Annotated in this window: 89 protein-coding genes; 64 read left to right on the top strand and 25 right to left on the bottom strand. The window is 33.9% G+C overall.

Annotation, left to right across the window (positions count from 1 at the left end; all coding sequences use genetic code 11):
* Positions 1–16: 16 nt before the first annotated feature.
* Positions 17–436, bottom strand: coding sequence for a DUF5655 domain-containing protein (locus tag WC622_RS04460; RefSeq protein WP_372817695.1), 420 nt, complete (start codon positions 434–436; stop codon positions 17–19).
* Positions 437–589: 153 nt separating this feature from the next.
* Between WC622_RS04460 and WC622_RS04455 the strand changes: the two genes are divergently transcribed.
* Positions 590–1,939, top strand: coding sequence for a Gfo/Idh/MocA family protein (locus WC622_RS04455; RefSeq protein WP_372817694.1), 1,350 nt, complete (start codon positions 590–592; stop codon positions 1,937–1,939).
* A gap of 39 nt (positions 1,940–1,978) precedes the next feature.
* Here the strand turns inward: WC622_RS04455 and WC622_RS04450 are convergent, their stop codons facing one another.
* Positions 1,979–3,001, bottom strand: coding sequence for a LacI family DNA-binding transcriptional regulator (locus WC622_RS04450; protein WP_372817692.1), 1,023 nt, complete (start codon positions 2,999–3,001; stop codon positions 1,979–1,981).
* Between the two features lie 101 nt (positions 3,002–3,102).
* Positions 3,103–3,450, bottom strand: a complete 348-nt coding sequence (locus WC622_RS04445; protein ID WP_372817690.1) for a hypothetical protein — start codon at positions 3,448–3,450, stop codon at positions 3,103–3,105.
* A gap of 228 nt (positions 3,451–3,678) precedes the next feature.
* Between WC622_RS04445 and WC622_RS04440 the strand changes: the two genes are divergently transcribed.
* On the top strand, positions 3,679–4,212 hold the full coding sequence (locus WC622_RS04440; RefSeq protein ID WP_372817688.1) for an ExbD/TolR family protein: 534 nt from the start codon (positions 3,679–3,681) through the stop codon (positions 4,210–4,212).
* 57 nt (positions 4,213–4,269) lie between these two features.
* Here WC622_RS04440 and metK read toward each other — a convergent pair whose 3' ends face one another.
* Positions 4,270–5,520, bottom strand: coding sequence for a methionine adenosyltransferase (metK, locus tag WC622_RS04435; protein WP_372817686.1), 1,251 nt, complete (start codon positions 5,518–5,520; stop codon positions 4,270–4,272).
* Between the two features lie 229 nt (positions 5,521–5,749).
* Here metK and WC622_RS04430 point away from each other — a divergent pair, with 229 nt between their 5' ends.
* From WC622_RS04430 to WC622_RS04290, 29 genes are all read left to right on the top strand, one after another.
* Positions 5,750–6,637, top strand: a complete 888-nt coding sequence (locus tag WC622_RS04430; RefSeq protein WP_372817684.1) for a diacylglycerol kinase family protein — start codon at positions 5,750–5,752, stop codon at positions 6,635–6,637.
* A gap of 30 nt (positions 6,638–6,667) precedes the next feature.
* Positions 6,668–7,024 carry a translation initiation factor gene (locus WC622_RS04425; RefSeq protein ID WP_372817682.1) on the top strand — a complete coding sequence of 119 codons (357 nt, stop codon included), beginning with the start codon at positions 6,668–6,670 and terminating at the stop codon, positions 7,022–7,024.
* Positions 7,025–7,168: 144 nt separating this feature from the next.
* Positions 7,169–8,773: a phosphoenolpyruvate carboxykinase (ATP) gene (pckA, locus tag WC622_RS04420; protein WP_372817681.1), complete on the top strand. Its 1,605-nt coding sequence runs from the start codon at positions 7,169–7,171 to the stop codon at positions 8,771–8,773.
* A gap of 289 nt (positions 8,774–9,062) precedes the next feature.
* The gene (locus WC622_RS04415) at positions 9,063–9,944 is read left to right on the top strand and encodes a MotA/TolQ/ExbB proton channel family protein (protein ID WP_372817679.1); all 882 of its coding nucleotides are present in this window, start codon (positions 9,063–9,065) and stop codon (positions 9,942–9,944) included.
* A gap of 83 nt (positions 9,945–10,027) precedes the next feature.
* Positions 10,028–10,636: an ExbD/TolR family protein gene (locus tag WC622_RS04410; protein WP_372817677.1), complete on the top strand. Its 609-nt coding sequence runs from the start codon at positions 10,028–10,030 to the stop codon at positions 10,634–10,636.
* Between the two features lie 21 nt (positions 10,637–10,657).
* Complete coding sequence (locus WC622_RS04405; protein ID WP_372817675.1) at positions 10,658–11,203, top strand: ExbD/TolR family protein; 546 nt, start codon at positions 10,658–10,660, stop codon at positions 11,201–11,203.
* 27 nt (positions 11,204–11,230) lie between these two features.
* On the top strand, positions 11,231–12,052 hold the full coding sequence (locus WC622_RS04400) for an energy transducer TonB (RefSeq protein ID WP_372817673.1): 822 nt from the start codon (positions 11,231–11,233) through the stop codon (positions 12,050–12,052).
* A gap of 241 nt (positions 12,053–12,293) precedes the next feature.
* Positions 12,294–13,199 carry a PstS family phosphate ABC transporter substrate-binding protein gene (locus tag WC622_RS04395; RefSeq protein WP_372817671.1) on the top strand — a complete coding sequence of 302 codons (906 nt, stop codon included), beginning with the start codon at positions 12,294–12,296 and terminating at the stop codon, positions 13,197–13,199.
* 93 nt (positions 13,200–13,292) lie between these two features.
* Entirely contained in the window at positions 13,293–14,999 is a 1,707-nt protein-coding gene (locus tag WC622_RS04390; RefSeq protein ID WP_372817669.1) for a tetratricopeptide repeat protein, read from the top strand.
* A 77-nt stretch (positions 15,000–15,076) separates the two neighbouring features.
* Positions 15,077–15,448 (top strand): NADH-quinone oxidoreductase subunit A, encoded by a 372-nt coding sequence (locus tag WC622_RS04385; RefSeq protein WP_372817667.1) that lies wholly within the window; start codon positions 15,077–15,079, stop codon positions 15,446–15,448.
* A 106-nt stretch (positions 15,449–15,554) separates the two neighbouring features.
* The gene (locus WC622_RS04380; RefSeq protein ID WP_055131193.1) at positions 15,555–16,097 is read left to right on the top strand and encodes an NADH-quinone oxidoreductase subunit B; all 543 of its coding nucleotides are present in this window, start codon (positions 15,555–15,557) and stop codon (positions 16,095–16,097) included.
* Positions 16,097–16,597: an NADH-quinone oxidoreductase subunit C gene (locus WC622_RS04375; RefSeq protein ID WP_372817664.1), complete on the top strand. Its 501-nt coding sequence runs from the start codon at positions 16,097–16,099 to the stop codon at positions 16,595–16,597. The genes WC622_RS04380 and WC622_RS04375 overlap by 1 nt, the downstream gene beginning before the upstream one ends.
* Before the next feature lie 3 nt (positions 16,598–16,600).
* Complete coding sequence (locus tag WC622_RS04370; RefSeq protein ID WP_372817662.1) at positions 16,601–17,815, top strand: NADH-quinone oxidoreductase subunit D; 1,215 nt, start codon at positions 16,601–16,603, stop codon at positions 17,813–17,815.
* Positions 17,808–18,320 (top strand): NADH-quinone oxidoreductase subunit NuoE, encoded by a 513-nt coding sequence (nuoE, locus tag WC622_RS04365; protein ID WP_372817660.1) that lies wholly within the window; start codon positions 17,808–17,810, stop codon positions 18,318–18,320. Before WC622_RS04370 ends, nuoE begins: the two co-directional genes overlap by 8 nt.
* Entirely contained in the window at positions 18,321–19,697 is a 1,377-nt protein-coding gene (nuoF, locus tag WC622_RS04360; protein ID WP_372817658.1) for an NADH-quinone oxidoreductase subunit NuoF, read from the top strand. It abuts the gene before it with no gap.
* Positions 19,698–19,699: 2 nt separating this feature from the next.
* Positions 19,700–20,710, top strand: a complete 1,011-nt coding sequence (locus tag WC622_RS04355) for a 2Fe-2S iron-sulfur cluster-binding protein (RefSeq protein ID WP_372817657.1) — start codon at positions 19,700–19,702, stop codon at positions 20,708–20,710.
* The gene (nuoH, locus tag WC622_RS04350; protein WP_372817655.1) at positions 20,710–21,747 is read left to right on the top strand and encodes an NADH-quinone oxidoreductase subunit NuoH; all 1,038 of its coding nucleotides are present in this window, start codon (positions 20,710–20,712) and stop codon (positions 21,745–21,747) included. The genes WC622_RS04355 and nuoH overlap by 1 nt, the downstream gene beginning before the upstream one ends.
* A gap of 9 nt (positions 21,748–21,756) precedes the next feature.
* On the top strand, positions 21,757–22,257 hold the full coding sequence (locus WC622_RS04345) for an NADH-quinone oxidoreductase subunit I (RefSeq protein WP_372817653.1): 501 nt from the start codon (positions 21,757–21,759) through the stop codon (positions 22,255–22,257).
* A gap of 49 nt (positions 22,258–22,306) precedes the next feature.
* Positions 22,307–22,813: an NADH-quinone oxidoreductase subunit J gene (locus WC622_RS04340; protein WP_131551941.1), complete on the top strand. Its 507-nt coding sequence runs from the start codon at positions 22,307–22,309 to the stop codon at positions 22,811–22,813.
* Positions 22,806–23,135 carry an NADH-quinone oxidoreductase subunit NuoK gene (gene nuoK / locus WC622_RS04335; protein ID WP_372817651.1) on the top strand — a complete coding sequence of 110 codons (330 nt, stop codon included), beginning with the start codon at positions 22,806–22,808 and terminating at the stop codon, positions 23,133–23,135. Before WC622_RS04340 ends, nuoK begins: the two co-directional genes overlap by 8 nt.
* 11 nt (positions 23,136–23,146) lie before the next feature.
* Positions 23,147–25,048, top strand: a complete 1,902-nt coding sequence (gene nuoL, locus WC622_RS04330) for an NADH-quinone oxidoreductase subunit L (RefSeq protein ID WP_372817649.1) — start codon at positions 23,147–23,149, stop codon at positions 25,046–25,048.
* A gap of 19 nt (positions 25,049–25,067) precedes the next feature.
* Complete coding sequence (locus WC622_RS04325) at positions 25,068–26,531, top strand: NuoM family protein (RefSeq protein WP_372817647.1); 1,464 nt, start codon at positions 25,068–25,070, stop codon at positions 26,529–26,531.
* A 1-nt stretch (position 26,532) separates the two neighbouring features.
* Positions 26,533–27,906, top strand: a complete 1,374-nt coding sequence (locus WC622_RS04320; protein ID WP_372817645.1) for an NADH-quinone oxidoreductase subunit N — start codon at positions 26,533–26,535, stop codon at positions 27,904–27,906.
* A 46-nt stretch (positions 27,907–27,952) separates the two neighbouring features.
* The gene (locus WC622_RS04315; protein WP_372817643.1) at positions 27,953–28,627 is read left to right on the top strand and encodes a DedA family protein; all 675 of its coding nucleotides are present in this window, start codon (positions 27,953–27,955) and stop codon (positions 28,625–28,627) included.
* On the top strand, positions 28,620–29,171 hold the full coding sequence (locus WC622_RS04310) for an inorganic diphosphatase (RefSeq protein ID WP_372817641.1): 552 nt from the start codon (positions 28,620–28,622) through the stop codon (positions 29,169–29,171). The genes WC622_RS04315 and WC622_RS04310 overlap by 8 nt, the downstream gene beginning before the upstream one ends.
* Positions 29,171–30,496 (top strand): hemolysin family protein, encoded by a 1,326-nt coding sequence (locus WC622_RS04305; RefSeq protein ID WP_372817639.1) that lies wholly within the window; start codon positions 29,171–29,173, stop codon positions 30,494–30,496. The genes WC622_RS04310 and WC622_RS04305 overlap by 1 nt, the downstream gene beginning before the upstream one ends.
* A gap of 12 nt (positions 30,497–30,508) precedes the next feature.
* Positions 30,509–31,210: a 16S rRNA (uracil(1498)-N(3))-methyltransferase gene (locus WC622_RS04300; protein ID WP_372817637.1), complete on the top strand. Its 702-nt coding sequence runs from the start codon at positions 30,509–30,511 to the stop codon at positions 31,208–31,210.
* Between the two features lie 134 nt (positions 31,211–31,344).
* Complete coding sequence (locus WC622_RS04295) at positions 31,345–31,929, top strand: DUF4159 domain-containing protein (RefSeq protein ID WP_372817635.1); 585 nt, start codon at positions 31,345–31,347, stop codon at positions 31,927–31,929.
* Between the two features lies 1 nt (position 31,930).
* On the top strand, positions 31,931–32,431 hold the full coding sequence (locus WC622_RS04290) for an acetyl-CoA carboxylase biotin carboxyl carrier protein subunit (RefSeq protein ID WP_372817633.1): 501 nt from the start codon (positions 31,931–31,933) through the stop codon (positions 32,429–32,431).
* Positions 32,432–32,474: 43 nt separating this feature from the next.
* Here WC622_RS04290 and WC622_RS04285 read toward each other — a convergent pair whose 3' ends face one another.
* A complete protein-coding gene (locus WC622_RS04285) occupies positions 32,475–34,067 on the bottom strand; it encodes an SUMF1/EgtB/PvdO family nonheme iron enzyme (RefSeq protein ID WP_372817631.1) in 1,593 nt (530 codons plus the stop codon).
* A gap of 349 nt (positions 34,068–34,416) precedes the next feature.
* On the opposite strand from WC622_RS04285, the gene porV reads away from it, so the two are divergent.
* Positions 34,417–35,598, top strand: a complete 1,182-nt coding sequence (gene porV / locus WC622_RS04280; RefSeq protein ID WP_372817629.1) for a type IX secretion system outer membrane channel protein PorV — start codon at positions 34,417–34,419, stop codon at positions 35,596–35,598.
* Positions 35,598–36,077: a 2-C-methyl-D-erythritol 2,4-cyclodiphosphate synthase gene (gene ispF, locus WC622_RS04275; RefSeq protein ID WP_372817627.1), complete on the top strand. Its 480-nt coding sequence runs from the start codon at positions 35,598–35,600 to the stop codon at positions 36,075–36,077. The genes porV and ispF overlap by 1 nt, the downstream gene beginning before the upstream one ends.
* 53 nt (positions 36,078–36,130) lie before the next feature.
* On the opposite strand, the gene WC622_RS04270 is transcribed toward ispF, so the two are convergent.
* The 9 genes from WC622_RS04270 to WC622_RS04230 all read right to left on the bottom strand — a co-directional run bounded on the left by WC622_RS04270 (position 36,131) and on the right by WC622_RS04230 (position 43,553).
* On the bottom strand, positions 36,131–37,006 hold the full coding sequence (locus tag WC622_RS04270; protein ID WP_372817625.1) for a pirin family protein: 876 nt from the start codon (positions 37,004–37,006) through the stop codon (positions 36,131–36,133).
* Positions 37,007–37,036: 30 nt separating this feature from the next.
* On the bottom strand, positions 37,037–37,567 hold the full coding sequence (locus WC622_RS04265) for a YceI family protein (protein WP_372817624.1): 531 nt from the start codon (positions 37,565–37,567) through the stop codon (positions 37,037–37,039).
* A 157-nt stretch (positions 37,568–37,724) separates the two neighbouring features.
* Positions 37,725–38,312, bottom strand: coding sequence for a Crp/Fnr family transcriptional regulator (locus WC622_RS04260; protein ID WP_372817622.1), 588 nt, complete (start codon positions 38,310–38,312; stop codon positions 37,725–37,727).
* 2 nt (positions 38,313–38,314) lie between these two features.
* Entirely contained in the window at positions 38,315–38,479 is a 165-nt protein-coding gene (locus tag WC622_RS04255; RefSeq protein WP_372817621.1) for a FeoB-associated Cys-rich membrane protein, read from the bottom strand.
* Positions 38,480–38,603: 124 nt separating this feature from the next.
* On the bottom strand, positions 38,604–39,794 hold the full coding sequence (locus WC622_RS04250) for a hypothetical protein (RefSeq protein ID WP_372817619.1): 1,191 nt from the start codon (positions 39,792–39,794) through the stop codon (positions 38,604–38,606).
* 25 nt (positions 39,795–39,819) lie between these two features.
* A complete protein-coding gene (locus WC622_RS04245; protein WP_372817617.1) occupies positions 39,820–40,647 on the bottom strand; it encodes a type 1 glutamine amidotransferase in 828 nt (275 codons plus the stop codon).
* Positions 40,648–41,751: a carboxylate-amine ligase gene (locus WC622_RS04240; RefSeq protein ID WP_173273219.1), complete on the bottom strand. Its 1,104-nt coding sequence runs from the start codon at positions 41,749–41,751 to the stop codon at positions 40,648–40,650. It lies immediately after the preceding gene.
* A gap of 24 nt (positions 41,752–41,775) precedes the next feature.
* A complete protein-coding gene (locus tag WC622_RS04235) occupies positions 41,776–42,816 on the bottom strand; it encodes a RimK family alpha-L-glutamate ligase (RefSeq protein WP_372817615.1) in 1,041 nt (346 codons plus the stop codon).
* Positions 42,817–42,848: 32 nt separating this feature from the next.
* Positions 42,849–43,553, bottom strand: coding sequence for an esterase family protein (locus tag WC622_RS04230; protein ID WP_372817613.1), 705 nt, complete (start codon positions 43,551–43,553; stop codon positions 42,849–42,851).
* Between the two features lie 170 nt (positions 43,554–43,723).
* Between WC622_RS04230 and WC622_RS04225 the strand changes: the two genes are divergently transcribed.
* From WC622_RS04225 to WC622_RS04215, 3 genes are all read left to right on the top strand, one after another.
* A complete protein-coding gene (locus WC622_RS04225) occupies positions 43,724–44,542 on the top strand; it encodes an alpha/beta hydrolase (RefSeq protein ID WP_372817611.1) in 819 nt (272 codons plus the stop codon).
* A 477-nt stretch (positions 44,543–45,019) separates the two neighbouring features.
* The gene (typA, locus tag WC622_RS04220; RefSeq protein ID WP_372817609.1) at positions 45,020–46,828 is read left to right on the top strand and encodes a translational GTPase TypA; all 1,809 of its coding nucleotides are present in this window, start codon (positions 45,020–45,022) and stop codon (positions 46,826–46,828) included.
* Positions 46,829–47,082: 254 nt separating this feature from the next.
* Positions 47,083–47,799: a 3-ketoacyl-ACP reductase gene (locus WC622_RS04215; protein ID WP_372817607.1), complete on the top strand. Its 717-nt coding sequence runs from the start codon at positions 47,083–47,085 to the stop codon at positions 47,797–47,799.
* 56 nt (positions 47,800–47,855) lie between these two features.
* On the opposite strand, the gene WC622_RS04210 is transcribed toward WC622_RS04215, so the two are convergent.
* Positions 47,856–48,416 (bottom strand): type 1 glutamine amidotransferase domain-containing protein, encoded by a 561-nt coding sequence (locus WC622_RS04210; protein ID WP_372817605.1) that lies wholly within the window; start codon positions 48,414–48,416, stop codon positions 47,856–47,858.
* A gap of 217 nt (positions 48,417–48,633) precedes the next feature.
* On the opposite strand from WC622_RS04210, the gene WC622_RS04205 reads away from it, so the two are divergent.
* The gene (locus tag WC622_RS04205; protein WP_372817603.1) at positions 48,634–49,569 is read left to right on the top strand and encodes a lysophospholipid acyltransferase family protein; all 936 of its coding nucleotides are present in this window, start codon (positions 48,634–48,636) and stop codon (positions 49,567–49,569) included.
* 122 nt (positions 49,570–49,691) lie between these two features.
* Positions 49,692–50,279: a thioredoxin family protein gene (locus WC622_RS04200; RefSeq protein ID WP_372817601.1), complete on the top strand. Its 588-nt coding sequence runs from the start codon at positions 49,692–49,694 to the stop codon at positions 50,277–50,279.
* Positions 50,280–50,281: 2 nt separating this feature from the next.
* On the opposite strand, the gene WC622_RS04195 is transcribed toward WC622_RS04200, so the two are convergent.
* Together WC622_RS04195 and WC622_RS04190 are read right to left on the bottom strand one after the other, a co-directional pair.
* On the bottom strand, positions 50,282–51,037 hold the full coding sequence (locus tag WC622_RS04195) for a glycosyltransferase family 2 protein (RefSeq protein ID WP_372817599.1): 756 nt from the start codon (positions 51,035–51,037) through the stop codon (positions 50,282–50,284).
* Entirely contained in the window at positions 51,034–52,314 is a 1,281-nt protein-coding gene (locus WC622_RS04190) for a glycosyltransferase (RefSeq protein WP_372817597.1), read from the bottom strand. Before WC622_RS04190 ends, WC622_RS04195 begins: the two co-directional genes overlap by 4 nt.
* 64 nt (positions 52,315–52,378) lie before the next feature.
* Between WC622_RS04190 and WC622_RS04185 the strand changes: the two genes are divergently transcribed.
* Positions 52,379–53,128, top strand: a complete 750-nt coding sequence (locus WC622_RS04185) for a class I SAM-dependent methyltransferase (protein WP_372817595.1) — start codon at positions 52,379–52,381, stop codon at positions 53,126–53,128.
* Here the strand turns inward: WC622_RS04185 and WC622_RS04180 are convergent.
* The 8 genes from WC622_RS04180 to WC622_RS04145 form a co-directional block, all read right to left on the bottom strand.
* Positions 53,125–54,024: a sugar transferase gene (locus WC622_RS04180; protein ID WP_372817593.1), complete on the bottom strand. Its 900-nt coding sequence runs from the start codon at positions 54,022–54,024 to the stop codon at positions 53,125–53,127. The two genes, WC622_RS04185 and WC622_RS04180, sit on opposite strands and share 4 nt — an antisense overlap.
* 17 nt (positions 54,025–54,041) lie before the next feature.
* Positions 54,042–54,689, bottom strand: coding sequence for an FkbM family methyltransferase (locus WC622_RS04175; protein ID WP_372817591.1), 648 nt, complete (start codon positions 54,687–54,689; stop codon positions 54,042–54,044).
* Entirely contained in the window at positions 54,686–56,014 is a 1,329-nt protein-coding gene (locus WC622_RS04170) for a flippase (RefSeq protein ID WP_372817589.1), read from the bottom strand. The genes WC622_RS04175 and WC622_RS04170 overlap by 4 nt, the downstream gene beginning before the upstream one ends.
* Positions 56,015–56,034: 20 nt before the next feature.
* Entirely contained in the window at positions 56,035–56,559 is a 525-nt protein-coding gene (locus tag WC622_RS04165; protein ID WP_372817587.1) for a DinB family protein, read from the bottom strand.
* Positions 56,560–56,573: 14 nt separating this feature from the next.
* Complete coding sequence (locus tag WC622_RS04160) at positions 56,574–57,560, bottom strand: DUF4476 domain-containing protein (RefSeq protein ID WP_372817585.1); 987 nt, start codon at positions 57,558–57,560, stop codon at positions 56,574–56,576.
* A gap of 62 nt (positions 57,561–57,622) precedes the next feature.
* Entirely contained in the window at positions 57,623–58,312 is a 690-nt protein-coding gene (locus WC622_RS04155) for a YjjG family noncanonical pyrimidine nucleotidase (RefSeq protein ID WP_372817583.1), read from the bottom strand.
* 80 nt (positions 58,313–58,392) lie between these two features.
* Positions 58,393–59,037 (bottom strand): uracil phosphoribosyltransferase, encoded by a 645-nt coding sequence (gene upp / locus WC622_RS04150; RefSeq protein WP_372817581.1) that lies wholly within the window; start codon positions 59,035–59,037, stop codon positions 58,393–58,395.
* 95 nt (positions 59,038–59,132) lie between these two features.
* Positions 59,133–60,440, bottom strand: coding sequence for a DUF7033 domain-containing protein (locus tag WC622_RS04145; RefSeq protein ID WP_372817579.1), 1,308 nt, complete (start codon positions 60,438–60,440; stop codon positions 59,133–59,135).
* Between the two features lie 304 nt (positions 60,441–60,744).
* Between WC622_RS04145 and uvrB the strand changes: the two genes are divergently transcribed.
* From uvrB to WC622_RS04020, 25 genes are all read left to right on the top strand, one after another.
* The gene (gene uvrB / locus WC622_RS04140; RefSeq protein ID WP_372817577.1) at positions 60,745–62,781 is read left to right on the top strand and encodes an excinuclease ABC subunit UvrB; all 2,037 of its coding nucleotides are present in this window, start codon (positions 60,745–60,747) and stop codon (positions 62,779–62,781) included.
* Positions 62,782–62,847: 66 nt separating this feature from the next.
* Positions 62,848–64,131, top strand: a complete 1,284-nt coding sequence (locus WC622_RS04135; RefSeq protein WP_372817575.1) for a DUF3472 domain-containing protein — start codon at positions 62,848–62,850, stop codon at positions 64,129–64,131.
* Between the two features lie 8 nt (positions 64,132–64,139).
* On the top strand, positions 64,140–64,340 hold the full coding sequence (locus WC622_RS04130) for a YwbE family protein (RefSeq protein WP_372817573.1): 201 nt from the start codon (positions 64,140–64,142) through the stop codon (positions 64,338–64,340).
* 110 nt (positions 64,341–64,450) lie between these two features.
* On the top strand, positions 64,451–64,702 hold the full coding sequence (locus WC622_RS04125) for a DUF4834 family protein (protein WP_372817571.1): 252 nt from the start codon (positions 64,451–64,453) through the stop codon (positions 64,700–64,702).
* Between the two features lie 295 nt (positions 64,703–64,997).
* A complete protein-coding gene (locus WC622_RS04120) occupies positions 64,998–67,487 on the top strand; it encodes a YfhO family protein (RefSeq protein ID WP_372817569.1) in 2,490 nt (829 codons plus the stop codon).
* A 347-nt stretch (positions 67,488–67,834) separates the two neighbouring features.
* On the top strand, positions 67,835–68,686 hold the full coding sequence (locus tag WC622_RS04115; RefSeq protein ID WP_372817567.1) for a UDP-2,3-diacylglucosamine diphosphatase: 852 nt from the start codon (positions 67,835–67,837) through the stop codon (positions 68,684–68,686).
* Positions 68,687–68,798: 112 nt separating this feature from the next.
* Positions 68,799–69,785 (top strand): glycosyltransferase family protein, encoded by a 987-nt coding sequence (locus WC622_RS04110; protein ID WP_372817565.1) that lies wholly within the window; start codon positions 68,799–68,801, stop codon positions 69,783–69,785.
* 30 nt (positions 69,786–69,815) lie between these two features.
* Positions 69,816–70,796, top strand: coding sequence for a DUF6427 family protein (locus tag WC622_RS04105; protein ID WP_372817564.1), 981 nt, complete (start codon positions 69,816–69,818; stop codon positions 70,794–70,796).
* 80 nt (positions 70,797–70,876) lie between these two features.
* Positions 70,877–71,614 carry a type III pantothenate kinase gene (locus WC622_RS04100; protein WP_372817562.1) on the top strand — a complete coding sequence of 246 codons (738 nt, stop codon included), beginning with the start codon at positions 70,877–70,879 and terminating at the stop codon, positions 71,612–71,614.
* Positions 71,595–72,926 carry a hypothetical protein gene (locus WC622_RS04095; RefSeq protein WP_372817560.1) on the top strand — a complete coding sequence of 444 codons (1,332 nt, stop codon included), beginning with the start codon at positions 71,595–71,597 and terminating at the stop codon, positions 72,924–72,926. Before WC622_RS04100 ends, WC622_RS04095 begins: the two co-directional genes overlap by 20 nt.
* Positions 72,926–73,501: a hypothetical protein gene (locus WC622_RS04090; protein WP_372817558.1), complete on the top strand. Its 576-nt coding sequence runs from the start codon at positions 72,926–72,928 to the stop codon at positions 73,499–73,501. The genes WC622_RS04095 and WC622_RS04090 overlap by 1 nt, the downstream gene beginning before the upstream one ends.
* Positions 73,502–73,659: 158 nt before the next feature.
* Positions 73,660–75,738, top strand: coding sequence for a SurA N-terminal domain-containing protein (locus WC622_RS04085; RefSeq protein WP_372817557.1), 2,079 nt, complete (start codon positions 73,660–73,662; stop codon positions 75,736–75,738).
* A gap of 65 nt (positions 75,739–75,803) precedes the next feature.
* Entirely contained in the window at positions 75,804–76,319 is a 516-nt protein-coding gene (locus WC622_RS04080; RefSeq protein WP_372817555.1) for a DUF2480 family protein, read from the top strand.
* A 33-nt stretch (positions 76,320–76,352) separates the two neighbouring features.
* Positions 76,353–77,123: a DUF3108 domain-containing protein gene (locus WC622_RS04075; RefSeq protein ID WP_372817553.1), complete on the top strand. Its 771-nt coding sequence runs from the start codon at positions 76,353–76,355 to the stop codon at positions 77,121–77,123.
* Between the two features lie 8 nt (positions 77,124–77,131).
* Positions 77,132–77,698: a DUF3109 family protein gene (locus WC622_RS04070; RefSeq protein ID WP_372817551.1), complete on the top strand. Its 567-nt coding sequence runs from the start codon at positions 77,132–77,134 to the stop codon at positions 77,696–77,698.
* Between the two features lie 35 nt (positions 77,699–77,733).
* Positions 77,734–78,594, top strand: coding sequence for a glucose-1-phosphate thymidylyltransferase RfbA (rfbA, locus tag WC622_RS04065; RefSeq protein WP_372817549.1), 861 nt, complete (start codon positions 77,734–77,736; stop codon positions 78,592–78,594).
* 65 nt (positions 78,595–78,659) lie between these two features.
* Positions 78,660–79,796: a GDP-mannose 4,6-dehydratase gene (gmd, locus tag WC622_RS04060; RefSeq protein WP_372817547.1), complete on the top strand. Its 1,137-nt coding sequence runs from the start codon at positions 78,660–78,662 to the stop codon at positions 79,794–79,796.
* 19 nt (positions 79,797–79,815) lie between these two features.
* A complete protein-coding gene (locus WC622_RS04055) occupies positions 79,816–82,272 on the top strand; it encodes an SLBB domain-containing protein (RefSeq protein WP_372817545.1) in 2,457 nt (818 codons plus the stop codon).
* 83 nt (positions 82,273–82,355) lie between these two features.
* Entirely contained in the window at positions 82,356–83,432 is a 1,077-nt protein-coding gene (locus WC622_RS04050; RefSeq protein WP_372817544.1) for a lipopolysaccharide biosynthesis protein, read from the top strand.
* Positions 83,433–83,525: 93 nt separating this feature from the next.
* A complete protein-coding gene (locus WC622_RS04045) occupies positions 83,526–84,647 on the top strand; it encodes a UDP-N-acetylglucosamine 4,6-dehydratase (protein ID WP_372817542.1) in 1,122 nt (373 codons plus the stop codon).
* A gap of 1 nt (position 84,648) precedes the next feature.
* Positions 84,649–85,800 carry a LegC family aminotransferase gene (locus WC622_RS04040; RefSeq protein WP_372817540.1) on the top strand — a complete coding sequence of 384 codons (1,152 nt, stop codon included), beginning with the start codon at positions 84,649–84,651 and terminating at the stop codon, positions 85,798–85,800.
* A gap of 66 nt (positions 85,801–85,866) precedes the next feature.
* Complete coding sequence (neuB, locus tag WC622_RS04035) at positions 85,867–86,877, top strand: N-acetylneuraminate synthase (protein WP_372817538.1); 1,011 nt, start codon at positions 85,867–85,869, stop codon at positions 86,875–86,877.
* Positions 86,874–87,986, top strand: a complete 1,113-nt coding sequence (neuC, locus tag WC622_RS04030) for a UDP-N-acetylglucosamine 2-epimerase (RefSeq protein ID WP_372817536.1) — start codon at positions 86,874–86,876, stop codon at positions 87,984–87,986. The genes neuB and neuC overlap by 4 nt, the downstream gene beginning before the upstream one ends.
* The gene (locus tag WC622_RS04025; protein WP_372817534.1) at positions 87,986–89,041 is read left to right on the top strand and encodes a sugar phosphate nucleotidyltransferase; all 1,056 of its coding nucleotides are present in this window, start codon (positions 87,986–87,988) and stop codon (positions 89,039–89,041) included. The genes neuC and WC622_RS04025 overlap by 1 nt, the downstream gene beginning before the upstream one ends.
* Before the next feature lies 1 nt (position 89,042).
* Positions 89,043–89,431 (top strand): cytidylyltransferase domain-containing protein (locus WC622_RS04020; protein ID WP_372817532.1); only part of this gene is annotated, 389 nt, incomplete at its 3' end.

The following is an 89,431-nucleotide window of genomic DNA, read 5'->3' as shown; positions in this document are numbered from 1 at the left end:
TTTATAATCGTTTAGCTCATATGTTTTTTCCATTTATATAAGCTTTTTTCATGTAAGTTATTACTTCCTCATTTACATCTTTTGGCAAATAAATCCTTAAATGATGATTGTAATCGTTACTTCCTGGTACGGCAGCTATTTTACGAAAACAATAATTATCTTCAAAAGGTTCTTTAAAAGGGAATACAATATCCATAAAATCTTTTCCTAATTTAATAATGTAAGCAAATCGCTTATCGCCTACTATAGCAATCATAGATTTTGTTGCTTGCAATTTTATATTCCCAATCTCCTTGTATTTAAAAACAAAATGATTGAACAGATCGACTGTTGTATCGCTTTTTCCATTAAGGAAATCGCTAATCGTTTTATCTCCACAATAGTGAATCTGATTAGAGTTTTTAAAAGTCTGATTACATAAAACACAAGTCCACATAATTGGATGATAAAATAAAGCAATGCTAAGTTAAATATTTGTTAAGATTATCAAACGTTTGCGTTGTGTAAATTGCTATATTCTTGTAGCTCAAAAGGGTATTTTTTATAATTTACAATTGAATTAAAAACAACCTGAAACCAAAAACACAAAATGGAAAGAAGAGATTTTATTAAAAATGGTGCTGTTGCAGCTGCAGGCATAAGCATTTTACCTACTGGAACTTTATTTGCAAAGGACAATGGCAGAGTAAGATTAGGCTATATTGGAGTTGGTGCAAGAGGAATGAGTCACATTAGCGAAGGCGTATTAAGAGATGATGTAGAAATTGTGGCCATTTGTGATACACAAGAAAGTTCGTTAAAAATATGTAGGTCATTTATTGCTAAGTCAGGCAGACCAGCAGCAAAAGAATATACTGGTGGACTTGATGCATACAAAGCATTATTGGATAGAAAGGATATAGATGCAGTAATTATCGCTACACCATGGCAGTTTCACCACCCACAAGCTATATATGCAATGAAAGCAGGCAAGTATGTGGGTTGCGAAGTAATTGCAGGTCTAACTGTTGAAGAGCACTGGGATATTGTAAAAACTTCAGAAAAAACAGGGATGCCTTATTCTACTTTAGAAAACGTTTGCTACCGCAGAGATGTAATGGCAGTTTTAAATATGGTTAGACAAGGGGTTTTTGGAGAGCTTATTCACTTAGAAGGTGGTTATCAACATAATTTAAGAAACGTACTTTTTAACAACGGTAAAAATTATTATGGTGGCGGAGTAGAATACGGCCCTAACGCTTTAAGTGAGGCACAATGGCGTACTCAATTTAATATTGATCAAGATGGAGATTTATATCCAACTCATGGTGCTGGTCCTGTAATGCAATATGCAAATATTAATAGAGGTAACCGATTTACAAATTTGGTGTCTTTTAGTTCAAAGGCACGTGGTTTAGCGAGTTATGTAAATGATCTTTCGCCTGGTCATCCAAATTCGAAAATTAATTATAAAAATGGTGATGTAACAACGACATTAATTAATTGCGCCAATGGTGAGACTGTATTATTATCTCATGATACACATTTACCAAGACCATATTCGTTAGGATTTAGGGTGCAAGGTACTGAAGGCATTTGGATGGATGTTGCTAAATCAATATATATTGAAAAACAAGCGAAAAGAAATGATGCATGGGAGCCAGTAAAAGAATGGTTTGATAAATATGATCACCCAGTTTGGAAAAAATATGCTAAAGAAGCTGAAGGCGCAGGACACGGTGGTATGGATTGGTTTGTGTTTAATGGTTTTATTCAGGCTGTAAAGGCGAAAAAACAAACGCCAATTGACGTTTATGATTCTGTAACGATGAGTGTAATCACACCTTTATCTACAAAATCTTTAAAAGAAGGGAACAAACCACAAGAGTTTCCGGATTTCACAAAAGGAGCGTGGAAAGATAGAAAAAATGTATTCGCACTTGACGATAGTGGGTTTTAAGATTTTTAATAGGCTGAAAGAAATTTCAGCCTTTTTTATTTAATCTTTATGGGTTTCAATAAGTTGCGATTCAATAATTGTTTTATAATAGCCCTGAGTTTCTTCGTTAACATCGCTATTTAATAAATCCAATAACGTATCAATCGCTTTTTGCCCTTGTATAGCAGGAAACTGCTCAACCGAAGCCACTGGAGGATGTTCCATAAAACCAATAATTGATGAATTCGCATAACTTACAAATTCAATTTCTTGGTCAAGATTTAAGTTTAAGCGTCTTAAAGATTTAATAGCAAACGCTGATACATAATCATTAAAAGTAACGATAGCAGTTGGCTTGCGTTTGTGATTTAATAGAGTTTCTAACGCTGCTTTCGTACCGGATTCAGTTAAATCACAATCTACAATTAAGGTAGGATCGAACTTTAACCTGTTTTTATATAACGCTTTAATATAACCTTCTTTTCTTTGTCCACTAGCAACTAGTGTGTTTGGACCATTAATTAACCCAATGCTACGATGACCCCTTTTTAATAAATAATTAACGGCTTCAATACTACCAGTTTCTATATTACAAGCCACATAATGGATGTTTTTAATTGGAGGAATTCGATCAAAAAATACAACAGGAATTTGGTGTTTCCTTAATAATTCAAAATGATCAAAATTAGAAGTAGTTTTAGCTACCGAAACTAATAAACCATCAATTCTATGGTTTTTCATTTTTTCTACTAATTGTTTTTCTCTCTCTTCATCATCATGAGATTGAGCCAATAACACGGTATAATTTTTTTTGTATGCAATATCTTCAATTGCACTAATCGCAGAAGAAAAAAAAGCTTCAGCAAGTTCTGGTAAAATCACACCTATTGTAAACGTTTTTCCTTTTTGAAAAAAGATAGCGGTTTGATTAGGCTCGTATTCCATTTCTTTGGCCATTTGCTTAACTTTTTGCTGTGTGCTTAAGCTAATGCTTGGGTGACCATGTAATGCCCTAGAAACTGTTGAAATAGACAAATCGAGCTTTTTCGCGATTTCTTTAATAGTAATGGGTTTCTTAATCATCGGTTCGTTTTGCCAAAAGGCTTTCCGAAGATAACTATTTTATACTATATATTAAATATCAAACGTTTGTGCTAAATTAATTAAGATAACACTGCTTAAAATCAACTAAAAAGCTCTTGCTCATCGCGATCTGCAACAGGTATTTTCTTTAAAAAATCATCAAATGCCGGTCCATCATTATCAGAATATGTGCCATAAGCATCTAAAATATAACCTATGTTTTTATCTTTATCTTCAATTAAATAAAGTACGGAACTATCTGCTGGATCTGACATGCCTTCAAAGCGATAGGTTTTTACAATTGTTAAATCTTCAGGATTATATATTTTATTGAAATTAGCCGATTGCATTTTTCCATGATCTGACATTCTAATTTCATTGTCTTTTCCTTTTAGTCTTAATTTCTCTAAAACTTGACTCAAAGTGTTCATTTCTACTGGCTGTTCCATGATTGTAATGTTTATGTATCGTAAAAACAACAACAATTGAAATTGGTTTTTTATTTCGGATAGATTATTTGAAAACAATTAAAGAATTACAATTTGATCTTAAAAAATCGATCTTAGAAAGATTTAAGTAATAAATAAGGGTATCGATTGAATATTGTGGTTAATAAAATTTATTCACTTTTATGAAATATGGGATAAAGTATCATCCTGTTTAAAAACCTAAATAAGATGGCAACACTCAACATTCCGCAAAACGGCAAGGCTGTAAAAGGGAGAACTAAAAAACCACTACCAAGTGTAGATTTAACCGCAATGGTAGATTTAGCATTTCTATTGATAACCTTCTTTATGCTCACTACATCATTAGCTAAAATGAAAGCTTTAGAAATTGCTAAACCAATACCGCCAGAACCAATCGACTTTGGAGACTATCCTGCATCGCGAACAATGACCATCCTTTTAGGTAAAAATAACCAAGCAGTTTATTATATGGGAGAAGCAAAGAATGCAGCAATGCAGATGATTAATTTGACGACAATCAAAAAAGAAATTCTCTCAAATAAATTAATGGTAGCAAAAACTCATAGTAGTGCTCGAGAAAAACAACTATTAGTGATTATTAAACCTACTACTACTTCAAACTATAAAAATTTTGTAGATATAATTGATGAGATGAATATTTCTGATATTAAATCTTATATAATAGATGATAAATATATCGCAGATCGAGAGAAAGCATTTTTGAAAGAAAAAGGAATATAACAAGAAAGCCTTCCGATTTTACATCAGAAGGCTTTTATATGTTTAATATACTATTTACTATAAACCAAACTCAGCTTTTACTTTATCTACAAAATCAAGTTTTTCCCAAGTAAATAATTCAACAGTAACTACTTTTTCTTCACCGTTAGGTGTTTTAAAGGTTTTTGTAACCGTCTCAGGTTTACGACCCATGTGCCCATAGGCAGCAGTTTCACTATAAATTGGGTTTCTTAATTTTAAACGTTGCTCGATGAAGTAAGGACGCATGTCAAAAATTGATTCTACTTTTTTACTGATTTCTCCATCGGTTAAATTCACCTTAGAAGTGCCATAAGTTACTACATTTATTGAAGTTGGTTTTGCAACACCAATTGCGTAGCTAACTTGCACTAAAATTTCATCAGCGATGCCTGCGGCAACTAAATTTTTAGCGATATGACGAGTTGCATAAGCTGCACTTCTATCTACTTTACTTGGATCTTTTCCAGAAAATGCACCACCACCGTGAGCACCTTTTCCACCATATGTATCAACAATAATTTTTCTTCCTGTTAAACCAGTATCGCCATGTGGACCACCAATTACAAATTTTCCAGTTGGATTAATATGATAGGTGATTTGATCATTAAATAAATGAGCATATTGAGGATATTTTGCTTTAATCCTAGGAATCAAAATAGAAATTAAATCCGATTTAATTTTTGCCAGCATTGTACCTTCCTCATCAAAATCATCATGTTGAGTTGAGATTACAATTGCATCAATCCGTTGTGGTTTATTATCGTCAGAATATTCTAAAGTTACTTGAGATTTTGCATCTGGACGCAAATACGTAATTTCAGAATTCTCTCTTCTTAAATTAGCCAATTCGATTAAAAGCGCATGAGATAAATCAAGGGCTAATGGCATAAAATTTTCGGTTTCGTTAGTTGCATAACCAAACATCATTCCTTGGTCACCTGCACCTTGTTCTTCCTTTGTAGTTCTATCTACACCTTGATTAATATCTTGAGATTGTTCGTGAATAGCTGATAAAATTCCACAAGAATTTGCCTCAAACATATATTCACTTTTAGTGTAACCAATTTTTTTGATTACATCTCTAGCAATTTGTTGTACATCTAAATAAGTTTTAGATTTTACTTCGCCTGCTAAAATAACTTGGCCAGTGGTAACTAAAGTTTCACACGCAACTTTAGATTCGCTATCGAATGCTAAAAAGTTATCGATTAATGCGTCCGAAATTTGATCTGCAATTTTATCTGGGTGACCTTCAGATACAGATTCTGATGTAAATAAATACGACATTTTAAATAATTAATTTTTTAATAAACTTATTATGTAAAATGGATTTTGATCCTGTAAACAGGCAGTAAAAGGAAGTGTGGTATTGGTTAGCACTTTTTTTTACGTGGTTGCAATCCCGCTAATATTTCATAGCATCGCAAATCAGTCCACTTTTAACAGCGCAAAATTACTATAATATTATTAATAGTCAAAAAATATCAAGTATTTTGTGCAACCAAATCCTTGTAAATTGTTAAAAGCAAATATCTTATTTATTATTAATCCAATATCTGGTGGTAAAAAAAAGCAGAAAATACCTGGGTTAATAGATGCTTATTTAGATAAAACTAAATTCAATCCAAACTATAGTTTTACCGAATACGTTGGCCATGCAGCAGAATTAGCAGAAGAAGCCGCCAATAAGAATTTTGATGTAATTGTTGCTGTTGGCGGAGATGGAACTATTAATGAGGTGGCGCCGAAGGTAATGCAGCTAAACAAAACTTTAGGAATAATTCCTTTCGGCTCTGGTAATGGTTTAGCTCGATTTTTGAAAATCCCCATGAATGCTAAAAAGGCTATTCAATTAATTAATACGTTCAAATCTCAAATTATAGATGCAGCTAAACTAAATAACAAATACTTTTTTAACATGGCAGGAATGGGTTTTGATGCCCACATTAGTTCATTATTTGCAGGTAACAAACGTAGAGGCCTAAAAGGATATATAGAAATGGGCTTAAAGGAAATGATCGCTTATAAGCCGCAAACCTATGAAATCGAAATTGATGGAAAAAGTTATACTCGAGATGCCTTTGTAGTAAGTATTGCGAATTCATCTCAATATGGTAACAACGTTTACATTTCTCCTAAATCATCTTTAACAGATGGATTATTAGATGTTTGCATTGTGAAACCATTTCCATTATACAAATTGCCAATACTAGCCTATCAAATGGTAAGAGCAACTACTGATAAATCTGATATGATAGAAATAATTAGAGGTAAACACATTAAAATTACCAGAGTAAAAGAAGATTCTATTCATTTAGATGGAGAACCGTTCTTTATGGGAAAAAATTTAGAAATAGAAGTTATTCCAGCAGCTTTGAAAATAATTACTGCAACAAATAGATGAAATATTCGAGAAAAATTTAAATACAAAACAGTGGCAAAAGACAAAAAAAAAATAATTAACGATTTTGGTGGAATAATGTATTCGACAGATCCTTCGTTTGTTTACAACGACGAAACAGCTGCAACTAATGAATCAACTCCAAATAGTCAACAAGATTTAAGAGTAACACTCGATAAAAAAAATAGAGGTGGTAAAGCCGTAACATTAATTACTGGTTTTAAAGGAGGTGATGAAAAATTGGTAGAATTGGCAAAAATGCTAAAAACAAAATGTGGAGTTGGTGGGGCAGCTAAAGATGGGGAAATTTTAATACAAGGAGATTTTAGAGATAAGGTGATTTTAATCCTCCAAAAAGAAGGTTATAAAGCAAAAAAATCTGGCGGTTAATACAGTGTTAATTTTTAACATAATTAATTGATTATAAATAATTTACATGTTAGTGTATTTGCCACAATAAGTAAAATTTTTCCTGAAAAAGCGTATTTTTTGCGTTAATATCTGCTTAGCTTTGCATGATATTAAACCAAATATATGAGCAATAAAAATGTAAAGCAGCCAGATTTAGGCTATCTAAATTTAAGTGCTAAAACAGTTAAATATCAATTAAGTGTTGCAGAATTAGTTGAAGAAGCTTTAAAAAATGCAGAAGGCACTTTAGCTGACAGCGGCGCATTGGCGGTTGATACAGGTAAATTTACCGGACGTTCCCCTAAAGATCGTTTTATAGTTTGCGATGAGGTAACGGAAAATACAGTTTGGTGGGGCGATATAAATATTAAAATAAGCTCTGCTCATTTCAATCAACTGTTTGATAAAATAACAAACCATTTAAATTCAAAACAGATTTATGTTCGCGATGCATATGCATGCGCAGATGAAAATTATAAAGCCACCATTCGTGTAGTTACTGAAAATGCTTTCCAAAATCTTTTTGCTAATAACTTATTTTTAAGATTTGAACAGGACGAACTTCCTGAACAACCGGAATGGACAATTATTGCAGCGCCCTCATTTATAGCCGACCCTTCAACAGATGGAACTCGTCAGCCCAATTTCTCTATTCTAAATTTTTCAAAGAAGATGATTTTAATTGGGGGCACGGCATATACTGGTGAAATCAAAAAGGGAATTTTCTCTGTATTGAACTTTATCTTACCAGAGCAAAAGAAAACATTATCAATGCATTGCTCCGCCAATGTTGGCGAATATGGTGATACCGCTATCTTTTTTGGATTGTCGGGGACTGGGAAAACAACGTTATCAGCCGATCCAAAAAGAGCTTTAATTGGCGATGATGAACATGGTTGGGGAGAAAAATCTGTTTTTAATTTTGAAGGTGGTTGTTATGCAAAATGTATAGATTTAACATCAGAAAAGGAACCTCAGATATACAAAGCAATCAAATTTGGCTCCTTATTAGAAAACACAAACTATTTTCCAAATACTCGGACAGTAGATTTTTCAAATATTGAAAAAACAGAAAATACAAGAGTTGCTTATCCTATAAATTATATAGATAATGCAATGGTGCCATCGGTAGCATCAATCCCAAAAAACATTTTTTTCTTAACCGCTGATGCATTTGGAGTATTACCCCCAATTTCTAAATTAACGCCAGGCCAGGCAATGTTCCATTTTATATCCGGCTATACCGCAAAAGTTGCTGGTACGGAAGCTGGTGTTACAGAACCTCAATTAACCTTCTCTGCTTGTTTTGGTAAAGCATTTTTGCCACTACATCCTGCTAAGTATGCCAAATTATTGGGAGAAAAGATGGAAAAACACAAAGTAGATGTATGGTTAGTCAATACAGGATGGAGTGGGGGCCCTTATGGTGTTGGAAATAGAATGAAATTAAGTTATACCCGAGCAATGATTAGTGCGGCACTAAATGGTAGTTTGGCTAAAGCCGATTTTATAGAACATCCTGTATTTGGATTATTAATGCCAACAACTTGTCCAGATATACCATTAGAAATTTTAAATCCTCGAAATACTTGGGCAAATCCTCAAGATTACGATAATAAGGCAAATGAATTAGCAGCAGCGTTTTTGGATAACTTTAAGCAATTTGAAGATTTTACCAATGAAGAAATACAAAACGCACTCCCGAAAGTGGTTGAAAACGTACATTAGTGTATTTTTTTTGCTTAAAATTTGTTTTTAATTAAATTTTTAGTTTTAATTGCGGAAGATTGTCTCGAACAAAGACAATCTTTTTTGGTTATACACTTAGCTCAAAAAGAAAAAGGGGCTAGCGTAACGAATTAATTGTATAACGATTATTTAATTTGTAATTTAAAATCAATTTATAAATTTGCTAAACGCAACAATTGATTTCAATAAACGTTGTGTGTATTACTATATTATTTAAATAATTTCTTTAAATTTAAAACAAGTACTAAAACTAAAAAACTAAAAAAAAATGGCAAACGCACCAAAACCAACAACAGTTAAAAAAGAGAGTTCAACTGCATCTAATTTATTTGCAACTCTTGTAATTCCTATTTGTATCCTTATTGGGATAACACTTTTCATCTTTGTATTGGGTAAACCATCAAACTTTACAATTGATGATTCTATCGCAAAGGCAAACAGTACAGTTTCATTAGCTTTCTTTAATGATGATACAGCTCACATTTTACCTAAAGTTGGTAATTATGGTGGTATGGCTTACAAAGGCGGATTTATCGTTCCAATTTTGATGGGTATGCTTTTAATGGTGTTCGTATTCTCAATTGAGCGTTTAATTGTAATTGGTAAAGCAACAGGTAAAGGAAGCTTAGATGCTTTTGTTAAAAAAATTCAATCACTTTTAAGTTCAGGTAATATTTCAGCAGCAGCTGCAGAATGTGATAAACAAGAAGGTTCGGTTGCGAACGTAATTAAATCTGGCCTTAAAAAATATGGTGAGATGGAAGATGAGAAAAACATGGATACTGATCAAAAATGTTTAGCTATTCAAAAAGATATCGAAGAAGCTACTTCATTAGAAATGCCAATGTTGGAGCAAAACTTAACAATCATTGCTACTTTGGTATCAGTAGGTACGTTAATGGGTCTATTAGGTACAGTAACAGGTATGATTAAAGCGTTTGGTGGTTTGGCTAACTCTGGAGCACCAGATCAAGCGGCACTAGCAACTGGTATTTCTGAAGCATTGATCAATACAGCTACTGGTATCGGTACTTCTACATTAGCTATTATCATGTATAATATCTTGACTTCGAAAATCGATAAATTGACTTATGCTATTGATGAAGCAGGTTTCAGCATCATCCAAACTTACGCTTCTACACATAAATAGAAATTATTTTAATTTTTTTTACCGGCTTTATGGAAAACCGGAAGAATTAACATCATTAATTAAAATATTATAATTTTTATATTATGCCTAGAGTAAAAGTTCCAAGAAAGAGTACCTCAGTAGACATGACCGCAATGTGCGATGTGGCCTTCTTGTTGTTAACTTTCTTTATTTTAACGGCAACTTCACGTCAACCAGATCCGTTGGATATTAAAACTCCATCGTCTACGGTTCAATTTAAAGTGCCCGATAAAGATTTGGCAATATTAAGTATCGGTAAAGGGAAAGTTTTTATGGAGATCATTGGTCAAGACGTAAAAAAACTGACCTTACAAAAAATGGCTACATTATATGGTACCTCATTTACTGAAGAAGAAGCAAAACGTTTTGGTGTAATTTCATCATTTGGCGTTCCATTCGGTAATCTAAAACAGTTCATTAATTTGAATGGTGATGATCGTGCAAAGTTTGAAGAAAAGTTAAACGGAATACCTACAGATTCTACCACTAATGGAGAGCTATATAGATGGATAGAACAATCTCGTAGAGCTACAGCCGAATTGCACAATACCGAAATGAGAGTAAGTATTAAAGGAGATTCAAAAGAAGAATATCCAACAATTAGAAAAATTGTAGATGTACTTCAAAAACAACAAGTTAATAAATTTAGTTTAATTACAACAGCCGAATAAGCTGCTAAATAAAATATAGATATGGCAGAATTAAATACAGGCGGGGACGGTGGCAAAGGCGGCAAAGTAAGAAGTAAGAAACAATCTACACGTGTAGATTTAACCGCAATGGTTGATTTAGCGTTCTTATTGATTACGTTCTTCATGCTAACTACTTCCTTATCAAAACCTTTAGCAATGGATATTGCTAAGCCAGATAAAGATGTTAAGGATTTAAATAAACTTGAATTGAAAGCATCTCAAACGATGACGATCTTATTAGGTAAAAATGATAAAATTGCTTGGTATATGGGAGTTCCAAATCCGAATACCCCACCAACAATTGAAAGTTTCGCCAACATAAGAGCATCACTTTTGAAAAACAAAAAAGAAGTAAAAGATAAAATGGGAAAGGACATCATCATTGTAGTGAAACCTACTGATGTATCTACTTACAAAAATTTTGTTGATATCATGGACGAATTGAACATTACTAAGACTAATGTTAATGCACCAGCTATCGATGATGATCCTAAACACCTGATGGACAGCGAAAAAGAAGCCATGAAAGCGGGTGGAATTTTATAAAATGATAACAAATTAAAATATTAAGCAATGTTTGGATCTAAAATAGATTTATTTAACAAAGAGTGGCTTGATGTAATATTTGCCAAAAAGAATAAGAATTATGGAGCTTACGAGCTTCGTCAAACTAACGCGGCTAATACATCTAAATCACTATTTATTGCATCGGCAATATTTATATTACTGTTCTTAGCGCCAAAAATTTACGCTCTGATTGCAGGAATATTGCCTGAGCCACCTAAGGAGAAAGTGGTAGAAATGGTGATGCAAGCACCTCCACCAATTAATCCAGATGTGAAAACACCACCACCAGTTGAGCCACCTCCACCAAAGCAGGATCAAATTAAGTTTCCTCCTCCAATTGTGAAACCGGACAACGAAGTACGTGATGAAGAACCACCTAAAGCAGAAGACTTAAAAAAGGCAGATCCTGGGCAAAAAACGATTGAAGGCGATCCATCAGCAGATATTGTGCAAATTGCGCCTGCAGGTGAAGGGCCAAAACAAGCGGCACAAGTAGAGGATAATACAGTGTATAACTTTGTAAGTATGGAGAACCCACCAAATTATCCAGGTGGGATCGATAAATTTTACAAATACTTGCAAGATGGAATTAAATATCCAGCAATGGCAACTGAAGCTGGAATTTCTGGAACGCTATATTTATCTTTTACAGTTGAAAAAGATGGCTCTGTTACTGACGCTAAAGTTGATAGAAAAGTTGGGTATGGAATGGATGAAGAAGCGATTAGAGTATTAAGAGCAAGTAAAAGATGGAATCCAGGTATGCAAAATGGTAAACCTGTACGTGTTAAATATAATATTCCAATTAAATTTAACTTGCAACAATAAACACCAAGATGTTTAATCTGAATTACTTTAAACAGAAATCGCCTCAACAGCGATTTCTGTTTATTTTAGGGCTTACTATGTTTCTGTTTTATTTGGTGCTAGGCTCTATCCTAATTTTTTGGAAAGATCTTATTCCATTAGAAATGGAAGCAAAATATAGAATCATATTTGGCATAGGATTAATAACTTATGCTTTGATTAGATTTTATCGTATAATCAATCAAAAAGATACTATATGAAAATGAAAAATATAAGTTTTGTATTCATATTAGTAACCATTTTCTCTTGCAATAGAGCTCAAAAAAAAACTGGAGTTGAAGAAACAAGAACATCAGGAACCACTAAGTTGTTGGTTGATGAATCTTTTGCCCGTATTTTAGATGATCAGATAGAAGTTTTTAAAAGTGATTATCCTAATGCAAAAGTAACAACTGTATTAGGAAATGAAAATAAAATTTTACCAGATTTTTTAAATGGAAAAGTTAAAATGATGGTACTATCTAGAATGCTAAAACCAGAAGAAGAACGCTATTACAAACAAAAGCAAATTGCTATTTTTACAGATAGGTTTGCAATTGATGGAATTGCGTTAATAACTAACTCTGCTAACATAGATACTAATATCACAGTAAAAGATGTACTTGATGTTTTAAAAGGTAATACTAGCAGTAATAAAAAGTTAGTGTTTGATAATGCATATTCTAGTACAATAAGATATTTTATAGATTCTGCAAAGGTTAAAGAATTACCTAAAAGCGGGGTTTATACGCTACAATCAAATAACGATGTAATTAAATACATAGCTGAAAACAAAGATTATATTGGTGTAGTAGGTATTAATTGGCTATTGGAGAATAATAAAGATATTTTGGCATACTTGCCAAAAATTAAGGTAATGGGTGTTAAGAATTTAACAGGGAAAAAGGGCGATGACGATTTCTATAAACCAACCCAAAACAACTTAATTAAAGGAATTTATCCTTTTTTAAGAAATGTTTATGTAATAAACGCTGAAGGCAGAGACGGTTTAGGCACAGGATTTGCAAATTGGTTAACTAGCCCTCGTGGACAGTTAATTGTACTCAAATCAGGACTAGGTCCTCATAAGATGGTATTAAGAGATTTTAACATAAGAAACACGAACTAAAATTAATATTAAAACTAATGAGATGAACATTGCTGTAGCAGAACCAAAGAAAAGGTTACAGGAAATTTATTTCGATTAAAACAAATGATGACGATGAAAATGATTAAGAAAGCAATAACCTTAAGTTTAGGTTTAGTAATGATGGGTGTTGCCTCATTTGCTCAAAGTTTAGCTGATGCAAAGAAGGCAATGGATGCAGAGCAGTACCAAAAAGCTACCTCGATGTTAAAAACTTTAGTAGCATCTCAAGCTAAAGATGGTGATAATTATTTTAGCCTTGGTAATGTTTATTTATTAACAGATGAGATTGATTCGGCAAGAGCTGCTTTTACCAGTGGAACAACTGCAGACCCAAAAAATGCATTAAACTATGTTGGTCTTGGTCATGCTGATCTAATGTCGGGTAATGCAACATCTGCAAAAACAAATTTCGATAAAGCAATAGATTTGGGAAAAAAAGATTATCAAACTTATTTGCAAATTGGAAAAGCATATTTAGGACAAAAGAAGCCAGATTATGCTGCAGCCTTACCAAACCTTCAAAAAGCAGATGAATTAGATTCAAAAGATAAAGATCCTGAAACATTTTTAGCTATTGCAGACTACTATGCAATGCAACATAAGAATTCAGAAGCTTATAACATGTATTTAAGAGCAACGGATATTAATCCTGCCTTATACCGCGTTTTTGTACAAATTGGTAAAATGTATAAAGAAGCTTACGCATTTGCAGAGGCAGAAGCACAATTAAAAAAAGCTATAGAAGGAGATCCTAATTATGGTCCTGCTTATCGTGAGTATGCAGAATTGTTATTACAATGGTCTTATCAAGATCCAAAAAATGGTGATGCTAAACGAGCTGACGCATTAACTAATATGAAGAAGTATTTAGATTTAACTGATAAATCTTTTGAATCTCGTTTACGTTATGCTCAGTTTTTAGTTTACGCAGGGGATTTTGCAACATTATCAAATGAAGTTGCAACGTTAAATGCACCAGATGCTAATAACCCTAAAACATTTGTAGTAATTCGTATGCGTGGATATTCTGCTATTGAGAATAAAAATTATCCACAAGGTGTACAATTCATGAATGAATTATTTGCTAGAAAGCAAGACACTGCTCGTATTCTTGGATCTGATTACCTTTATTTAGGCAAAGCTTTAGAAGGTACTGGTAATGATAGTTTAGCTGTAATCAATATTACAAAGGGGGTTGAGTTAGATACTACTAAAGTAGAAGATTTGGCTGAAATTGGTAAGAAATACTATGCAGCAAAAAGTTATGGTAAAGCTATTCCAGTTTTCAAGAAGGTAATTTCATTGAATTCTAAAAACCCTAACATGGCGATGAACTATTACTATTTAGCATTAGCTGAATATGTAAAATCTGGTGCTAAGGATAGAGGTTTGCTTGTAGAAAGTGATTCTGCATTGGCTAAAGTGATTACATTAGCTCCTGAATACGACCCAGCTTTTCTATATAGAGCTCGTATCAATAAAGCAATTGATGTAATTGATAATCCAGAGACTCAAAAAGGGTTAGCAGTGCCTTTTTATGAAAAATATATAACACTTCTTACCGTAACTAAACCGGAAAAGGCTGCGGCTCACGTTAGAGATTTGGCTGACTCTTATAATTATTTAGGTTTCTATTATTCAGGTATTGATAAAGAGAAAGCGAAAGAATATTTTAATAAGACTTTAGCTATAGACCCTGCAAATGCATATGCTGCAGATAATTTGAAGATATTAAGTGCTCCACCAGCACAACCAAAAAAAGCACCAATTAAGAAATAATAATCTTAATTTTAACAAAAGAAAGGCAGGGTTTGTAATCCTGCCTTTTTCTTTTAATTTTGTCTAAAATAATAAAGATGGAAACGACAAGTACAGCCCACGATTTTTTACCTATCATATTTCAAGTTATTGTTGCTTTAGGATTTGTAGTAATAACTTTATTTGCTACGCACTTTTTGGGCCCAAAACGTAAAACGAATGATAAGCTCTCTACTTTTGAGGCGGGAGTTAAGTCAGTCGGTAATGCTCGTCAACCATTTTCTATTAAGTATTTTTTGGTAGCCATTCTCTTTGTGTTGTTTGATGTTGAGGTAATTTTCATGTATCCTTGGGCTGTAAATTTTAGAGATTTGGGTTGGAACGGGGTTATAGAAATGTTCATTTTTATGGGCACACTTTTATTAGGATTTATATATATATTAAAGAAAAAAGCGCTAGACTGGAATTAATTATTTAGATTAATTCTAAATGCCAATCCCTTAATCTATTTGCTTTTAAAATATTGTAAATTTGTTGCTTATTCTCTATTAGGAATAAGCATTTTTTGTTTATAACATGAGTGAAATCAATATAGTAGATGCGCCACCGGGCATAGAAGGCTCAGGCTTTTTTGCCACTTCCTTAGATAAGGTTATCGGTTTGGCCCGTTCACATTCATTATGGCCTTTGCCATTTGCTACTTCTTGCTGTGGTATAGAATTTATGGCGACTATGGGTTCGCATTACGATTTTGGTCGTTTCGGCGCAGAAAGATTAAGTTTTTCTCCACGTCAAGCAGATTTATTAATGGTAATGGGAACTATCGCTAAGAAAATGGCGCCTGTTTTAAAACAGGTTTATTTACAAATGGCAGAGCCTCGTTGGGTTATTGCTGTTGGTGCTTGTGCATCAAGTGGAGGTATTTTTGATACTTATTCTGTATTGCAAGGAATTGATGAGATTATCCCCGTAGATGTTTATGTTCCAGGTTGTCCGCCTCGTCCAGAAGCTATTTTAGATGGTTTTGGAAAAATACAAGAGCTGGTTAAAAACGAATCAGGTAGAAGAAGATACTCAGATCAGTACAAACAAATGTTAGCTTCATACGGAATAGAATAATGGCTAAAGCAACAAATACAGAAATCATTGATTTGCTAGGCGAAAAATTCGGCGGGCAACTTTTTGACGTTACAGAACCTTATGGCTTGCTAACTTTCTCTACCACTAAAGATAGAATTATTGATGTTTTATCTTATATGAAAGAAAATGGAAAGGTTAATTTTAACTTTCTTACCGATTTAACGGCAGTTCATTATCCAGAGAAACACCAATTGGCAGTAGTTTATCATTTGCACAGTATGGTTAATGGTGTTAGAGCTCGCGTTAAGGTTTTTATTCACGAAAATGATCCAACTATACCAACTGCATCCACTTTGTGGAATGCCGCAAATTGGATGGAACGCGAAACCTATGATTTTTTCGGGGTTAAATTTGAAGGACATCCTGATTTAAGGAGAATTTTGAATATGGATGAGTTAGGTGTTCACCCTATGCTTAAACAATATCCTTTAGAAGATCCAAACAGAGTTGATAAAAAGGACGAATACTTTGGTAGATAACACATGAAGCACAATCAACCAGTATATACAGATAATGATCCGCAGAGCGAATTGGTAACCCTAAATTTAGGCCCAACTCACCCTGCTACACACGGTGTTTTCCAAAACGTATTGCAGTTAGATGGCGAACGTATTGTAAGCGGAGTTTCTACTATCGGATACATTCATAGAGCATTTGAAAAAATTGCAGAACATCGCCCATTCTATCAAATTACTCCATTAACAGATCGTTTAAACTATTGTTCATCCCCAATTAACAACATGGGATGGCACATGACGGTTGAAAAATTATTGAATATCCAAATCCCTAAACGTGTTGATTATCTTCGGGTAATTATCATGGAATTGGCTAGGATTTCTGACCATATCATTTGCAATACTATTATTGCTCAAGATACTGGTGCAACTACAACTTTCCTTTACTTATTCCAATTTAGAGAACATATTTACGAAATCTACGAAGAAATTTGTGGCGCTCGTTTAACGACTAACATTGGTCGTATTGGTGGCTTGGAAAGAGATTTCAATGGTATCGCCTTTGCGAAAATCAATAAGTTTTTAAAAGAATTCCCTGTAGCATTAAGAGAATTTGAAAGCCTGTTAAACCGTAACCGTATTTTTATAGACCGTACTGCTGGCGTTGCCGAAGTAACTCAAGAAAATGCTTTAAGTTTTGGCTGGACCGGGCCTTTATTACGTGCAACAGGTGTAGATTATGATGTCCGTACTAGCGAACCATACTCTTCTTATCAAGATTTTGATTTTGAAATTCCGGTAGGTACAAGTGGCGATATTTATGATCGTTATTTGGTACGTAATGAGGAAATGTGGCAAAGTGTGAGAATTATCGAACAAGCTTTAGAGAAATTAAAATCGGAGCCTAAAGGTATTTTTCATGCTGATGTTCCAGAATTCTATTTGCCGGGAAAAGAAGAAGTTTATAATAATATGGAAGCATTAATCTATCACTTTAAGATTGTGATGGGAGAAATTGATGCGCCAAAAGCAGAAGTTTATCACGCTGTAGAAGGTGGTAATGGAGAACTTGGTTTTTATTTGATAAACGATGGAGGCAGAACACCTTATCGTTTACACTTTAGAAGACCTAGTTTTATTAATTATTCAATGTTCGCAAAAATGAGTGAAGGTATGCTGTTATCAGACGCCATTATCAACATGAGTAGCATGAACATTATTGCAGGAGAATTAGATGCTTAAAGTAGAAGAACAACAACCTGTAGAATTTTCATCGGCTTTAATAGAGCAATTTGATGAAATTGTTAGACGTTATCCTGTTGGAAAACAAAAATCAGCTTTGCTACCCTTGTTACATTTGGTACAAGCAGAATTTGGGTGGACTAGTGTTCCTGCAATGGATAAAATTGCTGAGTATTTGAATATTGAACCTATTGAGGTGTATGAAGTTGCTTCTTTTTATAGCATGTACTTTTTACAACCCAAAGGAAAATATGTATTAGAAGTTTGTCGTACTGGGCCTTGTTGCTTAGTTGGGGCAGAAAAAATAATGGACCACATCGAAAGTAAACTTGGTGTTAAAGAAGGCGAAGTTACTGCTGATGGTTTATTTAGCTGGCGAGGTGTAGAATGTTTAGCGGCATGTGGTTATGCTCCAGTTTTACAAATCGGTCCAGAATATACTTTCTATGAAAACTTAACTGAGCAATCGGTTGATCAATTAATAGACGATTTACGCAAGAAATAAATGGGACGTAAACTATTACTCGAACATATCAATGTACCTGGCATTAATACGCTAGAAGTTTATCGCCAAAAAGGCGGTTATCGTGCTGTAGAAAAAGCTTTGAAAACTTTAACTCCTGATGAAGTAGTGGAAGAGGTTAAAAAGTCTGGCTTACGCGGTCGTGGTGGCGCAGGTTTCCCTACCGGGATGAAATGGAGTTTTTTGGCTAAGCCAGAAGGTGTTGCTCGTTATTTGGTATGCAATGCTGATGAATCTGAGCCTGGAACTTTTAAGGACAGGTATTTGATGACATACATTCCTCATGCTTTAATCGAAGGAATGATTGTTTCAAGTTTCGCTCTTGGTGCCAAAACATCTTATATCTACGTTCGTGGAGAAATGATGCCTCAAATCCGTATCCTAGAAAAGGCAATTGCTGAAGCTAAGGCTGCCGGTTTTTTAGGTAAAAATATATTAGGAACAGGTTACGATTTAGAATTATACGTACAACCGGGTGGTGGTGCTTACATCTGCGGAGAAGAAACCGCTTTGTTAGAGTCGTTAGAAGGTAAAAGAGGAAATCCTCGTATTAAACCACCGTTTCCGGCAATAGCTGGTTTGTATGGTTGTCCGACTGTAGTAAATAACGTTGAATCTATTGCTGCAGTTGTGCCAATTATTAATGATGGTGGCGATGAATATGCGAAAGTTGGTATTGGTAGAAGTACAGGTACTAAATTAATATCAGCTTCTGGAAACTTGGTAAAACCAGGTGTTTATGAAATTGAATTAGGCTTACCGGTTGAAGAATTTATCTATTCTGATGAATATTGCGGTGGTATCGCCAATGGCAAAAGACTTAAAGCTACGGTAGCTGGAGGTTCTTCTGTTCCGATTTTACCAGCTAACCTAACCTTAAAATATGCTAACGGCGAACCTCGTTTAATGAGTTACGAATCACTTTCTGAAGGTGGTTTTGCAACTGGAACAATGATGGGGTCTGGTGGTTTTATCGCATTTGATGAGGATCAGTGTACTGTTAGAAATACTTGGAATTTTGCCCGTTTCTATCATCATGAGAGTTGCGGACAATGTTCACCTTGTCGTGAAGGTACTGGCTGGTTAGAAAAAGTATTACACAGATTAGAATACGGACACGGAAAAATGAGCGATATCGATTTGCTAGTTGATGTGTCTAAAAAAATAGAAGGAAATACAATTTGTCCGTTGGGTGATGCAGCGGCTTGGCCGGTTGCGAGTGCAATTAGACATTTTAGAGATGAGTTTGAATGGCATGTAAAAGAGCCAGTGAAAATCTTAAGCAGCAATTATGGTTTAGCCAATTACGCTGTTCCGATTGAGAAAAAAGTTGAAGAAGTTAAACAGGATAATCTTTAACCATGAGTGATTTAATGAAAGTTACCATTGATGGTATAACGGTAGAAGTAGCACCAGGCACAAGTATTCTCAACGCTGCAAGGCAAATTGGGGGTGATATTGTTCCACCTGCAATGTGCTATTACTCTAAGTTAGAAGGTAGTGGAGGTAAATGTCGTACGTGTATTGTTAAAGTAACTAAAGGTTCTGAAAAAGATCCTCGTCCCATGCCAAAATTGGTAGCTTCTTGCCGTACCAATGTAATGGATGGAATGGAAGTGCAAAATATTACTTCTCCGGAAGTTTTGGAAGCTAGAAGTGGTGTAGTAGAGATGTTGCTCATTAATCACCCACTTGATTGCCCAATTTGCGACCAAGCTGGCGAATGTGATTTACAAAATTTAGGCTACGAAAACGGATTGCAACGTACTCGTTATGAATTTGAGCGTCGTACTTTTGAAAGAATAGATATTGGCGATAAAATTCAGTTACACATGAACAGATGTATCTTGTGTTACCGTTGTGTTTTTGTTGCTGATCAAATTACTAATAAACGTGTTCACGGTATTTTAAATCGAGGAGATCATTCAGAAATATCTACATATATCCAAACAGCAGTTGATAATGATTTCTCAGGAAATGTAATTGATGTTTGTCCAGTAGGTGCTTTAACCGATAAAACTTTCAGATTTAAAAATAGAGTTTGGTTTACAAAACCTGTTGATGCACATCGCGATTGTAATCACGAAAAGTGTAATGGCAAAGTAACACTTTGGTATAAAGGAGAAGATGTTTTACGTGTTACTGCTCGTAAAGATCAGTTCGGTGAGGTAGAAGACTTTATTTGCAATGAATGTCGCTTCGAGAAAAAAGCAACTGCAGATTGGACAATTGAGCATCCAACTCATATTTCTGATACTTCAGTAATTTCATCAAATCACTACGAAACATTTAGACCTTTACCTGTGATTAAAGAAAATTTGGCTTTGCAAGAAGCTAATAAGGTTGAACTAGAAAAAACCAGTAAATTCTAATGGATATAAATTTTGTAATCGAAAAATTTGCGCTGGTAACTATCTTGTTTTCCATTAGCTTGGTAATTGCAATGTATTCTACTTACGCAGAGCGAAAAGTGGCTGCATTTTTACAAGATCGTTTAGGTCCAGATAGAGCTGGCCCTTTTGGTATTTTGCAACCTTTAGCTGATGGTTTAAAAATGTTTATGAAGGAAGAAATTATTCCTTCAAATGCGAGTAAATGGTTATTTATGGTTGGCCCTGGTTTAGCTATGCTTTGTGCTTGTATTGGTACAGCAGTTATTCCTTGGGGACAAGATTTAAACATTAATGGAAGAGTTGTTCCATTGCAAGTAACCGATATTAATGTTGGTGTACTTTATCTTTTTGGTGTAGTTTCATTAGGCGTTTATGGTGTGATGATTGGTGGATGGGCTTCTAACAACAAATATTCGTTGTTAAGTGCAATTAGAGCGGCTTCTCAAAATATCAGTTATGAGGTGGCAATGGGTTTATCTATCATCGCTTTGCTTTTAATGACGAATACATTAAGCTTAAAAGAGATTGTTGCACAACAACATGGTTGGCACTGGAATGTTTTATATCAGCCATTAGGATTTATTATTTTTATGGTGTGTTCTTTTGCAGAGACTAATCGTGCTCCATTCGATTTACCTGAATGTGAAACGGAGTTGATTGGTGGTTACCATACAGAATATTCATCGATGAAATTAGGATTTTACCTATTTGCTGAGTATATCAATATGTTTGTTTCATCTGCCGTGATGGCAACATTATACTTTGGAGGTTACAATTACCCTTGGATGGATACTGTTGCAGGTCATGTTAGTCCAAACGTTGCTGCATTAATTGGAACAGTTGTTTTATTTGCTAAAATATTTATGTTCATCTTTTTCTTCATGTGGGTACGTTGGACAATTCCTCGCTTCCGTTATGATCAGTTGATGAATTTAGGATGGAAAGCATTAATTCCTTTGGCAATTGCAAATATCGTTATCACAGGGATTGTTATAGCTGTTGTAAATAAGTTTTAAGAGAGAGATATGGAATCATTAAGTAATAAGAAAAAAGTACTAGAGCAAAAGCCTCTAAACTTTGCAGAACGCATGTATTTGCCTGCAATTGTTAAAGGTTTGGGTACTACAATGAGCCACTTTTTTAAGAAAAGTTCTACCATCAGATATCCTGAAGTTGAAAGAGAATTCTCTATCAATTGGAGAGGGATGCATTCTTTAAAAAGAGATGAAGAAGGTAGGGAGCGTTGTACTGCTTGTGGATTGTGCGCTTTATCTTGTCCTGCAGAAGCAATTACCATGATTGCAGCTGAACGTAAACCTGAAGAAAAAGCATTATATCGTGAAGAAAAATATGCAGCAGTTTATGAAATCAATATGTTACGTTGTATTTTCTGTGGATTGTGTGAAGAAGCTTGCCCTAAAGAAGCAATTTATTTAGATGGGCCAATTGTTCCTTCTGATTATTTACGTAAAGATTTTATTTACGGCAAAGATAAATTGGTTGAAGCTCCTTTGGAGGTGAAATAAAATAATATCGCCCTATGGCGAGACTAATAAACTAAACAAAAGAAAATTAATGGGTACATCAGTATTCTATTTCGTAGCAACATTAAGCATCATTTTTTCACTGATGGTTATCTTTTCGAAGAATCCAATCCATAGTGTTTTATACTTGATTCTTACCTTTTTTACTTTTACAGTTCACTATGTGTTGTTAAATGCACAATTTTTAGCGGTTGTAAATTTCATTGTTTACATGGGTGCAATTATGGTTTTATTCCTATTTGTGCTGATGCTTTTGAACTTGAATAAAGAAAACGAACCAAATAAATCAGCATTAGTTAAAATTTTAGGCGTAATAGCTGGGGGATGTTTATTAGTAACATTAGTTGGTTCTTTTAAAGCGGTTTCAATTAATAGCCCTTTGGTATTGCAAAATCCAAATTTAGGATTGGTAAAAAACCTAGGTAAAGAATTATTTGGTCCGTTCATGTTACCATTTGAATTGTCATCAATTTTATTGCTTACAGCAATGGTTGGTGCAGTATTGTTAACTAAAAAAGAGGAAAAAGCAAATGGATAATTTAACTTCAACCATGCAAACAGTTCCACTTAACCATTACATTTGGTTATGTGCTATTATCTTCACTATTGGGGTAATGGGGGTGTTAACACGTAGAAATGCTATTGTTATTTTTATGTCGGTAGAGTTAATGTTAAACTCTGTTAACTTATTGCTAACCGCTTTTTCGGTTCATCACAACGATCCATCAGGACAAGTTTTTGTATTTTTTATTATGGCTTTGGCAGCTGCTGAAGTAGCTGTAGGACTAGCAATTATTGTAATGGTTTACAGAAATACGCAGTCGATAGATATTAATGTATTAAATCGCCTTAAGTGGTAATTAGATAGAAGATGATAAATAGTTTACTTTGGTTAATCCCTTTACTCCCGCTTTTAGGCTTTGTAATTAATGGCCTTGGCAGAAATACCTTTAGCAAAAGCCTAATTGGTTTTATTGGTAGCGGTGTAATATTTGCTTCTTTTGCATTAAGCGTTGCTTTATTTTTTGAACTAGGCACTGGTACACAAAAACAATTTACAGTAGATCTTTTCGATTGGATTAGTGCTGGTAATTTACATATTCCACTTTCGTTTTTATACGATCCATTAAGTGCAATTATGTTATTAATTATAACAGGAATTGGCTTTTTAATCCACCTGTATTCAGTTGGATATATGCATGATGATGCTGGATTTGGTAAATTCTTCAGCTACTTAAACCTATTTATCTTCTTCATGTTGATATTAGTTTTAGGTTCAAACTACATCGTTATGTTTATTGGTTGGGAAGGTGTTGGTTTATGCTCTTATCTATTAATCGGGTTTTGGTATACCAATAGCAATTACGCAAGTGCGGCTAAAAAAGCATTTGTAATGAATAGAATTGGAGATTTAGGCTTCCTTTTGGGAGTTTTCTTAATCTTCAATACTTTTGGAAGTGTAGAATTTGCTAAAGTATTTCCTCAGGCTGCTTCAATGATGCCAGGAGCTGGAACAATTACTTTAATTACTATTTTACTATTTATTGGAGCCTGTGGCAAATCTGCGCAGTTACCTTTATTTACATGGTTACCAGATGCGATGGCTGGGCCGACTCCGGTTTCTGCATTAATACATGCTGCAACAATGGTAACGGCTGGTATTTATATGATCGCTCGTTCAAGTGTATTGTTCGATTTAGCGCCAACCACGCAAATGATTATCGCGATTATTGGAACAGCGACTGCTTTAATTGCTGCAATAATTGCCTTAACACAAACAGATATTAAAAAAGTATTGGCTTATTCAACTGTATCTCAACTAGGATATATGTTTTTAGGTTTGGGTGTTGGTGCATATACAGGTTCATTCTTCCACGTTTTAACCCATGCTTTCTTCAAAGCATTGTTATTCTTAGGTGCGGGTTCAGTAATTCATGCAATGCATCATGAACAAGATATGCGACATATGGGTGGATTGAAATCTAAATTAAAAATTACGTTTGCAACCATGATGATTGGTACAATCGCGATTGCAGGTTTACCACCATTTTCTGGTTTCTTCTCTAAAGATGAAATTTTAGCACACGCTTTTGAATATAATAAAGTGCTTTGGGCAATCGGATTATTCACCGCATTTCTGACTGCTTTTTATATGTTCAGAATGATGTTTTTAACATTCTCTGGGAAATATCGTGGAACGCATCACGCAGAAGAACGTATTCACGAATCGCCAAAAATCATGACGTATCCATTAATTGTGTTAGCTATTTTGGCTGCAATTGGCGGAGTAATAAATATTCCTCATGTATTTGGTGGTAATGAATGGTTAGCACATTGGTTAACTGGTGCAGGCATTGCTCAACATGAATTGGAATTAAGTCATGCTACAGAATTTGGGTTAATGGGAGCTTCTGTTTTAGCTGCTTTGATTGCCTTATTTTATGCCTATACTAAATATGTTAAAAATGCTCACGTTCCAGTTCCTGATGAAAGTAAACGCTCAATCTTAGCTAAAATATCATACAACAAATTCTATTTAGATGAGATTTATGATGCTATCATCACAAAACCTTTAGATGCATTTTCTAGATTTTTCTATCGCATTATCGATAAAAAGGTAATTGATGGATTGGTAAATGGTTTTGGCTGGTCGGCAACTGAAGGAAGTAAAGGCCTACGTCTTTTACAATCTGGAAATGTTGGCTTTTATATATTTATGATGGTATTCGGTATCATCGCATTGTTATTGTATACTTATTTATCTATCGCTTAATTCGGTTCAACACATATAAATGGAACTATTAATACTCATATTTTTACCACTTGTTGGTGCAATCATTACCTCACTACTTAAAGGCAGTTCGGCCAAAGTAAGCGCTTTAGGTTTTGCACTGGTATCGCTTTGCGTAACTATTGGTTTATTAACCCAATTTACTCCAGATGCTACTACACAATTTGCAGTAAACTATCCTTGGATACAACAATTAGGAATTAATTTCCATGTAGGTATTGATGGAATTAGCATGATTACGGTTATTTTAACAAATGTTTTAATGCCATTAATCATCCTTTCTAGCTTTAAACACGAGTATAAAAATGCCAATGCATTTTATGCATTAATCTTATTTATGCAAAGCGGATTGTTGTTGGTATTTACTGCATTAGATGGATTTTTATTCTACATAGGTTGGGAAGCAGCTTTAATTCCTATCTATTTTATTTGCGCCATGTGGGGCGGGAAAGACCGTATCAAAGTAAACATGAAGTTTTTTGTTTACACGATTGCGGGTTCACTTTTCATGTTATTAGGTATCATTTATTTATACCTACAAAATCCTGCTAAGAACTTTGATATCAACGCATTTTATGCCTTAAACTTAGATTCATATCAACAAGGTTGGATATTTTGGGCATTCTTTATTGCTTTTGCGATTAAAATGCCAATTTTTCCTTTCCATACTTGGCAACCTGATACGTATACAGAAGCTCCTACTCCAGGAACCATGTTATTATCAGGTATTATGTTGAAGATGGGTATTTATGGTGTAATAAGATGGTTATTGCCAATTGTACCGCAAGGTGTTAACGATTGGGTTTGCGTGGCGATGATCCTCTCAGTTATTGGAATTGTTTACGCGTCATTAATTGCATTTACACAAAAAGATGCGAAACGCTTGGTAGCCTATTCATCAATTGCTCACGTTGGTTTAATATCAGCTGGTATTTTTGCATTAAATACACAAGGTTTGCAAGGTGTAATGGTACAAATGTTAAGTCATGGTATTAATGTAATTGGTTTATTTTTCGTGTTAGATATTATTTCTTCTCGCCTTAAAACAAATAAAATTGAAGAATTAGGCGGATTAGCTAGAGTTGCTCCGAAATTAGCTATCACGTTCTTAATTATCGTTTTAGGAACTGTTGCTTTGCCAGGAACTAATGGGTTTATCGGTGAGTTTTTATTGCTATTTAGCGTATACAGCTACAATGCATGGTTGGGTTTAATCGCAGGGTTGACTATCATTTTTGGTGCAGTTTATATGCTTAGAATGTATCAAAAAGTAATGCTAGGTGAAACCAATGCATTAACCATCAGTTTTACAGATATTAAAGGAACAGAAAAAGTGGTATTGTATACTATTTGCGTATTGATAATTGTAGTGGGTGTTTATCCAAAACCAATTTTGCATTTATCTGAAGCTTCGGTACAACATTTATTAGAACAAGTAAATCAAAAATTAACAGGGGTAAACTAACATGAACATTATTATAACCATCGCCGCTACGGCTTTAATAGTACTTTATGCAGGTTTGTTTAAGGCAAAAAAAGCCTTATTGCCTCTAACTTTAATTGGTTTATTAGTTGCATTAGGCTTTGTCGCTTGCTCATGGAATAATCCAACAACTTATTATGGCATGATGCGAATGGACAATTTCGCTTTGGCATTTTCGGCTATAGCTATAGTCGGTACCTTCTTTATATTTCTATTGACCCAAAATTATTTTTCCGAAGGAAGTGATAACATTGCAGAATATTTTACTTTGATTTTGTTTGCCCTGTCGGGGATGATTATCATGGTTTCTTATCAAAATATGTCGATGCTATTTATCGGCTTAGAAATCATGTCGGTGAGTTTGTATATCCTAGCGGGAATACGAAAGCTGAATTTTGCATCAAATGAGGCTTCATTAAAATACTTTTTAATGGGTGCTTTTTCTACTGGATTTTTATTATTCGGTATTACTTTAATTTACGGAGCAACAGGTTCATTTGATATTACTGTTATTCAGAATTACTTAGTTAATAATGTAAAATCAGTTTCGCCATTATTTTATCCAGGTGTTATTTTAATGATGATTGGCTTATGCTTTAAAGTTGGTGCGGCACCTTTCCATTTCTGGGTTCCGGATGTATACGAAGGCTCTCCATCATTAATTACTACATTTATGTCAACTGTAGTTAAAACTGCTGGTTTTGCCGCATTTTTAAGGCTATTTGCTGGTGCTTTCGAACCATTACATGATTTTTGGATGCCTGCATTAATGATCATCACTATTGTCACTTTGTGCATAGGAAATATTACTGCGCTTTACCAAAAGAACTTCAAACGCATGCTGACGTATTCAAGTGTATCGCATGCAGGTTATATGTTGTTTTCTTTAATTGTTTTAACAGTTAATTCAGCAAGTAATGTTTTGGTTTACGCTGCAGCTTATACGTTTGCAACTATCATCGCATTTGCAATTTTAATTTTGGTTAAACAAAAAACCGGTAATGATAACTTCGAAAACTTTAATGGCTTAGGTAAAAGAAATCCGTTAACAGCTTTCGCATTAACAATTGCAATGCTTTCTTTGGCGGGTATTCCATTAACTGCTGGTTTTATTGGTAAGTATGTAATGTTTTTAAATGTGATGGAGAATTATCAAACCATTTTAGTTGTTATTGCTATTTTAAATGCATTGATAGGTTTCTATTATTATTTTAAAGTAATCATAGCAATGTGGTTTAAAGAAGGTTCCGATATCGTTTTAGATACCCCATTACAGTACAAAATAGTATTAGTGTTGTCAGTAATAGTTACCTTATTTTTAGGGGTTTATCCATCTATTATTTTAAATCTGATATAGCCCAATGATATAGATTATTATTTGTAGTTTTACGAATAATTCAACTATGCAAGAATTCTGGAATTCATTACAGCATTTTATTGATCCCGAAAAATTACTTAAAGAGGGTGGTTTCTATGTTGTTTTGTTTGTAATTTTTGCCGAAACTGGCTTATTTTTCGGTTTCTTTTTGCCAGGCGATTATCTTTTGTTTTTAGCAGGCATGTTTGTGGCAACTGGCAGGTTGGATGTAAATATTTATGTCCTCATAGTGGGCTTATGTATCGCTGCTATTTGTGGAAATTTTACCGGATATTGGTTCGGTCGAAAAACGGGCCCGTTATTATACAAAAGAAAAGACAGCATTTTTTTTAAGAAAAGATATCTTTTAGCAGCCGAACGATATTACAGAAAACAAGGTGCCTTTGCATTAATAATGGGTAGATTTGTACCAATTGTTAGAACTTTTGCTCCAATTTTTGCTGGAGTAGTAAAATTAGAACTTAAAAAGTTTGCATTTTATAACATTGTAGGTGCAATATTATGGATAGCATCCTTAACTTTGCTAGGATATTTTTTAGGCAGAAGATTTGCCCAACAAATTGAAGAGTATTTGGTTTATATAATAATAGGTTTTATTGTAATTACCACTATACCATTGGTTATCACATTTGTGAAAAAACAGGTAAATAGAAGTGGTGATGAAGATGAAATAGAGATTGAAGAAGAAAAAAATGAGTAAAGAAGATCATCATCCGTGGCATAGTGTTTCTCCTGGAGAGAACCTACCAGCTGTAGTAAATGCAATAATTGAAATCCCTAAAGGTTCAAAAGCAAAATACGAAATAGATAAAGAATCAAATCTGATCAAATTAGATAGAGTTCTTTTTTCGTCTGTTATGTATCCAGCAAATTATGGTTTTATTCCTCAAACCTATTGCGATGATAATGACCCATTAGATATTTTAGTTTTATGCTCTGTAGATGTTTATCCAATGACAATTATTGAAGCTAAAGTAATTGGTGTAATGCACATGGTGGATAATGGGGAACAGGACGATAAAATTATCGCGGTAGCTAAAAATGACATGTCGGTAAATTATATTAACGATTTACATGAGTTGCCACCTCATACGATGAAAGAAATTGTAAAATTCTTTCAAGATTATAAAGCATTAGAAGAAAAACAAGTTACGATAGAACACTTACTTGGTGTACGTTATGCGCACAAGGTAATACAAGAAAGCATTGAGCTTTACGATAAGAAATTTAGAAACAATTCTTAATGGGATTTCAAATATTTTTGACCTTCTTTTTAGTCGTTCTGAACGGATTTTTCGTTGCAGCAGAGTTTGCAATTGTAAAGGTTAGAGCTTCACAAATTGAAATCAAAGCTAAATCTGGTAGTAGGGTTGCTAACATTGCAAAATACATCACTCAACATCTAGATGGCTATTTGGCTGCTACACAATTGGGTATTACATTAGCCTCTCTTGGTTTAGGTTGGGTTGGTGAAGGTGTTATGCATCACATTATTGATGGTGTAATGAGGAAAATGAATTATAGTGAAGCTATCATTACATCTTTTTCCGGCACTGCGTCGCCAATTATTGCTTTTTCTTTTATTACCATAATGCACATTGTTTTTGGTGAATTAGCACCAAAATCGATCGCAATACAAAAACCAGTAGCAACTACATTATTTGTTTCAGTTCCATTACAAATCTTTTATTGGGTATTTAGACCTTTTATTTGGTTATTAAATGGTCTTGCATCTTTAATTTTAAAAGTGTTCGGTATTTCTAGTATCGGTGGACATGATTCCGTGCATAGTACAGAAGAGTTGTATTACTTATTAGACCAAGGAAAAGAAAGTGGTGCATTAGATACAAATGAACATGAATTAATTAAAAACGTATTCGATTTTAATGAGCGTGTTGTTAAAAATATCATGGTGCCACGTACAAAAATATCCGGTATCGAATTAAATACACCAAAAGAAGAAGTGGTGCAAACTATCATAGGTGAAGGCTATTCACGTATGCCAGTTTACGATGATATTATTGATAAAATTATCGGTATTGTACATGCAAAAGACGTATTACCACTTTTAGCAGGTCATAAAGAATGGGCATTGGCCGATATTATTAGAAAACCATATTTCGTTCCGGAAACAAAAAAAATTAACGATTTACTAAGCGAATTGCAACAAAAACGTATTCAAATTGCTATTGTAATTGATGAGTTTGGTGGTACAGCTGGTATGGTTACACTAGAAGATATTGTTGAAGAAATTGTTGGAGAAATTCAGGATGAATACGATGAAGAAAAACCAACGGTAGAAAAAATTTCAGATACGGAATTTGTTATTAATGCTTATGCAACAGTTTACGATGTCAACGAGCATTTACCACACGATTTACCAGAAGATGAAGATTTTGATACTGTAGGTGGATTGGTTTCTCATGCATTTGGTAAAATTCCAGAAGTTGGTGATAGCGAAGAATGCTATGGTTACCTATTTACTATTTTAAAGAAAACAGAACAAAATATCGAAACCATAAAACTTGAACTTGTAATTAGCAAAAGTGACATGGTAGATACGCATTAAAACTTCTAGCTAATGCATGTTTTTTACACACCTGATATTACTTCAAATCAATACACTTTAAACGAAGAAGAAAGTAGGCATTGCAGTAAAGTACTTCGTTTAACTGTTGGTGATATTATTCATTTAATTGATGGAATGGGTGGTTTATATGAAGCTGAAATTACTGGCATTAATAAAAAGAATGTTCAGCTAACTGTAATTAACAAGCAAACTGAATTTGGTAAGCGTAATCATTATTTACACATCGCCATTGCCCCAACAAAAAACATAGATCGCCTGGAGTGGTTTTTGGAAAAAGCAACTGAAATAGGTGTTGATGAAATAACACCAATTATTTGCGATCGTTCTGAACGTAAAATTATAAAGGAAGAAAGATTAGAAAAAGTGATAACTTCCGCTGTAAAGCAATCTTTAACTGCATACCATCCTAAACTAAATACATCTATTTCATTTGCAGAGCTGATGAAACAAAACGCTAATGGAGAAAAATTCATTGCGCATTGCATTGAAGGAGAAAAACCATTTATCAATCAACTTACTCAAACTCATCAATCTTATTTAATTTTAATTGGCCCAGAAGGAGATTTTACCCAAACAGAGGTTGAAATCGCTTTGCAAAACGGCTATAAAGCAGTAACTTTAGGTAACACCCGGCTAAGAACAGAAACTGCTGCCTTAGCTGCTTGTTTTGAGGTTAATTATATCAATAGATGAAGTTGATTTACAAAATACAATTTACAATTAGCAATTTTAAAATTATTGAGAGACAGCAGTTTGTTAAGATCTTTGCCCTTTGCTGCTCCTTAATCTTTATTCTATGCTCTAGTTTTACTGTTCCAACATATAAAATGGGAAAGTTAAAATATAATGGTGGTGGAGATTGGTATGGAAATAGGACGGCTTTGCCTAATCTCATCGATTTTTGTAATAAGAATTTAACCACTAATTTTTCTCCTGATGAAGGAATTGTAGAAGTAGGCAGTGCAGAACTTTATAATTTCCCGTTTGTGTATATGACTGGGCATGGTAATGTGATTTTTAGCGACCAAGAGGCCGCTAATTTGAGGAAGTATTTAATAGGTGGGGGTTTTTTGCATATCGATGATAATTATGGGTTAGATAAATTTATTCGACCAGAAATGAAAAAAGTGTTTCCAGAACTCAGTTTTGTCGAATTACCAGCAAATCATAAAATATATAATCAGAAATTTAAATTTCCAGCAGGTTTACCGAAGATACATGAGCATGATGGGAAAAGACCACAAGGATTTGCTTTAATCTGGAAAGGAAGAGTGGTTTGCTATTATACTTACGAATGTGATTTAGGTAATGGTTGGGAAGATTTTGGAACTTACCCTACAGATACACAAGAAAGTCGTATTAAAGCGCTTAAAATGGGTGCTAATTTAATTCAGTATGCTTTAACACAATAAAATGTACCAAATAAAAGTAAACGATAAATATAACTTTGATATAACTGCTGATGATAAACAGCTAAAGGTTAATAACGAAATGGTGGAGTTAGATAGGCTTGCTTTAAATTCTAATTCTGCTCATGTGCTATTTAAAAACAAATCGTATAACATAGAAGTTGTAGAGCTGAATAAGGAAGAAAAAACTGCTGTTATTAAAGTAAATAATAACATTTACACACTGACCATAAAAGATCAATTCGATCAGTTATTAAAACAGTTGGGTATGGATAATTTATCAGTAAATAAAATACAGCAAATTAAGGCCCCAATGCCCGGTTTAGTTTTGAGCGTTTTGGTAACCGAAGGAACCGAAGTAAAAAAAGGAGATAATCTTTTAGTCCTAGAAGCGATGAAAATGGAAAATATGATTAAATCGCCGACAGATGGTGTAATTAAGAAAATAGAAATTAAACAGGGTGATAAAGTAGAGAAGAATGAAATACTGATTAGTTTTCATTAAAAAAGAAAGGGAAGCAATGTTGCTTCCCTTTCTTTTTTAATCTTTATCTATTGCCTTTAACCTTAAACTGAGGTTTACCAACAGATTTTATTTCTGATGAGCCCAACATGGTCATCGCACAGCGGAAGCCAATATCAGCTGTTGATTCGTCTTCTTGTAAATATCTTCTCGCTGCAGGATTTAGCCATTGTGCTTGATCGTCCCAAGAACCACCTTTATAAACTCTAGATTTATTATTTACTAAAGTAGTTACACCATATAAAGAGCTCTCTTCATCGCGATAGCCACGTTGATCAGGATTATAAGCCGTAGTACCCGTATTTCCAGCAGCTTTACCAGCTTGTAACTCCGCCCAAGTTTGTTTAACTCCAGAATTGGCATTTACCATTTCCGGCTTGCCATATTTATCTTGTTTAAGTTTGCCAGTAATTGGGTCTCTATCTTTATTTTGATATTGGTTACCTCTAAATGCATTTAATGCATCTGCCTGCTCGAAAGTTGAAGCACGATAAATATCACGAGTCCATTCGTTTACATTACCTGCCATATTGTACAATCCAAAATCATTTGGCTCGTAACTTTTAACATCTTGTGTAAAGGCAGCTTTATCATTTAATGATCCACCAACACCCATGTAATCGCCTTTTCCTCTTTTAAAGTTAGCTAGAATTAAACCCCTTGTGCTTTTTTTAGCAGAAGTAATTCCTAAACCATTCCATGGATATATTTTTTTCTCACCAATGTTCTCATATTGAGTATTTCCTATTAGGCCTAATGCGGCATATTCCCATTCCAATTCTGATGGTAATCTAAAAGGTTGTAAAATTACTCCGTCTTCTAATCTCACATTTCTTGTTGCTGTAGGTGCACCTCTTCCAGTTGTTGCTGCAGCTCCGTTGGCTGTTGCAGCAGGATTAAGGTCTGCCTTTGCCTTTGGTCCTTTGTCATCATATTGCCCATTCAAATAAATCTCTGTATTGAATGGTGTTGTTGGTCTTGCAGCTGCTGGTGTAGCTGCTGCATTTCTACCTGTAGCAGTACCATTTACCGCAGCAAAAGAAGTCATAAATCCTTTATCTCTCAATAACTTTTCGTTCACCATGTCAGTTCTCCAAGCACAATATCTTTCTGCTTGCAAAGCGCTCACACCAACAACTGGATAATTCTGATAGGCTGGGTGTCTTAAATAATTATTTACGTAAGGCTCATTGAAAGATAATGGTCTGCGCCAAACTAAAGTATCGGGTAATTCTTCGTAATAGTATTGCGCATCAGTTGGATAACTGCGTTTAATCCAATTTAAATACTCTAGCCAATTCGTGTTCGAAACTTCGGTTTCATCCATATAGAATGAACTAACACTAACCTCTCTTTTATAATTATAATTGCTTAAATCTTGTCCGGGGATATCAACAGCACTACCTCCCATAATAAATACACCGCCTTCTATTTCGACTAAACCTGTTCCTGCAGGACCTCGCTTATATTTACTAGCAACCTCAAAACCGCCATTTTCCTTTTTATTATAGGCATAGCCAGTTTTACTCGAAACACCTGTCTTTGCGTTTTTATTACAAGAGGTAAAAATTGTAATACTAACTAAGAATATAAATAATTGTAAATATGTTTTTTTCATAATTGTGTCTATGTAACACTTAACTGATAAAATTACATAAAAAAAGAGCTATCTACCAAAAAAATATTTTTTAAATTAAGGTTAATTTAAGCGGTAGCTATCAACTAAATAGTATGTTTTTGTATTCATAAAAGAACAAACGATAGTTTGAAACGTAATCGCTCTTTATTTAGTATAGCTTCCTAATTCTTATTCCAAAAAAAATCTTTTACAGCATATCTCCTTATCCATATACATTTCTTGCTTAATATACGTTGTATGATCTAACAAGAAATCAAAGGTGTTAATACTTTGAAATTAATAAACACTATGTTAACTTGCATACCTGTTATATGTCTATATCTAAGTAATGAATCTGAAGTACTTTAGCGCAGCAGCCTTAGGCATGTTTTCTTTAGCGATGTTTTGTAATGGCGAGCTATTTGCGCAGGTTGTACAACCAGGTACTCAAACAAATGGTAGCCAATCTAATAATATCAATACAGCAGTTCCTTTTTTATTAATTACTCCAGATGCGAGAGCAGGAAGCATGGGAGAAGCAGGTGTAGCAACGCAACCAGATGCGAATGCAATGAGCATTAATCCTGCTAAATTAGCTTTTTTAGATAGACCCTATGGGTTTTCAGCCTCATATAGTCCTTGGTTAAAAAACTTGGTGCCTGATATTAATTTGGCTTATTTAAGTGGTTTTTACAAAGTGAGTGAGAGAAGTACAATAGGTGGTGCGTTGCGCTATTTTTCTTTAGGACAAATTCAACTTACAGATGCAAACCAACAAGATTTAGGAATTTATAGCCCTAATGAATTTTCTTTTGATGCTACTTATTCACAAAGATTTGGAAATGAATTTTCGTTAGGAACTACAGCTAGATTCATTTATTCGAATTTAACATCTGGTCAATTTTCTGCTGGACAACAAACTAAAGCTGGGACAGCATTAGCATTAGACGTATCTGCATATTATAGAAAGCAAACCGTAGTATTTGGCAAAGATGCCATTGTTGCGGCAGGTGCTAATTTTTCTAACATTGGCACAAAAATAGGCTATGTAGATGGTGGTGATAAATATTTTCTACCTACCAACATGAAATTGGGTGGTGCAACTACACTTATTATTGATGATTACAATCAGTTTACATTTGCTTTAGATTTTAATAAATTGATGGTGCCAACTCAGCCAATAAGAGATTCTAATGGGACTATAATTTCAGGAAAAGATCCAGATCGTTCTGTACCTGCTGGGATTTTTGGCTCATTTAGCGACGCACCTGGCGGATTTAGTGAAGAATTAAAAGAGGTTAGCATTGCAACTGGTATAGAATATTGGTATAATCAACAATTTGCTTTAAGAACTGGATATTTCTACGAGGCTCCTGAAAAAGGAGATCGACGTTATTTCACAGTTGGTGCTGGCTTAAAGTATAATATTTTCAATATAGATTTTTCTTATTTATTAGCTGATCCGCAAAAAAGCCCATTGGCTAATACGTTAAGATTTAGCTTGCTATTTAATTTTGGGGACACCAAATAATGAAGATTAAAGTAGGTTTCGGTTTCGATGTACACCAGTTAAAAGATAATCATCCGTTTATAGTTGGTGGAGTAAATCTAGAACATCATAAAGGTGCTTTTGGTCATTCTGATGCTGATGTTTTATTGCATGCCATTTGCGACGCACTTTTAGGCGCTGCCAATTTAAGGGATATCGGATTTCATTTTAAAAATACAGATCCGCAATGGAAAGGAATAAGTAGTGTAATATTATTACAAGAAACTGTAAAATTATTGACTGAAAAAGGATACGAAATTGGGAATATTGATGCGATGTTGTGCCTGGAAGCACCTAAAATAAATCCTCATATCCCGAAAATGCAAGAAAATATCGCGACAGCAATTGGAATGTCAATAGATGATATTTCTATTAAAGCAACTACAAATGAACAGATGGGTTTTATAGGTCGCGAGGAAGGTGTAGTTGCGTATGCAGTTTGCCTAATTCAGAAAAACTAAAAAAGCCGATAATCATTTAACAAAATCATCGGCTCCTAAAAATTGATTAATTTTTATTCTTCTAAATAACCAAATTTACCTTCGTTATAATCAGCAATTGCTTGTTGTATTTCTTCAGGTTTATTCATTAAAAACGGACCGTAAGATGCAATTGGTTCATTAATTGGTTCGCCACTTAGCACAAGAATTACACTGTTTTCTAATGCTTCTAGCTCAATTATTTCTCCTTCATTTTTAAAATGAACCATTTGATCTGTTTTCGCATTTTCTGAACCATTTACTTTTATATTTCCTTCGATAATTACAAATCCTGTATTAAAATTTGCTGGGAAATTAAAACTAGCTTTTGCTCCTTTGTTTAAGCGTACATTGTACATCTCTATTGGACTAAAAGTAGAAACACTTCCTTTCGTTCCTTTATATTCACCAGCAATTACTTCAACTATACCGGCATTCTCTGGCAAATTAAACTTTTGTATTTCACTATGTTTAACGCCTTGATATTTAGGTGTGCTCATTTTATCCTTAGCAGGAAGATTTACCCAAAGTTGAACCATTTGAAATGGACCACCTTTTTTGCTAAAGTTCTCTTCGTGATATTCTTTGTGTAAAATACCACTTGCTGCGGTCATCCATTGGATATCACCTGGATAAATTACACCACTATTACCAGCACTATCGTGGTGTGCAACAGCACCGTGATATGCAATAGTTACTGTTTCAAATCCGCGATGTGGGTGAACGCCAACTCCACGTGGTTCATTACGAGCAGAAAATTCAATCTTAGCATTGTAATCGAGCATGAAAAACGGGCTCATGTTCAATCTATATCCACTAGGAAAGAAATTGTGTACCCTAAAACCATCGCCAACCATGTGTGGTGCAGGCGGATTTAATATTGCTGCAACTTTTTTTACATTTGCTTCCATTGTATTTTCCTATTTATTCTTATCTGAGAATTAAGCTTGTTTTACAAACTGTAATTCTCCTAAAATTCTTACTTCTTCACTTACCATTACCCCACCAGTTTCTAAAGCAGCATTCCATGTTAATCCAAAATCTGTACGGTTAATTTTCCCACTTAATGTGAAACCTGCTTTTGTATTTCCCCATGGATCTGTTGCAATACCACCAAATTCTGCAGTTAACTTCACCGATTTAGTTACACCTTTAACTGTTAAATCGCCTTTTAAAGTGTAATCATCACCATCTTTTTCTACTGATGTAGATTTGAACTCGATGTTTGCAAATTTTTCAGCATCAAAGAAATCTGCACTTTTTAAGTGATTATCACGATCGGTATTACCAGTGTCGATAGAACTAATATCACCTTTAAACGAAATATCAGCATTTGTAAAATCGTCGCCGTTTGAAGTTAATTCTGCAGAAAAAGATTTTAAATTACCTGTTACTGTAGTAATCATTAAGTGCTTTACTTTAAATTGTAATTCACTGTGAGTTGGATCTAATGTCCATTTAGTAGTTGCCATAATTTTATTTTTTTAATGTCTTTTTAAATTGATAACACAAAAGTAAGGCAAGCTGTTTCGCTACACATTGATGTATGATAAGAAATGGTTCAATAGTAATTAGTTCATTAGGAAATAGTTAGTTAATGAACAAGTGACCAATGAATGAGCGAACAGATTACCTAAAATGTTTTTTGGCTAAATCTTTACGTACTCTGCTTAAAGATTCTGGAGTGATGCCTAAATAAGAAGCAATCATCCATTGTGGTACACGTAAAGTAAGGTTTGGATAAAGTTTAATGAAATCTAAATATCTTTCTTCCGCAGTTGCGGATAATAACATGTTTAATCTTTTTTGCATAAAGCGGATAGAATTATGCAGCATTAAAATGTTTAGCTCTAATATTTCTGGAACAATATTTTTGATGGCAGGGAAAAAATCTTTTTTAACAATAACAACTTCGGTATCTTCAATTGCATCGATATAAAATTCTGATGGTTCATTGAAAACAGTAGTATCGCGGTCTGATAGCATCCAATCTTCCGGAGCAAATTGAATGATGTGCTCCTTGCCTTTTTCATCTATTGAAAAGTATCTTAATAGGCCGCTATTCACAAAATAAGCCTCGGACTTTAAATCGCCAGCATTTAAAAGAACTTGACCTTTTTTAATGGTTTTGGTTTTTAAACAACTTACGGCTTCAGTTGCTTGCTCATCTGTAATGGCTAAACGTTTTTGCAGATAAGCTGCGAATTTGCCTAGCATTACTACTTAGTTTTAGGCTCAGGAATGTTATCGAAATTTGCAGCACATTTGCCACAGCCCGAAGCACAACCATTACTTTTTGGAGAAACGGAACGATAAATCATTCGGCCAACATAAAATAATGCGCCAGCGAAAATGATAATCATTAAGATGAATTGAATATCCATAGTGCAAATTTACGATTTATAAAATAGGAGCATTCAGATTAGTGTCAAAATTAGGATTAAAACATAAAGGAATTAAGAAAACTGAAGATTTGAATTCTTCCTTGATTGTCTTAACTTCTTAATTCTAAAAAGTTTCCATCAACCCAACCGTCCCACCAACCCAATCAAAATCTGCATTATAACGTACGCCAATCATTTTACCTCTACTTAATCTTCCCAAATTGATGCAAAGCTGAGGTTCTTCGCCTTCTGGCCATAAATACATCATTCTAATTTCGGCTTTTACACCTACATCTGGCGCTTGAATAACGGGCTCGTAAACTACTTTACGTTGCAAAATCCAATTTTCAGGATCTTTAATCACTTTTACATCCGCTTCGGTTACATCTATAATTACACCCATGCCAGCAAAGCTAAATAATGGTTTTAACACATAATTTTCTAAATCTGTTGGGATTGTTTTTATAGTATTTAAAAAGTGTGTTTCAGGAACAAATTTACTTCTTAAAAAAGGCATAGTGTATTTGCTAATGCGATAAAACCAATTTGGGTGTGTTATCCATTCTATGTCTAATTCTTCCCGAGGATCAAAACTGTTTTTGAAAATGTCAGTATTTTCAGCAATCTCATCAAAAATTAATCGATTATAAATGCGTTTTAATTGAATTTTTTGACCATTTTCTTCGTAAAACAATTGCTTTCCCTGTTTTGAAATATCTTCTAAAGCCAGAATTTTAATGCCTAAATGTTTTGCAGTCACAAAAAAATCAATTGCGGTTTTTTGGTTGGTGGCATCTACATCCATCAACGCAACTTCATTCGGAGCATAATCTCCGACAATTACTTTTTTAAATAGCTCGAAATAGGATTTTTCATCTAAATCATGAAAATAAGGACTTAATTTTTCATCTAAATTAAAAACCTCTTTGTACGTGTGAGCCAAATGCGATTGAAACCCATATAATGATGGAAAACCTTGCATTTCTATTAACATTGGCGTAATTTCTCCCTTCTCATCTTTACATAAACCGTAATCGAAGGTTAAAAAATGAGGATGCGAAGTCTCATTGGGTACATTCCATTGTTGTGGAATCGCATTTTGAGTTAATTCTTTAAAATTATCTTGTTTAATGAGCGAAATAATTTCTTCGCCAGCGGCAATTAATTTTTCTTTTAATGCTTCAGGAATAAAAATAGGAGTCTCCGCAACTCTAAATGGAATAGAAGGAAAACCTTCTTCCAGTTTTATGAGCAGTCGTTTGTATTTCTCTTCAGTAAAACTAGCATTAAATTGCTGACGATATTTTTCAATCATGGTAATGAATTAAATTAATTTACCATTAAACTTCCTGCAAAGTATGAATAGCCTGAGTTAGAAAATTAGGTAAGATCACACTTTGAGTTAATGTAATTCTATCCGGATCATCAAGGCTATTTAGCATATCATTATATTTATCTTCTCCGTGGTTTTTTATAATGGCTGTTTTCTTTTCATCTTGAAGTAAGTACATTTTCATTCCAATAGGATCTGCCTCAGGATGAAATTGAGTGCCAATAATTTCGTCAGAAAAACGAATTGCCATAATGCAACGTTCTAAATTTACATGCGGACGTTCTTTTTCTAATGCTAAAATAGATGCGCCTTTTGCAGCAAAATCGGCCAAATTTGGTTGTACTACTTGCCAATCACGGTTATCGACCGAATAAAATGGATTATGAAGCCCGTTAAATACTACTTCTTCTGTTCCGCTTGGAGTAAGACTTATAGGAAAAATGCCAAAAGAATTTGATTTTCGTCTATTCACACTGCCCAATCCGTATTTTCTACAAGCCAATTGAAAAGAATGGCAAATTAAAAAAACATGCTTTTTGTGCTCGTTTTGTCTATTAAAGTTTTCAATCTGGTCTAATAAGGTAAAAAAATCATGTTCCCATTTTTCTCCTTCACCATCAAATGGACTTCCTGGGCCACCACTAGAGATATAAATGTCGTATGTTGTATCTGGTATTTCTCCTTTTTGCCTCAAATCAAAAAGATCGTAGGTCAAATTTAGCTGTGTTTGTTTGCGGTAACTTTGTAAAAGTTCCTGTATTCCCCTCATCCCCTGGTTCGGAAAGCCATTGTTCATATCTATAACGGCTACCTTAATATTATTTTTCTCACTCATTTATCCTGCACCTATTAATGTTTGGGTAGTAATATAGTCTACCACCGATTCAAAGCTACCAGTTTTCTCATAAACTGCAAGCTGTCGATCTGCTCCAGTACCATTTGCTAATATCTTATGCACATAGTTGATTTCATTTCTGCTGCCTAAATCATCAACAACGTCATCAATAAAATCCAATAATTCTAAAATTAAATTGCGACAATTCACTTCCATTTCCTTGCCAAAATCAATTAAATTTCCATCAATACCATAACGAGCAGCTCTCCATTTATTCTCATTAATTAATGCCCTCGAATAACTAATAAACTCCATATTTTGCAAACGTAATTTGTACAGTTTTGCGCATAAAGCTTGAAATAGAGCTGTAAAAGCCATCGTTTCATCAATTAACATTGGGCAATCGCAAATGCGGAATTCTACGGTATCAAAAAACGGATGCACACGAATATCCCACCAAATTTTCTTCGCGTTATCCATGCAATTGGTTTTAATTAACAGTTTCACATAGTTATCGTAATCTTCTATACTGTTAAAAATATCCGGAATTCCGGTACGAGGAAATTTATCAAAAACCTTTGTCCTAAATGATTTATAACCCGTATTTCTGCTTTCCCAAAAGGGAGAATTTGTTGAAAGTGCAAAAACATGTGGCAAGAAATAGCGTACCTGATTTGCAATATGTATAGCTAGCTCACGCGATTGGAAGCCCACATGTACATGCAAACCGAAAATTAAATTAGAACGAGCGGCTTCTTGAAGTTCATTTACAATTTCGCTATAACGTGGATGTTCTGTAATCAATTGTTTTTCCCAATGGGAAAATGGATGCGTTCCAGCTGCCCCGATTCGTAAACCTTGTTCGCCCGCTAATTGAGAAACGGTATAACGCAACTGCGAAATTTCTTTTCTAGCCTGATCGGTATTATGGCAAATTCCTGTGCCAACTTCAACCACAGCTTGGTGCATTTCTGCTTTGACCTGATCTTTGTGTATTTTTTGGGCAGATTCTACAATTTTTTGGTCGTGTGAAGTTAATTCTCGGGTAACGGGATCAACTACCATGTACTCTTCTTCTATGCCGAGCGTAAATTCATTCATCATTTTAATTCCCTCTTAGTAATCCCTTTATTTTTTGGTGGTTGAAGCTTTTTTAGCTTTTGGCGCCGCAGCTTTAGCAGGTGCTTTCGGCTTTGCTGTCGCTTTTGCTTTTCCAATTAATGGTGTGCCCGCGGCAGATGTTTTTACATATTCACCCCATGTTAAATTATCCTGACCAAATTTTTGAGCTTTAGCTTTTTCAATGGAATAGGTTGCTGCGGTTTCTACCACCCATTCAAAATTTTCTGCACCTACACTTTCTACACCAGCATCTGGCGCAGGGTTACAGAAATCAATTGCTATTGGAATACCATTTCGAACTGCAAATTCAACTGTGTTGAAATCATAGCCTAAGTACTTGTTTAATTTAAGCGTATATTCTTCAATGGTTTTTAACAGTTTTGCGCTTGGCTTCGGGCCATCAATTACATAACGTAAATGGTGTGGATTACGTGGTTCGTATTGCATAATGCGCACATATTTTCCGCCAATACAATAACATCTATAATATTCTTCAAACATAATTTCTTCTTGTAACATCATCACCGTTTGCTTGGTTTGACTATGTTTATCAAAGAAATCTTCTTTATCGTGCAGTTTGTAAACCTCTTTCCAACCGCCACCATCAAATGGTTTCATATATGCTGGAAAACCAGTATATTCAAAAATAGCATCCCAATCCATTGGCATGGTTAAATTTTCAAATGATTTTTCTGTAGTATCATCAGGATGTTCTCTTGATGGAATTAAAGCTGTTTTCGGTACTGGAACACCAATATTTTCCGCCAATGCATTGTTAAAAAACTTTTCGTCAGCACTCCACCAAAACGGATTATTAATTACCGCAGTTCCGCCCATAGCAGCATTTTTTAAATACGCACGGTAAAAAGGTACATCCTGAGAAATGCGATCAATAATTACGGCATATTCAGGCTCTTCTGCCTGAAATACTTTGCTAATTTTTACAAATTCAGCAGTTATTCCCTTTTCCCCTTTTTGATTAACTCTATCTACAAAAGCTTGCGGAAATGATCTTTCTTGTCCAAATAAAATTCCTATTTTCTTCATATATTGATGTATTGGTGTAGTTGAACATTAATTTATAATTGAGCTATGTACTCTGGAAACATTTGCCGCCAAGTAGGCCAATCGTGATCAGCATTTTGCCTAATATCCAACCAATGATTAATTCCTTTTTGATGTAAAATGCCCGATAATCTTTCATTATCGCCCTTGCACATATCTCGATCTGATGTACCTAAAACAATTTTCATGTGCCAAAGTTCTTGGTTCATGTCATTTGGTAAAAAATCTACAGGATTATTAAAATAAGCATCGTTATTGTAAAAACCATCTAATTGCCCTGTAATATCAAAAGCACCGCTCATACTAAACATATGGCTTACTGTCCAAGGATGGCGAAAGGCAAAGTTTGCTGCATGATAACCGCCAAAACTACAACCAGCTGTAATCACTTTGTGGTGACCAGTTTCGTCTTTTGCTAAAGGAACTAATTCTTCTAACAAGAATTTATCGTACCAAATGTGGTTTTTAATCCGCTCTGAGGGATGAATGCCTTTGTTGTACCAGCTTAATTTATCAATCCCATCAGGGCAATAAATTTTTATTTTACCATCATCAACGAAGTTCTGAACGGCATCAATTAATTTAAAATCTTTGTTTTCGTAATAGCTTCCCATACTAGTGGGGAAAAGTAGAATAGGGTACCCACTATGACCAAATATGAGCGTTTCTATATCTCTATTGAGGCTCGGGCTGTACCATTTTTTTAGCTCTTCTTTCATGGTAAATTATTTAGATACCTTAAGGTAGAAAAATATAGGTCAAACACAAAAAAATAAATCTATTAATTCCTATAAATCTAGCGCTTATGTAAAAAAAGCATCTCCTTAACCGATTTTTTAACAAGATGTGTACATTTGCGCAAGATTAGTGAGAAAGCTATTTATTGACTATGTACACCACATTAACGTTGCCTACTGTTATCAAAACCATCCATCAGATAAAATCTGTTTACTTAAAGAAGGAAGTTGAAATAGAAATTTTCTGTCCCGAGAATTTATTGGGAAATGAGCGTGTAAACCTGTTGCTAATAAACGATGGACAAGATTTAGCTCAAATGGATATGGAGAATACATTAAATTCTCTATATGAAAAATGGAAAATCGAACCAACAGTTGTAATTGGAATTAAGGCATCTGCAGATCGATTATTGGAATATGGTATTGCTGGTAAACCCGATTTTAAAAAAAGAGGTTCGAAAGCGCAATTGTATACAGATTTCATTGTTAAAGAATTGCTGCCGTATGTGCAGAGCGAAGTGGATGTTACGATTAATGGTAAACGAGCTTTTGCCGGATTTTCTTTAGGCGGTTTAACTGCTTTTGATATCGCTTGGAATAACGATAATTATTTTGATGCAGTTGGCGTTTTCTCTGGTTCTTTTTGGTGGAGAAAAAAAGATTTAAATGCTGGTTATACTGATGATGATCGTATATTACACCAATTAATTCGCGATACAAAAACTAATCCTGCTTTAAAATTTTGGTTGATGACTGGCACAAATGATGAAACTGCTGATCGTAATCACAACTTTATTATCGATTCTATCGATGACACGATTGATGTAGTTAAAGAATTGATGAAAAAAGGTTATCAAAGGCCTAAAGATATATTCTATTTTGAAATGGTTGGTGGCAAACATGATGTGCCAACCTGGGCAAAGGCAATGCCTAAGTTTTTGGAGTGGGCGTTTAAACCGCTAATCCCATAACTTCTATTTTTTGCAAAAAAAAACGTATCGTTTCACCGTCGCTTCACCGTCAATCCTATGTCGATTGACCGTCGAAAAGCCTGTTTCGACGGTAAACCGACGGTATACGGACGGTATACCGAGCCTATAGCGTCAATAAAATAAGGTTTTAAAACTTTTTTGAACCTATTATAAATGACATCGATCTACTGATATGTAGATTGAGAAAAGCTTTCTTTAGCCTTTGTTAAATTGTAATTCCACACGATGATAAAGGGATTATTTGAAACTCATCTCCTTGTTGAAGATTTAGAAGGGTTAATGGCTTTTACAAAAATATTTTAGGTTTATCGCTAACGCTGCATTCGAAATGACGATTGAGCATATAAGCTATTGACAATCAAAATTTAACAAAAATATAATCAGATAAATAGTAGGTGAACCCCTTAAAAATTCAATAAAAAACCTTATCTTTGCGCCAAATTACAGGCGCATTTTATGCAAAAGATTAGAAATATAGCTATTATAGCACACGTTGACCACGGTAAAACTACATTGGTTGATAAGATTTTACACTCTTGTTCTATTTTTCGTGATAACGAACAAACAGGAGATTTGATATTAGATAACAACGATTTAGAGCGTGAACGAGGAATTACAATCGTATCTAAAAACGTTTCAGTTCAGTACAAAGACGTAAAAATTAACATCATTGATACTCCTGGTCACGCGGATTTCGGCGGTGAGGTTGAGCGTGTATTGAAAATGGCTGATGGCGTTTTATTATTGTGTGATGCTTTTGAAGGTGCTATGCCTCAAACACGTTTCGTAACACAAAAAGCGTTGGCTTTAGGTTTAAAACCAATTGTGGTTGTAAACAAAGTTGATAAAGAAAACTGTAGACCAGAAGAGGTTTATGAGCAGATTTTCGAATTATTCTTCAACTTAGAAGCTACTGAAGACCAATTAGATTTCCCTGTAATTTATGGATCATCTAAACAAGGTTGGATGAGCACTGATTGGCAAAAACCAACTACAGATATTTTTGCATTATTGGATGCGGTTGTGGCAAACATCCCGCCTGCACCAATTAATGAAGGTACATTACAAATGCAAATCACTTCATTAGATTATTCATCTTTCGTAGGTCGTATTGCAATTGGTCGTGTACACCGTGGCACAATTAAAGAAAACCAACCAGTAACGTTAATTAAACGTGATGGTAAAATGGTTAAATCTAGAGTAAAAGAATTATATACATTCGAAGGTTTAGGTAAAGTTAGAACTACAGAAGTAAGCTCTGGAGATATATGTGCTGTTGTTGGTATTGATGGTTTTGATATTGGTGATACTATTGCAGATTTTGATGCACCAGAACAATTGCCAGTAATTAGCATTGATGAGCCAACAATGAATATGTTGTTTACCATTAACAACTCTCCATTCTTTGGTAAGGAAGGTAAATTGGTTACTTCTCAACGCATTAGAGAGCGTTTGATGAAAGAAATGGAGAAAAACTTAGCCTTAAAAGTGGTTGAGACTGCTTCTCCAGATGCTTGGTTAGTTTACGGTCGTGGTATTCTCCATTTATCTGTATTAATCGAAACAATGCGTCGTGAAGGTTATGAAATGCAAGTTGGTCAGCCACAAGTTATCATTAAAGAAATTGACGGTAAGAAACACGAACCAATTGAGACTTTAATTGTAGATGTTCCCGGTGAGGTTGCTGGTAAAGTAATTGAATTAGTAACTCAACGTAAAGGCGAGTTGTTAATTATGGAGCCTAAAGGTGATTTACAACACTTAGAATTCGAAATTCCAGCTCGTGGTATTATTGGTTTACGTAACAACGTATTAACTGCAACTGCTGGCGAGGCGATTATGGCACACCGTTTCAAATCTTACGAGCCTTGGAAAGGTACAATTCCAGGTCGTTTGAATGGCGTTTTGGTTTCTATGGAAAAAGGTATGACTACAGCATATTCAATCGATAAATTACAAGATAGAGGTCGTTTCTTTGTAGATCCAGGAGTTGATGTTTACGAAGGTCAGATTATGGGTGAGCACATTCGTGATAATGATTTAGTAGTGAACATTGTAAAAGGAAAAGCATTAACTAACATGCGTGCATCTGGTACTGATGACAATACTCGTATTGCACCAGCTATTAAATTCTCTTTAGAAGAATCAATGGAGTACATCCAAGCTGATGAGTACATTGAGGTAACACCTGTAAGTATGCGTTTACGTAAAATCTTCTTAACAGAGCAAGAACGTAAAGTAAAAGGAAAAGTTTTTCAATCTTAATTAGAGAAAATTTAAATATTTAAAGCCTGTAAACGAAAGTTTACAGGCTTTTTTAGTTAATGATTACTTGAAACCTTTGGAAACTGCAGAAGTTGAAGTAACAGAATTACACACGTGATTTTTAGAAGAATTAGTAGAGAAAACCAGCCCTATCGATTATTAAACTATCGTGCTGGAAATATTAACCTAAAATTACAAAGTACAAACTTTCACGATTTACCTTTTCTCTATCTTCGCTTTTCAATACAATTATTATGGAATCACTACAAGGAAAAAATGCGATAGTTACTGGCGCAGGTAAAGGTTTGGGTAAAGCAATTTCTATTGCGTTAGCTCAAGAAGGAGTAAATGTTGGGTTAATTGGCAGGACAGAAAATGATTTGATCGCTGTTGCGGAAGAATTAAAAAATTATAACATAAAAACGGCAGTTGCCATTGCAGATGTATCAGATATGAATGCTGTTAATTCGGCAGTTGCAACTATAAAAAATCACCTTGGGGTAATTGATATCTTAATTAACAATGCTGGAGTTGGTGCATTTGGCAAGTTTATGGAATTGGAACCAGCCAAATGGAAAGAAATAATAGACATCAATTTAATGGGTGTATATTATGTTACTCGTGCCGTTTTACCAGAAATGATCGAAAGACAAGTAGGTGATATAGTGAACGTTTCATCTACAGCAGGTAAAAACGGTGCTGCAGTAACGAGTGCATATAGTGCTTCAAAATTTGGTTTAATTGGTTTATCAGAATCACTAATGCAAGAAGTGCGTAAATATAATATAAGAGTAAGTACGATGTTGCCAAGTACAGTCGCTACAGACATGGCTATAGATTTAAAATTAACTGATGGTAATCCTGATAAGGTGATGCAGCCAGAAGATTTTGCAGAATTATTAATTGCTCAACTAAAACTAAATAGAAGAGTCTTTGTGAAGGAAAGTGGAATTTGGTCTACAAATCCTTAGAATAGAGTGCCGCAGATTGTTAATTTTTAATCTGCGGCTTATTTTATTGGTTTAAATTAAGCATGTTGGCCATCATGAACACCTTCTGCAAATTCTTCTACAATTTTATCGTTAAAAGCTGGTAAATCTTTTGGGGTTCTGCTAGTTACCAAACCTTGGTCTACCACAACTTCTTCATCAGACCAATCTGCGCCAGCATTAATTAGGTCTTGTGAAATATTTTTTACGGAGGTAAGTTTTCTGCCTTCAACAACTCCAGCATTAATTAAAGTTTGTGGTCCATGACAAATTGCGGCAACAGGTTTACCAGCCTCAAAAAATGCTTTAACAAAAGCAATTGCATCGTCATTAACACGAAGCTGATCGGGGTTAATTACTCCGCCTGGTAAAACTAATCCATTATAATCATCAGCATTTGCTTCGGTTAATGTTTTATCTACATCAATTTCTATAGACCAATGATCATGATTCCAAGCTTTTATTTTACCGCTTTTAGAAGATATCACATGTACGGTTGCACCTTCTTCTTTTAATCTTTTTATTGGTTCAGTTAATTCACTTTCTTCAAAGCCGCTTTCAGATAATACTGCAATTGTACGATTACTTAATTGTCCCATAATTTTATGTTTTAAATAGAATGATGTATTAAAGACAGCTAGGTTAAATTATTGTTTTTAAAAAATTAAAGTATAGAAGACTCCCTTAAAAGTTAATCACTTCTTTCTTTTTCTGTCAGCGATTTTTCATAAAACTTATAGGAGTAAAAATTCTAACAATTCTATGGCATTTCCTTTTCTAACTCACTCTAAATTTGAAGTTTAAACTAGTCATATAATGATTAAAAGGGCGCTCTCTCATATTGGGGTTTTTGTTTTAACCGTACTATCCTTATTGCCTTTGCAAATTTTATATCTATTTGCAAATGGGGCTTATGTTTTACTTTATTATGTTTTTGGCTATCGTAAAAAGGTAGTTAGACAGAATTTAATGAATTCTTTTCCTGAGAAAAAACTGGAAGAAATTATAGCAATAGAAAAGAAGTTTTTTAAATACTTCTCATCCTTGATATTTGAAGTAATCAAGATGAGAAGTATCTCTTCAAAAGAATTGGATAAGCGTGTAAAATTCAAGAATGTAGATTTAGTCGAAGCTTACCTAAAGAATAACGAAAGCGTACTTTTTTGTTCATCTCATTACGGAAATTACGAATGGGTATGTATGGCAATTGGAATGACATTTTCTGGCCTACATCATCCTATCTATAAGCCGTTAAGTAATGAGATTTTCGATAATTGGTTTTTGAAGATGAGGAGTAGGTATGGTAACCAAATGATTTCGATGCGCCAAACAATTAGAGCTATTCAGTCGACTAAGCATTACCCAACTATGTTCACTTTTGGAAGTGATCAAGCTCCTTCAAAAGAAGATTCGCAATATTGGACCACACTTTTACATCAAGAAGCTTCTATACAACTGGGAGTAGAAAAAATTGCAAAAAAGACTAATAGGCCTGTATTTTATTTAAAAACTAGTTATTTAAAACGCGGGTATTATGAGGTTGATTGCGTACCAATTTGTTTAGATCCAAAAAATACCGCGGAATTTGAAATAACAGAAATACATACTCATTTTTTAGAGGATTTGATTAAAGAAGAACCAGCATACTGGCTTTGGAGTCATAGAAGATGGAAATACAAGCCAGAAAAATCGGTTCGAAAAACTGAACAAGAACCTAAAACAGATGGAAAAATACTTCAATCAGAATTATAATAAAAATTTAGACCAAAAAGCTGGAAGCGAAAGTTTACAGATTTTTGTGTTATATGGCGTTTAATTTTTTCTTAATTAGTAATTAAAAACCATTAAATTAGTATACGGTAATTGAAAAAATCATGAAAATAAAACATCTATTATTTACAGTTATTGCCTTATTCATTGTGAATATGGCATTCGCACAAAGTGCACCACCATCGGCTGATGATGTATTAAAGGATGCTTTTAAGGAAGCAAAAGCGCAAAAGAAGAAAGTGTTTATTAAGTTTAGCGCATCGTGGTGTGGTTGGTGTCACAAGATGGATGATAGTATGAATGATCCGGAGTTAAAGGCATTATTTGATAAAAGTTTTGTGATTAAACACTTAACGGTTATGGAATCAAAAGGGAAGGAAAACCTTGAAAATCCTGGAGCAATGGATTTAATTAAGAAATATAATAGCGATGGGTTTGGAATTCCAATCTGGTTTATATTTGATGCAAACGGTAAATTGTTGGTAGATTCTCATTTGAGACCAGAAGGTACGGGTTTTGAAACCAAGGGGAAAAATATTATTGGTTGCCCAGCTTCAAAAGAAGAGGTGGAGTCATTTGTGAAATCTTTAAAAATAACGACAAAGCTAACAGATGCAGAACTAGCAAAAATTGCTGCTCGCTTTAGGCAAAATGATCCTGCTTATAAAGCGCCTAATACTAAAGCAAAATAGAATTAATCGTTAGTCCTCCTATGCCTTAAAAAATATTGCGCCAAGTTTAATGCAATAAAAACATGATTTAACACAGTTGGAATAAAACCGTAATAATGACTTAGTATTTTAAAGCGCTCTTTTAAACTGGCTAAATGTTTTTGTTTACTCATGCCGCCAACTAAATATTTGGCAACGTACATATGCGTATTTACAATATTAGATGATCTTTTAGCGGCCTTGATGATCCAGTCAATATCTGAGCTGTATTTGTACTGTAAATCATAAGGTTCAGTTAAGCTACGCTTGATGTAAATTGCTTGATGACTAACATTCATTCCAAACTTAAAACTATGCCAATCAAAATGTTCTGGTGCTCGGTGACGTCGTTGCCCTAGACTTTTCCAGTTTTCATCGTACATTTCTGTTTCACCGTAGTAAATATCCCCCGATGGTGCCGAAGCAAAAACATCTGTAACCGTTTCTGGCGCATAAATTTCATCTCCAGAATTCATAAAGAGTACATAATCACCTGTAGCCAATGCCAATCCTTTATTCATGGCGTCATAAATACCTTGGTCTTGCTCTGAGACAAAAACAGCTAGTTTATTTTTGTATGTATTAATAACATCAATTGTCCCATCATTCGATGCACCATCAATTACAATATATTCGATATTAGCATAAGTTTGATTTAACACAGATAGCATTGTACGCTCAATTGCTGCTACATTATTATAAACTATTGTAATTACGCTAAGTTTCGGGTTTATTGTCATTGAGGCAATGCGTTTAGTAAACTTTGATATAATTCTTCGTGTTCATCTGCAATAAGTGCGGGTGCAAAATGATTTAAAATAGTTCTTCGAGCTTCTTTTTGGACTGCTTCCTTATCTTCATGTAAAAAAAGCCATTCAATTCCATCTGCTAAATCAGTAGCAGATTCATAATTTGCCAAATAACCATTCTTTAAATGAATTACCATGTCCGGAATTCCACCAGTTTTAAACGCGATTACAGGCGTTGCACAAGCCAAGCTTTCCATTACAGTATTTGGCAGGTTATCTTCTAATGATGGCGTGATAAAAGCATCCGCAGCAGCGTAACATTTAGCCAAATGATCATCTTTAGAGACATGACCTAAAAACGTTGTTTTAAACGGAAAATCTGGAGCGTTTTTTTCATCCTTGTTACCGAAAATAACCAATTCTATCTGCTCATTTGGTATTTCCGGACGAGCAGCTAATTCATTAAGTGCATCAATTAAATATTGAGTTCCTTTATGTTTATCATTTTTTGAAGGCATAAAACCACTCATTAACACAAAGTGATGTGCAGGTATTTTAAGAATTTTTTTGGCTTCTGCTTTTACGTAAGGTTTAAAAACATCAATTTCTAGCGTATTCGGAATTACCGAGATCTTCCTAACGCCCAACAAACTACTTTGCTTAACTGAATTTGCCATCCAGTTGCTAGGTGCCACAATGTGGAAATTTAATTCAGAATATGCTTTTTGTTTTCGCAGCCAGTTTTTATGCGAAATATCATTTTTTCCACTGAGACGTAAAATTGGACAATCGCCGCATTGTCTATGGAAATGCTCACAGCTGTAACGTACATGGCAACCACCTGTAAACGCATTGCTATCGTGGAAAGTCCAAACAATTGGTTTTTCTAATTCATCTAGCTCCGCTAAAAATTTAGGAGATAAAAAACCATGATTAACCCAATGTAAATGAATAATATCAGCAGATTTTAATTCAGGATGATTAACAATTGATTTGCCAAACCACTGCAAAGAAAAAGGTGTTTTTACTGCTTTTACAAATAATTTGGCTAAATATCGCTCTGCCATAATATTAAAAATGGCTCTAGCTTTAGTGAAAATATTTTTACTGAAGGTATCAATTTTAGGGTTTTGACCAAATTTATAATACACCAAAACCTTCGAATCTACACCATTTGCTTTTAGCGCATCACTTAAACGCAGGCAAGCCCTGCCAGCGCCTCCATTTCCATCGTAAGTATTTAAGTGTACAACTTTCAAATCAACCAAAAATACATTTTATTGTTTAGGCTTTGCAAAGCATGGCAGATTTTTTCTTTTCTTTGTCAAACATATGACGAACCTTTTAACCGACAGAGATTTTTGGGTAAATTATTGGGAAAGTAAAACTGATTTATCGGTTGCTATTCCTTCAACTTATTTATTCCATCGCCAACTGGCGGATATTGTAGCAACAAACAACGTAAAAACTGCAATTGAATTAGGTGGTTTTCCAGGTTATTATGCAGTGTTTTTAAAGAAATACCTAAAACTCGATGTTACGTTATTGGATTATTTTGTTCATCCACCAATTACCGAGCAATTACTAAAAACGAATGGTTTAGCAATTGATGATATTCATATTATTGAAGCCGATTTATTTAACTATACACCAGAAAAACAATACGATTTAGTATTAAGCTGCGGTTTAATTGAACATTTTAACGATACTGCTGATATTATTAATCGCCATATCAGTTTTGTTAAACCTGGTGGGACTTTATTTATTACACTACCAAATTTTAAAGCGTTAAACGGTTGGTTTCAAAAGAATTTTGATAAAGAAAATTACGACAAACATAATATCAATTGCATGGATCCAGATTTTCTGGCTAAAATTTGCAAGGATGCTGGTTTAGAAGTAATTCAATCACGTTATTTTGGAAAATTTAGTTTGTGGTTAGAGAATGAAAAACAGAAGGCCTTACCAGTTCGACTGCTGAAAAAAACAATGTGGCTAGGCGGTAAGTTATTTACAAAAGTTTTCGCTTTTGATTCGAAACAGTTGTCGCCGTATATCATATTGGAAGCTAAGAAACCTTAAGCTAGTTTTTCTTTCACAAATCTTTTTATTCTTGCCCACAAACTTCCTTTTCTATTAGCTAGAAAGTATTTAATTGCTTTGTAAGCATTTTTATCTTCTTCAACAACTGTTGGAAATTCTTTAATGGGTTGCGGATTGATAATTACGTTGTAAATATCGCTCATACCAGAATGTATGCCTGTACCGTCGTGACCAATATTATTGACTAAAGATTGAGAAGGATTTAAAGTTAAACCACCCTTTAAAAAGATAGAAGCATACCAGCGAATAGCCCACGAATTATTTTTTCCTTTCTTAAAATCCTGCATTTGTTTCCAAAAATTCATGGTATTTTCAATAGAAAAATCGTATTTCTTTTTGCTGTCAAATTGTTGGAGTAATGCATCAATATTAGGCTCGAAATTTTGCCAAGCTCTTGCCCAAGTTGCCCATCCCCAGCTAGTTGCAGCTCTATAAAAGAAACTTTGGGGTAAATTTGTATCTTTTAAGGAGTACATATATGCTCCAATATGCATTACTTTCTCTTCATTACGGTAGCGATTTAAAGCCTCATTAAAATAAGTTAGAGTATAAGGCGAAGAAATCAAATCATCTTCAAAAACAATGACCTGTCCGTAAGTTGCTGTTAAACGATTAACACCTGCAATCACTGAATTTGCTAAACCCATATTGGTTCTACTTTCAATAATTTCTACTGATTTAAAACCATCAATTTTTTTAATGAAATCTCTGACTTCTTTTACTTTTTCTTCATCTGCGGATGTTTTTGCACCATCAGAAAAAATGAATAGACGACTTTCTGCTGCCAATTCGTTTTGCTGTAAAAATTTAACGGTACGTTCGGTATGTTTCGGACGATTGTAAACAAATAGCGCTATTGGTGCAAAATTTTGCATGATAAAAGGGTTGTAATTTAAATACCCAAACAGTTATCGGCTTTGTAAAAAACAGAAGTAGCTTTGTTATAGAATAATCCAGGTGAAATTCCAGTAAATGGTAATTCTTTAAATCCATTTGAAGTTAAAAATGTTCTAGCTTCTTCATAAATTTCTCTTTCAGAATCATCCAAAACTAAAACGCCGTTTGGAGTTAATGCAGCTATACTGTTTTTACAACAGTTTACTCGATCTCTGCCATCTACAATAATTAAATTGAATTTTTCCCCCAATAAAGCAGCCTTTTTGCTGTATTCACCACCTTTTTCCAAATGTGTAAAAATCATTTCAGCGTTTTCAGCTTTCTCTTTTACAATTTTATTGAACCACGCCTCATCGTGTTCTACAGAAACAACCCTACCAACTCTTTTCGCATAAAATAGGGTAGAATTACCAGAACCATATTCGAAAATAGAAAGATCTTTAGTTAAACGGGTTTTAATAAAATCGATAAAGGAATAGGTTACCCAAGGAAGTGGTAAGCCATTATTATCTACAGCTTGGTGGGTATCAAATGCAGTAAACCATCCAATTGTGGCTAAATAACCTTTATGTCCGTAAGATAACAATGCATTTAGCCTTTTGGGCTTGCTGATTAGAGTTGCTAGTGCTTTAAATTTGCTCAACGTTTAACTATTTTTTGGAATACTGAAACCAAAAATAATGATTTTAACATCATTATTCCTTGTTGACGTGTTTTAGGAATGAATAAAATTAGAAAAGTGGCAGAAAAATAGGCGATAACTGTTGCAATTGCAGTTCCCATCATTCCCATTGAGGGGATAAGTAAGAAGTTTAGTATAATATTTATGGCTGCACCTACACCAGTGCGTACAAATGTAAGTTTGTTAAAGCCTTCTGTAATTAAAAATTGACTACTTGCGACGCCCAAGAAAACAAACATACTTCCCCAAACATGAACCGAAAGAACAGGGGCCGCCGAGGCATATTCAGGTTTAAAAAGTTTATAAATTAGTGGAGAACCTATACTTATCACAATTGCGAATGATAAACTTATCCAGACCATTAAATCGAACAGATTTTGTAAACGTTTTTGGTATCGTTCTGGGCTGTCTCTTTTTGCATTTAAAATAGCTGGAAAGAGAGAACTCACAATAACTACTGGTACAAAGTTTAAGGCTTCACTAAACATTACCACTGTAGCATAAGCACCAGAAGCTGCGTTCCCGTCTTCTCCTAAAATTTGCTTTAGCATGATCACATCAATCTTCATGTAAACAGAAACCATGATTCCAGAAATAATCAGGGGCCAAGATAAGTGCAATAATTTTTTAGCTAATTTCTTATCGAAATTCCACTTAAAAATACTTAAACCTTGATTTTTATAAACAATTAAATAGCCAAGGGAAAGTAATAGAATATCAAAAAGATAGGCGTAAATAAAATAGATAAGCTCCGCAGATAAAGCATAAATTAAAATCAGTTTAACAATTGCCGAAACAATATTTCCAACAATCTGCACCTGCATGATGTATTTTGATTTTACTTCCGATTGGAAATAAGAATCAATAATGGTTAAGGATTGAAATATCCCCGAAAAGGATAAAATAAAAATGAAGAGGTAAGGGATATCGGAAAGAGGGAAATAACGCCAAAAAACATAGATTAATGGTAAAACTAATAAGCCAGCTGAAATTTTAAGAAAAAAAGCTGTTCCTAAAATTGTATCTCTCTTTTTTGGAAATTGATGCAGTTCTTTAACAATAAAAGTATCTAACCCTAAAGTTGCTAAAGCTGCAAAAAGATAAATATAAGAAGTAGAAACGTTTAAAAGTCCATTTTTTACTGGTAATAAATAACTGGCTACAAGTATGCTTGTTGCCATTTTTATAACCATGCTGCCAACCCGACCAAGCATTAACCAACCCGTATTTTTTAGATACTTGTTAAATGCTTCTTCATCAAAACCTTTTATGGCGGGTAATTTCATTAAAGCAAAGATGTAAAAATTTATTCGCTCTTCTGAAAACCCTTTTCTATTCTGCCCAATTGATTTAAATGATGATTTAAGTGAATTTCAATAAACTTTAACCATTGTTTTGCATTTAGATAACCTAACCTTGGATGTTTAGACTTTATTTTTGGATCAGCTTTTTCTGTTAACGGATAAATTTTTGCCAACTGCAACTCGAAATCTACAATAAATTGCTCTGCCGCCATTAGGTTAATTTTTTTAACTCTTTCAGCTAATCTTTTTGGAACCTTATACCTTTTTCCTAGAGGCAAGGAACCAAAAAGCAAGATCATTTTAACTACAAAATGTGTTGGCTTAATTTCTCCTTCACCTTTTGCGCAATTATTCAGTGCAAGTAAAGAAAGTAAACTCGAATCGAAAATGTGAGAATAAACTTCACTGTAGCTCCAACCACCAATTGGGGGGATACGGGTAAAATCCTCCTCATCCATATTGGTCAATTTAGCTTTATAAGCAGCAACTAGTTGTGTAATCGATTGATATACTTTGCCTGTATTCATTTTATAAAGTTAGTTTATTTCTGCCCTAAAAATTCTAACAATGAATCTTGATTACTTCTAAATCTGAAAACATCTTTTAAGGTAAAATATCGCTGTTGATCATACACAAAATTATAAGCCATTTTTGCGCAAACTAAAGCTTTATCTTCAAAGCTATATAGCTTTAATAATTCGCCAATTTGTACTGTTGATGGAGCTGAGTTTTGAATGCCCGCTTGAATAACTTTTGTTTTATCATCATCAAAAGCCTCACGTTTTACGCTTAACCTTAACTGTTCAAAAGTTGTTGCACTCATGCCTCTTTTTCTACCTGATGATTTACTGTCGTTTAAGAATTTCAAAAACTCCTCTTTGCTACTTAAAAAAGTGAATTCCTCTTTTAGTGTATAGTAATTTTGCAAATCTGAAATTACAGGAGCAAGGCTTTTAGCAAGGAATAATTTTTTGTCGTCTTGACTAAAAGATTTTAATAGAACAGCGGCTTGAGCAGTTGATAAATAAGAATTTACGGTATAAGCTTGAATAACTTTAATTTTTCCATCATCAAATGGTTCTCTTTTTACCATAACCAATAAATTGTTAAATGGATTCACTTGACTACTATTAGGAATTGTAGGAGGAACTATTCCAGTATTATAGGAGCCAGTATAATTATCAAAATCATTTAAAGAGTATTGTCCATTTCTAAAGATTTTCAATTCATTTAATGTCTTTAATCCACTACGTAGCGCAAATGTTAAAATTAATCTTTGCTCTGGCTGTACACTAATTCTACCATTAAAAATGCGTCTGTTCCCTTGTAAAATAGTTAATGATGGAGATGCATTCTCAACATCGTAAAATCTAAATCTGCCTTTAGAAGATCCAACTAATTCATTATCAAGATAGACAGTAAAGTTGCCTCGATCTTCGATTTGTAAAAATACTTCAGCGTTGTTGTTTTGAGAGAAACTTAGGTGCGCACTCAACAGTGCCATACCTAAAAGGATGTAAGTTTTCATAATAGTTCATTTGTGTGTGCTTGAGATAATTCAAACATCAAACCGAAATGTGTTAAGAAATGTTAAAAGTGATGAAGCAACTCTTCTAGACTGTTGATTTGCCAATCAACATCAGCTGGCTTTTCAATATTTAGGGGATTAAAAAAGATAGCTTTTAAACCAAAATCTTGTGCGCCTCGAATATCTGCTTCCAAGCTATCACCTATCATAATGCTTTCTTCTTTTTGTGCAGATGCTTTTGCTAAAGCGTGTTCAAATATGATTCTGTTAGGTTTATTTACGCCAACATCTTCAGAAATAATTACTTGTGTGAAATAAGGATTTAAACCGGAAAGTTCCATTTTTGTTAACGTAGTTTCCTTAAATCCATTTGAAATAATGTGCAACTGGTATTTATTTTGAAGGTAAGCCAAAACTTTCTCTGCGCCAGCAAATAAATTGGTTTTTGTAGGACTGATTTTTACATAATCATCTTCAAATTGATGCGGAACATGTTCTGGCTTTACACCTAATTCTAAGAAAGTACTTCTAAATCGTTCTTCGCGAAGTGTTTCTTTGGTAATTTCTCCTAAATGATATTTTGCCCAAAGGCGATGGTTGTTTTCAGTATATCGATGAATAAATTCTTGTGCAGAATGTAAGCCTAATGATTTAAGCGAATAAACTTCATAAAGTTCTACTAAAGTTTCTTGTGCATTACGGTCAAAATCCCAAATGGTATGGTCAAGGTCGAAGAAAATATGTTTAATCATAGTATCGTTAAAGCCTAAAGGTCGCAAAGATTTTTGCAAAGCGCATAAAGACATATTGTTTCTTTACAAAAAAAGAATAATTATGCTTTGGTTCCATAAGCCAAATCTCCAGCATCGCCCAAACCTGGTACGATATAAGATTTGCTGGTCATTTCATCATCGATTGCGCCCAACCATAAATCTGCCTTTGGCAAATTTGCACGCACATGTTTTACACCTTCAGTACTTGCAATGGCGGCAACTATGTGTAATTTTTTTATTTTGTATCGATTGATTAACTCTTTTGCACACAGCACCATACTTAATCCTGTCGCTAACATTGGATCGGCAAGAATAACAACTTTCCCTTCTAAATCTGGTGCAGAAATATGTTCCATTTGTATGACAAAATCACCACTCTTTTTTGTTTTGCGATAAGCTGTAATAAAAGCGCAGTCTGCCCGATCAAAAATACTTAACATACCTTCTTGCATTGGTAAACCAGCTCTCAAAATAGTCGTTAAAACAGGCTGATTTGCTAGCACTTTACTTTTAGCAATGCCAAGCGGTGTTTGCGTATCAATCTCAATATAAGTTAATGATTTACTAATTTCTAAAGCGAAAAAGGCACCCAAACGTTCCATGTTTTTGCGAAATCTCATGGAGTCTTTCTGGATGGTTTCATCTCTAAGCTCAGCGATGAATGTATTGGCAATAGAATTAGTTTTACTCAGGTCGAAGATCATAATATAAAGATAGCAAAAAAAGATGTCATCCTGAGCTTGTCGAAGGATAGTCTTTTTTGTTATTCATTCTTCTACAACTCAACCTGAAATGTTATCTAATCTAATGAATTCTTCAACATGTGGTCATACACTGCTTTCCATCCTTTCCATTTGCCGGTTTCAGAAAGTGATTCATTGTGCCACAAACTGCAAAAAGTTCCGTCGACTAATTTTACGCTCAATATCAATTCTTCTATTTTGGCAATAGCCTCCTCTGGATTCAATTTTAAATACTGTTGTAAGGTTACATCCATTACGGCAAAAGGATGGATTTTTAAATGGGTTTGTTTTTCTAATTGTAAATCGTACCAAAAAAATGAAGTACACGTTCCTGCCCTAAAACCAAGTTGAGAAGCATAACCCATAGAATAATCGTGGTTAATGCCTGCTTTAATAAGTTGTAAATAAGTTTGCGGGAAATTCAATTTTAAAAAATGCTGACGTGAGGCATCAATTCTTTTTTGAGTGATTTCTTGTAAGCTCAACAATTCCTCACTGATCTTTTTTGTTTCAATGTTTGATGCATAAGATGGATGAAGTCCAATTTGTGCTACTTCAGATATTTCACTAATTAAATTTTTAAAAGCCTCATCTTCAGGATTAATATTTTGATCAAATTCTTCATGACCTTGTTTAGCTAATAAAAAGAAGAAAATAGCTCTTAAATTGTATTGTGCATGAGTATTGGTTAGATATTCATAGGTATCAAAAGGGTCATTTTGACCTAAACCAGTACCTATTATGTCTACAATTTTTTCTGTGTTCAGTTTTAAGGCAGCTTTAAAAAAACGAACTGTATTTTTTAATATCCCGCTAGAGCGGAAGTGATAAGCTCTGTCAACATCAATAGTTGGAATAAATTCAAATTTCCTTTTTCCAAAAATTAGTGTAGGAAATTTTTTAAGCAAAATATTTTTTAATACCAACGCCCAACTATCAATTACAGGTATTTTCAATATATCTAATTTATACTGAAGACTTTGTGTAGCAGGATAACGTTGATGCTCATCAGCCTCAAATGGCAAATATTCTTCATATCTGCTTAAAAAATAAAAAGAGGCCGCAAAAACATCAAATGGTAAAGCACTATTCTCTATTGCAAAAGGAACTTTTTGATCACCAAAAAGGGTTTCTTTTATCTTAATTGGTTCAATGTTGTGTTTTGTTAAAAAAGACGAACAAGCAAAATATAGCTCATCTCCCAATGGGATGTCATTGTAACTGATTTTGGGCCAATTACTATTGCTAAAATCAGCCGCGACACTGGTAAATTCGAAATCGCAATATAAAATCTCTCTAAAAATAAAGTTAAAAGTATACTTTATTCGAGGTGTAATTTTAGGAGTGTAAATTAACAACTGCATAATTGTTTAAAGATATTTCTTATTAGTTAATTTCTTTCATAAGAAATTATAATAATGTAAAAAGGTAACTATTGGTTCAACTTTAATTCGGCTTTCATTCGGACTTTGGTCGGATTCAATTGTCACAAGTCCGACCAAACCCCGACCAAACCCCGAACTAAGTCCGTTTTAACAGCTATGTTTTTATCATACAAAGGCGGAGTAAATAAGAACTTATTGAATCTCTTTTACAATTTCATTAAACACTCAAACCAAACCCTTAATAACTTGTTCTTCCCGAGCCAACTCATTATCTTTACTTAACATGAAGTTCAAAATCATTTCGGATTATAAACCGACCGGCGACCAACCAAATGCAATAAAACAACTAGTAGAAGGCGTTAAAAGCGATGAGCATTACCAAACTTTATTGGGAGTTACTGGCTCTGGGAAAACGTTTACAGTAGCAAACGTAATTGAGCAAACGCAAAAGCCAACGTTAATTTTAAGTCATAATAAAACGTTAGCGGCGCAATTGTATGGAGAATTTAAACAGTTTTTCCCTGAAAATGCGGTAAACTATTTTGTTTCGTATTACGATTACTATCAGCCAGAGGCTTACATGCCGACCACCAATACCTACATTGAAAAGGATTTACAGATAAATGAAGAGATTGAGAAATTACGTTTGCGTACCACTTCGGCATTGATGTCAGGCAGACGAGATGTAATTGTAGTTTCTTCTATTTCCTGTATTTACGGTATGGGAAATCCAGAAGATTTTTCTCGCTCGGTTTTCCGCTTTGCGGTAGGAACTAGAATAAGCAGAAATTCATTTTTACATAGTTTGGTAGAGATTTTATATGCTCGTACCATTAACGACTTTAAGCGTGGAACTTTTCGTGTAAAAGGCGATACCGTAGATATTTACCCAGCTTATTTAGATAATGCCTATCGTATTTCTTTTTTTGGCGATGATATTGAAGAATTATCAGTTATTGACCCTGTTACTGGGAAAACAATTGAGAAATTAGAAGATATGGCAATTTATCCAGCCAATCTGTTTGTTACGCCAAAAGATAGGTTTAATTCTTCCATTTGGGGAATACAAGAAGAATTGGAATTGCGCAAAAATCAATTGTTAGGAGATAGGCAGTTACTCGAGGCCAAGCGTTTGGAAGAAAGAGTTAATTTTGATATCGAAATGATGAAAGAACTAGGGTATTGTTCTGGAATTGAAAATTATTCACGGTTTTTTGACGGCCGTTCTCCAGGTATGCGCCCGTTCTGTTTACTAGATTATTTTCCTGATGATTACTTGATGATAATTGATGAAAGTCATGTTACGGTTCCGCAGATTAGAGCGATGTATGGTGGCGACCGTTCGCGTAAAATGTCTTTAGTAGAATATGGATTCCGGTTACCATCGGCTTTAGATAATCGTCCATTAAATTTTGAAGAATTTGAACGATTGGCACCGCAAACCATTTATGTAAGTGCAACTCCAGCCGATTACGAACTGGAAAAATCTGACGGGATTGTAATTGAGCAAGTAATTAGACCAACGGGTTTATTAGATCCAATGATTGAAGTTAGGCCAGCTATTAATCAAGTAGATGATTTACTAGATGAAATTGATAAAACCATTAAAATGGGCGACCGCATTTTGGTGACAACATTAACTAAACGCATGGCAGAAGAATTGACCAAATACATGGATCGGTTAAATATCAAATGCCGCTATATCCATTCTGAAGTGAAAACATTAGATCGTGTAGAAATATTACGTGGGTTACGTTTAGGCGAATTTGATGTGCTGGTAGGAATTAACTTATTGCGTGAAGGATTGGATTTGCCAGAAGTAAGTTTAGTAGCCATTTTAGATGCGGATAAAGAAGGTTTTTTACGCTCAGATAGAGCTTTAATACAAACCATTGGCCGTGCTGCTAGAAATGATAGGGGTAGAGTAATTATGTATGCCGATAATATGACCCAATCAATGGAAAGAACGATTGATGAGACGAATAGGCGTAGAGAGAAACAAATTGCTTACAATTTAGAACATGGTATCACGCCAAAAACAGTTGGAAAAACAAGAGAAGAGATTATTGAACAAGGCTCTATTTTGGATTTTTCTGAAGGTAAAGCTCGTACAAAAGCATATGTAGAAATTGATGAGGTTAGTATTGCTGCAGATCCAGTTATACAATACATGACTAAGCCAGAAATGCAAAAAGCGATTGATAAAACACGAAAAGATATGCAGAAGGCGGCTAAAGACATGGACTTTTTAATGGCTGCTCGCTTACGTGATGAAATGTTTGCGCTAGAAAAAATATTTGCAGAGCGGTTTAGTAAGTAACGATTTAGCTAAATCAACTTTGAGTAAGTTTTTTTCTTTTTAAATTGCAAGCTTAAACACACACAAATGAAATTTTTTAGAAATACAATCCTATTTGTTTTACTTATAGGGAGTAAAGACATTTACGCCCAATTGATAACAGTGCCATTAGCGGGAAATGTTTATAGCTCCAACAAAGTTGAAAGTCGAAGAAACAGTACAATCAGCAATGATGGTATTGTACGTTGGACAAATCCTCAGGATATTTTTACAGCTTATGTTCGCGTAGCAAAAACAGGAACATTAAAAATAGATCTTGATGATTTTAAAGTTACTGGGAATTCAGAAATCGAATTTAGTATCGACAATAAAACATCAAAAATCTCATTGAACGAAGGAATGAGGCCTGTTAGCGTAGGAATGTGGGATATAAATGACACAGGATATGTAGCCATTAAAATTAAAGGGGTCAGTAAAACTGGAAATGAATTTCCCGCCATTAAGAGTTTAAAATTATCGGGTACAGTAACCGAAGGAAATCTGGGTTATGTGAAAGATAATGAAGGTAGCATGTATCATTTTGGTCGACGTGGTCCATCTACACATTTAAACTATGAATTCCCAAAAAATACAGATGTAGAATGGTTTTATAATGAAGTAACAGTTCCTGTAGGAGAGGATATACTAGGTTCTTATTTTATGGCAAATGGCTTTGGACAAGGTTATTTTGGTATGCAAGTCAATTCGCCAACCGAGAGACATATTTTATTTTCTGTTTGGAGTCCGTTTACTACTGATAACCCAAAAGAAATTCCAGACGATCACAAAATTAAACTCATTAAAAAAGGAGAAACTGTACATGGTGGCGAATTTGGTGGCGAAGGTGCTGGTGGTCAGAGTTATTTAAATTATATATGGAAAGCTGGAAACACGTATCGTTTTTTATTACATGTAAATCCTGTAGCAAATAATTATTCAGAATATAGTGCTTACTTCTTTGCACCAGAATTAAATAAATGGCAGTTAATCGCTACTTTTCAACGCCCACAAACTCAAACTTATATTACTCAACCCTATTCTTTTTTAGAGAATTTTTCACCAAATATGGGCGATATCACCAGAAAAGTTGGCTTTAATAATCAATGGATTTGTGATACCAAAGGTAATTGGACAGAGGTTAATAAAGCTACCTTTACCACAGATGTTACAGGTCGTAAAGGATATCGTCAAGATTATCAGGGTGGTTTAATGAATGGCGGTTTTTATTTAAAAATAGATGGATTTTTTAATGATTTCACTCCATATAAAACTTCATTCACAAGAGAGCCCCATCATAAAAAACCAGAAATAGATTTTAGGAAATTACCTTAACACATACTATGCAAGGACAAAATAGAAAAGATATTTATCCAGGTTTAGAAGTTGGAATTATTTTGAAAAAAGACCAGCGCAATGGAAATGTAACCTACGGAATAGTTAAAGATTTATTAACTTCATCTACATTTCATTCCAGAGGGATAAAAGTGCGTTTAGAAGATGGGCAAGTAGGAAGAGTTTGCGAAATCATTGAAGAAGATTGATGTACTAAGGAAACAATTCAAACTCCAGATTGTAATTATAGTGCAATTATCTTTTAAAAAAGTAACAATAAATTAACCGCCACGTCTATATTTGCGTTAATACTAATATTATGGTGCTTATTAAATTTCTTCTTATAACAATTATAGTGCTTTGGATTATTCGAGTTTTAATTCGGATGATATTTCCTGTGATGCTAAAAAATGTTTTTAGTAATATGCAAAACCAAGCGACTAATAATCAACAACAAAACTATTCTAGTAAACCAGAAGGCTCTATTTCAATAGATTACATGCCAAAAAAAGAAAAGAAGGGCAATGCCGATAAATTGGGCGATTTTGTAGATTACGAAGAAGTTAAATAGCTTTTAACCTCAATTCAATTATTTTAAATTAAATGGATTTCCTATATGCTCGTCATTCCCAACTTGATTGGGAATCTTAATGCAACAGGAGGCTTTGCGCATAAGATTCCCGTTTTTAAGGGAATGACGTATAAGATTGTTTTGCGAGGGTGACCACTGTTCTCCAAAAAACCTGCCGATTGTTCTAAGTATATTATTCATCAAACTGGGGTTTTCAGACTAAATACTAATAAATACTTTTTAATCTGTACCAATTTTCTATTTTTGGGATTAGTTTAATCTTAAAATAACCTTAATGAACAATTGGTTTAAACAGAATGGCACGCATGTAGCCATCATTGCGATATTTGTAGTTCTCTGTTTTGTCTATTTCAGCCCTGTTTTGCAGGGAAAAGCTCCTGCACAAAGTGATGTATTGCAAAGCAAAGCAATGCAAAAAGAAATTATGGAGTACAAGGACAAAGATGGGAAAGGGCCACTTTGGACTAATCAGATGTTTGGCGGTATGCCAGCGTATCAAATCTGGGTACAATACGCTTATAATGGCGCTACCTATGGTATTGCGTTAATCACTAAAGCGTTACCAAATCCAGTAGGAACTGTTTTATTGTTGCTAATTGGCGCTTACTTTTTGTTTATTACACTAAAAGTAAATCCTTGGTTAGCCGCTGCAGGGGCCATAGCTTTTGCATTTACCACATATAATTTCGTTTTAATTGCAACCGGACATAGCAATAAAGCCTTGGCAATTGGTTTTTTTGCGCCAATTATAGCAGGGCTGATATTAACCTTACGAGGTAGATATTGGGTTGGTGCTAGTTTAACTGCATTATTTTTGGCATTAGAAATTAGAGCAAATCACGTTCAAATGACGTATTATCTATTTCTTTCCATTATTATTTTTGTTGGCATTGAAATTTATCAGGCATATAAAAACAAAACATTACCAGTTTTGGGTAAAGCATTGGGTTTTTTAGGTGCAGCGGTAGTTTTAGCAGTAATGATTAATGCCAGTTTATTATGGACTACATCAGAATATGCCAAAGAAACCAATCGTGGAAAATCCAATTTAACAACTGCTTCTTCGGAAAAAGATGCAGGCATGAGTAAGGAATATGCTTATGGTTGGAGCCAAGGTGTAGGTGAAAGTTTTACTTTCCTTATTCCTAACTTATATGGTGGTGCAACAAGTATTGATGAACTGATAAAGCCAGAAAGCCACATGTACAAAGCGGTTGCAGAAGTTACAGGAGGTGATCCTAATCAAACTCCACAGGCTATTCAACAACTTGCTTCTCAATACAATATGCAACAATATTGGGGAGAAAAACCAAGCACTTCTGGCGGTTATTACTTCGGGTCGATTGTTTGTTTCTTATTTGTATTCGGTTTGTTTATTGTTCGTAGCCGTTTAAAATGGTGGATATTAGCAACAACGGTGTTATTTATCCTTTTATCTTTCGGAAGAAACTTCCCATTAGTTTCAGATTTATTCTTCGATTATTTCCCGCTATATAATAAATTTAGAGCAGTCGAATCTATTCTGGCAGTAGTTGGATTAATGGTTCCAGTCTTGGCATTTTTAGCAATTAAAGAAGCGCAAGAAGGTAATATCGACCAAAAGATTTTAGTTAAAAAATTAACATGGTCTGCAGGAATTACAGGTGGATTTGCTTTAATCGTTGCAGTTATTCCAACATTATTTTTCAGCTTTAAAACAGAAAATCATACACAAATTGTACAGGCTTTAACTCAGGCTTTACAAAACAATGCTGGTGTAGCACAAAAAATTGCAAATGCGTTAATTGAAGATCGTATTTCAATTGCTCGTGCAGATGCAATTCGCTCATTCTTGTTTATTGCAATAGGCTTTGGTATTGTATGGGCATTTATCACTAAAAAAATGAACATGCAATTGGCTTTTGGCTTACTAGCCTTAGCGGTTTTAATTGATATGTGGCAGGTAGATCGTCGTTATTTAAACAACAAAAATTTTGAGAGCAAATCTACGTTAGCTAATTATTTCCAACCGCGTGATGTTGATAATTTCATCATGGCAGATAAAGATCCAAACTTTAGAGTTTATGATCAATCGATTAATACCTTTCAAGATGCAAGCATCTCATCATTTCATAAAACAATTGGCGGTTACCATGTCGCAAAGCTGAAAAGATATGACGAATTGATACAAAATCAATTATCTAAAAGCGTAAATCAAGATGTTTTAGATATGCTAAATGCAAAGTATTTCATTACACAAGATCCTCAAAATGGTTCTTATAAAATGTCGAGAAATACAACTGCTTTAGGTAATGCTTGGATCGTAAAAGGTGTTCAGTTTGTTAAAAATTCTGATGAGGAAATGAAAGCAATTAGTAGTTTCGATCCGAAAAATGAGGCAATTGTTGATGAGCAATATAAAAAATTGATAGATACTACACGTTTGGGTGCTGATCCAACTGCGTTTATCAAAATGGAAAAATACCATCCTGATCATATCGAATATTCATATAGTGCACCAAGAGATGTGATTGCTCTATTCTCTGAAATCTATTACGATAAGGGTTGGAACATGTACGTTGATGGAAAAGAAAAACCATATTTTAGAGCAGATTACGTATTGCGTGCTGCACAATTAGAAGCTGGTAATCATAAAGTGGAATTCAAATTCGAGCCTAAATCATACTACTTAGGAGAGAAAATTTCATTAACAGGATCGATATTATTATTAGGCTTTTTAGGTTTTGCCTTTTATACAGAGAACAAGAAAAAGAAAGCAGCCTAGATAAGCAAACATAGATTGAAAGCCGCAGATTTGCAGATCTAATTTATCTGCAAATCTGCGGCTTTTTCGTGTCCTCGTTATTCAAATTTGCACGGGAATGATGATGCGGATAGTCAAGTTTAATCTTTCCTTAACATCTTATTAACCTGTGCTTTGCATTTTTGTAAAATAAAATGAATCAAATGCCCGAGTTATTTTTAATCATTTGCTTACTTGTATTAGTCGCATTCTTCTTTAGTCCTTATGATTTGACTATTGATGAAGAAGAAGACTAGAGCAAATCTTTTTATCCCATCGAATATCGCTTATTTAATAGGCAAGGCATTTTATCCCCAAAAAATTAGGTTATGGAAAAGAGAGAAGTAGAAATTGCTGTAATTTCTGATGTTCACTTAGGTACCTATGGCTGTCACGCTAAAGAGCTGCTGAAATACCTTAAAAGTATCAAACCAAAAATGATTATCCTAAATGGTGATATTATTGATATTTGGCAATTTAGTAAAAGGTACTGGCCTGAAACACACATGAAAATTATTCGTAAACTCATGAAATTTGTGGTTGAAGGCGTTCCTGTATATTATTTAACAGGTAATCATGATGAGCTTTTGCGCAAGTTCGCAGATATGCACATGGGCGCATTTCATTTGCAAAACAAATTGGTTTTAGAACTAGATGGTAAAAAAGCATGGTTTTTTCATGGTGACATTTTTGATGTAACCATGCAACATTCTAAATGGTTAGCTAAATTAGGTGCAGTTGGTTACGATAGTTTAATTCTGATTAACAGCATGGTGAATTGGTGCTTAGCGTTATTTGGAAGAGAGAAAATGAGCTTTTCTCAAAAAGTAAAAGCAAAGTTTAAGGATGCAGTAAAATTCATCAATAGTTTTGAGCAAACTGCTGCGGATTTAGCAATAGAAAAAGGATATGAATATGTAGTTTGTGGACATATTCATCAGCCAGAAATGCGTGAAATTACTACAGAAGATGGAAAAGTAATGTATTTAAATAGTGGCGATTGGGTAGAGAGTTTAACTGCTTTGGAGTACAATAATAAAGAATGGAAGATTTTTAACTATGAATCTAAAGATTTTGAAAAGGATGAAGTTGAACAGGGCATATTATCGGATAGTGAAGATCTACACAGTAAACTAGATATTAACACATTATTACAAAAGATTAAATTAGAAATTGTCTAAAGCATAAAACCATCATGATTATACAAATTACAAACGGAAAGAATAAAAATCATGATAGCTTCATTTCCATTAAACTATAAATATTACTGAAAAATACTGATATTAGGAGCGGATGAAGATACTTTATGCAATTCAAGGCACTGGTAACGGACATATTAGCAGGGCAAGAGAAATTATTCCCTTGTTACAACAGTATGGCGACTTAGATATTCTAATTTCTGGCACACAAGCCGATGTTAAATTAACGCAGGAAGTAAAATATCAGTTGCATGGTTTTAGCTTTATTTTTGGTAAAAAAGGTGGTGTAGATCATTTTAAAACATGGCGTAATATGAATTTGCCAAGGTTTATAAAAGACATGAAAGCCGTCCCTTTAAAAGACTATAATCTAATTATTAATGATTTTGAACCAGTAACAGCCTGGGCTTGCAAAAATCAAGGATTGGAAAGTGTTTCTTTAAGTCATCAGGCTGCATTTAAATCTAAAAAAGTACCAAGACCTAAAACAATTGATTGGGGGAAGATCATTTTAAGTCATTATGCTCCAACCACTCACCATATTGGTTTTCACTTCGAAAAATACGATGATTTCATTTATACACCAGTAATTAGAAGTGAAATTAGAAACTTACAATCAACAAATTTAGGACATTACACAGTCTATCTTCCGGCAGTTGATGATAAACATTTGGTTAAAATATTGAATCAATTTCCTTCAACTAAATGGGAAGTTTTTTCGAAACATACAAAAACAGCTTATAACGATGGAAATGTGTTTGTGGAACCCGTAAACAATGAAAAATTTAATCAAAGCATGGCCAGTTGTGAGGGTTTATTTACTGGTGGAGGATTTGAAGGGCCAGCTGAAGCATTATTTTTAGGAAAGAAATTATTGGTTGCACCAATGAGATTTCAGTACGAACAACAATGCAACGCCTATGCCTTAAAGCAATTAGGATTACCTGTAATTTGGGGAAGTAATAAAAATTGGTTGCCCATTTTGAAAGACTTTATAACTAACCCACAAGAACATCAATTCAATTTTCCAGATGAAACGGCATCAATTATTGATAAAATGGTAAAGAATTTTGCCAGATAAATTTCTTTACTTTGCCTCTAGCATACAGGCATGATCAATCAATTTAGAAATTTAAACCCAGTTAATCTTTTAATATTAGCCGCATACACGATATTCATGCGATTGGCTATTTTATTTAATTTGCCCGATCACTTAAATTTTGAATTTTTAGAGTCTTACACTAAATTTTTTATCCAAATTCCATTAACAAGCTCTTTTTCGCCTGCAGTAAATATCTTTTTTGCAACTAGTATTACGTTTATTCAAGCTATATTATTTAATAGGATAATTAATAACCATGGTTTGTTAGCTAAACCAAGTTACTTGCCAGCGTTGCTTTATATTACTTCATCAAGCTTATTCTTACAATTTTTAATTCTTAGCCCGCCGCTAATTTGTAATTTTCTATTGATTTGGATCATGGATAAGTTTCTGAAAATTGGCAAAACACCAAATGCCATGATGGCCATGTTTGATGTGGGAATGATTATCGCCCTGGGTACTTTAATTTATTTCCCTTTTATTGTGCTGTTAATTATGCTTTGGCTTAGCTTATTACTATATCGCTCCTTTAATTGGAGAGAATGGATTGCTGGATTTATTGGATTTTTAACCCTGTTTTTCTTTGTTGCTGTATTCTATTATTGGAATGATAATATCACTCAGTTTTATAAAATTTGGAGACCATTAGTGAACAAATTTCCATCGACACTTAAAATCAATTTCAACGATTATTTAGTCCTCTTCCCTATAAGTGTAATTATGATATTGGCTGCCCTTCAGCTTCGTGAAAACTTTTTTAGGAGTTTTATTAGTACGAGGAAAGCATTTCAGATGTTATTTTTCATGTTTATAATTGCAATTATTAGTTTTTATACAAAACCAGATTTCAGAGTTTATCATTTCCTATTAAGTGTTCCGCCAGGAGCAGTACTATTGGCGTATTATTTTTCGAATGCCAAAAAGCGTTGGTTTTATGAATCGCTGTTTGCTGTATTGGTACTTTGCATCCAGTATTTTTTGTTTGTTTAACCTTTTTTAACAATTTGACAGCTTAAAACTTGCTAAAGATTAATAGCTTTGTGCCATGAAGTCTATCCTTGGTAGCACTAATGCATAATCTGGTAATAGATATAGGAAATACAAATAGTAAACTGGCCGTTTTTAATCAGAAAGAGCTAGTGCACTATGAGCGATTAAATGAGCTAGATGAAACTAGTTTAAAAGGCTTAATTGAAAAGTATCAGATACAGAATGCTACAGTTTCAAGTGTAAATAAAGAGATAAAAGAGCTGAGCGACTATTTAAAACAACTCGTAAACTATATCCCTTTCACTACAGAAATAAAAGGTAAAATAAGGAATAACTATCAAACATTAAGCACTTTAGGCTTAGATAGATGGGCAAAAGTAATAGCGGCGCATTGTTTATATCCTAACGAAAACTGTTTTATGATAGATGCAGGAACTTGCATTACCTACGATGTGTTAACTGCTACAAATGAATACTTTGGAGGAAGTATAAGCTTAGGAATAAAAATGCGATTTGAAGCGTTAAACCATTATACTGGCAGATTACCACTTGTGAATTGGAAGAGCGATGAAAATAATATTCCAGAAGGTACAGATACTATTAATGCCATTAAAAACGGTGTTTTACAAGGGATTTTGAATGAGGTTGAAGGTTTTATATCCCTAGAAAATAAAAAGAATAAAAACCTTAAAGTAATTATTACCGGCGGTGATGCCGATTTTTTGAACATCCAATTAAAAAATAGCATCTTTGCCACCCAAATTATATATGAACCATATTTGGTTTTAAAAGGATTAAATGAAGTTATTACATTATAATATGTACCATAAATTAAAATACACACTTGCTGTTTGTCTATTGTTAACGAGTATAATTGCAAATGCACAAGTTACTGTACAATCACCATATTCTAAATTTGGCGTAGGTAATATAAAAGGTTCAATGTTGCCACAATATAGAGCAATGGGAGGAATATCTACAGCAGTTTATAAGCCTGGTTTCTTTAACAATATCAACATACAAAACCCTGCTTCATATGCCGGTATTAATGCAACCACGTTAGATATTGGTATGAGTGGAAACATTACAGAGTTAAAAAATAGTACTCAAACAGAAAATAGCTTTAATGCTACATTGAGCCATGTTGCTTTAGCTTTTCCGGTAAGTAAAAAGTCGGCATTGAGTTTTGGCATATTACCATATTCTGAATTGGGTTATAACTTTAAAAACACAGTAAACGTAGGAACTACAACAGCTAATACTAAAACCGTTGATTATAAATATAATGGTGAAGGTGGTTTAACTAAAGCTTATTTAGGTTATGGTATTCAATTTGGAGATCATTTTAGAGTGGGTGCTAATGCAGAATATTTGTTCGGTAATTTATCAGAAAACAGATCTACAGAATACGTAAACGATCCTGGAAGTATTAATTCACGTATGCAAACTAAAAATAGTGTTGGTGGTGTTAGTTTTTCTTATGGCGCACAATATGATTTTAGATTGGATAACAAAACATCGTTAGTATTAGGTTATTCTGGCTCTTCTTCATCAAAAATCAATTTGAAAAACAGTCAGGTAGTTACTCAATATTTTAATGATGCATCTGGCAACGAGCAAACGGCATTAGATACACTTTTACTAGTAGAAAATAGCCCCACAAATTTAAAATTACCTTTGATACATAATTTTGGTATCAGCATACAAAAAGATAATAAATGGATGGTGGGGGCAGATTACCGCATGGGTAAATGGTCTAATCTTTCTATCGATAATGTAAACCAAGGTTTACAAGATACTTACGGAGTTTCTGTAGGTGGACAATTTACTCCTGATGTTAGTGCAATTAATGGTTACTTTAAAAGAGTTGATTATAGATTGGGTTTTCAGTATGATAAAACCTATATCCAAATGAATAATCAAGATATTAAGCAAATGGCTGTTACTTTTGGGTTTGGTTTACCACTAGCATCATACAGTAGAGGTACTTTTTATAAAATGAATTTGACTGCCGAATTAGGTAAAAGAGGTACTGTGAGTAATGGATTATTGCAAGAAAAATATATCAATATTCATTTAGGATTTGTACTGAATGATAGCAGTTGGTTCCAAAGGTTTAGATTTGACTAATGAAAACGTCGGGTATTAAATCTGGCATTTTAATTCTCTTTCTAGTGCAATTAATGGTCTTATCATCTTGTAATGATGATGATTTGAAAAATGCAACTTCTATTTCTGCCAAAAAAATAACGTTAAGTACAGATCGTTCCTACGGTGTTGAAATAATTTATAGCGATTCTGCAAAAGTAAAAGCTAAAGGGTACGCCCCAATTTTAGATAAAGTTACTCCATCTGAAGGCGCAATGTATAATGAAATGCCAAAGGGAGTTAAAATAGAGTTCTTTAATGAGTTCCTTAAACCTACTGGAACCATTACATCTGGCTACGCAATTAATAAGCAAACGGATAAAATCACCATCTTCAGAAAAAATGTAATTGTAGTAAATGATCAAATTACTTTTACGACAGAAGAATTGATATGGGATGAAAATAAACGAATGTATTCATCTCCATATGGTACAGTAACCGCAAAAGATGGAAGCGTAATCACAGGAACAGAATTTACAGCGCCACAAGATTTTAGTACCTATAAGATAATTCAAGCATCTGGAACAACTTACGTAAAGGGCGATTTAACACCGTAAATCTATAATTAATTGAGCCGGGTAATTGCTTAGTTCTATGCAAGTTTCACTATAAAGATCAAATAAAATTTAATGTTTTCTAATTAGTTGCAAATTTGTATCTTGCGCCCTCTTAAAAAAAAATATAAAATAAGAATAATATGGGATTAATGACATTCATGCGTACCAAGATGGGGTATTTTCTAGTTGGAGGTATTGCAGTGGTATTGGCGTTATTTGTTTTAGAACCTTTGCTTCAGCACAGTTCTTCACTTTTTGGTTCATCTAGAAACACCGTTGGCTCAATAGATGGTGAGGAAATCAAATACGAAGAGTTTAACCCGAAAGTAGAGCAAAGTGTTGCACAATTCAAGCAACAATATGGTGGCAGTGTAAATGCACAAATGCAAGCTATGGCTGTAGATAATGCATGGCAATCTGAAGTTGCAAGCAAGCTTTTAACTAAAGAATATGCACGTTTAGGTTTAAGTATATCTGGTGATGAATTATTTGATTTGTTACAAGGTAAAAATCCTAGCCCGTTAATTGTACAATATTTTGGTAATCAACAAACAGGACAAGTAGATCGTTCTGCAGTTTTAAGTTCGTTAAAAGCACAACAAAAAGATCCAAAGCTAAAACAGCAATGGGATATGTTGCAGGCAGAAATAGAAAAGCAAGCTTTGCAACAAAAATATGTTAATCTTGTTCGTAATTCTGTATACGTTACTTCTTTAGAGGCTAACGATGAATACAGCAACCGTAATAAATTGGCTAACTTCAAGTTTGTTAATTTAGATTACAGCTCCATTTTAGACGCTGCGGTAAAACTAACAGATGCAGATTATCAGGCATATTATGATGCGAATAAAAAACGCTTTGATAACCCGAATGAAACTCGTGGATTTGAATATGTTCATTTCAGTATTAAACCAACAGCTGCAGACAGTGCAGTAGTAAAAACTCAAATAGAAAAATTAGCAGCAGACTTTAGAACTACGCCAAATGATTCATTATTTGCAGCAAATAATTCTGATGTAAAAGTTCCTTATACTTATATAGCTAAAGGAAAATTAGATCCAGCAGTAGATTCTGTAATTTTCAATTATCCTGCAGGTAGTTATTATGGCCCTGTTTTATCAGGTAATTCATATAAATTAGTTAAAGTAATCGATACTCGTTTTTCACCGGATTCAGTAAAAGCAAGTCATATTCTAATTGACCCAACTAAAGTTGGTGGAGAAGCTGCTGCATTTAAAATGGCAGACTCTTTAAAATCATTAGCTCAAGGTGGTAGCAATTTCGGAGAATTGGCTAAGAAATATAGTGTTGATGGTTCTAAAGATAAAGGTGGAGACTTAGGCACATTTGCTCGTAATACAATGGTAGCTGAATTTGAAAATGCTGCTTTTAATGGTAAAACTGGTGACATTAAAGTGGTTAAATCTCAATTTGGAATTCATGTGATTAAAATTGAAAAACAAATTGGTTCTTCAAGAGTAGCTAAACTTGCTTATATAGAGAAAAGTTTAACACCAAGCTCTAAAACTAGAGATGCTGCTTATAAAAAAGCAATCAACTTCTTAAATGAAGTGAAAGCGGCTAATTTTAGCTCTTTAGCTCAACAAAAAGGATATACAGTTGCAGTAGCAGATAAAATAACTCCAACTCAAGGTTACGCTCCAGGATTAGATAGTCCTCGTCCGTTAATTAGAGATGCTTACGAAGCAGAAAAAGGAGATGTATTACCACAAGTATATACTATGGAAGATGGTTTTGTAGTAGCTCATTTAACAGATGTAAAGACAAAAGGTCAGCTGTCATTAGAAGATGTTAAAAAACAAATTCAACCAATGGTGATGAATGCTGTAAAAGCTAAATTGTTAACCGATAAAATTAATAAAGCTTTAACGGGTACAAGTTCAATAGATCAAGTAGCTTCAAAACTAGGAAAAACTGTAACACCTGTTCAGAATATGGTATTTGCTAACCCTATTATTCCAGGTTTAGCTCAAGAAAACAAAGTTGTAGGAACTGTATTTGGATCTCAAGTTGGTAAATTATCTAAACCAGTTGCCGGAGAAAAAGGTGTATATGTATTTGTGGTGGATGTATTTGCTAATCCTGCACCAATCGATAACATGTTCAAACAAAAAGAAACAATGCTATTAGGAATCACGCAACGCTCTTTAGGCGCAGCTTTTCAAGCATTACAAGATAAAAGTGAGATAAAAGACAATAGAGTGAAATTCTATTAATCTTATTTGCGTAATTTTGTAACCGTTCTAACATTAGTTAGAGCGGTTTTTTATTTTTGGGAACCATGGATATTCAAGAAAACATCGTTAATAAAGTAGCCTCAAGTGGTTTAGTCACCTTAAATTTAGAGGAGTATTTCCACAAAGGAGAACGGTTGGTGTATGATATTAAAGACAATCTTTTTCATGGATTGATCTTAAAGGAACAAGATTTTAGAGCATTTATAAAAGAACATAACTGGGGAAAATATCAAAATAAAAACATCGCAATTATTTGCAGCGCTGATGCAATTGTACCTACTTGGGCTTATATGTTATTAGCAAATAGAATGAAACCTTTTGCAAATGAAATAGTTTTTGGCAATTTAGAAACTCTAGAAACAGTGCTCTATACAAAAGCATTGGCTAAAATTAAAATTAATGAATTTGCTGGAGAGCGTGTGGTAATTAAGGGATGTGCAGATTTAGAGGTGCCAGTTTCTGCTTATGTAGAAATTACTGCTTTATTAACCCCAGTGGTTAAAAGTATTATGTATGGAGAGCCATGTTCTACCGTTCCAATTTACAAACGAAAGGACTAACAATTTTGGAGTGCTTTTTGTTTGCACGTCGTTATGAGAAAACTAATTTTATTTCTAGCCCTTGGTTTAATTGGATTTAGTAGTTCAGCACAAGAGTTACCTCTAAAAAAAGACCCCATCTTTAAAGAAGGAGAAGTATTAAGTTATAAGCTAAAATATGGTTTTATTACTGCTGCAGAAGCAACTATAAAAGTAATGAGCTCTGATGTCAAGTTTGATAATAAACCTGTATATAGACTTGTTGTAGATGCGCAAACATCGGGTACTTTTGATATATTTTATAAAGTAAGAGATCATTATGATTCGTACATTGATAAAACAGATTTAACACCATATTTTTATCAAGAGAATATTCGCGAGGCGAGCTACCGCAGACAAGATAAAGCTAGATTTTATCAAGATTCTAAAAAAGTAGTTGCTAATAAAGGAACTTTCGCTACACCAACTACTCAAACTTTCGATTTAGTTTCTGCTTATTATTTTTCTCGTAGTCTTGATATTGCTAAATTAAAGATAGGGGATAAATTTAAGCTCAATTATTTTTTGAGTGATGAAATTTCTCAGCTAGAGATTCAGTATGTGGGCAAAGAAACTATTAAAAGTAAATTGGGTACAATAAGATGCTTAAAATTTAGTCCGTCTATTAAACCTGGCCGTATCTTTAAAAAGGATAGTAAACTGTATCTTTGGATTACTGATGACGGTAACAGGGTGCCTGTCAAAGCTGAAGTAGAAATTTTAGTGGGTTCAGTTACCTTAGAAATTAAATCTGCCGAAGGATTAAAATATCCAATAGGTAAATAATTAACTAGATGATAGAAGTACAGGGTGCTTTAGTGCATGAAGATGTAATTAGTGAAAGCTTTGTGTGCAATTTAAGCAAGTGCAAAGGAATTTGTTGTGTAGAGGGCGATGCAGGTGCTCCATTAGAAATGGCAGAGACAGCTATTTTAGCAGAAATTTATCCTAAAATAAAACATTTATTAGCTCCGAAAGGTATAAAGGCCATTGAAGAGCAAGGAACTTCAGTGTTAGATGCAGATGGAGACTTGACCACACCATGTGTCGATGGGCATAAAGAATGTGCTTATGTAACTTTCGAGAATGGAATTACAAAATGCGCAATTGAAAAAGCATATGAACAAGGCTTGGTGGATTGGAAAAAACCTATTTCTTGTCATTTATATCCGATACGAATTACCAACTACCCAGAATTTGATGTGCTAAATTATGACAGGTGGCACATTTGCCATGATGCTTGTACTTTTGGTAGAGAACTTAAAGTGCCTGTTTATCAGTTCCTGAAAGAGCCGTTAATTAGAAAATATGGCTTAGAATGGTATACCGAATTAGAAAATAGTGTAAATTCAACAGAGTAAATATATAAAGCAAAAACGATCTCATATCCATTACAATGAAAGGAATAATCTTAGCTGGCGGTAGCGGAACACGCTTACATCCATTAACACTTGCATGTAGCAAACAAATGATGCCGGTTTATGATAAACCGATGATTTATTATCCACTATCTACTTTAATGTTAGCCGGAATAAAGGAAGTTTTAATTATTTCTACACCACATGACTTACCAAACTTTGAAAAATTACTAGGAGATGGGGCTAATTTAGGCTGTAAATTTAGCTATGCCGTACAACATGAACCTAATGGCTTAGCTCAGGCTTTTGTAATTGGCGAAGAATTTATTGGAAAAGATAAAGTGGCTTTAGTACTTGGTGATAATATTTTTCATGGAGATGGAATGGCAAAGTTACTTCAAGCTAGCTCAGACCCTGATGGCGGCGTAGTATTTGCTTATCAGGTTTCCGATCCAGAAAGATATGGTGTTGTAGAATTTGATAAAGATAAAAATGCTATATCTATTGAAGAAAAGCCAAATCAACCTAAATCAGATTATGCTGTGCCAGGCTTATATTTTTATGATAATTCTGTAGTTGAAATTGCTAAAAATATTAAACCATCACCTCGTGGGGAATATGAAATTACTGATGTGAATAAAGTTTATTTAGAAAGAGGAAAATTAAAAGTAGGTGTGTTAAGTAGGGGAACAGCTTGGTTAGATACGGGAACTTTTACCTCATTAATGCAAGCAGGTCAATTTGTTCAAATCATCGAAGAACGCCAAGGTTTAAAAATTGGATGCATTGAAGAAATAGCCTATCGAATGGGCTTCATTAATGATGAGCAATTGAGAAAAATCGCTACACCATTGGTAAAAAGTGGATATGGGGAATATTTGCTAAGAATCATTAAGTGATTAATTTTCTATCAGAGAAAATTAATCAGTATGTTTGCAATTGTGAAAAACCTCTTAATTAATCTATGAAAGTCGCACTTATTACAGGAGTTACAGGTCAAGACGGGGCTTATTTAGCCGAGTTTTTATTGAAAAAAGGATATTTTGTACACGGTATCAAAAGACGTTCGTCTTTGTTCAATACTGATCGAATAGATCATTTATATCAGGATCAGCATGAGAATAATGTTCATTTCAAATTGCATTATGGCGATTTAACGGATTCTACAAATCTTATTCGCATTATTCAAGAAACGCAGCCAGATGAAATTTATAATTTGGCAGCTATGAGTCATGTTCAAGTAAGTTTTGAAATGCCTGAATATACTGCTAATGCAGATGGCATTGGAACTTTGAGGTTATTAGAAGCGGTTAGAATATTAGGTCTTACTCAGAAAACAAAAATTTATCAGGCTTCTACCTCAGAATTATATGGCTTAGTTCAAGCTGTACCTCAAAGTGAAACTACGCCATTTTATCCACGTTCTCCGTATGCAGTAGCTAAAATTTATGGCTATTGGATTACAGTGAACTATCGTGAAGCTTATGGTATGTTCGCTTGCAATGGCATTCTATTTAATCATGAAAGTCCATTAAGAGGAGAAACTTTTGTAACACGTAAAATTACTAGGGCAGCTTGTAAAATAGCTCTAGGATTGCAAAATTGCCTTTATCTAGGCAATCTTTCCGCTCAACGTGATTGGGGACATGCAAAAGATTATATCGAGGCCATGTGGTTAATTCTACAACAAGAAAAAGCAGAAGATTTTGTAATTGCCACAGGAGTTACTACCACGGTACGTGATTTTGTTCGCATGAGTTTTGCAGAGTTGGGTATTGATATAGAGTTTAGTGGAAAAGATGCAAATGAACAAGGTGTAATTATCGATATCGATCAATCAAAGGTTGAAGGCTTAGGTTTAAACGTAGAAAGCTTAAAACTGGGCATGACTGTTGTTAAAGTAGATCCGAAATACTTTAGGCCAACTGAAGTAGATTTGTTATTGGGTGACCCTACGAAATCAAAAACTCAATTAGGGTGGGAACCTAAATATGATCTGCCAGCATTGGTAAAAGATATGATGCAAGCTGATTTGCATTTGATGAAAAAGGATGAATATTTAAAACAAGGGGAGTTTAAAACTCTAAATTATTTTGAATAAATTAATCTTACAGACACCTATGAAAAAAAACATACTTCAGTTATTTGCAATTTTGCTGATTATCTTAAACTTTAGCACTACTGTTTTAGCACAAAATAATTATGCAAATATAAAAGTAGATGAGCTATCCGATACGCGGATTTTAGAAATCATGAAACAAGCAGAGTCAGTTGGTTTTACAAGTGAAGCTCAATTGGAACAAATGGCCTTAGCTCGTGGAATGAAAGCTGAAGAGGTAAGAAAATTTAAACTACGTGTAAAGAAACTTCGCAATCAAAATAATACTGATCAAGCTTCCTCAACTAGTAGAACCTATAATGATGCCGCTCTTAATGTAGATACCGTTGGAATAAATAAGAAAGAGGAAGATTTCGCTCCTAAGATTTTTGGCTCAGATTTATTTCGCAATGGGAATATTACTTTTGAACCAAATTTACGTATCGCTACGCCAAGAGGATATATTATTGGACCGGATGATAAACTAATAATTGATTTAACTGGAGATAATGAAAAAACATATAACTTACAGGTAAGTCCTGAAGGTGTTATTAATTTAGAATTTGTAGGAAGAATTGCTGTTGGTGGTTTAAGTATAGACCAGGCTACTTCTAAAATTCGGTCGTTAATGTCTTCAACATATCCCGCATTACGTTCTGGTCGTACAAGCTTAGCCGTTAATTTAGGAAATATCAGAAGTATAAAAGTAACCATTACAGGCCAAGTTGTTAAAGCTGGTACTTACACTATTTCATCGCTATCAACTGTTTATAATGCTCTAGGCGCTTCTGGTGGCCCATCTACAAATGGGTCATATCGTAACATTCAAGTAATAAGAAACAATAAAATTGTTTCTACAATAGATGTTTATGATTTCCTACTAGGCGGTATTCAAAAGGATAATATTCGTCTGCAAGATCAGGATGTAATTTACATACCAGTATTTGAAAAAAGAGTTGAAATACAAGGAGAGGTTGTTCAACCTGCTTTGTTTGAAGTTAAAAATGGAGAAAGTTTGGAAGATGTAATCAATTTTGCAAGTGGTTTCACTACAAAAGCATATACTGCCCAAATTAAAAGCTTTCAAAATACAGATAAGGAACGTCGCATTAGCGATATTTCCTCAACAAAATTTGCTACATTTATTCCAAAAAATGGAGATGTTTATTTAGTAGAACCTATTTTAGATCGTTTTGAAAATCGTGTAGAAATTGCAGGAGCAGTCTTTAGACCTGGGCAATATGAATTGGAAAAAGGTTTGACCTTAAAAGCTTTAATTACTAAAGCAGCTGGGTTAACAGAAGATGCTTTTTTAAATAGAGGATACATTAATCGCTTAAATGCTGATAATACTCCAAGTTTACTTTCATTTGATGTAGCTAAACTGATGAATGGAACTATTTCAGACATCCCTTTACAACGTGAAGACAAGGTGACAATTTCGTCAATATTTGACTTACGTGATGAATATAAAATTACAATTCAAGGAGAAGTAAGAGCACCAGGCATATTCAATTACGCAGATAGTATGAGTTTAGAATCGGTTATTCAAATGGCTGGAGGTTTCAAAGAAGGTGCTACTGCTAAACGAATTGAGATTTCTAGAAGAATCAAAAATAGTGATGCTAGTTCGGCATCTGCTCGTACAGCGCAAGTTATAACGGTTAATGTAGATCAAAATTTGAAAATTTTAGGAAATAATGTCATCTTAAGACCTTTTGATGTAATTTCTGTTCGTAGTTCTTCTGGATATCAAGTACAAAAACAAGTAACAATAGAAGGAGAAGTATTATACCCAGGCCCCTATACAATTATAAAAAAGAATGAGCGAATATCTGATGTGATTAAACGAGCAGGGGGGCTAACGCCATTGGCTTACACAGATGGAGCTTCATTAAAACGACCTGGTGCTGAAAAAGTTAATCCAGAAGACAAAAATGCTATTAATAATAAAGAAGAAGAGGAAAGAAAACTGCTAAGTTTAAAACGAATACAAGAAACGGGAGTAAAAGATACACTAGCGGCAGAAGTAGAACAAAAGCTTATTCAATCTGATTTAGTTGGGATTAATTTGACTGCAATTCTAGATAAGCCTCTTTCTAAGCAAGACCTTATCATGGAAGATGGTGATGTAATTCGTATTCCACGTCAATTGCAAGTTGTTAAAGTTACAGGAGAAGTGCTTAGTCCGAATAGCATTGTTTATTTAACTGGTAAGAGTTTTAGAGACTATGTAAATGGCGCAGGTGGTTTTACAGATAAAGCACTTAAAAATAAGGCTTATGTAAAATATGCTAATGGAACTGCGGCTGGTGCGAAGAAATTCTTGTTCTTTAATAATTACCCTAGAATTAAGCCAGGAGCAGAAATTTTTGTTCCAAAAAGAGCAGAAAAAGAGCGTTTAAATGCACAAGCATGGATTGGAATTGGGACGGCAATAGCCTCGTTGGGAGCAATTTTGGTAAGTTTGCTGAAATAAATTGTGTTAGAAAGCTTTTATGCACGAAAAAAATCCTCAAAAGATAGTATTCCATCATATTTATAAACTAACTTGTTAAGTAAATGACAGCTGATAATCAGAGTAAAACTTCAGATGAAATAACTTTAAAGGAACTTCTAATCAAATTAGGAAATGGGGTTCGTTTTTTACTATCAAAGTGGTTTATTATTTTATTTTTTGGCATTGTAGGAAGCGTTTTTGGCTATTATTATGCCACAAAAAAAAGACCAATTTATACCGCCACTACTAATTTTGTATTAGAAGATGGGTCGTCTCAGGGAGGATTAGGCAATATTGGAAGTTTAGCATCCATTGCAGGAATTAGTTTAGGAAGCGGTGGTGGTGATCTTTTTCATGGCGATAACATCATTAAACTTTACAAATCACGAAAAATGGTTAAAGAAACCTTATTAAGTGAAGTAGATTTTAATGGCAAGAAAAAACTATTGATTGATACTTATATTGAAATTAATGATTTGAGAACTAATTGGAAAGATAAACCGAACTTAAAGAATATTAATTTTAAAGAAGCCGCAACAGAGAAAAACCGTATTAGAGATAGTATCATTTCCAATATTGTACTAGATATCAATAAAAATTATCTCTTCGTTGATAAACCAGATCCTGAATTAAGTATCATTAAAGTTGACGTAAAATCGAAAAATGAATTCTTTGCAAAAGCATTTAATGATCAAATTGTAAAAAATGTGAATGATTTTTATGTGCAGACCAAAACAAAGAAATCAATCGATAATGTAAATATTTTACAACATAAAACGGATTCGGTTAGGTTAGTAATGAATGGAGCCATATATACAGCTGCAAAAGTTACAGATGCTACACCCAATTTAAACCCTACAAGACTTTCACAACGCGTGGCACCAGTACAAAGAGCACAATTTTCTGCCGAAACAAATAAGGCCATTCTAGCAGAATTCTTAAAGAATTTAGAATTGTCTAAAATCACATTGCTAAAAGAAACACCACTAATACAGGTAATCGATGAGCCAATATTTCCATTACAAGTAGAGAGATTTGGCAAAATAAAAGGCGCATTGCTAGGCGGAATATTGTTTGGTTTTTTGGTAATATTTTTTCTAGTGGCGAGCAGAATATTGAGAAAAATTCTCGCCAATTGACTTTATCCTCTTATACAGTATAACTGCATGAATATATTACAGCTAATCGGTAGAACTAAAGAACTATTTAAGGAAGATATCTCTACTTATAGTGTGCAATTAAAAGAAATTGTAAGTGCATCAAAATTTTTAGTGATCGGCGGAGCTGGATCAATTGGACAAGCTGTTACCAAAGAAATTTTTAAAAGGAATCCTAAAAAGCTGCATGTTGTAGATATTAGTGAAAACAATATGGTAGAGCTCGTGCGTGATATTAGGAGTACTTACGGATATATTGATGGCGACTTTCAAACTTTTGCTTTAGATATTGGTTCCATAGAATATGATGCATTTATTGAGGCAGATGGCAAATATGATTATGTTTTAAATTTATCAGCTTTAAAACATGTACGTAGTGAAAAAGATCCCTATACTTTAATGCGGATGATAGATGTAAACATTTTCAATACTGAAAAAACTGTTAACCAATCTATTGCAAGTGGAGTTAAAAAATATTTTTGTGTTTCAACTGACAAAGCTGCAAATCCAGCAAATATGATGGGAGCTTCAAAACGGATTATGGAAATGTTTTTAATGCGTAAAAGTGAAGAAATTGAAATTTCTACAGCTCGTTTTGCCAATGTTGCCTTTTCTGATGGATCTTTGCTTCATGGCTTTAATCAACGCATTCAAAAACAGCAACCAATCGTTGCTCCAAATGATATTAAACGTTATTTCGTAATACCTAAAGAATCAGGTGAATTGTGTTTAATGTCTTGTGTTTTTGGCGAAAATAGAGATATATTCTTTCCTAAATTGAGTGAAGATTTACACTTAATTACATTCGCAAACATTGCTATTAAATATTTAAATGAAATAGGTTATGAACCATATCTATGTTCCACAGAACATGAAGCTAGGGAACTAATGAAAACTCTCCCTCAAGAGAAAAAATGGCCATGTTTATTTACTTCAAGTGATACTACTGGTGAAAAAGATTTTGAAGAATTTTATACGGTGGATGAAACCCTAGATATGGATAGATTTGAAAATTTAGGGATTATTAAAAATGAACTTGAATTTAAAAATGAAAAGCTCAACTATTTCACAAAAGCAATATCAGATTTAAAGGATAGTAAAAAGTGGTCAAAAGAAAATATTATAGATGTTTTTCATCAAATGATTCCGAATTTTGAGCATAAAGAAACAGGTAAGTACTTAGATGCAAAGATGTAGTATGAAAAGTACGTTTAAAGATATAGCAAATTTTATTAAAGGACAGTTTCCAAATCAAGATTTTATTCCTTTGCATTCACCATTGTTTATTGGAAATGAACGAAAATATGTAAACGATACCCTTGATTCTACTTTTGTTTCTTCAGTTGGCAGTTATGTTAATCGTTTTGAAGAAATGATGTGTGAAATAACTGGAGCAAAATATGCCATTGCTATTGTAAATGGTACAAATGCTCTGCACATGGCGCTCTTGTTGGCTGATGTTCAAGATGGGGATGAGGTACTTTCCCAAAGTTTAACATTTATTGCTACCTGTAATGCTATTAGCTACATAGGTGCTAGCCCTTTATTTCTAGATATTGATTTAGATACTTTGGGCTTGTCGCCTTCTGCAATCAGCAGATTTTTAGAAGCAAGCGCTGAAATAGGAAATGATGGCTTTACTTATAACAAGCATACAGGAAAAAGGATAAAGGCATGTGTGCCAATGCATACATTTGGCCTTCCTTGCCGCATTGATGAAATAGCAGAAATTTGTGAAAAGTGGAATATTACTCTAATAGAGGATGCAGCAGAGTCTTTAGGTAGTTATTATAAAGATAAACATACTGGTGTTTTTGGTAAGATTGGAACATTTAGCTTTAATGGAAATAAAACCGTAACAAGCGGTGGAGGCGGTGCTTTAGTCACAAATGATTTAGCATTAGCTTCAAAAGCTAAGCATTTAACTACTCAAGCAAAGGTTGCGCACCCATGGGCATTTGTGCATGATGCAATTGGATACAATTACAGAATGCCTAATTTAAATGCGGCTCTTGCTTGTGCTCAATTAGAGCAACTATCTAAATTCGTTGAAAATAAAAGAGAACTGGCTAAAATATATCAGGAAAAATTTGCAGAAACAACTATTCGGTTTGTGCCAGAAATAGCAAATGCAAAAGCTAATTATTGGCTAAATGCTATTTTGTTAAATGATAAAGAACAACAGCAAGAATTTCTAGGTTACATGAATACTAATGGTGTTATGGCTAGGCCTGTTTGGGAACTTATGCATAGGTTACCTATGTTTAAAGGCGCTGAAAAACAAAGTCTGAAAAATAGTGAATGGATTGCTGATCGATTGGTTAATATACCAAGTAGCGTAAGATTGTAATATAAATTACAAGTAATTTTAAAGGATGATTAATAGTTTTGGTAACCCAGCAAAAAAAATAGAAAGATGAGAACATTAATCATTGCAGAAGCAGGAGTTAACCATAATGGCAACATTGAATTGGCAAAAAGGCTAATAGATGCTGCTGCTAAAGCTGGTGTAGATTATGTTAAATTTCAAACTTTTAAAGCATCAAAGCTAGTTAGCAAAGATGCTATTAAGGCTGATTATCAAAATCAAAACACCAATAATGTTAAAGAAAATCAATTGCAAATGTTGCAAAATTTGGAACTTTCAATACGGGATCATCACGAACTTATTGCTTACTGTAATTTAAGAAACGTTAACTTTTTTTCTACTGCATTTGACCTAGATAGTTTAATTTTTTTGCAAGAATTAGGCTTAAAATTATTTAAAATCCCTTCGGGTGAGTTAACTAATTTACCATATTTGAGAAAAGTGGCTTCAATAGCAAATGAGATAATTCTTTCAACAGGAATGAGTACAATGAGAGAAATAGGAGATGCAATAGCAGTTTTAAGGTCTATTTCCAATGCAAAAATATCGATTTTACATTGTAATACTGAATACCCAACACCCTTTCAAGATGTAAATCTTTTGGCAATGAATAATATTAAAAAAGAATTCAATGTTGAAGTTGGTTATTCTGACCATACACTTGGTATAGAGGTACCTATTGCCGCAGTGGCATTAGGTGCAATTATCATTGAAAAACACTTTACCTTAGATCGTTCTTTACCTGGCCCTGATCATGCGGCATCTCTAGAACCTAGAGAACTTGATGCAATGGTTAAGGCAATTCGTAATATAGAACTTTCTTTAGGATCGGCAGTTAAAACACCTAGCCCATCTGAACTAAAGAACATCTCTATTGCCAGAAAAAGCATACATTTAAGTGTAGATAAAAAAAAGGGAGATAGGCTTATTGCAGAAGATTTAGAAATGCTTAGACCAGGAGATGGAATTTCTCCAATGAAAATGGATGAGGTTATTGGAAGAGTAGTTAACGTAGATCTAGTTGCCGGGCATAAATTAAATATCAATGATTTAATATGATGAAGATCGGAATATTAACGAGCTCAAGAGCGGACTTTGGTATTTATTTACCTCTTTTAAAAAAATTAAGGGCTGATACTGACTTTAATCTGAATATAATTGCATTTGGTACTCATTTATCTGGTTTTCATGATAATACCATTGAAATTATTAGATCAGCAAATTTCGAAGTAAAATATACGGTAGAATCGATGTTGCTTACAGATAGCCCTAATGCAATTGGTACGGCACTTGGTTTAACAACAGTAAAATTTGCGGATTTTTGGAAAAACCATAAGAATGAATTTGATTTAGTATTTTGCCTAGGAGATCGTTATGAGATGTTTGCTGCCGTTGTTGCCGGAATTCCATTTCAAATTCCATTTGCGCATATTCATGGTGGTGAAACCACTTTGGGAGCAATAGATAATATTTTTAGACATACAATTTCATTAGCATCTAAATATCATTTTGTATCTACCGCAGCGCATGCCCATAGGGTAAGCGAGCTTACAGCAAACAAAAATAATATTTATAATGTAGGTGCACTGAGCTTAGATAATGTAACCGATATAGACCTATTAAGCACAAATGAGTTTCATGAAAAATGGGGAATTGATTTAAATGCTCCCACTATTCTTACAACTTTCCATCCAGAAACTGTTGCAATGGAAGAAAATGAAAGTTATGCACGTGAACTTGTAAAAGTGTTGAATAATTTAACAAATTATCAAATATTGGTAACTATGCCAAATACAGATACTGCTGGCAGTATTATCCGTAAAATACTAATTGATAATTTTAACAATAGTAAACATGTATTTCTCATCGAAAACTTAGGCCCACAAAGCTATTTTACAGCGATGAAGTACTGTTCATTTTTAATGGGAAATACATCGAGCGGAATAATAGAAGCTGCTTCATTTGATAAATATGTTATTAACCTTGGTAATCGTCAAAAAGGAAGAGCATATGGTGATAATATTATACAGGTACCTATTAATGCTAAAGAAATTGAAAAAGCTATAAGACTTATTGAGAAAGAAAATACTTACAAGGGATTAAATATTTATTATAAATCCAATACTGCAGATCAAATTGTACAAGTACTCAAAGCAATAAAAAGCTAATGCAAAGTCATAATCAACACGTTGTAAGTTATAAACAAGAAGCAAGGGATGCACTACGTGCGATTGATATTCTAGATGAAAATGTAAGTAGGACTCTTTTTGTTGTGAATGAGAGTAATAGATTGGTAGGATCACTAACTGATGGTGATATCAGAAGAGGATTATTAAATGGATTAGAGATTTCTCAGCTCATCGAAATGTTCATGAATGTTAATTTTAAATTCTTGAAAGATTCAAATGATAATTTATCATTGATTAAAGAGTATGGAAAATCTGGCATAAACCTAATACCGCTTATTGATGATGATTATCAATTATTAGAAATCGTCGATTTAAAAAAAATAAAAACAAGGCTTCCAGTTACTGCTTTAGTAATGGCTGGAGGAAGAGGAGAAAGATTAAGACCATTAACTGAAGGTACCCCTAAACCAATGTTGAAAATAGGAAATAAGCCTATTATAGAACATAATATTGATAGGTTGATTAACTATGGGGTTAAGGACATCTACATTAGCGTAAAGTACCTTAAAGAACAAATTATGAATTATTTCGGAAATGGAGAATCCAAAGGTATAAATATTTATTATGTTGAAGAAGAAGAGGCTCTTGGAACAATTGGAGCATTAAGTTATATTAATGATTCAAATTACGAGGACATTTTAGTTATGAACTCTGATTTGTTAACTAACATTGATTTTGAAGATTTTTATAGCTTTTATAAATCAAACAATGCAAAAATGGCATTAGCAAGTGTGCCTTACCATGTAAATATTCCATATGCTGTGCTTGAAACAACAGGGCATGTAATTTCGTCTTTCTCTGAAAAGCCAAGTTATACTTACTATTCTAATGGAGGTATTTATTTAATGAAATTAAAATTAAAGGAACTTTTTAAAAAGGGGACATTCTTTAATGCAACCGATCTAATGGATAAAGTAATTGAAAATCAACCAAATTCGCTAATTCATTATCCATTGTTAGGTTACTGGCTAGATATTGGTAAACACCAAGATTTCATGAAGGCGCAAGAAGATATAAAGCACGTTAATTTTTAATATGAAAACGCTATATTTAATTCCTGCACGAGGTGGTTCAAAAGGGATTCCAAAAAAAAATATCAAGTTGCTGGATGGGAAACCCTTAATTTATTATAGCATAGATATTGCAAGGAAATTTGCAGCTGATAAAGATATTTGTGTATCAAGTGATAATGATGAAATTATTGATGTTGTTGAAAAATATGGTCTTGCAGTACCTTTTAAAAGACCAGACCACTTAAGTGAAGATCAATCAGGAAGTAATGAAGTTTTACAACATGTTATAACGTTCTTTAAAAATCAAGGTAGAGAATATGATAATATAATGTTACTTCAACCTACCTCTCCTTTTAGGACGCCCAAACATATTAGAGAGATTTTAAGTTGTTATGAAGACGATTTAGACAT

Origin of the sequence: Pedobacter sp. (genome assembly GCF_041662865.1) — a bacterium.
Lineage (GTDB): Bacteria > Bacteroidota > Bacteroidia > Sphingobacteriales > Sphingobacteriaceae > Pedobacter.
This window is presented reverse-complemented; position numbering and strand designations above follow the sequence as displayed.

Excerpts from the sequence above, each read along its gene's own strand:
- WC622_RS04460 (WP_372817695.1), bottom strand. The coding sequence starts at position 436 with ATGTGGACTTGTGTTTTATGTAATCAGACTTTTAAAAACTCTAATCAG.
- WC622_RS04455 (WP_372817694.1), top strand. The coding sequence starts at position 590 with ATGGAAAGAAGAGATTTTATTAAAAATGGTGCTGTTGCAGCTGCAGGC.
- WC622_RS04450 (WP_372817692.1), bottom strand. The coding sequence starts at position 3,001 with ATGATTAAGAAACCCATTACTATTAAAGAAATCGCGAAAAAGCTCGAT.
- WC622_RS04445 (WP_372817690.1), bottom strand. The coding sequence starts at position 3,450 with ATGGAACAGCCAGTAGAAATGAACACTTTGAGTCAAGTTTTAGAGAAA.
- WC622_RS04440 (WP_372817688.1), top strand. The coding sequence starts at position 3,679 with ATGGCAACACTCAACATTCCGCAAAACGGCAAGGCTGTAAAAGGGAGA.
- metK (WP_372817686.1), bottom strand. The coding sequence starts at position 5,520 with ATGTCGTATTTATTTACATCAGAATCTGTATCTGAAGGTCACCCAGAT.
- pckA (WP_372817681.1), top strand. The coding sequence starts at position 7,169 with ATGAGCAATAAAAATGTAAAGCAGCCAGATTTAGGCTATCTAAATTTA.
- WC622_RS04415 (WP_372817679.1), top strand. The coding sequence starts at position 9,063 with ATGGCAAACGCACCAAAACCAACAACAGTTAAAAAAGAGAGTTCAACT.
- WC622_RS04410 (WP_372817677.1), top strand. The coding sequence starts at position 10,028 with ATGCCTAGAGTAAAAGTTCCAAGAAAGAGTACCTCAGTAGACATGACC.
- WC622_RS04405 (WP_372817675.1), top strand. The coding sequence starts at position 10,658 with ATGGCAGAATTAAATACAGGCGGGGACGGTGGCAAAGGCGGCAAAGTA.
- WC622_RS04400 (WP_372817673.1), top strand. The coding sequence starts at position 11,231 with ATGTTTGGATCTAAAATAGATTTATTTAACAAAGAGTGGCTTGATGTA.
- WC622_RS04395 (WP_372817671.1), top strand. The coding sequence starts at position 12,294 with ATGAAAAATATAAGTTTTGTATTCATATTAGTAACCATTTTCTCTTGC.
- WC622_RS04390 (WP_372817669.1), top strand. The coding sequence starts at position 13,293 with ATGAAAATGATTAAGAAAGCAATAACCTTAAGTTTAGGTTTAGTAATG.
- WC622_RS04385 (WP_372817667.1), top strand. The coding sequence starts at position 15,077 with ATGGAAACGACAAGTACAGCCCACGATTTTTTACCTATCATATTTCAA.
- WC622_RS04380 (WP_055131193.1), top strand. The coding sequence starts at position 15,555 with ATGAGTGAAATCAATATAGTAGATGCGCCACCGGGCATAGAAGGCTCA.
- WC622_RS04375 (WP_372817664.1), top strand. The coding sequence starts at position 16,097 with ATGGCTAAAGCAACAAATACAGAAATCATTGATTTGCTAGGCGAAAAA.
- WC622_RS04370 (WP_372817662.1), top strand. The coding sequence starts at position 16,601 with ATGAAGCACAATCAACCAGTATATACAGATAATGATCCGCAGAGCGAA.
- nuoE (WP_372817660.1), top strand. The coding sequence starts at position 17,808 with ATGCTTAAAGTAGAAGAACAACAACCTGTAGAATTTTCATCGGCTTTA.
- nuoF (WP_372817658.1), top strand. The coding sequence starts at position 18,321 with ATGGGACGTAAACTATTACTCGAACATATCAATGTACCTGGCATTAAT.
- WC622_RS04355 (WP_372817657.1), top strand. The coding sequence starts at position 19,700 with ATGAGTGATTTAATGAAAGTTACCATTGATGGTATAACGGTAGAAGTA.
- nuoH (WP_372817655.1), top strand. The coding sequence starts at position 20,710 with ATGGATATAAATTTTGTAATCGAAAAATTTGCGCTGGTAACTATCTTG.
- WC622_RS04345 (WP_372817653.1), top strand. The coding sequence starts at position 21,757 with ATGGAATCATTAAGTAATAAGAAAAAAGTACTAGAGCAAAAGCCTCTA.
- WC622_RS04340 (WP_131551941.1), top strand. The coding sequence starts at position 22,307 with ATGGGTACATCAGTATTCTATTTCGTAGCAACATTAAGCATCATTTTT.
- nuoK (WP_372817651.1), top strand. The coding sequence starts at position 22,806 with ATGGATAATTTAACTTCAACCATGCAAACAGTTCCACTTAACCATTAC.
- nuoL (WP_372817649.1), top strand. The coding sequence starts at position 23,147 with ATGATAAATAGTTTACTTTGGTTAATCCCTTTACTCCCGCTTTTAGGC.
- WC622_RS04325 (WP_372817647.1), top strand. The coding sequence starts at position 25,068 with ATGGAACTATTAATACTCATATTTTTACCACTTGTTGGTGCAATCATT.
- WC622_RS04320 (WP_372817645.1), top strand. The coding sequence starts at position 26,533 with ATGAACATTATTATAACCATCGCCGCTACGGCTTTAATAGTACTTTAT.
- WC622_RS04315 (WP_372817643.1), top strand. The coding sequence starts at position 27,953 with ATGCAAGAATTCTGGAATTCATTACAGCATTTTATTGATCCCGAAAAA.
- WC622_RS04310 (WP_372817641.1), top strand. The coding sequence starts at position 28,620 with ATGAGTAAAGAAGATCATCATCCGTGGCATAGTGTTTCTCCTGGAGAG.
- WC622_RS04305 (WP_372817639.1), top strand. The coding sequence starts at position 29,171 with ATGGGATTTCAAATATTTTTGACCTTCTTTTTAGTCGTTCTGAACGGA.
- WC622_RS04300 (WP_372817637.1), top strand. The coding sequence starts at position 30,509 with ATGCATGTTTTTTACACACCTGATATTACTTCAAATCAATACACTTTA.
- WC622_RS04295 (WP_372817635.1), top strand. The coding sequence starts at position 31,345 with ATGGGAAAGTTAAAATATAATGGTGGTGGAGATTGGTATGGAAATAGG.
- WC622_RS04290 (WP_372817633.1), top strand. The coding sequence starts at position 31,931 with ATGTACCAAATAAAAGTAAACGATAAATATAACTTTGATATAACTGCT.
- WC622_RS04285 (WP_372817631.1), bottom strand. The coding sequence starts at position 34,067 with ATGAAAAAAACATATTTACAATTATTTATATTCTTAGTTAGTATTACA.
- porV (WP_372817629.1), top strand. The coding sequence starts at position 34,417 with ATGAATCTGAAGTACTTTAGCGCAGCAGCCTTAGGCATGTTTTCTTTA.
- ispF (WP_372817627.1), top strand. The coding sequence starts at position 35,598 with ATGAAGATTAAAGTAGGTTTCGGTTTCGATGTACACCAGTTAAAAGAT.
- WC622_RS04270 (WP_372817625.1), bottom strand. The coding sequence starts at position 37,006 with ATGGAAGCAAATGTAAAAAAAGTTGCAGCAATATTAAATCCGCCTGCA.
- WC622_RS04265 (WP_372817624.1), bottom strand. The coding sequence starts at position 37,567 with ATGGCAACTACTAAATGGACATTAGATCCAACTCACAGTGAATTACAA.
- WC622_RS04260 (WP_372817622.1), bottom strand. The coding sequence starts at position 38,312 with ATGCTAGGCAAATTCGCAGCTTATCTGCAAAAACGTTTAGCCATTACA.
- WC622_RS04255 (WP_372817621.1), bottom strand. The coding sequence starts at position 38,479 with ATGGATATTCAATTCATCTTAATGATTATCATTTTCGCTGGCGCATTA.
- WC622_RS04250 (WP_372817619.1), bottom strand. The coding sequence starts at position 39,794 with ATGATTGAAAAATATCGTCAGCAATTTAATGCTAGTTTTACTGAAGAG.
- WC622_RS04245 (WP_372817617.1), bottom strand. The coding sequence starts at position 40,647 with ATGAGTGAGAAAAATAATATTAAGGTAGCCGTTATAGATATGAACAAT.
- WC622_RS04240 (WP_173273219.1), bottom strand. The coding sequence starts at position 41,751 with ATGATGAATGAATTTACGCTCGGCATAGAAGAAGAGTACATGGTAGTT.
- WC622_RS04235 (WP_372817615.1), bottom strand. The coding sequence starts at position 42,816 with ATGAAGAAAATAGGAATTTTATTTGGACAAGAAAGATCATTTCCGCAA.
- WC622_RS04230 (WP_372817613.1), bottom strand. The coding sequence starts at position 43,553 with ATGAAAGAAGAGCTAAAAAAATGGTACAGCCCGAGCCTCAATAGAGAT.
- WC622_RS04225 (WP_372817611.1), top strand. The coding sequence starts at position 43,724 with ATGTACACCACATTAACGTTGCCTACTGTTATCAAAACCATCCATCAG.
- typA (WP_372817609.1), top strand. The coding sequence starts at position 45,020 with ATGCAAAAGATTAGAAATATAGCTATTATAGCACACGTTGACCACGGT.
- WC622_RS04215 (WP_372817607.1), top strand. The coding sequence starts at position 47,083 with ATGGAATCACTACAAGGAAAAAATGCGATAGTTACTGGCGCAGGTAAA.
- WC622_RS04210 (WP_372817605.1), bottom strand. The coding sequence starts at position 48,416 with ATGGGACAATTAAGTAATCGTACAATTGCAGTATTATCTGAAAGCGGC.
- WC622_RS04205 (WP_372817603.1), top strand. The coding sequence starts at position 48,634 with ATGATTAAAAGGGCGCTCTCTCATATTGGGGTTTTTGTTTTAACCGTA.
- WC622_RS04200 (WP_372817601.1), top strand. The coding sequence starts at position 49,692 with ATGAAAATAAAACATCTATTATTTACAGTTATTGCCTTATTCATTGTG.
- WC622_RS04195 (WP_372817599.1), bottom strand. The coding sequence starts at position 51,037 with ATGACAATAAACCCGAAACTTAGCGTAATTACAATAGTTTATAATAAT.
- WC622_RS04185 (WP_372817595.1), top strand. The coding sequence starts at position 52,379 with ATGACGAACCTTTTAACCGACAGAGATTTTTGGGTAAATTATTGGGAA.
- WC622_RS04180 (WP_372817593.1), bottom strand. The coding sequence starts at position 54,024 with ATGCAAAATTTTGCACCAATAGCGCTATTTGTTTACAATCGTCCGAAA.
- WC622_RS04170 (WP_372817589.1), bottom strand. The coding sequence starts at position 56,014 with ATGAAATTACCCGCCATAAAAGGTTTTGATGAAGAAGCATTTAACAAG.
- WC622_RS04165 (WP_372817587.1), bottom strand. The coding sequence starts at position 56,559 with ATGAATACAGGCAAAGTATATCAATCGATTACACAACTAGTTGCTGCT.
- WC622_RS04160 (WP_372817585.1), bottom strand. The coding sequence starts at position 57,560 with ATGAAAACTTACATCCTTTTAGGTATGGCACTGTTGAGTGCGCACCTA.
- WC622_RS04155 (WP_372817583.1), bottom strand. The coding sequence starts at position 58,312 with ATGATTAAACATATTTTCTTCGACCTTGACCATACCATTTGGGATTTT.
- upp (WP_372817581.1), bottom strand. The coding sequence starts at position 59,037 with ATGATCTTCGACCTGAGTAAAACTAATTCTATTGCCAATACATTCATC.
- WC622_RS04145 (WP_372817579.1), bottom strand. The coding sequence starts at position 60,440 with ATGCAGTTGTTAATTTACACTCCTAAAATTACACCTCGAATAAAGTAT.
- uvrB (WP_372817577.1), top strand. The coding sequence starts at position 60,745 with ATGAAGTTCAAAATCATTTCGGATTATAAACCGACCGGCGACCAACCA.
- WC622_RS04135 (WP_372817575.1), top strand. The coding sequence starts at position 62,848 with ATGAAATTTTTTAGAAATACAATCCTATTTGTTTTACTTATAGGGAGT.
- WC622_RS04130 (WP_372817573.1), top strand. The coding sequence starts at position 64,140 with ATGCAAGGACAAAATAGAAAAGATATTTATCCAGGTTTAGAAGTTGGA.
- WC622_RS04125 (WP_372817571.1), top strand. The coding sequence starts at position 64,451 with ATGGTGCTTATTAAATTTCTTCTTATAACAATTATAGTGCTTTGGATT.
- WC622_RS04120 (WP_372817569.1), top strand. The coding sequence starts at position 64,998 with ATGAACAATTGGTTTAAACAGAATGGCACGCATGTAGCCATCATTGCG.
- WC622_RS04115 (WP_372817567.1), top strand. The coding sequence starts at position 67,835 with ATGGAAAAGAGAGAAGTAGAAATTGCTGTAATTTCTGATGTTCACTTA.
- WC622_RS04110 (WP_372817565.1), top strand. The coding sequence starts at position 68,799 with ATGAAGATACTTTATGCAATTCAAGGCACTGGTAACGGACATATTAGC.
- WC622_RS04105 (WP_372817564.1), top strand. The coding sequence starts at position 69,816 with ATGATCAATCAATTTAGAAATTTAAACCCAGTTAATCTTTTAATATTA.
- WC622_RS04100 (WP_372817562.1), top strand. The coding sequence starts at position 70,877 with ATGCATAATCTGGTAATAGATATAGGAAATACAAATAGTAAACTGGCC.
- WC622_RS04095 (WP_372817560.1), top strand. The coding sequence starts at position 71,595 with ATGAAGTTATTACATTATAATATGTACCATAAATTAAAATACACACTT.
- WC622_RS04090 (WP_372817558.1), top strand. The coding sequence starts at position 72,926 with ATGAAAACGTCGGGTATTAAATCTGGCATTTTAATTCTCTTTCTAGTG.
- WC622_RS04085 (WP_372817557.1), top strand. The coding sequence starts at position 73,660 with ATGCGTACCAAGATGGGGTATTTTCTAGTTGGAGGTATTGCAGTGGTA.
- WC622_RS04080 (WP_372817555.1), top strand. The coding sequence starts at position 75,804 with ATGGATATTCAAGAAAACATCGTTAATAAAGTAGCCTCAAGTGGTTTA.
- WC622_RS04075 (WP_372817553.1), top strand. The coding sequence starts at position 76,353 with ATGAGAAAACTAATTTTATTTCTAGCCCTTGGTTTAATTGGATTTAGT.
- WC622_RS04070 (WP_372817551.1), top strand. The coding sequence starts at position 77,132 with ATGATAGAAGTACAGGGTGCTTTAGTGCATGAAGATGTAATTAGTGAA.
- rfbA (WP_372817549.1), top strand. The coding sequence starts at position 77,734 with ATGAAAGGAATAATCTTAGCTGGCGGTAGCGGAACACGCTTACATCCA.
- gmd (WP_372817547.1), top strand. The coding sequence starts at position 78,660 with ATGAAAGTCGCACTTATTACAGGAGTTACAGGTCAAGACGGGGCTTAT.
- WC622_RS04055 (WP_372817545.1), top strand. The coding sequence starts at position 79,816 with ATGAAAAAAAACATACTTCAGTTATTTGCAATTTTGCTGATTATCTTA.
- WC622_RS04050 (WP_372817544.1), top strand. The coding sequence starts at position 82,356 with ATGACAGCTGATAATCAGAGTAAAACTTCAGATGAAATAACTTTAAAG.
- WC622_RS04040 (WP_372817540.1), top strand. The coding sequence starts at position 84,649 with ATGAAAAGTACGTTTAAAGATATAGCAAATTTTATTAAAGGACAGTTT.
- neuB (WP_372817538.1), top strand. The coding sequence starts at position 85,867 with ATGAGAACATTAATCATTGCAGAAGCAGGAGTTAACCATAATGGCAAC.
- neuC (WP_372817536.1), top strand. The coding sequence starts at position 86,874 with ATGATGAAGATCGGAATATTAACGAGCTCAAGAGCGGACTTTGGTATT.
- WC622_RS04025 (WP_372817534.1), top strand. The coding sequence starts at position 87,986 with ATGCAAAGTCATAATCAACACGTTGTAAGTTATAAACAAGAAGCAAGG.